Genomic DNA, 85,154 nt, shown 5'->3' on the forward strand with positions numbered 1-85,154 from the left:
TCACATGAAGCAATGATACTCACTCCCCTGAGTGATGTACAGATTGTCGGGAGCCGGATGCACGGAAACGGGCACGTCCGGATCTAACTGGGAGTTGCCCTGGGTAATACCAGGCTTCGACCCAACCAGAGTCAGGAGTTATACCATTTCTCAAAAAGAATGCTATATATCATTGGGTGGGGAAGTGTGGGAAGTGTGGGAGGTGTGGGGAGAGGTAGGGACGTTGCATAAGGGCGTCCGTACGAAAAATCTATACTAACCGACTAATAATTGTCAAAAACAGACTTTTAATCTTAGTAACTATTGAGGTGTTGAAGTATAGCTGAAGTATAGCATTACTTTTGGTAATTGGTATTAGATCGGAGAGCCGTCGGATTGGCGACGTACAGGAGGGAAGAAGAAGGAAGTTTTTTATTACCAATTAAACGGACATGATATGACAATCAGTTTGGGTTGTAAGATAGTAGGGAGTAGGGAATAGAGAAATGTCCGCGCCCTATTTTCGTAGTGCTATAAATGCCAAAATGCCAATCAATCATTACCGAAAAGCTTCCGTTGAGAGTAAGTGTGTTTGAACCAGGGGATAAAAACGAGGGAGCCTTTTAGGGTAAAGACTTTAGTTGTCCTAATTACCAGAAAATTGGGTTTAAAGCCTCGCCCATAAGCGGGCGACTTCTCAGTGTTATTATAAGATTGGTTTCAACACTCGCCTTGTCTCATAAACACTGTCGAAAAGAAGATTAGGTTGAAACTCCTTCAGTTGAGAGCTGAACTTGGGAAGCTTTCAGGTCAATGAGCAGTTCGCGCCTTGAAGGCACAAATAAACCCACAAGAATTTTTGCTCTTGTCGCGGGAGGGCATTCTGAGACTCGTGCGCGGATGCGGAGGCAAGGGTAACCGACCCCCATCCCCTCCCGGGAGGGGAGCAAGAGGGGTGGGTGCAGCAGCCTGTGTTAGCGGAGCTTTGCGGAGCGCAAAACGTCAACCCGCCGAGGAGCTACGGCTCGGTAGGAATCCTCGTGCCTTTAGGCCGGGGAGGATGTAAAATAGTACAATTAGCTTCAGTTTAAAGTTTCCAGCTCGATAAATGTATGCTTGTCAACAAGTTTTAGGGGAGTCATACCAAATTCGGTTATTCAAGATATTTGGTAGTCCTGTATGGTAATGGTGAGGATATATATTAGAGTTGTTGGTTCTTAAGCTAAAAAAATGGCTAAAACCCTTATTAGTCAATGTTTATAGTATTTTTTAAGCCTCAAAACACGAAAATCCTAATTAATATAGTAAGCTTTTGAGGCTTTTGAATTTTTATTTCCCAACAACTCTATTTTTTAATTTCTCCCACACTCCCCATCTCCCCATCCCCCTATCTGTATATTAGACATCTCCAGAAAATAAACTTGCCCTTTATTTGCTATAAACTAAGGTGTAATAAATCAAAAAAACATTTTCCGTGTTTTTTTCCTAAAAACATCTTCCCTGTTCCCTATTCCCTACTTTTACAAAAAGTCTATATCTTTATTAGGAGATGTCTATTCATTTGGTATTATGATCCAGCGTTATTAAGTAACCTGATAATATCTTGATAACCATTAAATTCTGCAAGCATTAAAGCCGTACAACCGCCTTGATTTTTATCATTCAAATTAGCACCATAATCAATTAATAGTTTTACAGCTTCAGCATGACCTTGATATGCTGCCCACATTAAAGCTGTCGCTTCATTATCATCTCTAAGATTAATATCAGCTCCTTTTTCTAAGAGTATTTTTAATGTTTCAATATCGCCTTGATATGCTGCTTTCATCATTGGAGTAGAACCACCTTGAGCAGGAATATTAACATCTGCCCCTACATCTAACAAAACATTAATAATTTCTTGATGTTTTTGCCATATTGCTAAAGTCAAAGCTGTTTCTCCAAGATGTTTACTATTCAATAAAGATGTCAAATTTTGCTTTTCTATTTTGTTCAATAAAATTGATACAATATCTTTATAACCATGAAAAATTGCTCCAAATAAAGGTGTATCACCTGCTTGATTTTTAGTAACAATTTCTGCCTCATAATTTAGCAGTAGTTTTACCATTTCAGTATGATTTTCTACTACAGCAAAACTTAAAGCTGTTTCTCCTTCTAAATCTTGAGAATTAACATCAGCATGAGCATCCAATAGAGTAGAAGCGATCGCTACATTTCCTTCTGCAGCAGCAGCCATCAAAGCTGTACCACCATTTCTACTTTTAATATTAACATCTGCCCCTGCTTCTAACAAAACTTTTACTACTTCTAAATGACCTAGGTCAGCAGCTAAAATGAGTGGATTTTCTCCATCTTTGTCTTTAAAATTAATATCAGCACCAGCTTTTAATAGAGTCTTTACAGCAGGTAAATCACCTGTTTCTGCTGCTTGCATTAACCATGTTTTACCTTGTAAATTTCTAGTATTTACATTCACACCATGATTAATCAAAATTTCTCTTATTTCTGCATAATTGCTATCAGCAACTATAGATAAAGTAGACTCATCGACCCTCGCCCCACCATCTAGTAAGACCTTAACTACATCTTGATAACCTTGACTCGTTGCTAAACCCAAGGCTGTATCATAGTCTTTATCTACCACGTTAACATCAGCTCCAGCAGCGATTAATTGATTGGCCACTGCTACATAACCATTCATTGAAGCAACCATGAGTGGGGAACTACCATCATCATTTTTGGCATTGACATCAGCACCCCTACTTAGCAAAAGTTCTACTATTTCCGCCCGTCCATGAGCTGCAGCTAACATTAAAGCTGTTGCCCCAAACTTTTTTCTTATATAGTTGACATCAGCACCTTTATCTAGTAATGCAGAGGCTATTTGAGCATACCCCTTTTCTGCAGCAATCATTAAAGCCGTTGTACCATCTAGAGCTTGAGCATTAGCATCAATATTTTGAGCCAGCAAGGTACATACTTGGGCAAAATTAGCATTTTTAACAGCCTGGACTAAGAAAATTTCTTCTTTTTGCGAAGCCATACCGACAACCATAATCTACGTTTTTAAGATCACATAAGATTAACTTGCTGTTATGCTAACTTTTATGAAGTTTTTTTACTAATCCCAGAGAGAAGATTAATTATGGATCTGCCAATTCCAGAATCTATTAAACCATGGCTCAATTTTTTTCATCCCGCCATCATGTGGATATTATTAGCCTTGACAATTTACGCCTTATATCTCGGTATCAAAGTTCGTAATAGTAGAACTGCTACAGATACAGAAAAGAAAAAAGAATTTGCTAAATTTAAAATCAAACATCACCAAGTTGGCTCTTTTCTCTTAGCTTTTATGGTTTTAGGGTCTCTTGGTGGAATGGCCGTCACTTATATCAATAATGGAAAATTATTCTTTGGCCCTCATCTGTTAGCTGGGTTAGGCATGACAGGAGCGATCGCTATCTCTGCCTCTTTAACTCCTTTTATGCAGAAAGGTCAAGATTGGGCTCGCTACAGTCATATTGTTCTTAATGTGTCAATTCTTGGTCTTTTTAGCTGGCAAGCGGTAACGGGGGTCGAAATTCTGTTAAGGATTATTAGCAAGATGTAAAAGATTGAAATTAATCAGGGGATTAAATTTTTCCCTGATTTTCAGGTTCCATATCTTTACTTGCGTTTTCTTTGTTTGGGAAATGGCAAGTTATGAGTGGTATGAAAATTTATTTGAGTTTTGTGACTCAAACATCTAGATACTTGTTGTACTACTTTAAGTAATAAACTATCGCCAGTTTTCTGAATCAAACTAGGGGACATTTTCTGAATAAACTGGGGAAATTTTACACCTACGGTCAAATCTAAATCCCATTTTGCACCGGTCATCACAGGAGGGAGTCCTAACTTTTGAATTTCCTTGTGACTAAAAAACTGCTCTGTGGGTAACTCTAGCAACTTCATTTCTGATTGAAAGTTTACTTGATATCCGGGTGGTGTATAATTAGGCACTGGGATAGATATAATTTTATATATTCCTGCGGAGTCTGGTGGTACTAATTCCAAACCTACTCTAGCTTCAACCTGGTATCCAAAAGAACCAAATTTTCCAATCGACAAATCATAACCATTTTCTCCTAGAGGCTCAACTTTCATCGGATGAGCGCATTGGCAAAACCAACTCCGATGAGATGCAAAGTGCTTTGCGACAGTATCTACATCTGCATATAGTTTCATGCAGTCATTGTATTTTGTCTTAAACCAGGTGGTTAAGCTAGTTTTCGAGAGGTCTGTTTTTGTTGCACTGGCATAGAAATCACTAACCAAGTTTTTGTCCATCTCTAAAGTTTGATGTCCTGCAAAGTTGTGATGCATGATTCATTCTCCGGTGTATATATATATACACTATATCCAATATTTTGAGGATTTCCAAATTGCTATCTACTTTATACAAAGAATTTATATTTATAGCAGGCAACAGGGAAAAGTGGGAAAAACACCCTGATTCGGATGGTCATCAGTCTATTGTCCGTGCTATACCTGTCTATTAGACCTCTTTGGAAAAGAGGGAGTAGGAGTAGGGAGTAGGGGGAAAGAATTGATGGTTTTTGCGCGATAATTGATTTTATTTTTGATTATCACGCCTATGTCTATTGCTATATCTTTAAAGTAGAGAGTTAGTAATTGAAGAAGGTGTTAGGAGGCAAAGTGAACTTCGTTGGAGATACTCTTGTACAAATTATAAGGATTTGAAAACTCAAGTTGCCTCTTAACTAGAAGCACAGAGCTATCCAAATACCCTATCTACAATTCCCTTTTGAGCACTGATTACTAACTGGCAGTCAAAAACTGTTAAAATTTAGAACTTTATTATAGATAAATTGAAAAATGAAAGTATTCGTTGCTGGAGCAACTGGCCAAACAGGTCGTCGGATTGTACAAGAGTTAGTAAGACGAGATATTCCTGTAAAAGCTCTGGTTCGTGACTTAGAAACAGCTAAAGAAATTTTGCCTCCAGAAGCAGAGTTGGTAATGGGGGATGTCCTGAATTCTCAAGGTCTCTACGCTGCTATTGAAGATAGCACAGTACTATTATGTGCTACGGGTGCTAAACCCAGTTTTGACTTGACTGGCCCATATAAAGTGGATTATGTGGGAACTAAAAATTTAGTGGATGTTGCTAAACAGAAGGGTATTGAGCGTTTTATTTTAGTTTCATCCCTATGTGTGTCTCAATTTTTTCATCCCCTAAATTTGTTCTGGCTAATTTTATTCTGGAAGAAGCAAGCTGAAGGATATATTCAGAAAAGTGGTCTTAATTATACTATTGTTCGCCCTGGCGGTCTGAAAAATGATGATAATCAATTTCCTATTGTTATGGAATCTGCCGATCGCTTATTTGAAGGTAGTATTCCTCGAACTAAAGTAGCACAAGTTTCTGTTGAGGCGATATTTCAATCAGCAGCTTGTAATAAAATTGTGGAAATTGTTACTCAGGAAGAAGCACCAGAAAAATCTTGGGAAGAGCTATTCAACAATTAATAATTAATAATTAATAATTAATAATTAGGGATTTGCAATTTAATAAAGTACCAATTATTAGTGTAGAAAAAGGCTCGTGGCTGTCATTGCGAGGCGCTGATATTAGACTCAACCTCAATCGGGAATAGTTAAGCTAGTCGAAGCAATCTCTACTCTATAGATTAGCTGGTAGTCTATTTTTTTGCTAGTCCCTTACCTCTGCTTGAAAACGAATAGGATTGACTAAAAGGAAATTTTTTCTTCACAGGAGTCGATTGGATATGGTTAGGAAACCCATCCACCCCTCGACCGCTTTTTTCTCCTTTAAAAGAGAGGCTTTAAACCCCAATTATTCGGTAAAAGCAATTGAAAAATTGAGAGAGAATTCAAGGTTACTAGGTAAGCATTCAGCTATTAGCAGTCAGCTATCAGCAATTAGTAATGAATAATTACTTCTCAGGTTTAGTCCGGTGACTTTAACAGTAACTTTTATTCTGTCCCAATTTCTCAATTATTTTTACCTTCCCCAAAATTAATAGCTGATAGCTAATAGCTGACCGCTGAATGCTTACGTTACTAGCAAGGTACACTCCTTCAACCTTAGGAGGAATTATTCATTATTTTCTGTTTGTGTAGCATCCCGCAGGGAATTGCTGACTGCTAAGAGCTGTTTGAGCAGCATTCCGCAGGAAATGCTTATGGTAATAAGTTAAGATGATTTTTAAGTTATGGCACAGCACATTTGAGAATTATTTCAATACGGTAATTGTTGTAAAAAAATCAGCTATTGTACTTAAAAAAAGGGGGGAGCGCGACTTTTTAATAATTAGGTTAAACTAGGGGTTTATTAGAAAACTTTACTGCATGAAATTTATTGTAGAAAGTTGCCAAAAAAATGTTGAGAAAATCCCTCTTTGATTATTTAGATGTATAGAGTTAAACCTGAGATTATCAGAACAAAGAAGTCAACGTCTTTTCATGGTCTTTTTATGTTGTTCAAGGGCTTAATTTTTATATTTATAGTTATCATCTTGAGCTGGACATTGTAAATACCTGAGCGCTCATTGCTATAGAAAGCAGGAAAAAAAATGTTGAGAAAATCCCTCTTTGATTATTTAGATGTATAGAGTTAAACCTGAGATTATCAGAACAAAGAAGTCAACGCCTTCCCATGGTCGTTTTATGTTGTTTAAACGCTTAATTTTTATATTTATAGTTATCATCTCTTTTGTTTCTTTTTCCCGAACTTTTAAGGGAAGTTTCAACATAGCTAAACAGGAAATAACTAAATTAATTTCTCCTAATAAATATAATTACAATAATGGCAAAAAATGGCCTCAGCTAGCAATGAAAGGTGGAGATCCTTATATTCGCGCATTAATGCGAACTATTTCAGCTAGCGAATCTAATTATCCTCGACCTTATCATGTTGTTTATACAGGTAAAAATGTATCTAATCTGAGTAAACATCCAGACTGGTGTATTACTATAGTTTCTGGTCCGAATAAAGGAAATTGTACTACTGCAGCTGGACGATATCAAATGTTAACAAGTACTTGGTATCTCATGGCAAAACGTTATCATCCACAACGTGGCAGGTTTATGTTTTGGGAATCTTACAGTTTTGAGCCAAAATATCAAGATGCTGTTGTACATGGTTGGTTAAGCGATCGCAAATATTGGAAAGCAGATATTCCTGGGTTATTAAGAAGGGGAAAATTAGACCGAGTTTTGCGGTTATTATCTGGAACATGGACGAGTTTAGGATATGGAATTGAAACTAATTCTATGAGTAAGAATTTACCAAGAGTATATCGGGAAGTTTTGGAGAATGAATTAAGTCTTTCAGGGAATAATTTTTATCAAAAAAATGAACAATCTTTGATAGTTGAGTATTTTCCTAAAGATGTTGACAATGGAGTAGTTGAAAAAGCTTTAAGAACTTTAGATTATCAGTTAATACTTCGACCAACTGTAGTAGCGGATATGCCTAGTAATTCAATTTGGTTTGGTTCAGAAGTAAGTATAAAAGAAGTTAAGTTAGTAGCAGAAAAATTAATTAGTTCAGGTGTGAATATTAAAGCTATTCGACCTTTTAATAAAAAAGTAGAATTCTCTGATTTATTGATTCGAGTAGGAGCTGACCCAGAGGTAAAAAATAGACCGTCTTTAACATTAGAGGAAGTTCGGGAAAAATCTAGTTTTACTAGAAATGATTAATTCAATAATTAATAATTGTAAGCATTTCCTGCGGATGCTGCGCAGACAGCCGTCATTTCAGTTATCAGTTATCAGTACCTCTGCAATAAGGAGGCTTGAAATACGGAATTATCTTTTTTTATCTCCTTAAAAGAGGAGGCTTTAGACCAGGATTTTTCGGTAAAAGCAACCTTTAAAATTGAGAAATAATAAAAGTTACTGCCAAATTTCCCTTCCTAAACCTTAGAAGTAGTTATTAATTAATTAGGGCTTGCTGATTAAATATCAAACCATTGACTAATATTAGTTGTAGCATTTTTTTGTCTAAAAAAGTGTCAGCTTTTCGGTGGAAAGAGCTGCATAAAGCTAGTATTTTGGGATGATTGTGGCAGAAAAATCACTCTGACAATTTTTACGACTACCTCCTCTATAATTCCCATTTCTTCTGACTTCTAAATCCTGACTCCTGACTCCTGACTTCTACCCCCACTAAAAGACTTTATTCAGCACTATAGTCTACCTTCATCAAGGAACGTCGGCTGGTGCTGAAAAATTCAATGCAAGAGGAAAGACTGCCCCTCTTGATGCCTTTCCTCCAGAAATTCAACAGTTAGGAGCTGCTCATCTCAATGTTGGTTGGAGACCCGCGCTCTCCCGAAGGGGAGCTAGGGCATGAAAACCAATCAATGTTGTGGTTTTACACATAGTATGTTAAAGTTTGAAAAATTTTCGGTCAGTAGTAGATGGTTGAAAAAGCATACAAATTTAGGTTCTATCCTACTCCAGAACAGGAAAACCTGTTGCGGAGAACCTTGGGATGTGTACGCCTCATCTACAACAAAGCTTTAGCTGCTAGAACTCAAGCCTGGCATGAGAAACAGGAACGGGTAGGATATGCCCAAACCTCAGCTATGCTTACCAATTGGAAAAAGCAGGAGGACTTACAATTTTTAACAGAAGTAAGCTGTGTACCACTACAGCAAGGTTTAAGGCATCTGCAAACTGCCTTCACTAACTTTTTTAGTGGGCGTGCCAAATATCCTAACTTCAAGAAAAAACGTAATGGTGGTAGTTCTGAGTTTACAAAATCGGCTTTTAAGTGGAAAGATGGTCAAGTTTATTTAGCCAAATGTACAGAACCATTACCAATAAGATGGAGTAGGCAACTACCACTTGGTTGCGTACCGACTACAATAACAGTTAAACTTGATCCCTCTGGTAGATGGTCTGTTTCGTTGAGAGTCAATGATACCAGAGATTTAAAACTCAAGCCGACCAATAAACTCTTAGGCATTGACTTAGGAATTACCAGTTTAGTGACTACAAGTGATGGAGAAAAAGTTGCTAACCCTAAGAATTTGAACAAATTACGCAAAAAACTAAGGTTAGCTCAAAAATCACTTTCTCGTAAAACCAAAGGTTCTAATAACTACCATAAAGCCAGGCTGAAAGTAGCCAGGATACACGCAAAAATTAAAGATTCAAGGCTTGACTATACTCACAAGCTGACAACCCAACTAATCAGAGAAAATCAAACTGTGGTAGTGGAGGATTTGGCAGTCAAAAATATGGTCAAGAATCATAAGTTAGCTAGAGCAATAAGTGACGCTAACTGGGGAGAAATAGTCAGACAGTTAGAGTATAAAGCTCAATGGTATGGACGGGAATTAATCAAGATTGATAGGTACTTTCCTAGTTCCAAACGTTGTTCTAATTGCGGTCATGTAGTGGATAAATTACCTCTAAGTATCAGAGAGTGGAATTGTCCAGAGTGTGGTAGCCACCATGACCGGGACATTAATGCAAGTATCAATATTTTGCGGATGGGAACCCGCGTCGGCGTCAGACGCAAGGGAACGCCCACCAAGAAGGCTGCGGGACTCGCAGTGTCAGTCTGTGGAGCGACTGTAAGACCCGAGGAGAGTAAATCTCGGAAGGCGGGTGCTATGTTAGCGCAGCTCCTCTGTCAAGAGGAAACAGAAAGCCCCTAGCAGTGATGTTAAGGAATCCCGCGCTGTCTCCTAGAGCAGCGTCGGGAGGATGTCAAGCGGAGAATTTTTTGTGTATTTACAAACAGCATTTTATGTAATTATGGTTTTTCCAAAAAAATTAGATTCTTTGCCCAGTCAATAACTAGAAATTATGGCTACATCAAAAAATAGAAAAGAAATACACGAAACTATTCATTCTGACTCCTGACTCCTAAAAAACTTCCGCCATTTCCACCAACTCTACACAAACTTGATTCAAAAATTCCCGGTCTACTTGTTCTGGCAATTCAGTTTTAATCTCTTTAATTTCATCAAACAAATCATCAGCTAATCTTTTCACATCCTCATAAATAACATCCCCATTTCTAATCGATAATAAATACTCTGCATCTCCCATTCTTTTCCGATTCACATAAAGCACCCCCTCCCGCAAAATTTCAATTCCCATTCTTAACAACCGAATACAATGACTCATGTGCTTGGCATCATATCCACACTTCCTTTCTAACTCCTTTCGTTGCAAATTTCTACCTTTATTCCAACTACAATAAGCTTCCCATTGACTTAAACCTTGCCGATAAGCTTGAGTTAAGTGCAAAAGATGAATAAAATCATTTTTTGCTCGGGTATATTCTTGCACTTTTGGTAATAATTCCTCAGAAATAGGGTGCTGTTTAAGAATGGCTTTATAGTCAATTTTTTCTAACAACAAATCTCGTAGTTGCTGAGTTGGTTCTAAAAATTCTATGCAGTCTCTAACCAACATATAAAGGAATTCCATAAAAGCATTAACTTCTGATTTGGTTAAAGGTCGATAGCTATTTTCATTCAGTCCAAAATCTTGAGGTTCTGGCTTTTTTACTGGAGGATTTAATAGCCATTTTCTATGAGTTTCCACTCGTTTAATTTGAGAGTAAGCATAGCCCGCAAAAGAAGCTCTGATTTTCTGGGAAATAAATGCCTGACGATAGGAAATTAGCTTTTTTCCGACTGGCGATAAATGTAAGTAAAATTCTGAATCTAACCACAGAGTTTCTAATATATTGGGATTGTTGTTATAGACCAAGGTCAGAAATTTTCTTAACTCATAAACCACACAATCTTTGACATTATCTAATACTGGATATAAACCTATTCCTGGTTCATCCCAACCTCGGTCTTTTTGTTCAAAAGATTTGAAGCCTAAATAATAATCTTTAGGTGCAATAAAAACTCCTTTATAATCACAGTCTGATGAAGGTGTGGAAGTACCGTAAGCTTGAGAACCTGTCAGGGCGAGTAATATCAATCCTGATTCTACTGTTTTTCTATCCATTCAAATCAAAATTCAAAATTCAAAAGTTATATAAGAAGATCCTTGGGGCTTTTGATCACTTTTTTTCAGAGGGATCGCTTCGGCGTATTTATATATTACTAATATACTACAAAAGAAATATTCCTGCCATCTGGTAAAGATGTTGATTGACTGCTGTGAGAATGTGATTTTTTACTATTGCGTATGTCAAAATAGTAATGAATATATTTTTTATTTCTAATTTTTAATAATCCTAGTTGTTTGTGTCGGTTGACTTGTGAGAGTAGTTTGATGAGAGCGCAAATGACTTCAAGTTCAGTTTTCACAAGGCTTGATACTCTACTATTGCGTATGTCATAATAATAATGAATATATTTTTTATTTCTAATTTAGAATTAGTCATAAATATGATCCTTTGTGTTGGGTCATATCAAATCCGGTTAAACAGCCATAGAATGGTTAAGTTAGGAGTCCTCAGGAGTCAGTCAGACCTCCTCAGGAGGAGAAAGAATTACAAAGATAAACGTAGTTATGGCGATTGAAGATTTTTTTTATGTCCAATTAAACGGATTTGATATCAGAGTGTTTTGAGATGAACCACATCGTCACAATCACGCGCCCAGTAGGGAAGTTCCATGGAACGTCCCTAATGTGGTCTACCGTGCAGGAAAACCGCGCTACCGGATTTGATATCATCTCCCCATATACTCAAATTTATTCTGCTATTTGAGAATAATGATTAAGATTTTTAGACATAGATTTGAAAAAGAATGCAGAGAAGTTCAATAGAGCTTCCCTGCAGGTGTTTGATCAAAGGTTTATTTATGATGATAATTCAGTGTTAACCTGAGATCATATTATGCCTCAACTGCCATACTTTTGATTCTTAACTCTTCAGAATTAATCCCCATTGGCGATTTCCACAAGCGATCGCCCTGCACCAAAGTATGTACGTTCCAACGGTCAGAAGTTTGAGGATAATCGCTACGATAATGTCCACCTCTACTTTCAATTCGCCATGCAGCACTTTTGAGAATTAAATAACCTAGATCCAAAAGATTGAGCGTTTCTGCAACCATCCGCAACTGTTGTTCAGCATCAGTCGAGTTTAACTCTATCATCTGGTTAGGCAATAGATTTGCTAAAAATTGAACTATATCCAAACCTGCCAAACTTTCTCGCCAATTATTAATTTTATGTAGGGATCTATCTAACAACTCTCTTTCACGAGAGATACCCGCACTTTCCCACATTAAACTCGGTAGCATTTGCCGAATCAATTCTATCTTTTCCATATCCCCACTCCAATTAAAGTCTACCTGCGACACCTCAGAATTAGGCGCAACTAAATTTGGCTGAATTTCAATGCGAGATAGTTGAGAAGCAAACACTAAACATTCCAACAAAGAATTACTAGCTAAACGATTTGCTCCATGAACTCCCGTACTTGCCGTTTCTCCGATGGCATAGAGTCCACGAATTGAGGTTTTACTCATTAAGTTACAAGCAATTCCACCCATCCAATAATGAGCAGCAGGAGCAACCGGAATAGGTTCTTGAAAAACATCAATACCCCATTGTTTGCAGACATTGATAATATTGGGGAAGCGATAACGAATGCGGTCGGGAGCAATAGGTCGCAAATCTAAATAAACATGAGCTTGGGTGGGATCATCTGCATTTTTTTGCAAGTGATGAAAAATAGCTCTACTGACAACATCTCTTGGCGCCAACTCTCCAGCAGGATGATATTCAAAGGCAAAGCGGTTTCCGCGAACATCAATTAGATGAGCTCCTTCTCCCCGCACAGCTTCACTAATCAGAAAATGAGGAGCGCCTGGTTTAGTTAAAGCAGTAGGATGAAATTGGAAAAATTCCAAATCTCGTAAAACAGCTCCCGCACGCCAAGCTATTGCTACTCCATCCCCTGTACTCACTTCCGGGTTAGTTGTTTGAGCAAATATTTGACCCCCTCCACCCGTTGCCAGCACAACTACAGAAGATTTTAACCACTGAATTTTACTTTGATGGAGAAGACTAATACCTTGGACGCGATTTTTTTGTGGTGTTAGCCATAAATTTAATGCTACTGCCTGAGAAATAACTTGAATGTTTTGACGTTCCAACACTTTTGCTGTCAGTGTATCAATAATAGCTCGACCTGTAGTATCTGCGGAATGAAGTACGCGAGGATGTGAGTGGGCAGCTTCTAAAGTCATTGCCAGTTTTTCTCCTTTGCGGTCAAAAGCAACACCCATTTCTACTAGATGAGCGATCGCTTCACCTGCATTCTCAACCATGAATTTTACCGCTTCTTTTTCACATAAACCCACACCTGCTTTGAGGGTATCTTCTAAGTGTAAGAATGGATGATCTGATGGATCTACAGCAGCAGCAATACCTCCCTGAGCGCAGTTACTCGATCCCATATTTATGACATCCTTAGTAACTAAACCAACTCTAAGATGAGTAGGTAAACAAAGTGCAGCATAAAGTCCTGCTGCACCCGAACCTACTACTATAACATCAAAGTAGGGAGAAATGTTTAGAGATTTTAATCTTGGCATTCGTATAAAGTTATTTATTTGATATAGAATAAATCAGTGTACAATTTTGTTGAGCAAAGCTTTTCTATAAGGAATTTCAGATACATATTTATAGATAGCAATAAACTATCCCTTGCAATTAAGAGGGGACAAGAAGAATGCTTGCTCATTGTCTACAGATTAGAAAGATTATAATTGCTTTCTTAAAATTCAGCTACTTTTTTACAATTTCTTCGGTTATGAATCAAAAATTATTTAGAGGAACTTATATTTATATTCAGAAGTTATTATGTTTCGGTTTTACTTTTAATATCAAATCCGGTTAAATAACCTCACAATCATTAGACATCTCCATAAAAGAGGGAGTAGGGAGTAGGGGGAAAGAATTGATGAATAAAAGTACGATAATTGATTTGATTTTTTCTAATTGGAGGTGTCTATTAGGCTAAAACTGATCGTAAGGTAATTGGAAGCATATGCAATTAGACGGATTTGATATCAGCTTTTAACTTTGAACTCTAACAGTAATTAAATAAATACAGCAAATTTCAGGGGAGTAAGGTATAATTTAAAGTTTATCTCTAATTCTTATTCCCTATTCCCTGTGTTTTAAAAGCATAATTTTTTCTACCTCCAAGACTCGAAAACTTCTTTATTTGCTACAAATATTTGTGATTTTTTACCGAATAATTACGGTATAGTTTATGAATAATCTATAATTTTTATTCATTCCTTGATCCCTGCTACCTATTCCCTAAAAGTATCAAACTTTGTAACTGATCAACTCGAAAACTGCTGTAATTTTTGAAGCTTATCATCAACACAGTATAGGTGTCTAACTTATTTTCAATACCGGAAAATTCTACTTTTAACAGTCGGTCGGCCTCTAAATTTCAATAGTAGAAGCAATAAATGCACCGCGTTCGGCCATTTTATATAATCCGACATGGTGTGATACTTTCTGTGGATGAATAGCAGTTTTTGGTAAACCTTGCTCTGCTGCCATTTCTGCTGTGAGGTCAAAGGTAGCACAACCTTTTTCATATACAGCCACATCTTTTAAAGTAGGCACTAAACCATGATTACGAACCGACAGAATAGTTACAACAAAATCCATCACACAGATATCGGTGCAAATTCCTACCACAACTAAGACTTCCAGTTTGTATTCATTTATCCAGTTTAACAATACATTACGCTGAGTATTAACATCAATAGAACCGATAAATCCATTAATACAATCCTTGGGAACTAATGTTGCGAGGGGATTATCGTGTAACCATTTCAGTTCTGGGACAAGTTCTTCTTCTCCTGTTCCCTTTTCGCAATGAGGTGGATAAGGAGGTTCTGGTTTCCCTGGTTCGTGGGTATCTAAAAATGCTAAAACTGGCCAACCTCGTTCAACAAAAGTTCTCGCTAGGCGATCGCTTTCTGAAATCATTGTAGCAATTTGTTCGTTAGGTTCTTGGGGTGCTAAGGGACCAAACCCAACAGTGCAAAAACCATTAAGTACATCCACTACAATTAATCCGGCAGAGCGATCGGCTATAATATAAGGTTGTGGATCAACAGGTAAAGCAGCTTGAATAGTTGCTAAGGTAGTATCAGGAGTCCCTAGAGTTGTTGTCATTATAATTTACTCAATGAAACAATAGTATAAATAATTTTAGCTAAATTTTATTTATTCAGGACTTACGCAAAGACACTATATATAGCGTATACTAAATATAGTGATCGCCTACAAAATTATAGCTATCGCCCAGCTTTGCTGATTCTATTCCTATTCATAAAAACTTAAACCACCGTCATTTTAATTGTAGGATATTTGAGTTCAGATACTAAATATTTAGATAACAATTGATGTTTCAGTTGATAAATAGTTTTCCCCATTTTTCCAGCTAACTCTTTTAAATGGTTCCAAACCAACATACCACAAGCAATATGGTTTTTCTGAATTCTCGCCCTACGACATTGGCACTGCTCAAGTCCTGTTAATTGCTTAATTTCTCTATGGAACTCTTCTATTTTCCATCTGGTTTGTGACTCAAATTCTACATCATCGCTCTTAAGATTGGCTCAAATCATTAGTAATATCAAATCCGGTAGCATCGGTCTTGTATAGTAAATAGGCAACAGGCAACAGGCAACAGGCAACAGGCAACAGGCAACAGGCAACAGGCAACAGGCAAGAAAAAAACTTAAATTTCCTGCAAATATCCACGCCAACTTTTACACAAACGATTGCCTTCGGACATGATATTATTCAGTATTAAAGAACTGTAGGGGCGAATGGCCATTTACTAACGCAAAGCTGCCGAATTGCGCCCTTACACATTGTATGACGATCAACAGAATTATATTACTCCGAAGCCAACGGATTTGATATAACAATATATTCTGTTTTGTTGGCGGTAACAGTAGCCCAAAATAATTTCACTGTCAGATATGCGTCTTACATTCTGAGGAAACCTCAGAATTACGCACTCGCTTTTTTGTCTCGTGGAAAACCTTTTATTTTAAGGTAGTCCTGCATGGTAATGGTGAGGATATATATTTTTTAATTTTTCCCACACTCCCCATTTCCCCACATTCCCCTCCACCGGAGGGGTGCGCGGGTGGGTCCCCATCTCCCCACACTTCCTTTACCATTACTATGCACCACCACCTATTTTAATAACTTTTTTTCTGTAAAATAATTGCCCTAACCTAACATTGTTATTGATATTAGTACCATTTCCGAGAAAAGTCATCATGCAACAATGAATAATGAATAATGAATAATTACCTCTCCATGAATTGAAGAGGATTGACAAAGAGATGAAAATTTTTTCTTCACAGGAGTCGATGGTCGGACAGCTCCGAGACCTCGCCATCCCATCCTAGGTCATGCTGCGCAAACGACCGCTTATTATCCCCTATCCAAGGGGAGGCGCATACCCACAATTTTTCGGTAAAGCAGTTTTCACTCTTTGTGGGGCAATCTTCTTAGAAATATACCTTTCCTTTTATTACCGTCAGTTTCCTTTCCGTGAAATATTTGATCATCAAAAGCTGAACAATTAGCATCTTTTAGTGCAGAGTCTGGTAATTTAGTTAGTGGTTTATATAAGTGATGTTGTTGTCGTTCACGAAAAATAGGCTCATTAGATCGTGCATTAAAAGTTGAATGTATTAAAGAACGAACTTCATGACTATTGTTGCCATCAGAACCATGAAGCGTTTTAGCATGAAAAAATAAAACATCACCAGCGTCCATTTCACAATACACCAATTCATGGTTTTCAAAAGCTTTTTCCATACGAACCGGATCACCAGCCACAGAATTACCTCTAGTCACATCATCTAGCCTAGCCATAACGTGGGAACCACGAAGTATCTGCAAACAACCATTAGAAATATCATTCTTGTCTAGTGCAATAGAACAAGTAATCATATTAGGGTAAAGGCATCCATCCTGATACCATGCAGAGAAATCAGCGTGCCAATCAACTTTACCATCACCAGGTTGCTTGATCACAATTTTTGAGTGCCAGTGGTAACATTCTTCTTCTAATAGTAACTCAATAGCATCAACAATTCTTGCTGTACGAGGCATAATGCCCAAAAAAGTTTCCCCTAAGTCTGTCCAAGCTGAAACTTTCCAACTCTTGCCGTCCTCATATATTACGGCTGTTTGTGAATTTCCCATAGTAGGATCTTTTTTCAGGGCTTCTTGAAGAGGTTTAAGCTCTTGTGCAGAGAACATATTTCTGATGATGATAAAACCATCTTTATGAAAACGAGTAACTTCCTCATCAGTGAGAGGACGAATACTTTTAATTTCTTGATTTGTTTTTACTGTTGTTTGAGTCATTGTTTAAAAAGTTAAATTATATTTACCCATAGAACTTTAGGCGTTGCTGATGCGTTGGTATGATTTGTATTTTTTGGCGATTGCTAAACTATATTAATGACAAATATTTGAGATTCTTCAGTTTTGATTTTCATACCTTGATTCAGCAATACCAATTATAAAGTATAACTTTACTCCTTTGCAACATTCCGGCCAGCTATACGACCAAATACAAGGCAGTCTGTTATGGCTAAGGTACTTAATCTACAAGCACCATGAACACCACCTGTTACTTCTCCAGCCGCATATAAACCCTTAATTGGTTTCTCCTTTGAATTAAGCACCTGTGCATCTGCATTAATTTTGAGTCCACCCATTGTATGATGAACCTTTGGGTATAAACGTACGCCATAAAATGGAGGTTTTAATGGTTTGCTACCTTCAAGAATAGGTTTGCCCAATGCCACATCACACTGAGTCTCAACATAAGTATTGTATTCAAGTAGTGTTTCACATAAAGTCTTAACAGGGATGTTATATGCCTCAGCTAAAGTCTCTAAAGTCTCAAATTTTTTCACAACACCACGCCTCAAAGCACTTTTAATACTTTTTCCAGCTAATTCGACTCCTTGGGAATCTGCAATACCAACACTTGGCTGTGAGAGTTCAAACATGGCATCTGTACAGGTTTTTCTATCTGCTAATTCATTAACAAATCGTTTACCTGTGGCTACATCAACCATAAATCCATATTGGAATACAGCGTAACTAGCAAAAATTGGAGCCGTACCATAAGATTTCTCGTCAGGCGAAGTCCAAGGGGCAAGTTGAATATAGTTTAAATTGACTGTTTGAGCATCTAGTGCTACAGCTTGTAACATTCCTTGGGCAGTAGTGTTAGGTATATTCGTATGATCAACTTCAGCATTGAGACGCCGATCATATTTGATTCTGAATGAAATATCCCCCGAAAAACCACCAGTAGCTAAGACAACTCCTTTTCGTACTTTAATATATTCCAGAGAAAGTGTTGATTTTTGTTGAACAGACTGAATAACCACACCAGTGATTTCATTCTTTTCATTGGTAAGGAATTCTCTAAAACTTGTATTAGGTTTAATCTTACCATCTAAGCTTTTGAATTTAGCCAACATCGGTTTAATAATTCCCTTGCCAGAGTCATCACAAGGTGTATAACTACGAGGCATTGAATGCCCACCAAATTTATCTACACGATCTTGGAAACAACATCCAATGTCTTCAACAAGCCATTGAAAAACCTCATTTGCTTGATTAGCCAAGATATTTACTAGTTTTTCATCGCAATAACCACGTCCTGCTTTTAACATATCTCGCATAAGTAAATCAGGAGAATCAACTAATCCATTTTCACCTTGAAAATTCGGATTAACTATTGCTAAAACTCCATCACTAAATAAAGAATTACCACCGCAATGATTTTGCTTTTCTAAAACCATTACGGATGCTCCTACTTCTCTAGCAGAAATGGCGGCGGCTAAACCGGCAAAACCACTACCGAGCACAATGACATCTACCTCATTATTCCATTTATGTAAATTTTTCTCAGATTCCTTATATTTATCTTGCTGTGAATTAAGCATTATTAATGATATGTTCATTCATAAAATTTATCACTAGCCACAATAGCTTTTTGCTCAGGATTAGACAAGTGAGCTACACGGCTTTCATTATTTCGAGTAGGAAGATTATTAACACTATTATACCACATAATAATAGCTCTACGTTGATAAGGTGAAATATTTGGCTGTGAAGCATGAAGTAAGTTTACAGGAATGAGAGAGATAGTTTGAAATAAAAGGATCGATTTCATCTGTCAGGCTTTTAATATCAAATCCGGTAGCATCGGTGTTATTCAGTATTAAAGAACTGTAGGGGCGAATGGCCATTCGCCCTTACACATGGAGCAAGTCCTGCTTGATGGTATTTATCTGCTAGTGCCGCTACGCGGAAGTTAAAAGTCAAAATTCATGCATCGAGTGCTAATTGGCGAGGTGTCCTACGGGGCGCCTACTGTGCGGAAGTAATTCCGCACACAGCCCCTCCAGAATGTAAGACGCATATCTGACAGTCAATCATTTTTGATTTGTAATTGTTTTGGGATTTTGTAACTGGTCAGTTATTTCCGCCATCCTGCACTAGGCACATTACAATAGCTGCCGATTCTGATACCATATGTTTAAATTAGTCAGGACTTACGCAAATTGACTTTTAAACCACCATTTGTAGGGGCGCGATTCGGAGCTTTGCGAAACGCAAATGGTATTCGCCCTCGCTATATGTAAAGTCTCTAGGTAAGTCCTGTTAGTTTCTTTCATTTAATGATTGCAATTAAATTAACTCAAGCTAGGTTGATTCATCAATTCAAGCAGACTGCTTACATTTGATAAACTTATGCAATTCCAAACCATTTCCTCCAAATCAGTTGCTCGTTTTTCTGACAACTCACCTTTGGTTAAAGCTCGAAACTTTTCTTTTAATTCTTCATCCGTGGGTGGCTCAGTTGATGCCCATTTTTCCTCAATATCACCAGAATCATAAGTCATTCCACTGTATGTTTTGATAATTACCCTTGCAAATCGCTGATTGGGATAAATACTGGTAAATTTTTCTTCTTCAATAGTCTCTATACAATCATACAAATGAGCAACAATATCACTTTTAAATGCGGCTTCAAATGTTGTTGCTCTGCCTAATTCACCATAAACGAGTATAGCCGCCACTGCAAATTTAAGATTAAATTGAGCTTCCTCGGTATTTTTTGGCATAGGCATATTTCTTTCCTTGGTTGCCACAGCAAAGGAATGAACTTTGATAGACGTAATACTTTTAAAATCTTCTTTCAGATGATCTCTAAGTACTAATGCCGCATCCATACCTGCTTGCATCCACCGACAAACGGTATAAGGTTTGTAATAAGATTTAGATAATTGCCAATGTTGTCCTAAATCATCCCAAATATCGGCTACTTCTTTTTCCTCGATATTGAAAGTGGGCGCTCCTGTAAAACCTTGTCTAGCTAACAATGCAGAGGTAACCCCTTCCATTGCTGCCCAACCAGCACCAGTTCTCACCATAGTGGGATAACCAACGGTTTTGGGAATGGGTGCAACAGGCGCTACATATTCAGCTATACCAAGAGCGTGTTCCGTTTCAGAGGGACTCAATGATAACAGACGAGATGCGATCGCAGCACTACCTATAATATTCCAAGTACAAGCGGTATGAGCTTTACTACTATCTCTCTTATTTAAAGCTATTCCTGCTCTGAAAGCTATTTCAAAGCCCATAATCCATGATGTCAAAAGTTCCTTTCCTGTAGCATTGGGGGTAACTGTAGTTAATAAAGTAGCTAATAAAGTAGCCCCAGCTGTACCCCTAGCGAGGGGATGTCCTCCATAAATACCCATAGCATCGGTAGTCATCCCATTAGCAAATACTGCCGCAGGTAGAGATACTTCCCTACCATCAAGCCATAAAAACCCGCCTTTACCACCATAAGTCGCCACTACATATTCATTCACAATGTGGGAAAGTTTGGTGTTGTGACCAATTATTGCCGCTCCCAAAGTATCAATTAAGCTACGAATTCCTTCTCGTTGGATTGCTTCTGGAATCTCTTCTAACTTAAGTTGATGAATAAAATTGATTACTTGCATTTTTAATGTCAGAGATTTAAACAGTAACTTCTTGTGGTTGTAAAATTTCTTCTATTGTCTTGTAACGTTTCCAAGGCAATTGTTGTAAAAAATCGATTGTTGTATTCCCATAACGTTCTAATAGAGGGGCTACCCATAATCCTGAAAGATTTTTACTACCTGCGAGGTATTGTAAATATCTTTGTTCAGGTAAAACAGGAACTTGGAGTATATGGAAAAGAGAGTTGAGATGTTGATATTGATATAACTTCTCATTGTGAAAATGTTCCACAATAGCTAAAGCTTGATCAATTTTAGTATTACCTGCACCTAAACCATAGCCATTAATAGAACCATCAATTATAGTACATCCTGCTGCCATCGCTGCATGAGAGTTAGCAGAAGCCAAACCTAACATATCATGAGCATGAAAACCTAATACCCCATCCCATTCTTGACGTGCAGACTTGATAAAAGAAAAAACTTCATCGGGTTGTGCTGCACCCCTAGAATCAGCAAAATAAAATATATCAAATACCTCTTTTGCTGTGGCTGCTAATTTAACTGCGGATAATAATTCATCAGGGGTATAGACTGTAAAATTAGCAAAATTCAAGCTAGATAATATACCTAATTTTTTGATTTTTTCAGCTATCTTTATTGCCAGAGGAATTTCTTCTTTTACACTCACTACAATACGAATCAGATCAAGAAATTCACCCCTTGAATCTAATATTTCATCTACTTTTTCTTCGTAACATCTCAACATTCCACCAACAGAGGCGGAGTTAACTTTTTCTTTTAAACTAGCTAATAAGGATGATGGACAAGTAGCAGTAAGCATACTTTCAGGATCTTCACTCAGATAACCAACTTCAATAACATCTACACCAACTTTATCCATTCCAGTAACGACTTGGAAAACCTCACTTTCAGAAAAGTCCCAATTGTTAAGGAAACCTGCATCTCTTAAGGTTACATCTATAGCGCTATGTTTTTGTAAAAAATTCATTTTTGATAACAAATAATTATATCGATCGCTTTAGTCAACTGAAGCAACTAATTTTTTCTTGGTAATTTCAACTCTGGATTGATAAAAATCATTCCTTTGAGGATTCAAGTTTTTAAGACTTTCATAATATGCTATTTCTGTATTTAACATCAATCTTACACCTTCAGATAAGTCTTGACACTTATCAATATTCAGTAAAAAATTAATGGTATTCAAATGATCCGCTTGGAACTCATTCTTGATAGAAATAGCAGTACGAGGATTTACAAAACCTCCCACAGAAATACTTTTCCCTTTTTTATGTACTGCGTCAATGATTTTTTTGCATATTTCTTGTACTTCTGGATCGTCAACATTTTGTGTTCCCATTGAATTTGCTAAATCCCAGCGTCCTAACACCAGCATTTCTAGTTCATCAAAATAGGGACTATTGAGAATGATGTCAAGATTATTATAAGTCTGAATTGATTCAATCATCATAGACAGTCTGGGCTTTTTATGATGTTTCTGACAAATTTCTTTAATAATTGTGACAAACTTTTCCAAGGCAAACTCAGACTCTACCATTGGAGCTAAAAAAGATTCTACTCCAATCTCTAGCAAATTTCTAATTTCTGTTCTTGCTTCTACTCCACCAACTTTCATTAATACGGGTATATCATGGCTTCCTAATTGCTTGAGGTAAGCAATTTCTTCTAAGTCCATATTTTCCCATTCTGAACCAGCTTTAAACATTCTTAAACCGTAAGAGTTATAAAGCTCATCAACCATTATATTTAAAGTTTTAGTCTCTAAATCTAGTGATTTTTTCAGCTCCAGTTCAGTTTTTTTCATCGCTTTCATAATTTTAAAAATTTCTCAAATAATTCGTAAGAGTCTCTACAACCATTTTAATTCTTCGTGTAAAGGATTCTTTAGTATACCAACCACGACGAGGTGTAATGATTAGATTAGGAAGTTGAAAATATTTTTCATCTTCACTCAGTAAGTCTATTCCAGCATAGGATAATTTGCCATCTTCCAAAGCCCACTTCAAAGCATTAAATTCGATCAATTTATCAGGAGAAATATTAATCAATATAGCTCCTTTTTTGATTTGGGAAATATTCTGAAAATTTATGATATTCTTAGTATCTTGGTTTAAAGGTAGTGTCAGAAAAATAACATCACTTTCTGATAGTAAGGTATTCAAATCTGTTTGTATCCCTAAACTAGTAGTAAGCTGACTTCTATTACTATACTTAACTTTCATTTCAAAACCTTGAAGTATTTTAGCAATTCTTTTCCCAATATCACCCATTCCTATAATGCCTACTTTTTTGCCAGATAATTCCATACCTTGATGTTCAAACAATTGAAAGTCACCCGATCTGACTTTAGTATTAAAATCAACAATTCTTTTAGCTGCCGAAAGCATTAAAGCTACAGCATGTTCAGCAACTGATGCACCTGTATATTTGGGAGTGTTTACAACTTTTATGTTGTTTTTGTGACAATATTCCCGATCTATATAACTGGTTTCCGTTGTTGTTGCCAGTATAAATTCCAGTTGAGGAAGTTTTGATAAATTACTTGCATCTAAATTCATGAAAGTTGTTATCAAAATTTCTGTATCATTATGGGTCTCTAATATTTTTTCTAGGGAAAATGAACCCGAATTATCCTGATACCAAACTACATTCACATGAGAAAGATGATTGAATATATCTTCTGGATAAGGCTCTCTATTATTTAAAAATAAGCATTTTTTCATTATTTTTTACTTTCAGGAATAGCAAATACCCAGTAATGTGCGTTTGATTCCTCTCCTAAATAAGGTTTATTCATTCTGCAATCTATTAATTTTAATTCTCCAAGTTGCTCTAATTCTTTATAATAACCTTCAAAATTATAAGTCTCACAAAAAACCAATCTTGTACTCATTAAAATTATGCCTCCTGGTTTTGTTACTTCCATCAGCCATCTTAATGCAGTCGGCTTTACTAAGTCAAATGAAAATACACCACAACAAATAGTTAAATCATATTGATGATGGAAAAAAAAGGGTGGTTTTTTATTCAAATCACACCAACCCATCAAGTATTGATATGCGCCTGTTTCATAGGCTAACTTTACCATCTCATGAGAAAAATCTACCCCATCAATATAAGAAAATCCCTCTTTGCGTAATTTAACTCCAAGCAAACCTGTACCACATCCGGCATCTAAAACCTTAAGCTCAGATTTGTTACTGTAATCTATTACTTGCTGATTTACAACTTCCATGAGATATTCTACGATGTAGCTTGGAGCATAATAATTTCTATTTTTAACATCTACATTGTATGTGGAAGCCCATTTATCATATCGTTCTTGGTGATTGATCATCTATATTATATGTTGTTTAGAAAATACTTTTAGAAAAAATTACTATGATTTAGTATAAACGGCAATGGGTTCACCTAATATTTCCATAATCGGTTCTATGCCTAAACCTGGTGTTTCTGGTGGAATACCTGTACCCTTTTTGTAAGTATAGCCACCTTTGGCAGGAATGACGGTATGTAATCTAGTAGAGTCTGAAGTCGCTAAACGATATCTGAGGGGAGTAGCAACGGCCAAATGTATCGCACCTGTGCCTCCTATGACGCTACCGCCTGTTTCTTCTATATTCATACGAAGTCCAGTGGCCAGACAAAAATCTCGCATTTGACGGGCTTTAGTTAACCCTCCAACTCTTCCAATTTTAATATTGATAGCTTGTGCCACACCTTCTCGTTGAGCCAATAATAAATCTTGAAAAGTGTGAATGCACTCATCTAAAATAATGGGGTGTTGAGTTAGGCGACGCACGGCTAAACATTCTTCCAATGTTTCACAGGGTTGCTCAAAATATACTGTTTTATCATTGATAGAATTCATAATTTGAATAGCATGATCTGGCAACCAAGCACGATTAGCATCTATGGTAATCTTTTCCTGTGGCTGTAATTCTGCCATGATTGCTTGAATACGGGAAATATCAAGGGAAACCTCCCCACCAATTTTAGGAGAAAAAATATGATATCCTTGATCTCTTCGTTGTTTGAGATCGGCAACCATTTCTTCTGGTGTACCATTGGCAAAAGCCCCTATTAAATCAGCGTGTTCGCTAAAACGTCCTCCCAGCAGTGTATGGAGGGGCAAATTAGCATATTTACCTAATATATCCCAACAAGCTACATCAATAGCAGACTTGACATATAAATGTCCTTTGAGAGTTAAGTCCATAAGATGATTTATGTTCTCTAACTCAAGGGGATTAGCTCCTATTAGTATAGGAGCTAATTGAGCCATTCCTGCCTTTATTCCTCCAGCAAAAGCAGGTAAGTAAGATGGTCCAAAAGGACAGGATTCACCCCAACCTACGATACCATCACTGGTTGTAATAGCGACAATAATGCTGTCCATTTTGTCCACAAATAAACGTCCACCTGAAATTCGATATGGCTTAATTAATGGTAATTCTACTTCGTAAATATTGATCTCACAAATTTTTATTGTCATGTTTGAATTTTGTTGTTAACTCAAAAATAATAGCTTAAATCATTGACTAAAACTTAAGTAAGAAAGTGGTAAATAACAGGAGTAGTGGCGTGACACAGCTAAAACTGTGGATTAGATTTTTTCCTATAATTCTGGTTATGGCAAGGTTTGACCATTTTTTTTCTAATACACCATTTAAGGTGTTTCACGCCAGTAGTGTCGTATCAAGCTGAAAATGTGTTATTAAATTTTTGAGTATAATTCTTGCTCTGACTAAGGTTTGGAGAATTTTCCTAAAACACTATTTCAAGCTTGACACGACAGTAGTGGCGTTTCAAGCTAAAAATAGGGTAATAGGAAAATGGCAAAATCTATATAATACATTGTTTTTGTCGAAAATTCTAATACAACATTTAAGGCTTGACACGACAGTAGTGGCGTGTCAAGCTGAAAATAGGGTAATAGGAAAATGACAAAATCTATATAATACATTGTTTTTGTCGAAAATTCTAATACAACATTTAAGGCTTGACACGACAGTAGTTAGAGTTGTTTTCATTATAACTTACTCAACTAAAGAATAGTATAAATAATTTTAGCTGAATTTGATTTATTGTTTATTTTTCCCTAAAGTACAGCTAGATAAACTAGATTTAGTTTGGATAGCATACCCGCCAACGTAGTATTAATAGTTCGGAAAATATCAAGGTAATACCAATTAGATCAACGTTTGTTACAAATAGTATAAGTAAGAAATAATAAATAAGGAAGAAGCAATAAGGGATAAGCATTAAAGATAAAGGGAAAACGACAGGAAAAAAAATCTAAAATGGACTGAATAAGCTATTTTTAAGCATATCCAATAGAGATGCACTTTTTTTTTAGCATTCTTTTTTCAAACTAGTATAAGCTAGTTTCAGCTACAGTTTTTTCTAGTTATGTAGTTAGTTTGAGGCGACCGCTCCACAGCTTCAAATAGTCAAATTATCATATTTTACCGAAAAATTGTGGGTATGCGCCTCCCCTTGGATAGGGGATAATAAGCGGTCGTTTGCGCAGCATGACCTAGGATGGGATGGCGAGGTCTAGGAGCTGTCCGACCATCGACTCCTGTGAAGGAAAATTTTCATGAATTTGTCAATCCTCTTCAATTCATGGAGAGGTAATTATTCATTATTCATTATTCATTATTAATTGTTGAAATCTAGCTTTAATCACACCCAAAATATCGCGCCATTGTTTTTGAGAGTAATTATCTGCAATTTTGCACCATTTCAATTTATGTAAAATAATGTCTTCAGGAGAAGTAATATAAATAGATTTCTTTGCCGAAAAGAGTGAACTTGTTTTCAGCCAGACATAGCTGACAACTCAAAGTTATGAGACTATTTTGTTTAATAGGATAAAGATTGGCTTTGATAGCTTATATAGCAATGTGCGCTGGTATATTTACAAATTACAGGAGATTTCCAATAGCTAAAATCTTATATTATCAGCTTTTTATTTCCCCAGATGAGCTGTTGCTTTCCGGAGCTGTTGCCTGCCCACAGCGCTATACTGTATGAATAACATTAAAGGTATTAGTACAACGCCAAATACAGTTTTTCTAAAGTATTCAGTCTCATGTGAGGATATTCGTTACAAGCACAATTATTCATCGCTGGTGCAGGGATAAAGTTTTTGCTAGGTGCTTTCTTTTCCATTTGATGAATTATTCCCGGTTCAGTTGCCACAATAAATGTTTGGTTTTGGTTTTCCTGACAATACTTCAATAAAGCAGTAGTCGAACCAATTTTATGATAGATTTATTAATTATCGTAGAATTCATCAAAAATTGAATTTAGAGTTAGTTATGGGAGAAAAAATTAATCTTGTTGAGTAAACGAATATATATTCAAAAAATGGACGAGTTTATATCTGCTGGCTTGAAGTAGCAGTCAGCACTCAGCTTGCCTGCTAGTAGGAGGAACTACGTTATCAGCAGTCAGCTTTTCAAGGTGCATTCAAACCTCCATAAAAGGCGCACCACTAATTTTTTCAAATAAGCGTGGGTGACCGTTACCCTCGAATTTTTAGCACTCCAGCTAAATGCTGGCAAGGGTCGCATTCTGGAACGTCCAAGCTGATAGCTAGTTAAAGATTTGAGGTGGGAGCTACTCTACCAGTAATTTTGAATGAAATTTAAGTAAAAATATGCAATCTGTTATACCTTCAAAGATAATATTAGACAACTTATTAAAAAATTGGCTGCTAGAAGATATTGGCAGGGGCGATCGCACTACTGCCGGCTTATTTTCAGCAGACCAGGTAATTCCAGGTGCAGGTTATTGGTTGGTCAAGGAGTCTGGAGTTATTGCCGGGTTGCCTATGGCAGCTAGGGTATTTCAGCTTTTGGATGAAAAGGTCAACTTTGTACCTACTGTTACAGAGGGGAAATGGTGTGAGTCGGGTACTGTAATAGCTAAGTTAGATGGGCCTTTAGATAGTTTATTGACTGGGGAAAGGGTGGCCTTAAATCTAGGGATGCGTTTGAGTGGGATAGCGACTATGACTCGTCAATATGCAGATAAAATTGCCGATCTGTCGGTGCAACTGGTTGATACTCGCAAGACAACTCCAGGACTGAGAATTTTAGAAAAATATGCGACTCAAGTTGGTGGGGCAAAAAATCATCGGATGGGTTTGGATGATGCGGTGATGATTAAGGATAATCATATTGCTGCTGCTGGAGGTCTTGGGGAAGCGATCGCTAAAGTCAGAGAAACAATACCTTATCCTTTAACTATTGAAGTGGAGACAGAAACATTGGCAGAAGTAGAAACTGCTTTGGAATATCAGGCAGATATTATTATGCTTGACAATATGTCTGTTGAAATGATACAGCAAGCAGTGAAAAAGATTAGGCAAAATAATAGTCGGATTAAAATTGAAGCTTCTGGGAATATTACTTTAGAAACTATTAGAAGTCTGGCTGAAACAGGTGTCGATTATGTTTCTACTAGCGCTCCTATTACTCGGTCAACTTGGTTAGATTTAAGTATGAAAATAGAAAAGAATATTATAGGAAGAAAGAGGGATGAGGAAGGTATTTAGTTATCTAGGTGATTAGTTCTCTGGGATAGAAGGTAAATTTTTCATATTCCATTATTTTAGATATTCCATAAGTCAAGAGTAATAATGGCAGTTGCTATACTATATAAAAATTAAATATAGCAATGAGCGCTGGTATATTTACAAATTGCAGGAGGGGCAAAATAGCTAAAAGTCTTATATTATCAGCAATTTATTCCCCCAGATGAGCTGTTGCCTCACAGGAGTGCGCATTCTGCAAGCGAACTGGCGTCGTCGCGGGGTCGCACCGCTGTTGCCAGATGAGCTGCGCACAGCGCTATATTTTCTCTGATTTACTTTCAGTATTTTTCCATGATTTTAAAATTATATTCGCTTGAATATTTATGATTTCATATCTTAAATTACAGTAGTTTTCATCCCTGTAGTGACGTTCCATGGAAAGTCCCGAAAAAAGGGAGGATTTATACCAATTATCACGCATTTTTGCTACATCTTCTTGAGGTCAGGGAGCAAGGAGCAGGGAGCAGGGAGCAGGGAGCAGGGAGCAGGGAGCAGGGAAATAAGAAATAATATATTTTTAACTTCATGAAAATAAATTGTGAAAAACATTGCTAAACCTGACTTATTACTTAACAACTGAACTGTTCAATAAATATAGGATTATTTTGAGGAGTTGGTATTAGTTGTATGATTAAGAAAAAATAATATCAATAGTAATAATTATGATTAATCAGGACTTACGCAAAGACACTATATATAGCCGATTAATCTAGGTGATCGCTAAAATATCTAGTCCGAACACTTCTAGTTTTTTACCTTCTCAAATGTCCCTAAAAACAGTTAATTTTATACTTTATTTACCTACTCTAAAATTACAACTACTTTAAATTTTATTGCTGGATACTTAAGTTCATTTCTTAAATAATTTGATAATAATTCATGTTTTATTCGCCAAATTTGTAATAGTATAATTTTTTTGACTACTTATTAAATACTGACAATATTGTATGTAATCAAAGTTCATCTCAAAAGCCTTCATCAAACCTTTTTAATTATACACTGTAATGCTTGATAATATAGATAAACTTGACTCAATTTTTTCAGTATATGATTTGTATTTTTGAGGGAGTTTGTCAGGAGTAGGTGATTTGCTCGTCTTCAAAAAGTCTTGCCATGGCACAATTAACCCATAGCACAAGCGGAGGTATAATTAACTTAAAAGTTGTTGCAATGCTGATACAGAAATAGTTTCAGACTAGGTTAGACTATCTGACTATTCTCCCTCGGCAAGTTTTCGGCCCGCTTTTTTTAGTCTAAACTCCAGTGAGAACGAACCAATTTTAAATCGCAGAATCGTCTTCAACAATTAATAATGAATAATGAATAATGAATAATTACCTCTCCATGAATTGAAGAGGATTGACAAATTCATGAAAATTTTTTTCACAGGAGTCCATTGGATATGGCGAGGAGACCTCGCCATCCCATCCTAGGTCATGCTGCGCAAACGACCGCTTATTATCCCCTTAAAAGGGGAGGCGCATACCCACAATTTTTCGGTAAAGAATGTCCTTCAGCAGAAATCTCTTTATTAATGGATAAAGTTACTCTCACTTGAGTTTCTACTATCCAATTTTGGCGTTGATTGGCAATACGAAACATAAGAGTCCGAATACCATTGTAGGGAGAAATAACTGCTACCTTACTGAAAAGCACCCGCGCAGTTGGCACAGAAAAACGGGCAAACATTAGTCTTGTAATCATTGCCATGGCAATTAGACCAATAAAAACTTCTATAGTTACTAAAATATGGGTATAAGTATTTGTCGGGTACATCGCGCCATAACTAATAGTGGCCATGGTTTGTACGCTGAAAGAAAAAGCATCACTAAAAGAACCAGGTTGAGCATTAGCAATTCCATTACTACTGGCTAAATATAAAAATCTAAATCTAGTATTAATTATTAAATAAAAACCAATAATTATTACCGAAGAATTAAGGTTTAAAGCCTATCCTTAGCTGCGCCGCGAGCTGTCGCTCTACAAGGAGAAACAGGAAAAAAAATTCATGATTAGTCAATCCTCTTCTTTTCCAGGAGAGGTAATTATATCATGTCCGGTAGCATCGGTATTGTATAGAGAAGGTAAGGAAGAAGGAAGAAGGAAGAAGGAAGAAGCTTTAAGAGAAGGAAAAACCTTATATGGCGCTAGATATTTCCCCAACTTTATACACAAACGATACCAACGGACATGATATTATTAATAATTAATTGTTAATTGTTGAAACATAGCTTTTGTCAAGAAATTTGTATTCACTAATTGTAAAGATAACTCCACTCAAAGCGAGTCATTCCTAAAATTATAAAGTCTACATAACCGATTTTTATTACAAAATTTTTTTGAGGTTTTAGTTTAATATTTTTCATTTTAATTACCGAATAATAGTGCGGATGAAAATTATAAAATTATCTGACAAATAACCATGGCAAAAAAAATTGAAATTAGTCAAACTAAGTTCTGAGTATAAAATAAAGATGACCGATGTGCCAGTCAAAATTTCCAACTGATATAAGTTTGAAAAATTATAAGTTAACTTATACAGAGGATGGCTAATAGTAACAATGTAATAATCGCCCTAATATGTCTCATACTGACCCAGATTTAGAAAAACTAACAAAACGTCTTGCTCAAAATGTAGCTCGAAACACTTTTATCCAAGAAACTCTTGATAATATTAGAGGCTATATTAAATCAGAAAGAGTTGTATTATATTATTTTTATCGTGAGTGGAAAGGACAGGTAACATTTGAGTCTTTGAGTGATGGGGAACTATCAATTTATGGTTCAACAGGAGCTGATGAATGTTTTAATGATGAATATGCTGCTATGTATCAAGAGGGAAGAGTCCGAGCGATCGAAGATATTGAATTAGAAGCAATACATCCTTGCCATCGAGATTTTCTCCGTAGTATAAGGGTTAAAGCTAATTTAGTAGTGCCTGTTCTTAATTCTAGGAGGTTATGGGGGTTGCTAGTTGCTCATCAATGTCAGGATGCACGCTCCTGGTCAAAGTCAGATATAGAAATTATGCAAAAGGCAGCAGTCATTTTGGCAACTGCACCAGCTATTAGAGATAGCTAATATTAAGGGAATAGGGAATAGGGAACAGAAAGAAATATTTGAATATTTATGGATAAGAATTAATTTTATTTTGGATTTTTACCAGATGTCTATTATACCAATTTGAACAAAGAATATTACGAGTAATAAGTTGGATTAAAATATTTTACAGGAGATGTCTCTTTGACAAAGCGGTGCGACCCCGCGATGACCTTAGCTTTAGCTCCTCTGGAAGAGGGTAGTGCCGCTACGCGGAAGTTAAAAGTCAAAATTCATGCATCGAGTGCTAATTGGCGAGGTGTCCTACGGGGCGCCTACTGTGCGGAAGTAATTCCGCACACAGCCCCTCCAGAATGTAAGACGCATATCTGACAGTCAATCATTTTTGATTTGTAATTGTTTTGGGATTTTGTAACTGGTCAGTTATTTCCGCCATCCTGCACTAGTCGCAAGCGGTCAGAACCCGCGGGGTGCGACATACGCAAGCTGTCGGAACCCGGCGAGGTCTCCTTGCCATGGGAATACCGAGCAAGAGAGGGAATGCTGACCAAGAGAAAAAGAGAATTTCCGACCTAAAAACCAATACGGTTCAGATAAGACCAAAACTTATAAAGTATAGAACTATTAGATGAGGTTTTCAGGAGACAGAACTGCAAAAAAAAATCCTTAACTGAACCGTATTGACCTAAAAACTGGTATTTAAGTCATTCATTCTGACTCGGTCTTCCTGAACTATGACTCCTAATAAAGAGTCTAGTCATTTGTAGAAAACATTTATCAAATTGGTATTAGTTAACAGTTAATATTTTTAACAGCTTTGTTTCAGACTTCCACGTTTATCTTAAAAAGATAATTGATGAAATTAAAAATGGTATTAAACTTATTCATTAGAGTTGTTGGGAAATAAAAATTCAAAAGCCTCAAAAGCTTACTATATAAGATTTTCAGGATTGGAGGCTTAAAAAACACTATAAACGTTCACTAATAAGGGTTTTAGCCATTTTTTTAGCTTAATTCCCAACAACTCTATTATGACTCCTGACTCTTGTACGTCGCCAATCCAACAGCTCCCCTACCTGACTTCTAAGAAATACCCTAGCTATTTTTAGCAAATATCTATCAATGTGCTATTATGGTATTTTTATCATCTAAATTCAGTTAAAAGCTACTACTATTTTCCAGTAATGTATCTAAATCTGGCACATTTACCCAAGTACCTGTCATATTAGATTCATGGGTTAAATCCATTAATAACTGAGAATAAACACCTTCTCTCAGAGATGGAACTACAGATTTTCCGACCTCTATTGCTTTTACCCAATTATCAACTACTCGAATAAAAGGTGCAATTCTACCATCAGGATAAATTTGAGGAAATTCTAATCTGTCAGGAACTTTTATTTCTACTAAAGTCTCCCCATTTTGAGAACCCCAAACTTTGAACCCATGTACATAATCTTTTTGATTATCGCTACCTATAATTAGTGTACCTTTACTACCATAAACTTCTACCCAATGACCACGTCCTTGATAAGTGACAGAACTAATACAAATTTGACAGGGAGTACCGTCCGCCAAATCTAGCATAATATTACAAGTATCATCTGCATCTACTGGTTTTAACTTGTTATCCTCTGTGGGGTCAGGACGAGTTTTAATTGAAGTATTCAGTTGTCCCCAAAGTTTTTTCGTAGGTCCAAATAACCAGTTAATATAATCAAAAGAATGAGAAGCGATCGCTCCTAATGCACCGCCACCTTTATCTTTTTGAGCATACCAATTCCAAGGACGATTTGGGTTAGCACGACTTGATGCTAACCAGTCAATTTTTATTAGGCGTTTATCTCCTACATATCCATCGGCTAAAATTTCTGCAAATAGTTGCCAAGCAGGAACATAACGAAATTCAAAATCCATAGTTGCTACACATTTATTAGTAGTAGCGATATGATATAATTTTTGCGCTTCTTCTACTTTTAAAGTTGTGGGCTTTTCTAACAATAAATGTTTTCCTGCTTCTAATACTTGCTTTGCCATTTCATAGTGTATAAATGGTGGAGTTGAAATCGTTACAGCAGTAACTTCAGGTAGGGAAATAATTTCCTCTATAGTATTACAACCATGAGGTATATTATGGCTTAATGCAATTGATTTAGCTTTTTCTAAATCAGGGTTATAGACAGCTAATACTTGAGTTTTGTGATGTGCTTGTAAACCTGGTATATGTACTTTTTGACCAAATCCTGTACCAATAACTGCTACGCCAATAGTTTGATTGTTCATTGTTTATAAGAAGTAAGAAGGAAGAAGTAAGAAGGAAGAAGGTAAATTTTTAGTAAGTAGGTAGGTTTCATTAATGGATAATTGATAATGGATAATTACCTCTCCCTCAAAATACAAATCCAGATAAATTCAAATACAGGAATTACAAATTATTACTTTTGACTTTTGACTGTCTTGAGTGTGTCTTACATTCTGAGGAGACCTCAGAATTACACACTCGCTTTTGACTTTTGACTTTTAACTTCATCAATTATCCATTCTATTACTTGTTTACCCAAATTAACATTATCAAGCAAATCAATTTCTCTAATTCCTGTCGGACTGGTAACATTAACTTCTGTAAGATAACCACCAATTACATCTATACCTACAAAATATAAACCATCTGCTATTAATTTAGGTGCTAAATACTCACAAATTTCATATTCCCTTTCTGTAATTTTTGTCTGAGCAACCCTACCTCCCACTGCCATATTTCCTCTAAATTCTTTGCCAGTAGGAATTCTATTTACCGCTCCAATAGGTTTACCATTCAACATAATAATTCGCTTATCTCCTTCTTTTGCTGCTGGTAAATAACTCTGAACCATTACAGGTTCTTGACCTTGTTTTGTACTAATTTCTATTAGAGAATTAAAATTTCTATCCGTAGGTTCTAAGAATAAAATTCCCTCCCCAGCTTTTCCACCTAAAGGTTTTAAAACTGCTGCTCCTTGTGCCTCTAAAAATTCTCTAATTACCTGTTTATCTTGACTAACAATTGTCTGCGGAATTACTTTTGTAAATTGCAAGGCATACATTTTTTCATTAGCAGTACGTAATCCTTGAGGAGAATTTATTACTAAGGTTTTTTCTGGATTAATATAGTCTAGAAGATAAGTAGCATAAAGATAAGGAATTGTTACTGGTGGATCTTGCCGCATAAATACAGCATCCATCGATTCTAATGGTTCCAGCATAGTTTTTCCTAGATCGTACCAAGGATTACTTGCCACCCAATGATTTTCTATCCTTTCAATTGGGGTCAAATGTACCTGCTTAATTGTTGCCCAGGTTTTACTATCAATAATAGTTAGTTGATTAACTTCCGTTATCCAAACTTCGTGACCAAGTTCTTGAGCAGCTTCCATTAGTGCCACGCTACTATCGTGAACTGGGTTAAGTCTATCTATGGGGTCTATGATGAATGCAAATTTCATCTTTTTTTTGTTAATTAATTCAAAATATTTTTACTCATTAAGTAGGGGAAAATAATCATCTTAAAATTAAGAAGTACCCCTAAAAAATCATAAATTTCCGTAGAGTTTTTGTATTACCAAAGTTGATACTAAACTCTTAGAAGTTGGTCTAGTTTTCCTTCAGCTTCTAGTCCGTATAGCTCATCACAACCGCCGATATGTTGGTCATTGATAAAGATTTGGGGCAAAGAACGACGGCCATTTGCTCTCACAGCCATCTTTTCCCGTTCTACATCATCGCCATCTATTGCATATTCCTGATAGTTTACTTGCTTTTTATCTAAAAGGGCTTTAGCACGAATACAAAATGGACAACTTGACCAAGTGTAAATTTCTACGTTAATAGACATATAATTCTTGAACTGCGATATTTATTAATTAATCTTAATATTAACTCGTTGTTTGGGAATATTTTTAGATTTTAGATATTTTTTAGGGTAAAGAAAACGGTCGTTTTCTTTACATAATTCTGGCCGAAAAGTTCAGCTTTGCTAGTCCGGGGCTTAACTCAATTACCACCGACTACAATTATGTTACAAATATTAATATTTGATTTTTTTGCGTAAACTTTTAATATACGGAGTGATTAATAGTAGAGGCAACGCAAAGATGCTACACCCTCAGCTTAAACAATTAACGAAGTTCATAAGTCTAAATGAGTATAAAGATAAAAATTGTTCCTGGAAAAATCACACCAAATCAAGAGTATATAGTAGAAGTTCCCAAGAGTTGGAATGATAAATCCGTAGATTATGAGTTAACGACTGCCAAGTTAGATTTTTCGGATCGCCAGGATTCATCTGGTGTATGGCAGGCAAAAAATGGAAAAATTACTGTTTCTCCTCCTGAAGGTGGTTTCCGCGTAGGCATTTGTATGGTGCGTTTGAAACAGAATAAATCTGAGTGGAGCAATTATGATGTATTAGTGGTTGATAATTTACCGACTGCGCCACCCGTTCAATATACGGCTCAAAAAATTAGCCTTCCCCCTCTGGGTTCGTATATGCTCTTTAAAAACTACAATGCTCAAGGCAATTTCATTGGCTACACAAGAATTGATATTGAGACAGATCCCTCTAGTTTAGGTGGATATACTATGAGGTTTACCAAAACCAGGAGTTGTGCTTACTGGAATGCAGGTTTTCCAAGCCAATTACGCTGGTATCTCAAAGAAGAAGATACCCCTCAAGGAAAGCTTCTGCTAGCTCTTGGTGGCACGAGTTACGGAGTTAAAGAAGGTGGATCGCTAAACAAGACAGCTCAACAAATTAAGGTCACCTATTCACGAACAGGATTGGAAGATGCTGCTACTCAAGGAATGCTTGGTGGTTTTTCCACAGAAAAATTTGCAACAGACTATTATTTAAAAGATGAAGATATGGCAGCACATTACTCTTTACTGCCACCAGACCGAAAAATACCGGCGAATTTATCTTCAACACCACTAACGATTTTTGAACTCCTATTCGGACATCCTCTTCCTGAGAATGGTGGTTATAATGAATCTGGTATGGATATTTGGCACTTGGAAGCTCTCAAGTCTGTGGTTTCTGGTTCCGCCATCACGATGCGTTATATTGAGTATGCTGCAAGAAAACTTTTGTCAGTACCCAACTGGAGTGTGACAGAAGATTGGACATGGAGAGCTGACGGTTTATTAAGTCAGATTACTCAATATGTCAATGTAGAACGAAAATGTTGGGAAACTCCTTACTCATGCACTGCGGATCGACCTCTAATAAAAAAAGAACATCTATCCTGTAGTAATAGTCAACCCCTAGTCAGAGCAGAGTTGTTTGACTGGTACATTCCCGATCGAGAACCTCTCTTGCTACGCTTGAGATCGGCGTTCGATCCAACTAATCGCAGTAATCTCACTATCAAAAACGGAGAAGAGTATGACTTGTTCGTTAAAAAGTCGGATGGAAGACCCTATAGTGGATTTCTAGAAGTTAAAACAAGTTCAGGTTCTCAACTTTTATGGCGAGATAAAGATAATCATCCAATTTATGTAAGCAATGGTTTAGTTACAGTTGGACCAGCTGCTTATGGAAATTTACCTAACTTTAGTTTAACATTTGCAGTCAGACCATATCTAACCTGTTCTTCTCTCAATTCTGCCTATCCTGTGGATTTGGAGAACCTTTACTCTAATAAGTCTTTGGCAGCATTTTCAAATCTGGTTACATTGAATATAAGGTAGTGCAGAGAAATTGTACATACAATTTTGAGCAAAAGTTATATCAAATCTGTTGACTTCGGAGTAATAGACTTGTCGCTTAATAAGGTAAACTATAGATTAGTGTTTTAAAGATCAGAAGGAAAAATGCTGGACATCCGATCATCATGCAATGGGTAGGGGCGAATGGCCATTCGCCCCTACCGTAGGGAAAAAAATTGGTGGAATTAGAAAATATAAAAAATTTGACAACTCATCAACCTGTAGGAAAGTTCCATGGAACTTCCCTACATTATGGGTAGTTGACTACGAAGCAATAACATAATCAATAAGTTGCGCAAGTCGTTGACGCAAAGTTTCCAAACCTAGAGCTTTAGCAGCAGAAATAAATACTGCCATCGGATATTCTTCGTGAGCAAATCTTAAAGTATCTCCATCTACTTCATCGATCTTGTTAAAAGCAACTAAAGCAGGTCCTGGAGTTTCTGGCATTTCCGCCAAAATAGTCATCACAGAACGTATTTGACTTTGCCACGCAGGGTGAGACAGATCGACAACATGAAGTAAAGCATCTGCTTCTGTCACCTCTTCGAGAGTTGCCCGAAAAGCATCAATTAGGGTCGGTGGAAGTTCGTGAATAAATCCTACTGTGTCGGTGATCACAATCGGAATTCGCTTACCCGTAACTGCATCAGGAATAATTAGACGACGAGAGGTAGGGTCTAGAGTTGCAAACAATTGGTCTGCAGCATAAACCTCTGATTTAGTAAGTGTATTCAGTAATGTAGACTTACCAGCATTAGTGTATCCAACTATTGCCACCGTTGGTACTTCTTGACTTTGACGATGTTGACGTAGACGGGAGCGGTGTGCTTGTAACTGATTTACTTCTTTCTGCAACCGAGATATTCGAGCATTAATTGCCCGACGTTCTGTTTCTAACTTAGTTTCACCAGGTCCTCTAGTACCAATACCACCACCAAGACGAGACATTGCCTCACCTCGACCAGTAAGACGTGGGATAGTATATTCCAGTTGAGCAAGTTCGACCTGTAATTTTCCGGCACGAGACTGAGCGCGTTGGGCAAAAATATCGAGAATAACTTCAGTACGGTCTACTACTCTCACACCAACTTTAGTTTCTAGGTTACGAACTTGAGCAGGAGAAAGGTCGCGGTCAAATACAACTAAATTAGCTCCTACAGTTTGAACAGTCAGAGCAATTTCTTGGACTTTACCCTCTCCCACCACAGTTTGAGGATGGGGTTGCGATCGCTTCTGTTGCATTGTCTTTAATACCAGACCTCCAGCAGTATTAACAAGTCTAGCTAATTCTGCTAACCCATCTTCAAATTCCCTATCCTTCATTTTGTCTGTTTTTAGCCCCACCAACAGAACTTTATCTTGGTCAGAATCAACTTCTTGAGCAATAAATTCTCTTTGAAATTCTGCTTCTAATCCATCAATCAATTCAATAAAGTCTTGTTTGGCAAGCATATCCAGACTCAGAGGGGGTGATACAGTCCAAAACGGTAATTCTTGGATATTAGTATCTGTCCGGTCTGTTTGAGTGGGTAACAAGTGAGCTAAATAAGCTTGTTTAATGTAACCAGTAGCTCCACCCCCCTTGCGTTTAAATCCTTCACCTGTGAGGGTAAGCACCACCAGAGCATCAAGTCGTTGAATCACCATTGCAGTCAGAGCAGCTTCTGAAGGCACTTCTGGTTTCAGGTTAGTAGCGATGCAACGAATACCACTAAGGCGACTTGCACCGTAACGGGGTAATTCTAGAGGAGGAATTTGGGTTTGGCGGGGTGTGCCAATTCCTACCCGGATAATTTTTCCTCTACGATTGACATAAACACAGACTGGTTGGCCAACTTCTTTGCTGATTGAGGCGACTCTTTGGGCAAATTCTGAGGTAGTTAGGCAATCGCTTGGTAATCGCTGATGGTACAACCGTTGCAGTTGTTTGAGTTGGCTAGATTTTAGACCTTGAAGATTTCCGTAGATGGTTTCGATAGGCATTCCTAGCCACAAAAATGTGGCCCCTCTCTAATACTACATTTCTTTAGGATTATAAATATTCTATTATAACCCTAATTTTTGAGTTCAACACAGTCCACTTGATACATTACTTCTGTACAATTTTTTTTTGTGGAAACATAAATAAATAGGGTTTGCTGAATAAGTCTGATGTTGACTACTCTCCGGAGGTCAGTCACGGGGAAACAAGCGCAGATACTACGCAACAGGATAAATCCGTGTTGCTCCGTCTGTTCTTAGCTGAAATACACTCTCTGGGGACAAGTCAAAGTGCCCCTACACAGTCGGCTTAAATTTAACCTTAGCTTTCTGCTTACTTTTGTGATTATATTTGCAGCTCCATTACAGTCTGCATTAATTAACCAATTATTACTACTTCTATACAAACCACGCTGTCTTGATGCAGTCGCTCATGGGGGAAACCCCCTTTGGCGGCGCTGCATCGCTTTATTCTTTTCGGTGACGGTTTCCAATCATTGGGTTTCTCACCATAAATAGGCAGATCGTCACCATCTAAAAATGTAGGGGCGAATGGCCATTCGCCCCTACAAGTATAACTTTCTTGGTGTTTCTATAAAAATAATTCCATACTCTTCACATAATTGAGCTATTCTCTGTTTAAGTCTAGCTGTCGGAATTGGTACAAATTCTGAATTACTTTTCTTTCCTAATTTGATTTCATTTTTTTGACCTTTATTCCAACCAAAAACAATTGTACCAATATAATTTTCGTGCGCAATGATTAATCACTATTCTGGCTGCTTTATTAATTCCATCACGGATTTGACGGTTGCGAATTTCAGTAATGGCAGCTAATTTATTTGACCAAAATCCAGTCGGTTAATTTTCTTTAATAGTTGATACCTGTTTGTTGTACCAACGATTCATTGATTTGAGATGTTTACCATCTACTACCCGTGCTCGTACCTACATTCGATACACAGGTCAACCAATTATTGACACCATGGTCTATCCCTAATACATTGCCTTGATTTAATTGAGGTTTAACTACTTCTTCTTTTTCATAGACAAATTCTTGGGTAAAGCATCTATTTCTCGGTTTTTCTAAATTTTGTTTAGCAGGGGAGTGGGGGAGTGGGGAAGAAGCAAACATAAGAATAATTAACATTAAATTAGCTGAAATTAGCAAAAAAGTGATTTTGCTTGCGCTGATTAATTGACAACTGAAGTCTTGCCAAAGTATAGCAATAATGCATGGGAGTTGGTATGACACTTTCTGCGAGCTAAAAATGCTAAAACTTTTACCTGTTAATGCTTTAAGAGTTAATCAACAAGCCCTAATTATTAATTATTAATTGTTAATTATTAATTGTTAAACTTACCTTGGACGAATTCTATTTAACTGCTCTAAAGCCCATTTTGCTGTTTTTTCAACTTCCGGATCTGGGTCATATTCTGCTTGTTGCAATAAACTAGTTGTTTGAATGATTAACTCATAAATTCGAGTTAAATCTCGGATAGCATTTTTTCTTACTTCTGCATTGTCATTTTGTATTGACATAGCTAAAGCTCTATTCATTGGTTTTAATGTTTTAGTTCCTATTTCTGCGAGAGTAGCTAAAATTAAACTTTGCTGTTTAGAATCAGAATCTATCAGTAAATTAACTAATGGTTGAACAGCTCTAGAGTCTCCTCTTTGACCTAATTCCCATATAGCATGATGCCGTTTTTTCGGGTCAAAATTTTGTAGCTCACTAATTAATTCTTCAACAAGATTAACTTCAGGTAAAGGATAGTTATTTGGCAGAGTAATATCTTCAGAGTATTCAACTTTAGAATTTTCGTTATTTGCTTGTGATAAATTCACTTTAGTTTCTGGTCGCTCATAGTGATTATTTTCTTCACTCTCAATTGTAGAAAAATTTTCAGCTTTAATATCTAAATTATGATTATGGGATTGTAAACTATGTTTTGAAATTTCTACAGAAGTATTTTCTCCAGATTCTTGTAATGAGGGGACAAAAGAATCTAAAGAATCGTTTTTATTGGCCAAAGAAGAGTTTTTTGGGAATCTAGGCCATCTAGAGGGGAGCAGTTCGGAATCGTTAGCCTTTACATCTAAATCAGTTGAAGTTGTTTCTGGTATTTGATCTTGAGATTGTAAGTCTTCTGGAGCTGAGTCTTTAGGCTGATGATCGTCAAAAAGTTTAAGTAAGATAAATACTGCTGTACCAGTGACAAGAACTGATGTTATGCTTAAAATAAATAGTGCTTTTCGTCCTCCTAGAGCCTTGAGTATGACACGAATAGCTTTCGGAACTTTTGAGTTCGAGGATTTCGATTCTTTTTGATTGTTATTTTGAGATTTATTGGCCTCTGAATCAGTATCTTGAGCAATATGCAGAGGAAATGAAGATTTGGCTACTGATACTGGATAATTAATTTGATTGGTTGATTGTAAATTTTCTGCCTCTGTAAAGCTACGATTATTTAATTCTCCTGTACTGTAATCATCTACGATAGCTCTACTCGGGGTCGCAGAAGAGTACAGGAAAGTCAACGACGTAATGATAAAAAAGATGGATTTGTAATGGGCCATGATGTTCTCTTAGGAGTTTTCAGAGGCAACTTTTACAGAATAGGTAAATAAGTAACTATAGTTTAGTTCGATCATAGCTGGTGTTAGTTAAGGATTGTCAAATTATTTAAACTTTAGCTACAAAACTACTATTTTACAAATATTATTTTACGTGTAGCATAATGTAGAATGCACTGAAGTGAAACTAACGATTCAAAAAGACTATACTACGATACTATAATAATTTTGAGTTATATCATGTCCGGTTGAACAGTTATAGATTTAGGAGTCAGAAGTCAGGAGTCAGGAGTCAGGAGTCAGGAGTAGAAGGAGGGAAGAGGAGAAGGAGAAGAAAGTTTTTTTGATCACTAATTATCCAGATATGATATTAATTCCCAAAGTGGCTGATTGCTTAGGTTAAGTATGATTTTAATTAGAAGTTAGACTATAAGTTGGCTATTTAGTTTCTGAGTTGCCACTGAATATGTGACAAAAAATTGATGTAACTCGGCAAAACATTTTGATTACCCAATAAATATTTTATATACATACGAAATATAACGTAGACAAATATTATAGTTAGATAAGTTTAAAGTCTGATCAGCTATTTAAGCTTTAAAAAATTTATCTCTTTATTTTGGTCATTCCCTAAATTATTGTACATTTAAATTGTGAATTATATAGCAATAGACAGGTAGGTGAGGACATAGACTCATAATGCTCCGAATCAGGGGAAATATTTTTCCCACTCTTATCTCACAGGAGTGCGCGTTCCCTCTCTTGGTCAGGATTCCCATGGCGAGGAGACCTTGCCGGGTTCCTACCCCTTGTGTCTTGCCTCTTACAGAGGAGCTAAAGCTTTTTCCTACGGAATTCTGTGCAAACATTTTGCGGAGCAAAACGCCGACGCGGGGTTGCACCACTGTTCCCTGCTATAGATATTAACTTTAAAAAGAGTAATAGTAGCTGGAAATATCTTATTTGTTATTTTTACTATTCTCAAAATAAGTGTATATTAGCTTAACAGAGAATATAAAATCTAAATGCGTCTTAGCTTAATCATTAAGCTTCACTCGATTTTCAAACACCAAAAAAGCTCTACTAAATTAGACAGCTATTATGAGCTACTGTATTAATCCTAATTGCTTCTCCCCAGAAAATCAGAATAATCCTTTATATTGTGCAGCTTGTGGCTCGAAGTTATTAATTGAAGGACAATATCAAGCTGTCAAAAAACTTAGGGTTCTTGACTGGGGAACTATTTATGAAGTTAAAAGAGAAGAAACCACAGAAATTCTCAAAGTATTGCATATAAATAGTCCTGAATCTATCTCTCAATTTCAACAACAAGCCAAGATATTAGCACAACTGAATCATCCTGGAGTTCCTCAAGTAAAACCTGGTAGTTATTTTACATTTATACCGAGAAACAGTAATCAAAAATTACACTGTTTAGCTATAGAAAAAGTTTCTGGAGAAAATCTACAAACTTGGTTACAAAAAAACAATTTACCAATTAATCAAGAATTAGCTGTTGAATGGTTAAATCAATTCATAGAAATTTTAAGCTTATTACACGAAAAACAATTTTTCTATCAAAATATTCAACCTAGTAATATTATTCTCCGTCCCAATGGGCAATTAACATTAACTAATTTTTCTCTAGAGCTACAGTCTGTACAATCTGATTTTGTGGCTCTCGGATATATGTTTATTTACTTGTTAACTGGTCAGCCTGCATCTACATTTTTAAATTCTGATACTAAGACCTTAAATTGGCGAGATAAAGTTTCTCAAATATCCCCAAAATTAGTAGATTTTATTGATAATTTAATTTCACAACAATATCCTGAAAATCATCAGACTCTTCTACATAAGTTGAGCAAGATAAAAGATGATTTATCTCCATCTTTGATGCCAAAAAAATATCATCCATTAAAAAGCAAATTATTATTAGGTAGTGCAATTTTATTTCTAGGACTGGGTATCACTCAAATTATTAGTTATTTGCCCAAGCAATTTAATACCGATTTACTGCTTTCAGAACAGTCAAACGAAATCCCATCTGACAATCTAGAGAATTTTTTCTATGAAAATAAAGGCAAATTTTTAGTAGGTGGAATAATTTTTATCCTCGCTATAGGAGGTAGTCATTTTGTTGGTTATTTTCGGATTCATCCCAAATATTTAAAATTAAGTTTGCCGAATGGAGTGTCTTTAGAAGAAACTTTTAATACAGATTCAGAAAGAGTTTATTCTGTAGTTATTAGTCAAGACGGTCAAATTTTAGCCTGTGGTAACGGTAATGGTACTATTCAAGTTTGGAATTTAGAAACAAGAGAAGAATTAGGTATAATTGAAGGCCATACTAGTGACGTAGTAGCGATCGCTCTCAGCCAAGATGGAAATATATTAGCTAGTGGTAGTTATGATGGGACGATAAAAATTTGGGATTTAGCAACAGAAGCAGAACTAACTTTGCAAAGTCATTTTATGCGAGTTACTTCTATTGCTATTAGTCCTGATGGAGAAAAATTAGTGAGTGGTAGTAGCGATGATTCCATCAAAATTTGGCATATACCTACAGGTAAAATGCTACATACTTTTCGTGGTCATTCTGACAGTATTTATGCAGTTGATATTAGTCCGAATGGGAAAATATTAGTCACAGGAAGTCACAATAATATTAAAACTTGGAATCTGGAAACTGGAACAGAAATTTACACATTAGTCGGTCATCATGGCAGAATTTTATCTGTGAATGTCAGTCCTGATGGAGAGAAAATAGCCAGTGGTAGTAGCGATAAAAATATTAAAATTTGGCAGCTAGAAACAGGAAAACTTTTACGCACTTTAAGCGCTCATATTAATGATGTTAATTCTGTAGTTATTAGTGCAGATAGTCAAACTTTAGTTAGTGCAAGTAGCGACCATAATATCAAAATTTGGCATCTAGAAACAGGCAAACTTTTACGCACTATAAAAGGGCATTCTCGATGGGTTAGTTCCGTTGCATTTAGTCCTGATGGAGGAATTTTAGCTAGTGGTAGTTTCGATCAAACTGTTAAACTTTGGAAATTGGGATAAGAAGTCAAAAGTCAAAAGTTAAAAGTTAAAAGTCAAAAGTTAAAAGTAAGATTTTATCTCAACGTTGGTTGAATACTTATAAATAACGATTAAGGAGTCAGGAGTCTAGAGTTTATAATTCTATAGAACCCATTTGATATCTATATAATTATGGTAGTCAAGTCTTTTCGTGCATCAATTTTGAGGAAAAATCACCTGAAGGAGTGTTGAATTTTTTGTATTATTTCTCCCCACATCTTCCCTCCTGTCTCCTGACTCCTAGCTAAAAAAAACTTAATATTTATGAAGATACCAAATGGGTTCTATAAATTACTTCAATATTTAGGGTTTGCTGAATAAGTCTTTTGGTAAGGGGAGGAGTCAGGAGGAACGGGGAATTTAGAGGAGGTAGTCGGATATATTTAGGGCTTGCTGATTAATTATCAAAGTATTGACTGCTATTCGTTTGAGCGTTTTTGGGTTTAAAAAAGTACCAGCTTTTCGGTGGAAAAAGCTCATGCATGCGAGTATTTTAGGATGATTATGGCAGAAAAATTGAAGGAAAATTTTTCCGACTACCTCTTCTAAATTTCCATTTCTCCTGTCTTCCCCTCCAGGGAGGGGGAGGGGCGAGGGGTGGGTTGTCTCCAGTATAGCTGTCTCCTACCCTCACCCATAAGACTTTTTCAGCAAACCCTATTTATCCCTTGATTTTTTTGGCGATAGCTAGCCCAAAATCCTAACTTTTTGGTTGCTCAAGCTGAAAAAGTTACACTTTTTTTCGCTCCTTAAAGGCTAAAACCTTTATCTGCAAATGCTTTTAGATTTAATCAGCAAGCCCTATTTAATCTCCCCTACTCCCTCACTCCCCCACTTCCCTATTCTCTTTCAGACAATACTAATTCAACCTCTGTAGCAATCTTTTTCGCTTTTTTCAGATACTTGTGAGCTAGTTGTTGTTGTTCAGGATGAACTTGTAAAATAGTCAGACCCAGATAATAGTAATTATAGGCTCGCATAGAGTAAAATTCAGTTTCTTGCAGTAACTCTTCTAAATGCCTATATTTTGCCAGAGCTTCCGAATATTTACCTTGAGTATAAAGCCAATTAGCATAACATTTTAGTGGATGAGCTATTGACCATTTTTCACCTTGATTTACAGATAAATCCAAAGCTTTTTCATAATATTCTTGTGCTATTTGTATTTGCTTTTTGGCAGAGTAATAAATTGCAAACTCTAAAGCCAATAAACATTGTTGATTATTATCTTCTGGCTCCAGCATTTTTTGAGCTAAATCTAAAATATTCTTAGCCACTTCAAAAGATTTCATTGCATTAAAACATCTAGCAATATTCCAGAGAATATTAAACTTTTTAATCCGGTCTTCTCGCTCATTCTGATTATATTTTTGAAAAAAATTTTGAACTTCAGCTATTTGGTCATTCGTGGGATTAAATAGTAATCCAAATAGCTTTTTCATTTCCCCTTTCAACTCTTGAGTAATGCCACCAAGTTTGGCATAAATTGCTGCAGCAAAAAAATGACGCAAAGCTTTCCTTGGTCTATCTTTTTCCAGATAAACTGCTCCTAAACCATAAAAAGCTATGGCTTGCCAATAGTTTTTACCAGACTTGGAGGCAATTTTATTAGCTTGTTGACAAGCCACTTCAGCCTTGTGTAAATTTCCTAGATAACGATAAGCTTTACCTGCTATTGAATAAGCAGACATCCGAGCAAAACGAATTTTTTCGTCTGACTCATCTTTTTCTCTAGTAATAGCAATAATTTGTTCACTAATATTCAGTGCTTTGCTATTTTTGCCCACTTCTGAATAAATTGTTCCTAGAGGAATAAGAAGAAATGCTCTTTGTATTCCAGATAAGCGATCGATAATTTTTTCGCTGCTAATAATAAACCGCGACATATTATTCCAAAGGTTAGCTGTGCCACGAAGATTTTCAATTTTTTCTGCTGCTAAAATTTTATATAATAAAACATTACAACATTCCTCAAAATCTCCAATAGTTGCTAAATGCTCAACAGCTTCAAAAGCATATTTCTGAGTTATTTCCGACTCAACTTTATCGACTTCGAGATAAAATTCGGCAGCTGCACGGTTTGCTAACAACCACTCCTGACACTCTTCCTTACCTGTTTCTACTTCCTCCAACTTACCCACAATATTATCCCTAATTTCCCCCTTCAACCTTTCTCTAGCTTTAGCCTGCATTACCGGATGCAGGTAATAGCCATCCTCACACCACTCAATTAAAGCGCGATCGCGTAAAGCTTTGATAACCCTTTCTCGACGGGATATTGGCACATCCCACAATAAACATAAAATTGCTGCTTTGGGTAAAGTAGGAATTTCTTGATAGCGGTAACAACCTAAACGAAAAAGGAGTCGAGCAGCTCTGGGACGATCGTCCTGGAGTTTGTCAAACTGCCCTTCAATCAAGTTTTCTAAGGTCGGAACGACAAGCAAGTCGTGGCGATTTTCTTGCCAATAAGCCTGTAAATTCCCCTCAAAGTCGAGACGTATGGCATTAGCCAGAATACACATTGCTTCCGCATTACCACCGTAAGCACAGTGCATTTCCTTTAAAGCAGCAGTATCTATCTCAACCTGGTGACGGCAAAAAAACTCTTGCCAAGCGGTCTCACTCAACCCTGCCAAACGATAAATTTCCACTATAACAGCAGGTTCAAATAATTGTTCGCGACTGGTGAGCAGAGTGACAGAGTTTAAATTTGGACTACCTAGCATCCTCAATAATTCTGCGTAGCAGCGATGTTGGGGCACAAAACGACCTCTTTGCAACGCTGGTTCGAGACGATCGATAAGTATGCCAATTTTTTGTGTGCTATTTTGGAGCTGACGTCGTAACCGGTCTAAAGTAATGCCAAATTCTCTTCCCGGCTCTTCTCCAAAATAGCATTGTAACCATTCCTCTATGACCAACTCCACCGAAATGATATTTTCTTTCTCCATGGCAATATGCAATTTGATCGTCAAATCAAACCCTTGAGTCTCAAAAAAGTAGCGGGCCAAAGTAGTTTTACCTATACCCCCTTCCCCTTGAATGAGAATCAATTTAGCCCCTTCGGCGATGAGCTGGTTAAGACCATTAATGGCCTCTTCCCGGCCAACAAAATTTGAGTCTCGTACTGTAGGTCTGCTTTGTTCGACTATTTCTTGCCAATTAACATTGACAGCTTGACAAATATCTTGAAAAGTTTTTTGTTTAATGGCTTCTCTGCGCCAAAACCTTCTTAAGGTTGCTTCAGAGGTATAAGCAGCCTTTAGCCATTGAGGAGCAGCTTTTGTCCAGTTTTTCTGTTTTCTAGCCTGCTCCACTATTTTTAGTCCCTGTGGAGATGCTCTGAGGGCCATAATGTTTATTTTTAAATTGGTATTAACGTTTAAATCGGACTTTTCAGGATCTTTTATGAAATGGACTTTTATTTTATAGATAAGATTTTTTCAAAACACCCCAAATGAGTTCAAGTATTGTTTCAACTTGGCCAGATAATTATTTTGTCTATACTACTTTAAATTTAAAGTTTTGCTCAGTTGTGCAGTGGAATTGTACAAAAAATTAACAATTTGAATAGGTAAGTGAACAGAAAAGTGAACAGAAAAGTGAGCGATCGCTGCGGGATAGGTTCTGTATTCTTAAGAATATAAGTAGATAAACGCAAGGAATGCAGCCAAGATTCTCGGTTTTCGTGAAACCGTAATTGAGGATAGCCTCAAAGTTTTTGCCCATCTACTTAGGACTTACGCAGTCGCTCCTACCTAACAGTGTCTATGCTATTGAACTGTGTAAGTCCTGTTCAAGCAAAATCCTTAAAAACGAGAGCAACATGAAAAACTATTTTTTATCTAGCTTTTTAGGAATCTCAGCATTGAGTGGAACCATTACTTGCATAGTATTTGGCTATATGCTCAAAGCCTCAGCTATAACAATTACTAAAAATTTTATGTTTGAATCGGATGTGTAAATAATATCAAATCCGGTTAAACATTTATAGAATGGTTAAGTCAGGAGGAGTCAACACCCCTAGCCCCTCCCCCTCCCTGGAGGGGGAGGACCGAGTCAGATTAAATCCGGTAGCATCGGTGTTATTCAGTATTAAAGAACTGTAGGGGCGAATGGCCATTCGCCCTTACACATTGTATGACGATCAACAGAATTATATTACTCCGAAGCCAACGGATTTGATATCAGGAGGAGAGAGAATTGCAAAGATGAGCGTAGTTATGACGATTGGAGATTTTTTTTATGTCCAATAAAACGGATTTGATATAACTGATGTTACCGAATAATTAAGGTTTAAAGCCTCTCCTTGGCTGCGCCGCGAGCTGTCGCTCTACAAGGAGAAACAGCGGTCGATATTCGTAGCTTCCCCGTTGGGTGGGATGGCTCCGAAACCTGCGCCATATCCATGAGACCAAGAGAAGAAAAATTTTTCATAATTAGTCAATCCTATCCGTTTTCACTCTTGAGGTAATTATTAATTATTAATTGTTGAAGAACTCTATATCTGAAACCTTATCTTCTGAAAATTTATAAAGGTGAAATAAAAATGAATCAATATATTTTCCTGAAGACAGCCAGTATTACATTTTTCCTGCTTCATAAAACTGATATAAAACGTCACATAGCGTGATATTTTAATGTTTACTTCCTGCTTCCACTGAGACCGTCGGCAGCTACTCATCCACAGGCATTGACGGTCAAGCCGACCGCATTTGTTAAATTTATACTGGCGTTTAAATCTCTATCCATTGATCAGCCACATTCAGGGCAATCATAAGTTCTCAGATTTATCTGACAAAGACAGAGACTCTTTAACCTGACCACAGTTAGAGCAAGTTTTAGAGCTAGGAAACCATCTATCAAAAACGATTAAATGATCATATTCTCTATATTACCTTAAATTGACAGTTTTGCTCAGTTGTGCAGTGGAATTGTACAAAAAATTAACAATTTGAATAGGTAAGTGAGCAGAAAAGTGAACAGAAAAGTGAGCGATCGCTGCGGAATTACTGTGCAATTATAAAACTGAAGGCCATAATTTTTATCTTTGAATTCATATTAATATTTCAATCGGATTTTTCAGAAGCCTTGATGAAATCGGTTTTTATTTATAGACAATATTTTTTCAAAGCACCCCAGAATAGTTCAAGTCTTGGTCCAACTTTGCCAGATAATCTTGTCCATAGTACTTGAAATTGAAAATTTTGCTCAGTTGTGCAGTGGAATTGAATAAAAAGTGAACAATTTGAATCAGTAAATGAACGGATAGCTGAACAAAAAGGTGAGCGATCGCTGCGAGATAAATTCTGTATTATGAATAATATCTTGAATTTTGAAACTTAATCTCACTATAAAAAATTAGCTTAAAACTTTTTGTATAAGTTTTATCACCTAGGAGATTGTTTATATGACCCAGATTTTAGCTAAACCTAACCTAGATAAGCACACAAAACAAAGTCTTTACTCCGCAACCTCCCCAAAGTCCCCGCCTTTACAACTCTGGGTGAAGTTACGCCAGCGCTTACTAGGAATTTCCACCGCAGAAGCAACTGTTGCCCGACGGGGGTTTAAAACGAATAGTCCTCGTATTCAACAGCGATTAGAAACCATCGGCAAAACTTTTTTGCAGGGCTACCATGCAGCCATTAGCGATGCCAGACTAGAATCCCTAATTCCTCACCTCAACACCGTAGAAGCCGAGTGGCGAGGCTTTGCTTATGAAGGCGCAGGGATGGGACTTGCCTTACTTGATGGGCTGACCCCTTGGAAACGAAACCGCTTGCAGCAGTTCTTGGCAGATGCTGGAGGTGAGCATATTTATATGGTGTATGTAGGAATAGGATGGGCTTTAGCTCGCCTTCCTTGGGGCATCAATAGATATCTCAAAGACATGGGGGAGAAAAATCAATTCCCCGATCCCTTACTTGGTTGGCTGGCGCTAGATGGCTACGGTTTTCACCAAGGATATTTTTACTGGCGTCAATATGTCGAGGGAATAGCAATTCCCAAAAAACTATCTGGTTATGCCTATAGTGCCTTTGATCAAGGTTTGGGTAGGAGTCTCTGGTTCGTTTATGGGGCAGATATTAACCTCATTACCCAAGCTATCCAAAATTTCTCTATCAACAGGCAGGCAGATTTGTGGAGTGGAGTTGGGTTGGCCTGCACCTACGCAGGTGGTGTAAGCAAGGAAGTAGTACAATACCTATCCACGGCAGCAGGAACTTATTTACCCCAAGTATGTCAGGGAGCAGCCTTTGCTGCCAAGGCGCGTCTGAGAGCTGAAAACCTTGCGACTCATACAGAGATGGCTTGTCAAATTTTGTGTGGTATTAGTGCTGAGGCAGCAGCTGAGATTACCGACAAGGCTTTAGAAAATTTGCCCTATAACCAAAGAAAACCAGCTTATGAAATCTGGCGACAACGAATTCAAGCTCACTTTGCAATAGAAGAATTAATTGTTAATTATTAATAATAAATTCTTACCTCTCCTGGAAAACGGATTATAATTGACTAAGTAATAAAATTTTTTTCTTCTCTTGGTCGATTGGATATGGCGAGGAGACCCGAAGAGTGACAGAGCCGCTTTCCTAGCGGAATGCTATCGCCAACCCTAACGCTATCCCACCCTACGGGAAGCTCCGAAGAGAGAACTCCGTTCCGCGGTCGCGTTTCGCGTCAGCGTTGCGTTACGCCAGTTTTGCGAAGCAAAAGCAAACGACCGCTTGTTTCTCCTTGAAAGGAGAGGCTTTAAACCTTAATTATTCGGTAACAGCATGATAGGATTAGTTCATTTTATGCGAGATCAGAGCAAGAGACTGATCGCGATTGTCCTGATTATGGGTTTATTCTGGTTTACCCGCCTTCCAGCTTTATCAGTTAGTGAAAGGGCAGCGATCGCCTCCAGATTTAATTTCACTCCCTTCCCTTTGCCAGAATTAGCTGGAGGAACTCCCAAATATTTACGTTCAGTTCATCCTAGTTTAGAACGTCATTCAGCTTGGATTTCTGCAGTAGGAGCTTCTATTGCCCTGAATGACCTTGATGGCGATCGCTTGTCTAACGATGCTTGTTATGTAGACACACGGACAGATAGAGCGATCGTTTCCCCAGTACCAGGGACGGGAGAGCGTTATCAACCCTTTGAATTAAAGCCGACAAATCTTCCCTACGATGCTTCAACTATGGCACCAATGGGCTGTCTTCCTGGAGATTTGAATGAAGATGGGTTGATGGATCTTCTCGTTTATTACTGGGGAAGAACTCCGGTGGCATTTTTGCGTCAAAGAAGTGAGACGGTGGGTGACAATACAATAGATTCTGGTAACTCAGTCTACACACTTAACTATCTTCCTCAAGAAATAATCCCAAATCTCAAATCTCAAACTCCAAATCAACCCGAACGTTGGTATACTAATGCTGCTACCTTTTCTGACTTGGATGGCGACGGACACAACGATCTGATTATTGGGAACTACTTCCAGGATGGGGCAGAAATTATCAACCCCAATGGCACTGGTACTGAAGAAATGCAGCATTCTATGACTCGTGCTTATAACGGCGGGAAGAATCGTATTCTCCTGTGGGCAGGGGCAACGAAATCAACCGTCCATTTCCAAGAAGCTGAAGGAGTTTTAGACAATAATGTTGCCCATGGTTGGACACTGGCAGTGGGAACAGCAGATTTAGATGGAGATCTTCTGCCGGAAATCTACTTATCTAATGATTTTGGTCCCGATCGACTGTTACACAATCTTTCTCAACCAGGAAAACCAAAGTTTGCACTTTTGGAAGGTCAGAAGGGTTTAACTACCCCTAATTCTAAAGTGTTAGGACATGATGGCTTTAAAGGTATGGGAATTGATTTCGGCGATATTAATCAAGATGGTTTACTCGATCTCTATGTGAGTAATATTGCTAATGAATATGCTTTGGAAGAAAGTCATTTTCTCTTTGTCAGTACAGGAGAATTGGATAAGATGAATCGAGGTATTGCTCCATATATTGACCGCAGCGAACCTTTAGGTTTATCTCGTAGTGGCTGGGGTTGGGATACCAAATTTGGCGATTTTGATAATGATGGAGTCCTAGAAGCATTACAGGCGACAGGATTTAGGAAAGGGAAGATCGATCGTTGGCCAGAGTTACAGGAATTAGCGATCGCTAATGATGAAGTGCTGAAATCTCCTGGTAGTTGGTTTCACTTTCAATCTGGAGATGATTTAAGTGGACATCAGCATAATCCTTTCTATGTCAGTGATTCTAATGGTCGCTATTACGATATTGCTAAGGAATTAGGTTTAGATAATCCTTTTGTAACTCGTGGTATTGCTACAGCGGACGTAGATGGAGATGGAGATTTAGATTTTGCAGTAGCTAATCAGTGGGAAGATTCCTATTTCTATCGTAATGACAGTCCTGAACCAGGAGCATTTTTGGGGCTGAAACTATGGCAAACCTCAACTATTTCTCAATCAATCGAAAATCAATCATCTAAAATCAGCAAGAATTTAGTTTTTCCCGCCATCGGGGCAACCGCTACGGTTCATCTCCCCGACGGGCGTCAGTTAGTTGCCCAAGTAGACGGTGGGAATGGGCATTCGGGGGCGAGGAGTCCTGAACTGCACTTCGGTTTAGGTCAAATACAGGATGAAACCCCCTTACCAGTGGACTTGCAGTGGCGCGATACAGAAGGGCAAGTCCACCGAGAAAGTTTGTTGTTGTTACCTGGTGAGCATCAAGTTCTGCTAGGTGAGGCGGCAAAACCTCTTTCTGGCTTGAGCTAGGAAGAAAAAAAGCTCCTCACAGGAGCTTGATCAAATCAAATTTACAGGAGTATTATCAGGTGAATATTTTTAAATCATCAAGATTCGTAACTCGTAGTCTAATTGGAGCTTTGGGATTAAGTGCGATCGCTCTTTTTGGTGTCGTAGCTCCTGCAGCAGCAGAAGCAGATTGTGGCCCCGGGGAGGGTTGGGTTGATAATTGTGAGGCTGGAACCGATCATTTTTCAAACAGTTGGATCAATATTCACTTGTGGTGGGATATTCCCGCACTGGAGGGAATAGTTGGCGATCTGCCCGATGATTTCTCAATGGAAGACTGGATTATGGTCAAAGGTCCTGTATGGGTAGAGCGAGAAGCAGGGGAAAATAATATGATCGAAACTACTCTATCTCATACACTCTCTGGAAATCATGACTTTTTCGGGCCACTTACTCTGGAGACAACAGGAACGGGTGTAATTACAGAAATAGAGCCTGGTCTGGCCGATAGCTCCTTTGAAGTTGATTTCACACTTAATGGTATGTTCGGAGGCAAGACCACGATAATAGCAGATCGTCTATTGAGAGGTGTATCTCCAGATGCTTCCAGTGTACTTCCAGGAGTTATTCCTAACCCTTCTAACCCCACAGGATGCCCTAGTACTGATTCAGTCAATGCTGCAGTTATCTATTGTAATACCGATCCAAGCGATCTATTTTATTTTGGCGCTGATGGAATTTTCGGAACTGAAGATGACGTTGTGGTAGCTACTATACATAGTGAAGAACACATAATTCATATTCCTGAACCTTCCATGGTACTAGCATCTATTTTCGGACTCGGTGGAATGTTGGGATTGAAGAGAAAGAAAGAATCTGACAGCTAAGTCAATAGCTAAAGTTCTGTAGGTTTGGTTAAGCAACAAACGCAACCCAAGATCCTAATCCTTAGCAATGTTGGGTTTCCTTGGGTCAATCCAACCTACTTCTACTACGGTTCGCTTCCCCGACGAGCGTTATTGAGTAGCGCAGGTAAGCCATAAGAATGAGCATTTGGGGGCAGGGAGTCCTGAATTGCACTTCGGTTTAGGTCAAATACCGGAGGAAACCCCCCTTACCAGTGGACTTGCCGTGGCGCGATACAGAAGGGCAAGTCTATCTGTGAAAGTTTGTTGTTACCTGGTTTGTATCAAGTGCTGCTAGGTGATGCAGCAAGACCTCTTTCTGGCTTGAGCTAGGAAGAAAAAAGCTCCTCACAGGAGCTTCATCAAATCAAATTTACAGGAGTATTATAGGTGAATATTTTTAAATCATCAAGATTCGTAACTCGTAGTCTAATTGGAGCTTTGGGATTAAGTGCGATCGCTCTTTTTGGTGTCATAGATCCTGCAGCAGCAGAACCAGATTGTGGCCCCGGGGTTGGTTGGGTTAATAATTGTGAGGCTGGAACCGATCGTTTTTCAAACAGTTGGATCAATATTCACTTGTGGTGGGATATTCCAGCACTGGAGGGAATAGTTGGCGATCTGCCCGATGATTTCCCAATGGAAGACTGGATTATGTTCAAAGGTCCTGTATTGGTAGAGCGAGAAGCAGGAAACAATAATATGATCGAAACTACTCTATCCCATACACTCTCTGGAAATCATGACTTTTTAGGGCCACTTACTCTGGAGACAACAGGAACGGGTAAAATTACAGAGATAGAGCCTGGTCTTGCCGATAGCTTCTTTGATGTTGAATTCAAACTTAATGATATGTTCGGAGGCAGCACCACGATCAAAGCAGATCGTCTATTGACAGGTGTATCTCCAGACGATCCCAGTTTACCTCCAGGAGTTTTTCCTAACCCTCCTAACAACATATGTGATAGTACTAATTCAGTCGATGCTGTAATTATCTATTGTAATATGGAGAATGATCCGAGCGATCTATTTTATCTTGGCGCTGATGGATTGTTAGGAACTGCAGATGACGTTCTGGTAGGTACTATACATCGTGAAGAACACATAATTCATGATCCCATTCCTGAACCTTCCATGGTACTAGCATCCATTTTCGGACTGGGTGCCATGTTGGGATTGAAGAGAAAGAAAGAATCTGACAGCTAAGTAGATAGGAAAAGTTCTGTAGGTTTGGTTAAGTAATAAATGCAACCCAACATCCTAATCCTTAGCAATGTTGGGTTTCCTGCGGTCAACCCAACCTACTTCTACTACGGTTGGCCTCCCCGATGGGCGTTATCAAGTCTATCAAGAAAGTTTATTGTTACCTGGTTGGTATTAAGTGCTACTAGGTGAGGCGACAAAACCTCTTTCTGGCCTGAGCTAGGAAGAAAAAAAGCTCCTCACAGGAGCTTCATCAAATCAAGTTTACAGGAGTATTATAAAGTGAATATTTTTAAATCATCAAAGTTTGTTATTGGAATTATCACAGTTTTAGTGACAACAGGAGCACATGCGGCAACGTTTCCGCTGACATCTGAACCATTAGATGGATTAGTACTAGAAACGACTGTATTTGATGTTGTTGATGGAAACATAGTTGCTGAAGTTACCCTTGATGGGAACCGTGTTGGTCAGTTAGATGGACTGGAATGGGAGATTCTGGAAGGTACAGCATCTATCAATGAGGATAAATTCAATAACCTTGCACTGTTCAAACCTGTTGGAACTACGACTGTTATTGCTCGACCACGTTTGGGTAGTATTATTGGAGAACCTACAATCGTGGGAATAGATCCAAATATCATACCATCTGACGAGAGCATTTTCTTAGCTGCTGGAGGAGGGTTATGTATAGCCAACCCGAATCATTTCGCTGCTTTTGCATTAAACGTGGATGTGCGCTCGTTAACCATAGCAAATGCAATACCCATATCCCTCACTGAGAGATCGCTAGTCTATCGTGACGGAGAGTACTATGCACATGATCCGGTAGCTGGGACTATGAGAATAACTTACAATCCGAATTTTGAATCTCATACTACCATAACATCTACATCTGCTGATCCTCTAAATGATTTCTTCGCTTCTGCTACTGCTGAAAGTGAATTTTTCTTTAATATCGAGTTCCTTGATTTCGGAGTCACCGTCTTTAATAAGGACCCAATGGTTTTTCTTGACAACAGTACAGAATGGCCTGTATTCGGAACAAATCTTGATCACCAGGCTCCAGTCGAATTTTATTTTTCAGATAATCCTGAAACTCTTTTCATGACTATCGAAAACCAGAATATGTATCTTTATCCTACAAGTGAATTAAGAGTAACAAATACTGAATGGATGATTGACGAAACTGGAATGCTTACTTCGTCTTGGCTTATAGAAAATTTAATTGATGTCGAAGGAGTATTGCAATGGTTCTTGATCGGTGACGATGGCACTCCTTTATCACCAAGCTCTGGTAGTTTAACTATTGAAGCTGAAGGCAATGGTACTGTCGAGTTCAATTCACAACTGTCGCCATCTATGCTGACTCAAACCCTGAGTTTAGGTGTCGTCAGCCTAAAGGGACCGAGGATGTCGGGATCGAGCACTGTTGATTTCCGTTTCACTTATAGCGTTCCCGAACCCACCTCTATCCTGAGCTTCCTTGCCCTCGGCACTCTAGGAACAGCTTTAACCCTTAAACGCAAACTTAAGTCTTTTAAATCCACAGAAAGAAAGAATTTAACAGCTAAGTAAATAGCAAATTGATTATCTTAGTGCATTACGGCAAAACTTTTCATTGGGTTTCAACTATTATGACCAAATCTATCCTTTACCAAAGCAAACGATTAGCTGGACTACGCCGCTTTGCCATAGCAATTACCTTCCTCAATATTCTAGGACATACCGTATTAGGATTTGAACAATCTTGGGCGCAACCAATAGTTGCTCTAGTAACCGCTTACAGTGTCGAACTCCTACTAGAAACTATTGATGCTAGGATAAATCGACAGCAACCCCGTTTTCTCGGCAGTTTCAGCAATTTTATCGACTTTCTGCTTTCTGCTCATATTACTGCTTTAGCTGTGGCAATGCTGCTGTATGCTAATGAGCGATTATTCCCTATCGCCTTTGCAACCGCTGTCGCTATTGGCTCAAAAGCAATTTTTCGCCTTCCTGAAGGAAAACGACATTTCTTCAACCCTTCTAACTTTGGTATTACCATTACCTTGCTGTTGTTTCCTTGGGTAGGTATTGCTCCCCCCTATCAATTTACAGAAAATTTAAGCGGTTGGGCAGATTGGATTTTACCTGCACTGATTGTTTGTACCGGGACTTTTCTCAATGCTCGCTTTACCAGAAAACTGCCATTGATTGCAGGATGGCTGGGAGCTTTTGTCCTTCAAGCAGCATTGAGGAGTTATGTTTTTGAAACGCCTTTGATACCTGCCTTACTGCCAATGACAGGAGTTGCTTTTGTCCTCTTCACCTTTTATATGGTGACCGATCCAGGTACAACCCCGAGAAAACCTTTAGACCAAGTGTTTTTTGGAGCATCAGTCGCTGCTGTTTATGGCTTGTTAATGGTCTGTCATATTGTATTTGGACTGTTCTTTGCTCTGACAATTGTTTGTACTTTGAGAGGGTTGAATTTTTATACTCAGACTTGGATTAATCAGATGTCCAGAACTAAGATTCTTGTACCAGCACCAATCGCAGTGAGTTATCAAAAATCTAGCCAAAGTTAACCACTATGACTGATAACTTATAATAAATTTTTTGTTTGTAGTTGGGCTTTAGCCCAAACAATACTTATATGAGGGCTAAAGCCCAACTACGAGCATGATTATAACTTTTCCGAACATAATATTACATTGGCTTTTGTCGCATTTGGTAAAAAACTAGCTCTATTGCACAAATCAGAAGGATAAATAATTATTCGTTCATCGTCAAAATTATTCCCTCTCCTAACAATCTGTGGAAAACAAAAAAAATGAATAGTGAGTAACAAATAGAGATCTCCAATAATAAAAAATCAAATCAATTATCGTAGATAAATCATCAATTATTTACCCCCTACTCTTTACGGACGTTGCATACAACGTCCCTACTCCCTCTTTTCCGGAGAGGTCTAATAACAAATAAATACAAAAAAGAGAGATTTAATTATGAAACCTGCTATTGCTATTGTCGGAATGGCTTGTCGGTATCCAGATGCGCGATCGCCTGTCGAACTCTGGGAGAATGTTTTGGCACAACGTCGTGCTTTTCGACGCATTCCAACTGAAAGATTATCTTTAGATGATTATTTCTCTACCGATAAAAGTACTCCTGATTGCACCTATGGAGCAGAAGCTGCTCTGATTGAAGGTTACGAATTCGACCGCGTTGATTTTCGTGTAGTCGGTAGTACTTTTCGTTCGGCTGATTTAGTTCACTGGTTGGCATTAGATATTGCTGCCCAAGCTTTAGCTGATGCTGGATTTGCTGAAGGAGAAAATTTACCCCGCGAAACTACAGGAGTTTTACTGGGAAATACCCTCACTGGAGAATTTTCGAGAGCTAATTCTTTACGTTTGCGTTGGCCTTATGTGCGCCGAGTTGTGGAAACGCAACTCATACAGCAGGGAATCTCCTTAGAAGAACGTCTTGCCTTCCTCAAAGATTTAGAAAGCAAATATAAAGAACCTTTCCCAGAGATTGGTGAAGAATCTTTAGCCGGGAATTTGTCTAATACTATAGCAGGCCGAATCTGTAATCATTTTGACCTCAAAGGGGGAGGTTATAGCATTGATGGAGCTTGTAGTTCTTCCTTACTAGCTGTTGCTAATGCCTGTTCTGCTTTAATGACAGAAGATTTAGATGTGGCGATCGCTGGTGGAGTAGATTTAAGTTTAGACCCCTTCGAGTTAGTGGGATTCGCTAAAGTAGGAGCATTAGCTACCCAAGAAATGCGGGTCTATGATGCTCGTTCTGCTGGTTTTATTCCTGGGGAAGGCTGTGGGTTTGTCGTATTAATGCGCTACGGAGATGCAATAGTACAGCAGCGACGTATTTACGGTGTCATTCGTGGTTGGGGTATCTCTTCTGATGGCAATGGTGGCATTACCCGGCCCGAAGTTGAAGGTCAGTTATTGGCAATTAAACGTGCCTATCGTCGAGCAGGGTTTGGCATTGATACATTAGGATATTTTGAGGGACACGGTACTGGTACTAGCGTTGGTGATGCTACAGAACTGCAAGTATTGTCTCGTGCCCGTTTGGCAGCAGAGGCAGCATTGTCTCCTGCTGCAATTAGTTCTATTAAGGCAAATATTGGTCATACAAAAGCTGCGGCCGGAATAGCAGGAATAATCAAAGCTACCATGGCACTCCACACTCAAATACTTCCGCCGACTACTGGTTGTGACCAACCCCATCCCTCACTGCAGGTTGAAAACTCGCCCCTGAAAGTCCTGAAAGAGGGTCAAGCTTGGTCAGAAGATGTACCTCTGCGGGCTGGGGTAAGTGCAATGGGTTTTGGTGGTATTAATACTCATATTGTCCTAGAAGGAAACTCTAGCATTCGTCGTCACAAGCTAACACCTAAAGAACGCCAACTTATAACGACACCTCAAGATGCCGAACTCATTTTACTAGCAGCCAAAAATACGGAAGAGTTAGAGCAAAAAGTTAAGCATCTTTTAGAAATAGCTCCCAGATTATCAAGAGCTGAAGTAGGAGATTTAGCTGCGGAATTAGCAAGCAACTTAGATATTAGTTTACCTGTACGCGCTGCTATTGTTGCTAGTCATCCCCAAGAGTTCACCACTCACTTAGAAACTCTCCTCAATAAAATTCAAAATTCACAATTCAAAATTCACAATTCATCGGGTGTCTTTTTAGGGATAGATGGAAAAAATCCACGAATTGGTTTTCTTTTCCCTGGACAAGCTTCTCCTGTGTATCTTAATGCTGGGGTGTGGTCTCGTCGTTTTCCGTTCTTACAAGAATTATATGCCAAGGCTAATTTACCAACAGTAGAAGATACGAAGTCAACAGCGATCGCTCAACCAGCAATTGTCACCTCATCTACGGTAGGTTTACGAGTATTAAACCAACTGGGTATCGTCGCTGATGTTGCTGTCGGTCACAGTTTAGGAGAATTAAGTGCTTTACACTGGGCTGGAATTTTCGATGAAACTGCCTTAGTTCGCATTGCCAAGATGCGCGGTAAAATTATGGCGGAACTGAGCAACCCTACAGGGAAAATGGCGAGTATTGGTGCAGGGGAACAAGAAGTTAAAGCACTGCTGAATGGTCGAGTAGTTGCTATAGCTGGATTGAATTCACCTTATCAAACAATTGTCTCAGGGGAACCAATAGGAATCAGTAACATAGTAGCAAAAGCACAAGCTAAAGGATTGAAAAACTTTACTTTACCAGTGTCTCATGCTTTCCACTCGCCTCTAGTTGCTGCAGTAGCACCACCTTTAGCTGATTATCTCGCACAGGAAGATTTTCATCCGTTACAAGGTAAGGTGGTCTCAACCATTACAGGTACTTATTTAGAAGAAACAGCCGATTTACGATCGCTTTTGGTGCAACAAGTAACTTTACCTGTGCAGTTTATGGAAGCTGTTACTACAGCAGCTAAAGACTTAGATTTATTTATTGAAGTCGGTCCGGGACAAATTTTAAGTAGGTTAGTCAGCGATCTGGTAGATGTTCCTACAATATCCTTAGATGCGAGTGGTAATTCTCTTAAAGGTTTATTAAAAGCGGCAGCGGCAGCTTTTACTTTGGGAGTTCCCATTAACCATCAAGCTTTATTTGCGGGACGTTTTACCCGACCATTTAATTTAGATTGGCAGCCTCAATTTTTCGTTAATCCCTGTGAGTTAGCCCCTGTTTCTCAGTCAACAGGTAACAGGCAACAGGCAACAGGCAACAGGCAACAGGCAACAGGCAACAGGCAACAGGGAAATACTAACACCTCTAGTTATGACCGTTTCGAGTATAACAAAAGTAGGCAACAGGCAACAGGCAACAGGCAACAGGGAAATATTAACACCTCTAGTTATGACCGTTTGGAGTATAACAGTCGAGCAGAAATAGATAATCCTCAGCAATTAAATGTTATTAATAGCTCTTCTAAAATTGACTGTGTTCGCCAACTTGTTGCTCAACGAACAGAACTTCCTGTTGCCAGTATTTTAGATAACCATCGACTATTGAGCGATTTGCATCTCAATTCCATAACCGTCAGTCAATTAGTAGTTGAAGCTGCCCGCAGTTTAAATTTATCTCCTCCCATAGCACCAACAGATTATGCAGATGCCACAGTTGCTGACATTGCCCAAGCATTAGAAGAACTTTCTAGTATTGGTGAAACTCACTCTGTTGAGCAACTGCCTTCAGGAGTAGATTCCTGGATACGGACATTTACTGTTGAGTTGGTAGAGTCGCCTTTAGAAGTCAAAAGTCAAAAGCGAGTGTGTAATTCTGAGGTCTCCTCAGAATGTAAGACACACTCAAGACAGTCAAAAGTAAAAATTAAAGACATTGATTCTAATTGGCAAGTTATTGCTCCTGCTAACTACCCTTTAAATCTTCTATTATCAGAAGCATTTAGTCAACTTGAAGGTAATGGTGTTATCATTTGTCTTCCTCCAACATTAAATATTCAGGACTTACGCACCGGCACTAAATCAAGTGAGGGCGAATGCCATTCGCCCCTACAGATGGCGTTTTCAAGGTTAATTTGCGTAAGTCCTGATATTGAAGAACAAATTGAGCTTTTATTAACAGGAGCTAAAAATTTATTAGCTAAAGCAGAAGAGGAAAAATCAAAGCAACATAGTTTTATCTTAATACAACATGGTAGTGGTGGAGCGTCCTTTGCTCGGACATTCTATCTAGAAAACCCCAAGATTACAACTTGTGTAATTGATGTTCCCATAGATCATCCTCAAGCAGTTGAGTGGATTATTACTGAAGCCTCTTCAACCTCTGGGTATTCTGAATCCTATTATGATGTTGAAGGAAAAAGGCGATCGCCTGTTCTCCGTTTGTTACCTATTCCTTCAGAGGAAAACGACGAATTAACCCTAACTTCAGAAGATATCTTATTAGTTACAGGGGGTGGTAAGGGAATTGCTGCCGAATGTGCTTTATCTATCGCTCAAGAAACAGGAGTTCGTCTAGCATTGTTAGGACGTTCTCAACTCGAAACTGATGCCGAACTAGCAACTAATCTCAACCGGATGACTAATGCTGGTATTCAGGTGAAATACTTATCAGTGGATGTTACCGATAGTCAAGCAGTGAAAAGTGCAGTAAACCAAATCGAAACAGATTGGGGTCACATCACCGCTATTATCCACGGTGCGGGAGTCAATAAACCGAAACTAATTAAAAATCTCGATCGCCAAGACTGCTTAGATACTTTAGCACCTAAAGTTCATGGTCTGCAAAACCTATTCGCAGCAATTAATTCCGAGTATCTGAGACTATCAGTTACTTTTGGTTCAATTATTGCCCGGACGGGTTTACCAGGAGAAGCAGATTACGCTCTCGCTAACGAATGGCTCGCTCATCTGACAGAACAATTCCAAACCCAAAACCCCCTCTGTCGCTGTCTGAATTTAGATTGGTCAGTTTGGTCTGGTGCAGGTATGGGAGAACGTTTAGGTCGAATCGATACTTTGATGCAACAAGGGATTACAGCAATTCCCCCAGATCGAGGAATTACTATTCTGCGTCGTCTGATAGCTCAATCGTTACCAACCACTTCTGTTGTTGTAACAGGTCGCTTTGGAGAACCTCCCACCCTCAAAGTTGAACAGCCGGAACTTCCTTTCAGTCGGTTCCTGGAACAAACTAGAGTCTATTATCCTGGAGTAGAGTTAGTAGTAGATGCAGAACTCTCAACAAGCAGTGACCTTTACCTAGACGATCACGTTTACCAAGGAGAACGAATTTTTCCTGGGGTGATAGGGCTGGAAGCTATGGCGCAGGTAGCAACGGCATTACATCCTTTAATGAGTGTGGATAAAGCCTGTGTTCAACCTTCTGAGTCAGATATCTATCCCCCCCAACCCCCCTTAGTAAGGGAAGATAAAAAATCATTCAGATTTGAAAACATTCAGTTTAATCGACCAGTTGTTGTTCCTGAAGGTGAAACACTAAAAATCCGTCTTGCTGCTTTAGTCCAAGAGTCGGGCAAAGTGGAAGTGGTACTGCGGAGTGAGCAAACAGCATTTAGCGTCGATCATTTCCGAGCAACCGTAATTCAGTCAACAGTTAACAGTCAAAAATCAACTGTTTTAAATCAAAATATTAAATCTGAAAGCTACAATAGTCTCGATCCGAAGAAAGATTTATATGGTGAATTACTGTTCCATCAAGGTCGTTTTCAACGGATACAAGGTTATCGTCATCTGAAAGCAACCGAATGTCTTGCCGAGATTAAAACCGATGCTGCAACTCCCTGGTTTAGTCGCTATCTCCCCCAAGATTTAATATTAGGAGATGCGGGGGCGAGAGATGCTGCCATTCATGCTTTACAAGCTTGTGTTCCTCATGCCACGATTTTGCCCATTGGAGTAGAAAGCATGATAATTCATTCTGTGAATTCAGCAGGAAATCAGTTTGTCTCAGCAAAAGAACGTCAGCATATTGGCGATCGCTATATTTATGATTTGACCATCTTTGATGAAACGGGAATAATTTTAGAACAGTGGAAAAGCCTGGAATTACAAGTGATTCAGCATCGAGATACTCAAGAGTCTTGGAATGCTGTATTACTGCCTACTTATCTAGAACGTCGCATTCAGGAAGTTATCCCTGATGCAGATTTAACTATTGTGGTGGATCGAGATGCAACGGTTGAAAAAAGGGTAAGGAGCGATCGTAACCTGTTGAGAATTCAGAATTTCCTAGGTCATGCTCCGCAAACAGAACTCAGAATCCAGAATTTATATCGTCGCCCTGATGGGAAACCGGAATTGGGCAATGGGCAGGCGGTATCTGTTTCCCATGCGGGAGATTTAACCCTAGTTGTAGCTGGAACTGAAGGTTGTGATGTAGAACCTGTGGTAGCCAAGAATGAGCTAGTTTGGGGCGATTTATTGGGTGTGAGGCGGTTGGACTTAGCCAAGGTTGTCGCCCAGGAGACAGGGCAAGGGTTGGATGTAACAGCAACTCAGATTTGGTGTGCCAGTGAGTGTCTCAAGAAAGCGGGAATAGTGCCGGATGCTCCTTTGTTGTTAATGAACAATTCTTCCCTATCTCCAAATGAAATAGTTTGGCTGGAGTCTGGGGAAAAGGCGATCGCTACTTTTGTTATCTCGGTGCAGGAGGTTGAGCAACCATTAGTTTTTGCTGTGTTGATAAGTAAGGAGGAGGGAGATCGAGTTTTGGAAGAAGTGCGATCGCTTGATTGTCAAGGTGTTTAGTTTTTCAAGTTCAAAAGTATAGTTCCCAGGAGTAAAAAAATGATTGTTCAAAAACAAAAGCAGTACAGTATAGTTTATGATTCTGTTTTCAAGGGGCGTTTTCTAATAGCCTTTGGTGTTGCCACAGTAACCTCTTTACTATCGGCTTCACCTGTACGCTCAATTCCCAGTCTTAATCCGCATCCTCATATTTTGGTTGGTTTTGAAGACCCAGCTAACGGAGGAGGCGGTGTAAATCATCATCATTGGAATCCACTTTTTCCACTTTATCCAGGTAATGGACAACCTAATGATGAAACGAATAATTCTCCTTTGGCTTCTGTAGGCGATTCATTCGTTAATATTTCATTTGATGCTTATTCAGCATGGGATCAAAGAGGAAATCAAGCACTGTATCGTAACGGTGATACTATCCAGAACTTTGGGCACGGGTTTATTCGTCAATATGTTCCATATAGCTTTGCACCAGAAGTTCCAGCACTAGCAAGAACAGATTTTAACAATGCCATGACTCGTTGGGAACAGGAAGTGGCAGCTTTATTTGCGATAGATGCCTTTGGTGCAGGAACAGGTCGTGAATTAGGATTCAATTTTGAGGAGAGTGGGAGTTCTACTTCTTTCCCTGATTTGATAGCAGAAGATCTAAACTTTAATGGTATGCTTGATCCAGGAGAGGATACCAACGGTAACGGGGCTTTGGATGGCTTTGTTGTAACTTGGCAAGAAACGCCTGGTAATCGTGCTGCTTGGTTTCCTAATAGTCAGAGAATGGTATTTGATGATCCTATGCAGAGCATGCAAACAAGCTGGTTTTTTGGAGGAGCTGGAGAAATTCCTGCTAACGAAGACACTAACAACAATGGGATGCTTGATCCTGGAGAGGATCTTAATGGTAATGGAATAATTAATGCAGTTACTGATTTTTTTACCATTGCTATGCATGAGATAGGACACATCATTGGTCTCAATCATATCAATACAGGAGTGGCAGGAGAACTGATGCGATCAGATATTGACAATGAAGCCACACCAGGAACATCTGGAGGAATGGGAGTTCGGACTCCTGACATTGGTTCGGTTTTTGGAGCCTTAGCTTTGTATACACAGCCCATATCTAAAGACTTTGGCGATGCACCTAATAGCTATAAAACCTTGCTCGCATCTGATGGTCCCCGCTATGACGAAGGAGAATTACAAAGACTTGGGTCTTTGTGGGATGCTGAAGGTGATGGACAGCCTACAGTCAAAGCAGATGGGGATGATCGGAGTATATTGGGGGGATTCCCTGAAGCATTAGATGATGAAGATGGTGTCATCTTTGGAGATAGTTGGGTAGATGTCACTTTCAATATTACTCGTCCTCCACAAAGTCAATATAATCTTCGTGCTTGGTGGGATCTTAATAAAAATGGAATGTTCGATCATACAAGTGAATTGATTATTGATGACAGACTAGGACTGACATCAGGGACTATAACAAAACGTTATGACAAGAATAATACATTTGGAAAACTAAACTTTGATCCACGTGATTTTTATAGTCGTTTCCGTTTAACTTTTGATCCTATTGGGGACGTGAAGCCTTTTGGAGAAGTATTTTCAAGAGATTGTCCCGATATCAACAATCCAGTTGATTGTATATCTCATGGAGAAGTTGAAGACTATGCACCAGTACCCGAACCCAGTTCAATCTTAGGACTCTTCGCCATCGCTGGACTCGGATTAACCAGACTTCGCAAGAAACGCTAATAAACTGTTAAGGTGGGCAATGCCCACCCTACAACTGAAAACCACTCGGAGCAATACTTACATATTTGGCTTGTTCAATACACTGAGGGATAGCTTATTCCATAATACGAAGATTTTCCTCAATAGGATACACTCCTTCAGAAGTTTAAGATATCAACAGCAAAAAAACAAAACAAGTCTAAAAGTATTTTTAATATATACAGAATTTGAAGCATTTATCTGGATTATTGCCATAGCAGATGGAAAACGAAAACCTGATTACTTGAAAAAGCGGAAATTAGACTAATAACTGTTACATTATAAATTAGGTGATTTTTTGAGCTACATCTGCTAAATAATCAAAATGTTTCCCATATTTCATAATAATTGAAAATGAACCTTGATAATCAATAAGTCCCGTCATAACTGCCTTTGCAGCTCCAATTTCTTTATTAAGAAATTGCTCCCAATTTTCCTCTGGTGCTGAAAAAACAGGTAAACTTTCATCAATAGTTTCTATCACATCTACCTCACTAATATCTCCTTGTTCATCCCAATTTAAACAAACAGAAATCTTTATGCCATCAGTTAAACAAAAAATCACCTTACCCAATTTTTTTAACTTATGTTTAAATTCTGATTGCTCATTCCATGCTTGCTGATATAATAACCACCAATCTCTTGAAAAACGAATTATATTTGATGTATCCTGAGTCATCAATAAAACCCTCTCATTTAACGAAGTCAGAAGTCAGAAGTCAGAAGTCAGAAGTTAACCCACCCCTAACCCCTCCCAGGAGGGGAAGTAGCGGATTTTATCCCCGCTCCAACTTAATTGATTATATGATAGCAGGTGTAACTTTGGTCATTATCAACTAATCTTATCAAGACAGAAAAGTTTTAAAAGCCATGAAAACTTATGAATATCAACACATAGTCAGCTTTGAAGAAACCAACCTCGTTGGCAATGTTTACTACGCTAACTATGTTCGTTGGCAAGGTCGTTGTCGTGAAATGTTCTTGCGGGATAATGCTCCTGAAGTGTTGGCCGAACTTTCACAGGGTCTAGCCTTGGCTACTGTCAGCGTTTCCTGCGAATACTACTCGGAACTTTTCGCTTTTGATCGAGTCGCAATTCGGATGCGCTTAAAATCAGTAACACAAAATAGAATCACTATGCTGTTTGAATACTGGCGAATTACCGACAAAGGTGAAGAAATGGTTGCTAAAGGAGAACAGCAGACAGCTAGCATGAGGCGAGAGGGAGAAAAAACTGTACCAACTCCTATTCCTGCTGCTATCAAGGAAGCATTAGAACTGTATAAATAGCAGTCAGCAGTCAGCGGTTAGCGGTCAGCATTAGGAATTTTTTACGTTCAGGAGGGGATTTCGGCGTTGCTGAATTGAAGTATGAATGGGCAATTGTTTGGTTCTGGTCAAGCCCCCTAAATCCACAAAATTGGGGGACTTTTAGAGTTTTATTCCCCCCAAAATTGGGGGGCTAGGGGGGCCAAATCATACCCAGAATCAGCAACGCCAGGATTTCAACTCGTCCTGAAGCATCCGGCGTAATAGTTACCGGGGATTTAACCCAGAGCTACAAAAAGCTGACAGCTGAATGTTATAGCGCTACGCATTAAGGTGTTTGACATGAATAGAAGCTGAAACCCTTTTGTATTTCGCTATTGCCCGTTGCCTGTTGCCTGTTGCCTGTTGCCTTGCGCGTAGCGCTATAAAAGCTGATATCTAGTGAAAAATAATATGAAAGTTATCCCATCTCTTCCCATGTCCAAGCGTGTAATTGTTTTGGCGATCGCTACTGCTACTTGGATGGCCTGGTTAATCATTCTTGGCTATCAAGAAGCATTTTCTCATCTTATTAGTAATTGGCAAATTGCCTTGACGATGCTATTTGGCTCGATGATTGCTGGGGGAACCAGTATCGGTGGGGGTGCTGTTGCTTTTCCTGTATTTACTAAGCTTTTACACATCTCTCCCCATGAAGCTAAAGTATTTTCCCTAGCTATTCAAAGTGTTGGCATGAGTGCTGCTTCCTTAGCCATTTGTTTAACGGGTATCCGAGTCGAGTGGCGAGTTATCCGTTGGGGGAGTTTGGGGGGTTTATTTGGCATTTTTCTCGGATTAGGTTATTTAGCACCTGTATTACCCCCAGATGTTCTCAAGATGTCTTTCACTATTATGCTAACTAGCTTTGCCATTACTTTATTTACCTTAAATCAAAACATGAGGCAATGCCGTTTATTCATCCCTTCCTGGCAGTTTCAAGAACAAGGAATTTTATTCCTGGCTGGATTTTTCGGTGGCATAATGAGTGGTTTAGTGGGTAATGGGATTGATATTGTTGTCTTTTCTGTGATGGTTTTACTATGGCGGATCAGCGAAAAAGTTGCTACCCCTACTTCAGTTATTCTGATGGCTATTAATGCGATCGCCGGATTTTTCCTACAGATTTTTGTCTTTAACGATTTTACTGAGATTGTACAAAGTTATTGGTTAGCTGCTATTCCTATTGTTGTTGTTGGAGCACCTTTAGGAGCAATGTTTTGTAGTCTGTTGCGGAGGGAAGTTATTGCTAACATACTTATTTTCTTGATTATCATAGAGATGATTACCTCTATTTTTCTGATTCCTTTACGACCTTTAGTGTTATACTCTAGTTTTATTTCTTTAATTCTATTTTCCTGTTTAAATTACTGGATGTATCGGGGCACAATGTATATGAAGCAGAGAATAGAGTAGGGAAGTCAGTAGTGTCGTGTCAAGCTGAAAATGGTGTATTAAATTTTTGAGTATAATTCTTGCTCTGACTAAGGTTTGGAGATTTTTTCTAAAACACTATTTCAAGCTTGACGCGCTAGTAGGGTGGGTTACGCTGACGCTAACCCACCGAAAAATTGTAGATTTGGCGGTGCGTTACACTTTCGGTGCGGAATGCTGCGCAAACGTTAACGCACCCTACAAGTTTTCAACAATTAACAATTACTCTTTTTTTTAAAGAAGGGGATTGACTAAAAGGAAATTTTTTGATTTTTTCTCTTTAAAAGGAGAGGCTTTAAACCTTAATTATTAATAATTAATTATCAGACTTTTTATGACTATTTTCTTTACCCTTTTTCATCTATATACTATTATCCTTAAATAGTGCTTGCTGATTAAATCTAAAAGTATTGACATATAAAGAAAAGTGCCTTTTTGGGGCTTTTAAAAAGTGCCTTGTATCACGTCTAAAACGCTCAAAAAGTTAGTATTTTAGGCGCATAGTTGGGCAGAACAATCTTGGGACAATTCTTACTCCTATCTCCTCTAATACCAATTTGAAAAAAGAATGCTACAAAAAGGTAGATCTTGCTCGGATATGCTTAAAAATAGCGACTCCAGTTCATTTGAGATAGTTATCTCTATCTTTTTTCCCTTTTTTTTAATATTTACCCCTTCTTCCTTCTTCCCTCTTCCTTCTTTCGTACGGACGTTGCATGCAACGTCCCTACCATTTGTAACAAACATTTATCAAATTGGTATAAATTCCCCGTTCCTCCTGTCTCCTGTCTCCTGTCTCCTACAAAGAGCAAAAAGACTTTCCATAAGCAAAGCCTAAATAGGAAGATGACTACTTTATTTTATCGGAATTTTCGGTTATTAATACTGGCAACACTAATAATTATCACCTGGGGAGTATCATCATTTTTTACATTGCCACGACTAGAAGACCCTGAATTAGTTGCCCGAATTGCGATTGTGAAAACTTTTTTGCCGGGCGCCGATGCTGAACGAATTGAAGCTTTAGTCACAGAAAAAATAGAAGCAGAATTATCTGAAATAGAAGAAATAAAGAGCTATGATTCGAGTTCTAGAGCAGGAAGTTCTATTATTAATATTGAACTCTTAGATTCAGTTGAAGAAACAGACGCCGATATAATTTGGTTAAGAATTAGAGAACGGTTAAATCAAGCTGCAAGTCAATTACCTGCTGGTACAAGTAAACCTAGATTAGAGAAACTTGAAGTTAAAGCTTATGCGATGATTACTGCTTTAACTTGGGAACAAGATACTGAGCCTAATTATGCAATTCTTACCCGTTTGTCTGAATTGTTGAAAGATGAATTATTAGCATTGCCTGGAACAGAAAAAGTTGAAAATTTTGGCAATCCTCAGGAAGAAATTGCTGTAGAAATTGATGCTGTTCAGTTGGCTAGTATTGGTTTAACACCTCAAGAATTATCAGTACAAATTCAACGGAGTGATGCTAAGGTTTCAGCAGGTCAATTTCGTGGTCTAAATAATGATTTACTCTTGGAAGTTGATTCAGATTTAGACTCCCTGGAACGGATTCGTAGTATTCCAATTAGTTTTAGTAATCAAGGGCAATTTACTAGACTTGGTGACATTGCTAAAGTTAGAAAAACAATTTCTCAACCACCAAATGAATTAGCATTAATTAATGGTCGTCCGGCTTCTGCTTTAGCGATATTTGTTGAATCAGATTATCAAATAGACCTATGGGCAAAAACAGCGGAAGCAGCGATAGAAAAGTTCCGCAAAGAGCTTGGTAAAGGTCTGAAGCTTGAGATTATTTTTAATCAAAGTAATTATCTTGAAATCCGTTTAAAAAGTTTGATTTTGAACCTATTAATGAGTGGGATACTGGTTTTTGGAATTACAGTATTTTTAATGGGTTTCAAATCTGCTATTGTTGTTGGTTTAGCACTTCCTTTATCTACTTGTATGGTGTTAGGAATGCTGGGATTGCTAGATGTTCCTCTACATCAAATGTCAATAACTGGATTAATTGTAGCGTTAGGATTATTGATTGATACAGCAATTATTGTTGTCGATGAAGTTACTCAAGGTATAGTTTCAGGATTAAAACCAGAAGTTGCTATTACTCAAGCAAGTCATCATTTATTTATGCCATTAACGGCATCAACTTTAACTACGGCTCTGGCATTTGTGCCAGTTGTATTACTTCCTGGTCCGACTGGAGAATTTGTTGGTGGTATAGGTATTAGTGTAATTTTAGCTGTTATTTCTTCATTATTATTATCCCTGACTATAGGTTCGGGTTTGGCAGGAAAATTATACCAGAATTATTATTATAAATTTGAGCAATCTCCTCAACAAAAATGGTGGGAAAAAGGGTTTACTAATTCCTATTTGACTCGAATTTATAAACGGAGTTTACGCAGTATATTTCGCACTCCCTGGTTAGGAATATTATTAGGCATTATTTTACCAATTATTGGTTTAATTCAAGTTAGCTCTCTCCCACAACAGTTCTTTCCTCCTGTAGAGAGAGACCAGCTAAAAATAGAATTAGAATTACCCGCTTTAACTTCAATTGAAAAAACAAAAAATACGGCACGAGCAGTCAGAAATCTAATGTTAAATCACCCAGAAATTCAGGAATTACAATGGTTTTTAGGGCGTAGTTCTCCTCGATATTTCTACAACTTAACGTCAGGAAAACAACGATACGCAAATTATGCTGAAGGATTTTTACAGTTAAATTCAATTGCTAACCCAGAATTTGTTAATGCACTCCAAGCTGAAGTTGATGCCGCATTTCCTGAAGCTCAAGTTTTGATTCGACAATTGGAACAGGGACCTCCTTTTGACGCACCAGTAGAAATGAGAATTTATGGTCCTAATTTAAAGCGTCTACAACTATTAGGAGAACAAGCAAGAAGTCTGTTAGTTAAAATCCCTAAAGTAACTCACACCCGCGACACTTTAAGCGAAATTCGACCCCAACTGCAACTACAAGTAAAAGAACAAGAAGTTCGTTTAGCTGGATTAAACCGCGCTAATATTTCGCAACAGTTAGAGACTTTACTAGAGGGGAATTTAGGAGGGTCAATTATTGAAGATACTGAGGAGTTACCAGTACGGGTGCGAGTGTCAAATGCTCAAAGGGGAGATTTTAGCAAAATTACATCCTTAGACTTACAACCCACTGTCTCCAATTTAAATCGAAATAGTTTCAGTTCAACTGACACAATACCTGTTTTAGCTTTAGCAGAAGTAGAATTACAGCCAGAATTTTCAGTTATTAGAAGACGTAATGGTAGACGAGTAAATTCGATTCAAGGTTTTATTGCTTCTGGGGTTTTACCTTCCGAAGTAATGAAAGAATGGCAGCAACTGTTAAATGATTCAAGCTTTGAGTTACCATCTGGTTACTGGTCTGAAATTGCTGGAGAGTCAGAAAAGCAAGGTGATGCTCAAGCAGGTCTTTTCTCAACCGTGCCAGTTATATTTCTGTTAGCATCCTCAATTTTGGTGTTATCGTTAAATTCCTTCCGAGCAACTGCCATTCTTGGAATAGTTGCTATTTCTGCCATTGGTTTAGGATTTTTCAGTTTATGGTTATTTGGCTACCCCTTTGGTTTTATGAGTCTCATCGGTACATTTGGTTTAGTGGGAATTGCCATTAATGATTCAGTAGTAGTTTTGGCTGCCATCCTCGAAGACTCCCAAGCATCTAGAGGTAACCGTCTAGCAATTCGCCAAGTCGTTATGGGTTCTACTCGTCATGTGGTTGCTACAACTTTAACCACAATGATTGGGTTTGTTCCGTTGTTAGTACAAGGTGGTGAGTTTTGGCCTCCTTTAGCCATAGCGATCGCTGGTGGTGTTGGTGGTTCGACACTTATTGCTCTCTACCTTGTTCCCTGTGCGTACTTACTTATCTTTGGGCTTTGATTTTTGGCGTTGCTGATTCTAGGTATGATTTTGCCCCCCTAGCCCCCCAATTTTGGGGGGAATAAAACTCTAAAAGTCCCCCAAAATTGGGGAATTTAGGGGGCTTAACCAGAACCAAACAATCACACATTCATACTTCAATTCAGCAACGCCTGATTTCTCTTTAATGGCGATCAACTACTAATACTTTTGACAACTTATATTTTTGGTATTCATGGCCCACCCTACAATTATGAACTGAGGGCCATAATTTTGATTTTAAATTGGTTTTAATATTTAAATCGGATTTTTTAGAAGCCTTGATGAAATCAATTTTGATTTATAGACAATATTTTTTCCAAGCACCCCAGAGTAGTTCAAGTCTTGGTCCAACTTTGCCAGATAATGTTGTCCATAGTACTTGAAATAGGAAATTTTACTTAGTTGTGCAGTGAAACTGAACATAAAGTGAACAATTTGAATCAGTAAATGAACGGATAAGTGAACAAAAAGGTGAACGATCGCTGCGGGATAAATTCTGTATTGTGAATAATATCTTGAATTTTGAAATGTATCTCACTATGAAAAATTATAAGTTTAAAAGTTTCACCCGTACTTCTTTAATTGCATTTGGCCTTTCTTTACTTGGAGCGCCAGCTTTTGCTTTCGATCTGACTATTAATCCACCCCCCAGTTTAACGATAGATGGGATGGCCATCACTGAGGGTGTATTCACTTTGGAAAGCGCTATGGGCTATTCTTCTACAACTAATAGTCCCTTTTCCCTGCTCAACGCTCCTGTCAACATCAATGCCACAATTGGTGGTAATAACTCACCTACTAATCCTCTTATCCCAAATGTACCTGACGATATTGAGGTACTTCGACTAATGGGCAATTTTGATGCAAGTAACCCGGACAAGCAGCCAGCCCCTTTTGATATAACTCTTTTTAACTTCAATCCTGGTACTGATGACTTTACCTACTTCTTACCCAGTATGAGTGGTCAACTTCAAGTATACCAAGTGACCGACCTTGGAGCTACGACAGCTCTTGGTGACAATATTAATACCTTTACTAGCGCTGCACCAATAATTGATTCTGACTTTAATGTCATTATCCCTCCTGGCAGCGTTATTGGTACGAGTACTGGTAATTTTTGTGGACCTCCAGTTGTTAATTTTCATGGAGGAGGTGGTGGTACTCCGCCCCCACGTTGCGTGCCAGTTCCGGAACCTGGTTCTGCTATGGGTATTTTTGCTCTAGGTTTGCTGGGAATAGGTTCAATGTTGAAGCGTCAACAGAAAAGCTAAGAAGCTGTTGGTGAGTTTAGGAATAAAGGTTAATTTTTAATAGTGGAGCGTTAGTTTCGAGAAAACGAGCAGCGCTCCATTATTTCGATCTGCTCTGTCCACAAAAATAGTTTGAATATATCTGAACGAATTGTCGGAAAAGTGAACAATTTGAATCAGTAAATGAACGGATAGCTGAACAGAAAGGTGAGCGATCGCTACAGCATAAATTCTGTATTGTGAATAATATAGATTTTGAATTCTACCTCCCACTAGAAATAGGTAGTCTACTTTAGAACTTTCTTTTGAGCGAGACTCAAAAAAGCCCATGAAAAACACTGAAAAGCCAAGTAACAAACTAACAAACTTTGCCAGAATAGGAAAAACATTGGCAATGATGACTGCTGCTACTGTTTTTCTAGCTGAACCTGTGCTAGCTTGCACAATGGTTCCTCCTATAACAGAACCAGAACCACCCAAGATTTGGATTGAAAATCATGGTGATGAAAATGGAATAACGAGTTTCTGGATTGGACTTGAACTACCAGGAAAAGAAGAAGGGTTGTTCAGTATTGATGATATCCAAATATGTGACTGTGGTTTAGCATTTTTCCCAGAACCAGATATGACGTTACCTTCTATTTCTGTGAAAGATGCAATGGTTGCTAAAACTAACATTGTTACTCATGAAGTTATGGAGTTGTTAGATGAGGAGGGCAATCCCATATTTGATTTTGATCTGAACTCAGAAGTAAGCGAAAATCTGACAAATGATGCACCTATGGGTGGGGAATGGTCTGGTTTACGGGCAACGGTCAATCCATTTGATATCCCTAATCTTGGGGACAATGAGGTCTTTAAGTTATGGTTTGAGGTTGAAGTTCCCACTGTAGATGTCCCTGGTTTTAATTGGCTATCTGCTCAGTTTGCTGCTGGATCTAATCTGGAAGACCATCCCATTGTATTCACCGATCAAGTATCACTTAAGCCTACTCCTGAGCCAACTGCTATTTTATCCCTTCTAGGTTTAGGTGGAATGATGCTACTTAGCAAAAAGAAACAACACAAATCGGGAAGCAAAGCTACCAGTGAAATTTAGAGGTAGGTGGGGTTGGGAAAGGTAGCAAAGTCCAGCAAAGGTAAGCAAGCAAAAATATGTATATGCTGGGTTGCGCCTCACTTGACCTATCTACAGCATTATAATTAATTATCCGCAGTAGCTTCTCTGAAGGGAGCAGTTGATATTAGTGAATTTAGGAATAAAGGTTGGTTTTTAATAATGGAGTGTTAGTATCGGCAAAACGATCGGTGCTCCATAAGGCTAATGCACTATTTTAGATGAAACAGTCCAGTAGGGTGCATTAATGAAATGTAACGCACCAAATTAGTAGTTCCTTAATAGTAGTGGACCAATACATATTCAATGGTGCCCTGTGATAGATTGTTAAATACTTTTCACAACTTATATTTTTAGTCGTCATGGCGCACCCTACAATAATGAATTTAAGGCCATAATTTTGATTTTGAAATTTGTTTTTATATTTAAATCAGATTTTTCAGAAGCCTTGATGAAATCGGCTTTTATTTATCTTTATCCCTTATGGGTTTAATACCCCACCGTCACCCGCGGTGCAAATGCAGTTGATGGGGTGATAATCCCCATCGACCCCATTCTCCTGACCCCATTATCCTGACTCCTGACTCCTTCTTCAAAAACAATATTTTTTCCAAGCACCCCAGAGTAGTTCAAGTCTTGGTCCAACTTGGCCAGATAATGTTGTCCATTTGAACAGAAAAGTGAACAAAAAGTGAACAATCGCCGTGGAATTACTGTGGGATGATAAATTAGGCAGGATGTCAAAGTTATTACCAATTAAGTGTAAGGCTTCACCAAATTCTCAAATTATATTTGTTGTGAACGTATTACCTGGAGTTTGATCTCACCGATAAAACTTACGAACTAAATTATGCTTCTATCCGCAAGGCTGAACAATATATATATCGTCCTTGCGTAAGTCCTGAAATAGCAAACTAAATTAATACACCAAAGAGTCAGTCATGAAAAAATTCAATTTCTTACCAGCAATTGGACTTGCAGCCACCTTAGTTAGTTTACCAAGTATAAGTATTGCTCAAGAAACAACAGTCCCAATTTCTTTTGATTGGGATTGGGAGATAGTAATTCAACCTACTCCCACAACCCCTCTGCCACAGGAACCTATCCCGTTGAACCTCTGGGGAGCGACAACTATTAACTTCGAGGTACCTACTGGTTTAGATCTAGGTACGCAAGAAAATCCCTTACCTGTCCCCATGGGTGAATCCTTCACAATTCCTACTGAAATTGTATCGATGAACCTGGAAGGTACAAGTCCTATCTTAGGCGACGTAGTTCTACGTCAAAGTACGACTCAGCCATCGGAGGGTGCAATTGAGAACCTAACAAATGTTGATGGAAATCTGACAGCTAGCAGTTTCTTCGACGTAGCTTTCGAGTTGGAGTTTAACGATCCGTTAAACCCCAGAGAGCGAATGACACTCTCCACCGCAAATCCGGTTCGTGTAGGTATGGATTTTACCGTTGCTGACCAAATTCCTACAATTGATACTTTTTGGATTCCTACCTGGATATGGAGCGAGTTTACCGCTGATTCACAGGAATTAGTTGATGAGTTCGGCGTACCGTGGGATACCGTTATTAGTATTCACGCACACCAGACAACTCCAGAACCTATGTCCACTGTAGCTTTCTTCGCTTTCGGTGCTCTAGGTGCAGGTTCAACTATTCTTCGCAAAAAGCAGCAACACAAATAAGCAAGCAAAACTACAATTAGGCATAAAGGCTAGTTTTGAATAATGGAGCGTTAGTATTGGTAAAACGAGTAATGCTCCATTATTTTTATCTGTCCTCTCCACGAAAGCAGTTTGAATATCTCTCAAGGAATGGTCGGAAAAGTGAACAATTTGAATAAGTAAATCAACAGATAGATGAATAAAAAGGTGAGCGATCGCTGCGGGATTATTGTGGGATTATAGAGAGATGAAAACTAATGAGAGTTGAGAAACGAAGTCCGCTTTCGTATTTGGGATTCTCACTTCTCGCTACGAGAACAGATGCTACTCATGATATTCCAGAACCTGCTTCTGGTTTGGGTCTTTTAGCGATAGGTTCTTTAGGTGCAGTTTAAGTGATCTAAAGCCATCTAAATAGTTTTCAACATAAAAAATATTCCAGAAGCAACAACAAAAATTGATAGAAAGTAAAAAATATGAGAAAATTAATTTCAAAAACTATTATCTCTTCGCTGGCAATAACGTTGTCGTTGGGGAGTCAGCCTGCTTATTCATTGAAAGATCCATCTGATACTTCAGTTGTCAAATTCCTTGGTATTGGAAATGATCAGTTCGCCAATGATGTTTTTGAGTCGTTTGATGCGATTTCTCCTTTTCTAAGTCCCGGTGATTCAGCACTTGCTACAACCAATTTGACTGGATGGGAGATTCTAGATCTTTTAAACAATCAAAAAGATATGCTTAAAAATGGTGACATATTTATATTTCATTATGCAGGGCATGGAAGTTTTCAAGGTGATATGGCTCCAATAGATGAAGCAGATAATGATGACGGAATTATTGGTTTGGCACAGAGTAACGCAACTGATCCACGAACATCAGGAGGATTTATCGATCCAGCTACAGATGATGAAATTGCAGCCATAATCAACATGATTCCTGATAGTGTTGGTGTTCTAACAATTTTCGATAGTTGCTTTGCTGGCGAGATGATTGATGGTTCAAAGGATATCAATAGAGGTTTTGTCATTGGTACATCAGATAAAAACAATTGCGCTCCCGGAAAATCCCTGTTTCTTCCCTTTTGGCTCGATGCATTCTCTCCTAATGGAATGGGCAGTGTCAATGCTGATGCTAATAATGACACTGTTCTTAGTCTTGGCGAACTGTTCGAGTTTTTGAACGACATTGATGGTATGGACAATGGAATAGGTGGAGTCGCATTTGCCACTGATTTTGAAAGTTCAGTATCTCCAGAACATCTAGAATACAAAGTTGCTCATACTCCTATTCCCGAACCTACCTCAACTATAAGTCTCCTAGTCCTCGGAACTCTTGGCGCAAGCTCAACTCTTCTTCGCAAAAAGAAACAACACAAATAAGCAAAATTACCAGCGATACCGAGTAACATCTAACAAAAACAGCTACCACTTCCCCCCATCAGAAGCTCAACTTGACCAACCATGAGGGTAAATTATCCCACAAAAAAATCTTAATTATGAAGGTTACAACGTTCCAGATAACCCCGTGCAGCTCGATCACCTGAATGAGATTCTAAGCATTCTTGAAATAGATTTGCTGCTTGCTCAAAAGAACCAGCATGATATAACATCACTGCTGTTTCAAACTTCTCTTTTGTAAACATTTTGGTTTCCTTGAGTTCTGGTGGGTCGGCAGAAAAAACTTTAAATAAACCTACTGCTTTGGCTTTTCCTTTGGCTTTTACTTTGTCGATAAATCGCAAATCGTATTCTAAGGGATTATTTATATGTGCCAATGTTTGATGGGTAATTAAAAGCGAAACTCTATAGGTTTTGGTTAATCCTTCTACTCGCAAGGAGAGATTAACTGCATGGCCAATTGCTGTGCCATCCATACGTCCAAATCCTCCGACTGTGCCTAATATTAAGTTTCCCGTATGCAAACCAATACCAATACGAATGGGTTTGAGATTCTTTTTTTCTCTATATGAATTGTATTTTTTCAACTCTTCCAACATGGCGATCGCTGCTTTAAGTGCATCATTGGCAGAATTGGGAAATAGTGCCATAATAGCATCACCGATATATTTATCGATAAACCCTCCATAATATTTAATTTGGGGTTCCATATAACCAAGATACTCGTTAATAAAAGCAAAGTTCTCCGCATTGCTATAGTTAATTATTAATTATCAATTATCAATTATTAATTATTAAGTAAGCATTCAGCCGTCAGCCGTCAGCTATCAGCTATTGCTTCTAGTTTAGAATCAAAGCTTTATTAATTGTCTTACTGCAAAATTTGGCTCCCTTGCACTTAAAGTCAGTTGTTAATTTAAACACTCTCCCATAAGAGAGAGTCTTGTTGCTGATAGCTGATAGCTAATAGCTGTTTGCGCAGCATTCCGCAGGAAATGCTTACATTATTAATTGTTGAGGTAGCCAATCTTCATCAAGTATTTGTTCGAGAGTATAAGGGTTAATTTCTGGTAATTTCAGTTCCGATTTAACTTGAGCAATTTTTCTAGCTTTACCATCAAGATAATCCAATCTATCAGCTAAATAATTCCGTAAATTTGTTGTGAATTTTAGTTCCAACTGAGTCCTAAATTTTAAAATTTCTGTCTGCCAATGCCTATAATTATCATCTCTTTCCTTTTCCCAATATTGATAAAATAAAAGATGTTGAATAATTAAAATCACGAAACTTTCAACTGCGCTTTTTTCACAGAATAATTAATAATTAGGGTTTGCTGAAAAAGTCTTGTGCTTAAGGATAGGAGTCATCATCCAGAAGTCAGAAGTCAGGAGAATTATAGAAGAGGTAGTCAGAATAATCGTCCCTTGATTTTCTGCCCAACTCTTGCTCAAAAAGTCAGCATTTTGAGCGTGAAGAGCTAAAAATCAGGTACTTTTTCCCGACCTAAAAAGGCTAAAACATTTATCTGTAAAGACTTTTATATTTATTCAGCAAGCCCTAATTAATAATTATTAATTATTCGCGCCTTGAAGCCTCCCCTTTCAAGGGGAAAAAAATAAATTTTTTCCTTTTAGTCAATCCTCTTTAGGGAGAGGTAATTATCCATTATCAATTATCCATTATCCATTAATGAATTCTACCCAAAGCTTCTAACTCTGCAATTAAATTATCATAATCTATATTCTCTAATTGACGATTATTTAGCAGTTTAATCATCTTTTCTAACCACTCAAAATAATCAGCCTCATAAAGTAATTGTAAATCAGTAACTTGATTATTCATATTTGATTTTTGTCTTTTATAAACTCCCGCTAAACTATTAAAAAATGTCTAACGGGAAAACCTATACAATGTAAACAAACAGCTATTAGCTGTCAGTTCGAGCGCAAAAAAAGGGGGTTTAAATGAATATAGACTTTGAAGCTGACTTTTGTAGTCAGATTTTTCTAGCTCAATTAATAAAACTTTTATCACCTACTAAAAGAAATAGCTGATAGCTGATAGCTGACGGCTGAATGCTTACTATACAATTCTAGATTAACTTAACAGCACGCAAGCCAAACATTAAAACTGTAGCTACACCTAAGCCACCAACAAATAATACAAAGAAAGCAATAATTCCATCAACAGTCATTAACTTTTCTCCAAAATGGTAAATAAAACTTTGACATCCTCCCGACGCTGACCTACGGTACAGCGCGGGGTTCCTATCCATCATTCAAACAGACTGTAGGGGCGAACGGCCGTTTGCTTCGCATAACTATCGTTAACGCCCCTACTGGAATGACTCAGTGCGGGTTGACACCTCACTGGAAAATGCTGGCTTGCCAGTCTAACGCTTCCTCCATGTCCGTTTAACGTCTCCCAGTGCCCCTCGGCGACTTGATTAAAAAGCGATAGTAGTCTCAACCTTGGTTTTTGGTTGAGTAAAACTTGTATTTTAACAAATTATCTCTAAAACCGCAAGATTGATTGGTTTTCCCATGGGACGCTCCCCTACGGGAGAGCGCGGGTATTCAACCAACGTTGAGATAAAATTAAGTCTAATATTTAATGTTCAAAATAGCAAAGTCTGAAATTATCCATGGCATCCATCACCGTTCAACTACCCTCCAAATCTTATGAAATAGCGATCGCTCCTGGCAACCTGGACCAACTTGGCCAAAAAATGCAACCCCTCAACTTGGGCAAAAAGGTCTTGCTGGTCTCCAACCCAGAAATATTTGGTCATTATGGCTCAAGAGCGATCGCCTCTCTCGAACAAGCGGGTTTTGATGTTTCTCACTGCACCCTCCCTGCTGGAGAACAATACAAAAACTTTCAAACCCTAAACACTATTTACGATACAGCTTTAGCACACCGTATGGAACGGTCTTCGACAATGGTCGCCCTGGGGGGTGGAGTAGTTGGCGATATGACTGGGTTTGCAGCAGCGACTTGGTTGCGGGGATTGAATGTGGTGCAAGTTCCTACTTCTCTATTAGCAATGGTGGATGCTGCTATTGGCGGAAAAACAGGAGTCAATCATCCCCAAGGTAAAAATCTTATCGGCGCTTTCCACCAACCACGTCTAGTATTAATTGACCCGGAAGTATTGAAGACTTTACCTGTGCGTGAGTTTCGGGGTGGAATGGCAGAGGTTATTAAATATGGAACTATTTGGGATGCGGAATTATTTGCCAAAATGGAAAATAGTCAGAAGCTTGATGAAATTAATCATCTCACGCCAGGGTTATTAGAGGAAATCTTGATTAGATCTTGCCAAAGTAAGGCTGATGTGGTAAGCAAAGATGAAAAAGAATCGGGATTAAGGGCAATTTTGAATTACGGTCATACTATTGGTCATGCGGTGGAAAGTTTGACTGGTTATACTATGGTGACTCATGGTGAAGCGGTAGCTATTGGGATGGTGGCTGCGAGTCGGTTGGCGGTAGAGTTAGGGATGTGGGATGAACAGAGCGATCGTCGTCAGTTAGCTTTGATAGAAAAAGCTGCTTTACCGACGAGGTTGCCGAGTGGGTTGGATATTGAGGAAATTTTGGTTTCTTTGCAGACGGATAAAAAGGTTAAAGCGGGTAAAGTTAGGTTTGTCTTACCGACTGGGGTGGGTGTGGTCAAGATTACAGACCGGGTTAATGCAGATGTATTAAGGGGAGTCTTGGCAGAAATTAATTAAAGAAAAAGTCAGAATTCATAATAGTTTGATGAAATTTACTTGCTGTAGTTATTTTACGTTTAGTTTTACCAAATAATTAAGGTAAAATGCATCTCCTTTCAAGGAGAAACAAGAAAAATTTTTCCTTTGAGTTAATCCTATCTGTTTTCAAAGAGAGGTAATTATTAATTATTAATTATTAATTATTAATTGTTGAACTATCTACTTAATCATCACTTTCATTATGGGTAATTTTGGGTTTTTACCATTAAAGAAAATCATACGATTTTCACCCTAAATCGTACAGATATAAAATCACATTATCAAAATAATATGGGTCTAACATCCCGCCTTTTAAGGCGAAATATTTTTGGAGCGAGGCTTAAATCCTCTACTTCCCCTCCACCGGAGGGGTTAGGGGTGGGTTGACTTCTAACTTCTGACTTCTAACTTCTGACTTCTGACTTCGTTAAGTCTATCCCAATTATGCTGGAATTATTATTTATCTATACGAGCGTTATTGGGAAAATTTTGCTCATTGTATTCATAAAGTTATTAGCGGATTTGAGATATTCAAGGGAGAGTTAATTCGTGTCAATAATATTTTTTCATAGATGAAAACTACAGTAAATTATCCCCACAGCAAAAATTTCTTCTATGATTAGTGGTTGACGGACTTTTCAGTTCGGAAAATGCTACCTATATTTGCTTTTATTTGTTATAAACAAATTAAGTAAATTATTTCAAAAAGGATAAATTAGAATGCACTACATTCAACACTCTGTTGGGGAATTAGTAGTTACTCAACGCCATTCTGACGGTTATATTAATGCCACTAATACCAATTTTATAAATGTTTGTTACAAATGGTAGGGACGTTGCATGCAACGTCCGTACGAAAGAAGGAAGAGGAAAGAAGGAAGAAGGGTTAATTTTTTTAAAAAAGGGAAAAAAAATATAAATAACTATCTCAAATTAACTGGAGTAGCTATTTTTAAGAATATCTGTTTGCGGAGCATTCCGTCAGGAAACGAGCTTTTTCTGTATCAATTTCTAATACCAAAGGAATATTTTCAGCCAAAATTTCTCTCAATAAAGCACTAGGACTTACAGATTTTATAGACTTAAATAATTCAACTCGTTCCTGAAGTATCAAATTAAATTCAAACTCTAATTGTGAGAGAGTAAATTCGCTGTAAGACATATTATAAGAGGGAAGGAAGAAGGAAGAAGTAATACCAAATTGATAAATTTTTGCTACAAATAGCTAGTGTCGCTACGCGGAAATTAAAAGTCAAAAGTCAAAAGGCAAAAGTCAATCATTTTTGATTTGTAATTGTTTTAGGATTTTGTAACTGGTCAGTTATTTCTGCCATCCTGCACTAGGATATTTCTTAGGAGTCAACCATCCCCTAACCCAACCCACCCCCGCCCCTCCCAGGAGGGGAGCCAGGAGGGGAAGTCAGGATTCAGGAGTCAGGAGTCAGAATGAATGGCTTTAATAGCAGTTTTTAGACTGATTTCTTACCTTATAAAAATTAATCCGTCAATAGCTATGATTACTTAAGCACTTATACTTATCTAAAATTTGTTTTTTTGAAATTATCCAAACAGACAAAAAATGTGAATATTGGAGATGATATTAATGTAAATACTAGCTTGTAGCTTTTAAAAGACAATGATTTTTACTTTTAGCTACAACATTGGCACAATATATTATGTACAAACTATGATACCAAATCGCTGAAACAACGCAAGTAGGTGAAATATTTTGTAATAATTTGGGGAAAATCAGATATTGTTTGATTAAAATAAATAATTTTAATTACTGACGCTATAAGTTAAATCTATAGTTTACCCCTCTTGTCTAATTTTTAATTTGAAACTACTTTTAGATAATTAGCGATCGCATTCCTGACAAAAAATAGAATATTGTCTGAAATTCTTGTAGAGATGTTCCATGGAGCATCCCTACATTATTACTTATATAGAACCCCTGAGTGGGATCTTTGCACGCGGTATATGCTTTTGGTTGCAGTCCTCAGTCATCATAAGTTGTGGAAATTCAGGAACGAGAATAGGGAAAAAGCTAATGCGACCCCGCGCCACCCGATAGCGTAAGTAGGTAGAAAAATTCTCTCATCTCCCCATCTCCCCATCTCCCCATCTCCCCATCTCCCCATCTCCCCATCTCCCCATCTCCCCATCTCCCCATCTCCCCATCTCCCCATCTCCCCATCTCCCCATCTCCCCA

General features: G+C 38.0%; 54 protein-coding genes and 3 pseudogenes. 25 read left to right on the top strand and 32 right to left on the bottom strand.

Features of this window, described 5'->3' with window-relative positions; genetic code table 11:
- Positions 1 to 1,546: 1,546 nt before the first annotated feature.
- Entirely contained in the window at positions 1,547 to 3,025 is a 1,479-nt protein-coding gene (locus tag F6K23_RS25615) for an ankyrin repeat domain-containing protein (RefSeq protein WP_293161056.1), read from the bottom strand.
- A gap of 102 nt (positions 3,026 to 3,127) precedes the next feature.
- Between F6K23_RS25615 and F6K23_RS25620 the strand changes: the two genes are divergently transcribed.
- Complete coding sequence (locus F6K23_RS25620; RefSeq protein ID WP_293161058.1) at positions 3,128 to 3,595, top strand: DUF4079 domain-containing protein; 468 nt, start codon at positions 3,128 to 3,130, stop codon at positions 3,593 to 3,595.
- 56 nt (positions 3,596 to 3,651) lie between these two features.
- Here F6K23_RS25620 and F6K23_RS25625 read toward each other — a convergent pair whose 3' ends face one another.
- Positions 3,652 to 4,350 carry a DUF1997 domain-containing protein gene (locus F6K23_RS25625; protein ID WP_293161060.1) on the bottom strand — a complete coding sequence of 233 codons (699 nt, stop codon included), beginning with the start codon at positions 4,348 to 4,350 and terminating at the stop codon, positions 3,652 to 3,654.
- Between the two features lie 513 nt (positions 4,351 to 4,863).
- Between F6K23_RS25625 and F6K23_RS25630 the strand changes: the two genes are divergently transcribed.
- From F6K23_RS25630 to F6K23_RS25640, 3 genes and pseudogenes are all read left to right on the top strand, one after another.
- Positions 4,864 to 5,517, top strand: a complete 654-nt coding sequence (locus F6K23_RS25630; RefSeq protein ID WP_293161062.1) for an NAD(P)H-binding protein — start codon at positions 4,864 to 4,866, stop codon at positions 5,515 to 5,517.
- Between the two features lie 1,098 nt (positions 5,518 to 6,615).
- Positions 6,616 to 7,344 (top strand): annotated as a pseudogene (locus tag F6K23_RS25635) (glycoside hydrolase); the annotation flags it as partial.
- A gap of 1,094 nt (positions 7,345 to 8,438) precedes the next feature.
- Positions 8,439 to 9,686 (top strand): RNA-guided endonuclease TnpB family protein, encoded by a 1,248-nt coding sequence (locus tag F6K23_RS25640; RefSeq protein ID WP_293161064.1) that lies wholly within the window; start codon positions 8,439 to 8,441, stop codon positions 9,684 to 9,686.
- 211 nt (positions 9,687 to 9,897) lie between these two features.
- Here F6K23_RS25640 and F6K23_RS25645 read toward each other — a convergent pair whose 3' ends face one another.
- From F6K23_RS25645 to nadA, 15 genes and pseudogenes are all read right to left on the bottom strand, one after another.
- The gene (locus tag F6K23_RS25645; RefSeq protein ID WP_293161066.1) at positions 9,898 to 11,001 is read right to left on the bottom strand and encodes a DNA polymerase beta superfamily protein; all 1,104 of its coding nucleotides are present in this window, start codon (positions 10,999 to 11,001) and stop codon (positions 9,898 to 9,900) included.
- Between the two features lie 98 nt (positions 11,002 to 11,099).
- Entirely contained in the window at positions 11,100 to 11,306 is a 207-nt protein-coding gene (locus tag F6K23_RS25650; protein ID WP_293161068.1) for a hypothetical protein, read from the bottom strand.
- Positions 11,307 to 11,837: 531 nt separating this feature from the next.
- Positions 11,838 to 13,547, bottom strand: coding sequence for an L-aspartate oxidase (gene nadB, locus F6K23_RS25655; RefSeq protein WP_293161069.1), 1,710 nt, complete (start codon positions 13,545 to 13,547; stop codon positions 11,838 to 11,840).
- Between the two features lie 865 nt (positions 13,548 to 14,412).
- Positions 14,413 to 15,156 carry an isochorismatase family protein gene (locus tag F6K23_RS25660; RefSeq protein ID WP_293161071.1) on the bottom strand — a complete coding sequence of 248 codons (744 nt, stop codon included), beginning with the start codon at positions 15,154 to 15,156 and terminating at the stop codon, positions 14,413 to 14,415.
- Between the two features lie 881 nt (positions 15,157 to 16,037).
- On the bottom strand, positions 16,038 to 16,175 hold the full coding sequence (locus F6K23_RS25665; protein ID WP_293161073.1) for a hypothetical protein: 138 nt from the start codon (positions 16,173 to 16,175) through the stop codon (positions 16,038 to 16,040).
- 313 nt (positions 16,176 to 16,488) lie between these two features.
- On the bottom strand, positions 16,489 to 17,379 hold the full coding sequence (locus tag F6K23_RS25670; RefSeq protein ID WP_293161075.1) for a phytanoyl-CoA dioxygenase family protein: 891 nt from the start codon (positions 17,377 to 17,379) through the stop codon (positions 16,489 to 16,491).
- Positions 17,380 to 17,549: 170 nt separating this feature from the next.
- Positions 17,550 to 18,998 carry a flavocytochrome c gene (locus F6K23_RS25675; protein ID WP_293161077.1) on the bottom strand — a complete coding sequence of 483 codons (1,449 nt, stop codon included), beginning with the start codon at positions 18,996 to 18,998 and terminating at the stop codon, positions 17,550 to 17,552.
- The gene (locus F6K23_RS25680; protein ID WP_287239500.1) at positions 18,995 to 19,210 is read right to left on the bottom strand and encodes a hypothetical protein; all 216 of its coding nucleotides are present in this window, start codon (positions 19,208 to 19,210) and stop codon (positions 18,995 to 18,997) included. Before F6K23_RS25680 ends, F6K23_RS25675 begins: the two co-directional genes overlap by 4 nt.
- Before the next feature lie 523 nt (positions 19,211 to 19,733).
- Positions 19,734 to 21,056, bottom strand: coding sequence for an MmgE/PrpD family protein (locus F6K23_RS25685; RefSeq protein ID WP_293161080.1), 1,323 nt, complete (start codon positions 21,054 to 21,056; stop codon positions 19,734 to 19,736).
- A gap of 16 nt (positions 21,057 to 21,072) precedes the next feature.
- A complete protein-coding gene (locus F6K23_RS25690; protein ID WP_293161082.1) occupies positions 21,073 to 22,047 on the bottom strand; it encodes a hypothetical protein in 975 nt (324 codons plus the stop codon).
- A 30-nt stretch (positions 22,048 to 22,077) separates the two neighbouring features.
- Positions 22,078 to 22,881 (bottom strand): aldolase/citrate lyase family protein, encoded by an 804-nt coding sequence (locus F6K23_RS25695; protein ID WP_293161084.1) that lies wholly within the window; start codon positions 22,879 to 22,881, stop codon positions 22,078 to 22,080.
- Between the two features lie 13 nt (positions 22,882 to 22,894).
- Positions 22,895 to 23,800: a 2-hydroxyacid dehydrogenase gene (locus F6K23_RS25700; RefSeq protein ID WP_287239506.1), complete on the bottom strand. Its 906-nt coding sequence runs from the start codon at positions 23,798 to 23,800 to the stop codon at positions 22,895 to 22,897.
- Positions 23,800 to 24,414 carry a class I SAM-dependent methyltransferase gene (locus tag F6K23_RS25705; protein ID WP_124154366.1) on the bottom strand — a complete coding sequence of 205 codons (615 nt, stop codon included), beginning with the start codon at positions 24,412 to 24,414 and terminating at the stop codon, positions 23,800 to 23,802. Before F6K23_RS25705 ends, F6K23_RS25700 begins: the two co-directional genes overlap by 1 nt.
- A gap of 42 nt (positions 24,415 to 24,456) precedes the next feature.
- A complete protein-coding gene (locus tag F6K23_RS25710; protein ID WP_293161088.1) occupies positions 24,457 to 25,572 on the bottom strand; it encodes a mandelate racemase/muconate lactonizing enzyme family protein in 1,116 nt (371 codons plus the stop codon).
- A gap of 1,565 nt (positions 25,573 to 27,137) precedes the next feature.
- Positions 27,138 to 27,344: pseudogene (gene nadA, locus F6K23_RS25715) on the bottom strand (quinolinate synthase NadA); the annotation flags it as partial.
- 400 nt (positions 27,345 to 27,744) lie between these two features.
- Here nadA and nadC point away from each other — a divergent pair.
- The gene (gene nadC / locus F6K23_RS25720) at positions 27,745 to 28,644 is read left to right on the top strand and encodes a carboxylating nicotinate-nucleotide diphosphorylase (protein ID WP_293161090.1); all 900 of its coding nucleotides are present in this window, start codon (positions 27,745 to 27,747) and stop codon (positions 28,642 to 28,644) included.
- 1,497 nt (positions 28,645 to 30,141) lie between these two features.
- On the opposite strand, the gene F6K23_RS25725 is transcribed toward nadC, so the two are convergent.
- Positions 30,142 to 30,609 (bottom strand): ion channel, encoded by a 468-nt coding sequence (locus F6K23_RS25725; RefSeq protein WP_367267817.1) that lies wholly within the window; start codon positions 30,607 to 30,609, stop codon positions 30,142 to 30,144.
- 82 nt (positions 30,610 to 30,691) lie between these two features.
- On the opposite strand from F6K23_RS25725, the gene F6K23_RS25730 reads away from it, so the two are divergent.
- Complete coding sequence (locus F6K23_RS25730; RefSeq protein ID WP_293161092.1) at positions 30,692 to 30,877, top strand: hypothetical protein; 186 nt, start codon at positions 30,692 to 30,694, stop codon at positions 30,875 to 30,877.
- A 386-nt stretch (positions 30,878 to 31,263) separates the two neighbouring features.
- The gene (locus tag F6K23_RS25735) at positions 31,264 to 31,764 is read left to right on the top strand and encodes a GAF domain-containing protein (RefSeq protein ID WP_293161094.1); all 501 of its coding nucleotides are present in this window, start codon (positions 31,264 to 31,266) and stop codon (positions 31,762 to 31,764) included.
- A gap of 1,137 nt (positions 31,765 to 32,901) precedes the next feature.
- On the opposite strand, the gene F6K23_RS25740 is transcribed toward F6K23_RS25735, so the two are convergent.
- The 3 genes from F6K23_RS25740 to grxC form a co-directional block, all read right to left on the bottom strand.
- The gene (locus tag F6K23_RS25740; protein WP_293161096.1) at positions 32,902 to 34,026 is read right to left on the bottom strand and encodes a Gfo/Idh/MocA family protein; all 1,125 of its coding nucleotides are present in this window, start codon (positions 34,024 to 34,026) and stop codon (positions 32,902 to 32,904) included.
- 209 nt (positions 34,027 to 34,235) lie between these two features.
- On the bottom strand, positions 34,236 to 35,225 hold the full coding sequence (gene gshB / locus F6K23_RS25745) for a glutathione synthase (RefSeq protein WP_293161098.1): 990 nt from the start codon (positions 35,223 to 35,225) through the stop codon (positions 34,236 to 34,238).
- A 128-nt stretch (positions 35,226 to 35,353) separates the two neighbouring features.
- Positions 35,354 to 35,614: a glutaredoxin 3 gene (gene grxC, locus F6K23_RS25750; RefSeq protein ID WP_293161100.1), complete on the bottom strand. Its 261-nt coding sequence runs from the start codon at positions 35,612 to 35,614 to the stop codon at positions 35,354 to 35,356.
- A gap of 305 nt (positions 35,615 to 35,919) precedes the next feature.
- On the opposite strand from grxC, the gene F6K23_RS25755 reads away from it, so the two are divergent.
- Positions 35,920 to 37,467, top strand: a complete 1,548-nt coding sequence (locus F6K23_RS25755) for a hypothetical protein (protein ID WP_293161102.1) — start codon at positions 35,920 to 35,922, stop codon at positions 37,465 to 37,467.
- 282 nt (positions 37,468 to 37,749) lie between these two features.
- Here the strand turns inward: F6K23_RS25755 and hflX are convergent, their stop codons facing one another.
- From hflX to F6K23_RS25770, 3 genes are all read right to left on the bottom strand, one after another.
- Positions 37,750 to 39,471 carry a GTPase HflX gene (hflX, locus tag F6K23_RS25760; protein WP_293161104.1) on the bottom strand — a complete coding sequence of 574 codons (1,722 nt, stop codon included), beginning with the start codon at positions 39,469 to 39,471 and terminating at the stop codon, positions 37,750 to 37,752.
- A 919-nt stretch (positions 39,472 to 40,390) separates the two neighbouring features.
- On the bottom strand, positions 40,391 to 40,723 hold the full coding sequence (locus F6K23_RS25765; RefSeq protein ID WP_293161106.1) for a hypothetical protein: 333 nt from the start codon (positions 40,721 to 40,723) through the stop codon (positions 40,391 to 40,393).
- A 105-nt stretch (positions 40,724 to 40,828) separates the two neighbouring features.
- Positions 40,829 to 42,049 carry a HEAT repeat domain-containing protein gene (locus tag F6K23_RS25770; protein ID WP_293161108.1) on the bottom strand — a complete coding sequence of 407 codons (1,221 nt, stop codon included), beginning with the start codon at positions 42,047 to 42,049 and terminating at the stop codon, positions 40,829 to 40,831.
- A 1,098-nt stretch (positions 42,050 to 43,147) separates the two neighbouring features.
- Here F6K23_RS25770 and F6K23_RS25775 point away from each other — a divergent pair.
- Positions 43,148 to 45,115 carry a WD40 repeat domain-containing serine/threonine-protein kinase gene (locus tag F6K23_RS25775; RefSeq protein WP_293161110.1) on the top strand — a complete coding sequence of 656 codons (1,968 nt, stop codon included), beginning with the start codon at positions 43,148 to 43,150 and terminating at the stop codon, positions 45,113 to 45,115.
- A gap of 857 nt (positions 45,116 to 45,972) precedes the next feature.
- Here the strand turns inward: F6K23_RS25775 and F6K23_RS25780 are convergent.
- A complete protein-coding gene (locus F6K23_RS25780) occupies positions 45,973 to 48,489 on the bottom strand; it encodes a hypothetical protein (protein WP_293161111.1) in 2,517 nt (838 codons plus the stop codon).
- Positions 48,490 to 50,546: 2,057 nt separating this feature from the next.
- Here F6K23_RS25780 and F6K23_RS25785 point away from each other — a divergent pair.
- From F6K23_RS25785 to F6K23_RS25820, 8 genes are all read left to right on the top strand, one after another.
- A complete protein-coding gene (locus tag F6K23_RS25785; protein ID WP_293161112.1) occupies positions 50,547 to 51,611 on the top strand; it encodes a DUF1702 family protein in 1,065 nt (354 codons plus the stop codon).
- 367 nt (positions 51,612 to 51,978) lie between these two features.
- On the top strand, positions 51,979 to 53,925 hold the full coding sequence (locus F6K23_RS25790; RefSeq protein WP_293161113.1) for a CRTAC1 family protein: 1,947 nt from the start codon (positions 51,979 to 51,981) through the stop codon (positions 53,923 to 53,925).
- A 59-nt stretch (positions 53,926 to 53,984) separates the two neighbouring features.
- Positions 53,985 to 54,791 carry a PEP-CTERM sorting domain-containing protein gene (locus F6K23_RS25795; protein WP_293161115.1) on the top strand — a complete coding sequence of 269 codons (807 nt, stop codon included), beginning with the start codon at positions 53,985 to 53,987 and terminating at the stop codon, positions 54,789 to 54,791.
- Between the two features lie 408 nt (positions 54,792 to 55,199).
- Positions 55,200 to 56,015, top strand: coding sequence for a PEP-CTERM sorting domain-containing protein (locus F6K23_RS25800; protein WP_293161117.1), 816 nt, complete (start codon positions 55,200 to 55,202; stop codon positions 56,013 to 56,015).
- Positions 56,016 to 56,294: 279 nt separating this feature from the next.
- Positions 56,295 to 57,590, top strand: a complete 1,296-nt coding sequence (locus F6K23_RS25805; RefSeq protein WP_293161119.1) for a PEP-CTERM sorting domain-containing protein — start codon at positions 56,295 to 56,297, stop codon at positions 57,588 to 57,590.
- Positions 57,591 to 57,649: 59 nt separating this feature from the next.
- Complete coding sequence (locus tag F6K23_RS25810) at positions 57,650 to 58,582, top strand: hypothetical protein (protein WP_293161121.1); 933 nt, start codon at positions 57,650 to 57,652, stop codon at positions 58,580 to 58,582.
- 420 nt (positions 58,583 to 59,002) lie between these two features.
- Complete coding sequence (locus tag F6K23_RS25815) at positions 59,003 to 65,272, top strand: type I polyketide synthase (protein WP_293161122.1); 6,270 nt, start codon at positions 59,003 to 59,005, stop codon at positions 65,270 to 65,272.
- A 39-nt stretch (positions 65,273 to 65,311) separates the two neighbouring features.
- Entirely contained in the window at positions 65,312 to 67,021 is a 1,710-nt protein-coding gene (locus F6K23_RS25820) for a PEP-CTERM sorting domain-containing protein (RefSeq protein WP_293161124.1), read from the top strand.
- A gap of 304 nt (positions 67,022 to 67,325) precedes the next feature.
- Here F6K23_RS25820 and F6K23_RS25825 read toward each other — a convergent pair whose 3' ends face one another.
- Positions 67,326 to 67,718 (bottom strand): hypothetical protein, encoded by a 393-nt coding sequence (locus F6K23_RS25825; RefSeq protein WP_293161126.1) that lies wholly within the window; start codon positions 67,716 to 67,718, stop codon positions 67,326 to 67,328.
- Positions 67,719 to 67,909: 191 nt separating this feature from the next.
- On the opposite strand from F6K23_RS25825, the gene F6K23_RS25830 reads away from it, so the two are divergent.
- From F6K23_RS25830 to F6K23_RS25860, 7 genes are all read left to right on the top strand, one after another.
- Positions 67,910 to 68,329, top strand: a complete 420-nt coding sequence (locus tag F6K23_RS25830; RefSeq protein WP_293161128.1) for a thioesterase family protein — start codon at positions 67,910 to 67,912, stop codon at positions 68,327 to 68,329.
- A 432-nt stretch (positions 68,330 to 68,761) separates the two neighbouring features.
- Positions 68,762 to 69,760 (top strand): sulfite exporter TauE/SafE family protein, encoded by a 999-nt coding sequence (locus F6K23_RS25835; RefSeq protein ID WP_293161130.1) that lies wholly within the window; start codon positions 68,762 to 68,764, stop codon positions 69,758 to 69,760.
- 864 nt (positions 69,761 to 70,624) lie between these two features.
- Positions 70,625 to 73,720 carry an efflux RND transporter permease subunit gene (locus F6K23_RS25840; RefSeq protein WP_293161132.1) on the top strand — a complete coding sequence of 1,032 codons (3,096 nt, stop codon included), beginning with the start codon at positions 70,625 to 70,627 and terminating at the stop codon, positions 73,718 to 73,720.
- 560 nt (positions 73,721 to 74,280) lie between these two features.
- Positions 74,281 to 75,012: a PEP-CTERM sorting domain-containing protein gene (locus F6K23_RS25845; protein WP_293161134.1), complete on the top strand. Its 732-nt coding sequence runs from the start codon at positions 74,281 to 74,283 to the stop codon at positions 75,010 to 75,012.
- A gap of 307 nt (positions 75,013 to 75,319) precedes the next feature.
- Positions 75,320 to 76,090 carry a PEP-CTERM sorting domain-containing protein gene (locus F6K23_RS25850; protein ID WP_293161136.1) on the top strand — a complete coding sequence of 257 codons (771 nt, stop codon included), beginning with the start codon at positions 75,320 to 75,322 and terminating at the stop codon, positions 76,088 to 76,090.
- A gap of 959 nt (positions 76,091 to 77,049) precedes the next feature.
- On the top strand, positions 77,050 to 77,805 hold the full coding sequence (locus F6K23_RS25855; RefSeq protein ID WP_293161138.1) for a hypothetical protein: 756 nt from the start codon (positions 77,050 to 77,052) through the stop codon (positions 77,803 to 77,805).
- Positions 77,806 to 78,260: 455 nt separating this feature from the next.
- On the top strand, positions 78,261 to 79,166 hold the full coding sequence (locus F6K23_RS25860) for a PEP-CTERM sorting domain-containing protein (RefSeq protein WP_293161140.1): 906 nt from the start codon (positions 78,261 to 78,263) through the stop codon (positions 79,164 to 79,166).
- Positions 79,167 to 79,276: 110 nt separating this feature from the next.
- Here F6K23_RS25860 and F6K23_RS25865 read toward each other — a convergent pair whose 3' ends face one another.
- The 4 genes and pseudogenes from F6K23_RS25865 to F6K23_RS25880 all read right to left on the bottom strand — a co-directional run bounded on the left by F6K23_RS25865 (position 79,277) and on the right by F6K23_RS25880 (position 81,463).
- Positions 79,277 to 79,951, bottom strand: coding sequence for an adenylate/guanylate cyclase domain-containing protein (locus F6K23_RS25865; RefSeq protein WP_367267818.1), 675 nt, complete (start codon positions 79,949 to 79,951; stop codon positions 79,277 to 79,279).
- A gap of 232 nt (positions 79,952 to 80,183) precedes the next feature.
- Positions 80,184 to 80,480, bottom strand: a pseudogene (locus tag F6K23_RS25870) (DUF29 domain-containing protein); the annotation flags it as partial.
- A 391-nt stretch (positions 80,481 to 80,871) separates the two neighbouring features.
- Positions 80,872 to 81,027 carry a DUF29 family protein gene (locus tag F6K23_RS25875; protein WP_293161141.1) on the bottom strand — a complete coding sequence of 52 codons (156 nt, stop codon included), beginning with the start codon at positions 81,025 to 81,027 and terminating at the stop codon, positions 80,872 to 80,874.
- 250 nt (positions 81,028 to 81,277) lie between these two features.
- Positions 81,278 to 81,463, bottom strand: coding sequence for a cytochrome b6-f complex subunit PetL (locus F6K23_RS25880; RefSeq protein ID WP_293161143.1), 186 nt, complete (start codon positions 81,461 to 81,463; stop codon positions 81,278 to 81,280).
- Positions 81,464 to 81,829: 366 nt separating this feature from the next.
- Between F6K23_RS25880 and aroB the strand changes: the two genes are divergently transcribed.
- The gene (gene aroB / locus F6K23_RS25885) at positions 81,830 to 82,921 is read left to right on the top strand and encodes a 3-dehydroquinate synthase (RefSeq protein WP_293161145.1); all 1,092 of its coding nucleotides are present in this window, start codon (positions 81,830 to 81,832) and stop codon (positions 82,919 to 82,921) included.
- 973 nt (positions 82,922 to 83,894) lie between these two features.
- On the opposite strand, the gene F6K23_RS25890 is transcribed toward aroB, so the two are convergent.
- Entirely contained in the window at positions 83,895 to 84,104 is a 210-nt protein-coding gene (locus tag F6K23_RS25890; protein ID WP_293161147.1) for a hypothetical protein, read from the bottom strand.
- Between the two features lie 844 nt (positions 84,105 to 84,948).
- Positions 84,949 to 85,131, bottom strand: a complete 183-nt coding sequence (locus tag F6K23_RS25895) for a hypothetical protein (RefSeq protein ID WP_293161149.1) — start codon at positions 85,129 to 85,131, stop codon at positions 84,949 to 84,951.
- Positions 85,132 to 85,154 lie beyond the last annotated feature (23 nt).

It is taken from the genome of Okeania sp. SIO2C9, from assembly GCF_010672455.1.
Taxonomy (GTDB): Bacteria; Cyanobacteriota; Cyanobacteriia; order Cyanobacteriales; family Microcoleaceae; genus Okeania.

What these genes read in the sequence shown, in the direction of transcription:
- F6K23_RS25660 (WP_293161071.1), bottom strand. Translation starts at nt 15,156, where the DNA reads ATGACAACAACTCTAGGGACTCCTGATACTACCTTAGCAACTATTCAA.
- nadC (WP_293161090.1), top strand. Translation starts at nt 27,745, where the DNA reads ATGCAATCTGTTATACCTTCAAAGATAATATTAGACAACTTATTAAAA.
- F6K23_RS25890 (WP_293161147.1), bottom strand. Translation starts at nt 84,104, where the DNA reads ATGTCTTACAGCGAATTTACTCTCTCACAATTAGAGTTTGAATTTAAT.
- F6K23_RS25640 (WP_293161064.1), top strand. Translation starts at nt 8,439, where the DNA reads ATGGTTGAAAAAGCATACAAATTTAGGTTCTATCCTACTCCAGAACAG.
- F6K23_RS25675 (WP_293161077.1), bottom strand. Translation starts at nt 18,998, where the DNA reads ATGAACATATCATTAATAATGCTTAATTCACAGCAAGATAAATATAAG.
- F6K23_RS25710 (WP_293161088.1), bottom strand. Translation starts at nt 25,572, where the DNA reads ATGACAATAAAAATTTGTGAGATCAATATTTACGAAGTAGAATTACCA.
- F6K23_RS25790 (WP_293161113.1), top strand. Translation starts at nt 51,979, where the DNA reads ATGGGTTTATTCTGGTTTACCCGCCTTCCAGCTTTATCAGTTAGTGAA.
- F6K23_RS25880 (WP_293161143.1), bottom strand. Translation starts at nt 81,463, where the DNA reads ATGATGGATAGGAACCCCGCGCTGTACCGTAGGTCAGCGTCGGGAGGA.
- F6K23_RS25730 (WP_293161092.1), top strand. Translation starts at nt 30,692, where the DNA reads ATGATTAGTCAATCCTCTTCTTTTCCAGGAGAGGTAATTATATCATGT.
- F6K23_RS25680 (WP_287239500.1), bottom strand. Translation starts at nt 19,210, where the DNA reads ATGAAATCGATCCTTTTATTTCAAACTATCTCTCTCATTCCTGTAAAC.
- F6K23_RS25690 (WP_293161082.1), bottom strand. Translation starts at nt 22,047, where the DNA reads ATGAATTTTTTACAAAAACATAGCGCTATAGATGTAACCTTAAGAGAT.
- nadB (WP_293161069.1), bottom strand. Translation starts at nt 13,547, where the DNA reads ATGCCAAGATTAAAATCTCTAAACATTTCTCCCTACTTTGATGTTATA.
- F6K23_RS25670 (WP_293161075.1), bottom strand. Translation starts at nt 17,379, where the DNA reads ATGACTCAAACAACAGTAAAAACAAATCAAGAAATTAAAAGTATTCGT.
- F6K23_RS25820 (WP_293161124.1), top strand. Translation starts at nt 65,312, where the DNA reads ATGATTGTTCAAAAACAAAAGCAGTACAGTATAGTTTATGATTCTGTT.
- F6K23_RS25685 (WP_293161080.1), bottom strand. Translation starts at nt 21,056, where the DNA reads ATGCAAGTAATCAATTTTATTCATCAACTTAAGTTAGAAGAGATTCCA.
- grxC (WP_293161100.1), bottom strand. Translation starts at nt 35,614, where the DNA reads ATGTCTATTAACGTAGAAATTTACACTTGGTCAAGTTGTCCATTTTGT.
- F6K23_RS25810 (WP_293161121.1), top strand. Translation starts at nt 57,650, where the DNA reads ATGACCAAATCTATCCTTTACCAAAGCAAACGATTAGCTGGACTACGC.
- F6K23_RS25855 (WP_293161138.1), top strand. Translation starts at nt 77,050, where the DNA reads ATGAAAAAATTCAATTTCTTACCAGCAATTGGACTTGCAGCCACCTTA.
- F6K23_RS25615 (WP_293161056.1), bottom strand. Translation starts at nt 3,025, where the DNA reads ATGGCTTCGCAAAAAGAAGAAATTTTCTTAGTCCAGGCTGTTAAAAAT.
- F6K23_RS25845 (WP_293161134.1), top strand. Translation starts at nt 74,281, where the DNA reads ATGAAAAATTATAAGTTTAAAAGTTTCACCCGTACTTCTTTAATTGCA.
- gshB (WP_293161098.1), bottom strand. Translation starts at nt 35,225, where the DNA reads ATGAAATTTGCATTCATCATAGACCCCATAGATAGACTTAACCCAGTT.
- F6K23_RS25625 (WP_293161060.1), bottom strand. Translation starts at nt 4,350, where the DNA reads ATGCATCACAACTTTGCAGGACATCAAACTTTAGAGATGGACAAAAAC.
- F6K23_RS25825 (WP_293161126.1), bottom strand. Translation starts at nt 67,718, where the DNA reads ATGACTCAGGATACATCAAATATAATTCGTTTTTCAAGAGATTGGTGG.
- hflX (WP_293161104.1), bottom strand. Translation starts at nt 39,471, where the DNA reads ATGCCTATCGAAACCATCTACGGAAATCTTCAAGGTCTAAAATCTAGC.
- F6K23_RS25705 (WP_124154366.1), bottom strand. Translation starts at nt 24,414, where the DNA reads ATGATCAATCACCAAGAACGATATGATAAATGGGCTTCCACATACAAT.
- F6K23_RS25875 (WP_293161141.1), bottom strand. Translation starts at nt 81,027, where the DNA reads ATGAATAATCAAGTTACTGATTTACAATTACTTTATGAGGCTGATTAT.
- F6K23_RS25695 (WP_293161084.1), bottom strand. Translation starts at nt 22,881, where the DNA reads ATGAAAAAAACTGAACTGGAGCTGAAAAAATCACTAGATTTAGAGACT.
- F6K23_RS25700 (WP_287239506.1), bottom strand. Translation starts at nt 23,800, where the DNA reads ATGAAAAAATGCTTATTTTTAAATAATAGAGAGCCTTATCCAGAAGAT.
- aroB (WP_293161145.1), top strand. Translation starts at nt 81,830, where the DNA reads ATGGCATCCATCACCGTTCAACTACCCTCCAAATCTTATGAAATAGCG.
- F6K23_RS25895 (WP_293161149.1), bottom strand. Translation starts at nt 85,131, where the DNA reads ATGGGGAGATGGGGAGATGGGGAGATGGGGAGATGGGGAGATGGGGAG.
- F6K23_RS25860 (WP_293161140.1), top strand. Translation starts at nt 78,261, where the DNA reads ATGAGAAAATTAATTTCAAAAACTATTATCTCTTCGCTGGCAATAACG.
- F6K23_RS25850 (WP_293161136.1), top strand. Translation starts at nt 75,320, where the DNA reads ATGAAAAACACTGAAAAGCCAAGTAACAAACTAACAAACTTTGCCAGA.
- F6K23_RS25755 (WP_293161102.1), top strand. Translation starts at nt 35,920, where the DNA reads ATGAGTATAAAGATAAAAATTGTTCCTGGAAAAATCACACCAAATCAA.
- F6K23_RS25645 (WP_293161066.1), bottom strand. Translation starts at nt 11,001, where the DNA reads ATGGATAGAAAAACAGTAGAATCAGGATTGATATTACTCGCCCTGACA.
- F6K23_RS25840 (WP_293161132.1), top strand. Translation starts at nt 70,625, where the DNA reads ATGACTACTTTATTTTATCGGAATTTTCGGTTATTAATACTGGCAACA.
- F6K23_RS25815 (WP_293161122.1), top strand. Translation starts at nt 59,003, where the DNA reads ATGAAACCTGCTATTGCTATTGTCGGAATGGCTTGTCGGTATCCAGAT.
- F6K23_RS25620 (WP_293161058.1), top strand. Translation starts at nt 3,128, where the DNA reads ATGGATCTGCCAATTCCAGAATCTATTAAACCATGGCTCAATTTTTTT.
- F6K23_RS25775 (WP_293161110.1), top strand. Translation starts at nt 43,148, where the DNA reads ATGAGCTACTGTATTAATCCTAATTGCTTCTCCCCAGAAAATCAGAAT.
- F6K23_RS25785 (WP_293161112.1), top strand. Translation starts at nt 50,547, where the DNA reads ATGACCCAGATTTTAGCTAAACCTAACCTAGATAAGCACACAAAACAA.
- F6K23_RS25770 (WP_293161108.1), bottom strand. Translation starts at nt 42,049, where the DNA reads ATGGCCCATTACAAATCCATCTTTTTTATCATTACGTCGTTGACTTTC.
- F6K23_RS25630 (WP_293161062.1), top strand. Translation starts at nt 4,864, where the DNA reads ATGAAAGTATTCGTTGCTGGAGCAACTGGCCAAACAGGTCGTCGGATT.
- F6K23_RS25665 (WP_293161073.1), bottom strand. Translation starts at nt 16,175, where the DNA reads ATGGTAAAGGAAGTGTGGGGAGATGGGGACCCACCCGCGCACCCCTCC.
- F6K23_RS25835 (WP_293161130.1), top strand. Translation starts at nt 68,762, where the DNA reads ATGAAAGTTATCCCATCTCTTCCCATGTCCAAGCGTGTAATTGTTTTG.
- F6K23_RS25830 (WP_293161128.1), top strand. Translation starts at nt 67,910, where the DNA reads ATGAAAACTTATGAATATCAACACATAGTCAGCTTTGAAGAAACCAAC.
- F6K23_RS25740 (WP_293161096.1), bottom strand. Translation starts at nt 34,026, where the DNA reads ATGAACAATCAAACTATTGGCGTAGCAGTTATTGGTACAGGATTTGGT.
- F6K23_RS25735 (WP_293161094.1), top strand. Translation starts at nt 31,264, where the DNA reads ATGTCTCATACTGACCCAGATTTAGAAAAACTAACAAAACGTCTTGCT.
- F6K23_RS25780 (WP_293161111.1), bottom strand. Translation starts at nt 48,489, where the DNA reads ATGGCCCTCAGAGCATCTCCACAGGGACTAAAAATAGTGGAGCAGGCT.